Source organism: Advenella kashmirensis W13003, assembly GCF_000506985.1.
GTDB lineage: Bacteria > Pseudomonadota > Gammaproteobacteria > Burkholderiales > Burkholderiaceae_B > Advenella > Advenella kashmirensis_A.
This window is the reverse complement of sequence record NZ_KI650980.1, coordinates 57,672-173,014: the sequence shown is the minus strand read 5'-3', so window position 1 is coordinate 173,014 and position 115,343 is coordinate 57,672. Positions and strand designations below refer to the sequence as shown.

General features: G+C 51.9%; 104 protein-coding genes and 3 tRNA genes (1 of these 107 only partly in view). 36 read left to right on the top strand and 71 right to left on the bottom strand.

Annotation, left to right across the window (positions count from 1 at the left end; translation table 11 throughout):
- From W822_RS35705 to W822_RS35695, 3 genes are all read right to left on the bottom strand, one after another.
- Nucleotides 1–198, bottom strand: the 5' portion of a protein-coding gene (locus W822_RS35705) for an NAD(P)H-quinone oxidoreductase (protein WP_024005457.1). The gene continues 780 nt to the left of window position 1, outside the view; the window shows 198 of its 978 coding nt (coding positions 1–198); its start codon is at nt 196–198; the stop codon falls past the left edge of the window.
- Between the two features lie 201 nt (nt 199–399).
- Nucleotides 400–489, bottom strand: a tRNA-Ser gene (locus tag W822_RS35700).
- Nucleotides 490–510: 21 nt separating this feature from the next.
- Nucleotides 511–598: transfer RNA gene (locus W822_RS35695), tRNA-Leu, on the bottom strand.
- Nucleotides 599–1,038: 440 nt separating this feature from the next.
- Here W822_RS35695 and W822_RS35690 point away from each other — a divergent pair.
- Both W822_RS35690 and W822_RS35685 read left to right on the top strand, forming a co-directional pair.
- On the top strand, nt 1,039–1,419 hold the full coding sequence (locus tag W822_RS35690; protein ID WP_024005456.1) for a hypothetical protein: 381 nt from the start codon (nt 1,039–1,041) through the stop codon (nt 1,417–1,419).
- Nucleotides 1,420–1,511: 92 nt separating this feature from the next.
- Nucleotides 1,512–1,588: transfer RNA gene (locus W822_RS35685), tRNA-Pro, on the top strand.
- A 988-nt stretch (nt 1,589–2,576) separates the two neighbouring features.
- On the opposite strand, the gene betC is transcribed toward W822_RS35685, so the two are convergent.
- Nucleotides 2,577–4,130 carry a choline-sulfatase gene (gene betC / locus W822_RS0123615; protein WP_031242841.1) on the bottom strand — a complete coding sequence of 518 codons (1,554 nt, stop codon included), beginning with the start codon at nt 4,128–4,130 and terminating at the stop codon, nt 2,577–2,579.
- 17 nt (nt 4,131–4,147) lie between these two features.
- The gene (locus W822_RS35680) at nt 4,148–5,191 is read right to left on the bottom strand and encodes a tripartite tricarboxylate transporter substrate binding protein (protein ID WP_081724391.1); all 1,044 of its coding nucleotides are present in this window, start codon (nt 5,189–5,191) and stop codon (nt 4,148–4,150) included.
- Nucleotides 5,192–5,277: 86 nt separating this feature from the next.
- Between W822_RS35680 and W822_RS35675 the strand changes: the two genes are divergently transcribed.
- The 3 genes from W822_RS35675 (at nt 5,278) to W822_RS45865 (ending at nt 7,501) form a co-directional block, all read left to right on the top strand.
- On the top strand, nt 5,278–6,480 hold the full coding sequence (locus tag W822_RS35675) for an ROK family transcriptional regulator (protein ID WP_081724390.1): 1,203 nt from the start codon (nt 5,278–5,280) through the stop codon (nt 6,478–6,480).
- Nucleotides 6,481–6,802: 322 nt separating this feature from the next.
- The gene (locus W822_RS35670; protein WP_024005452.1) at nt 6,803–7,162 is read left to right on the top strand and encodes a YidH family protein; all 360 of its coding nucleotides are present in this window, start codon (nt 6,803–6,805) and stop codon (nt 7,160–7,162) included.
- A gap of 9 nt (nt 7,163–7,171) precedes the next feature.
- Nucleotides 7,172–7,501: a DUF202 domain-containing protein gene (locus tag W822_RS45865; RefSeq protein WP_024005451.1), complete on the top strand. Its 330-nt coding sequence runs from the start codon at nt 7,172–7,174 to the stop codon at nt 7,499–7,501.
- Nucleotides 7,502–7,509: 8 nt separating this feature from the next.
- Here the strand turns inward: W822_RS45865 and W822_RS45860 are convergent, their stop codons facing one another.
- The 14 genes from W822_RS45860 to W822_RS35605 form a co-directional block, all read right to left on the bottom strand.
- Nucleotides 7,510–8,112 carry a thiamine pyrophosphate-dependent enzyme gene (locus tag W822_RS45860; protein ID WP_024005450.1) on the bottom strand — a complete coding sequence of 201 codons (603 nt, stop codon included), beginning with the start codon at nt 8,110–8,112 and terminating at the stop codon, nt 7,510–7,512.
- A 42-nt stretch (nt 8,113–8,154) separates the two neighbouring features.
- Nucleotides 8,155–8,691 carry a thiamine pyrophosphate-binding protein gene (locus tag W822_RS35665; RefSeq protein WP_024005449.1) on the bottom strand — a complete coding sequence of 179 codons (537 nt, stop codon included), beginning with the start codon at nt 8,689–8,691 and terminating at the stop codon, nt 8,155–8,157.
- 14 nt (nt 8,692–8,705) lie between these two features.
- Nucleotides 8,706–10,073 (bottom strand): MFS transporter, encoded by a 1,368-nt coding sequence (locus tag W822_RS35660; protein ID WP_024005448.1) that lies wholly within the window; start codon nt 10,071–10,073, stop codon nt 8,706–8,708.
- Nucleotides 10,074–10,136: 63 nt separating this feature from the next.
- The gene (locus W822_RS35655) at nt 10,137–11,741 is read right to left on the bottom strand and encodes a GMC family oxidoreductase (RefSeq protein ID WP_024005447.1); all 1,605 of its coding nucleotides are present in this window, start codon (nt 11,739–11,741) and stop codon (nt 10,137–10,139) included.
- Between the two features lie 181 nt (nt 11,742–11,922).
- A complete protein-coding gene (locus tag W822_RS35650) occupies nt 11,923–12,684 on the bottom strand; it encodes an IclR family transcriptional regulator (RefSeq protein ID WP_024005446.1) in 762 nt (253 codons plus the stop codon).
- Between the two features lie 72 nt (nt 12,685–12,756).
- Nucleotides 12,757–13,563, bottom strand: coding sequence for a GntR family transcriptional regulator (locus W822_RS35645; RefSeq protein ID WP_081724389.1), 807 nt, complete (start codon nt 13,561–13,563; stop codon nt 12,757–12,759).
- Nucleotides 13,564–13,724: 161 nt separating this feature from the next.
- The gene (locus W822_RS35640; RefSeq protein WP_024005444.1) at nt 13,725–14,216 is read right to left on the bottom strand and encodes an aconitase X swivel domain-containing protein; all 492 of its coding nucleotides are present in this window, start codon (nt 14,214–14,216) and stop codon (nt 13,725–13,727) included.
- On the bottom strand, nt 14,213–15,448 hold the full coding sequence (locus W822_RS35635) for an aconitase X (protein ID WP_024005443.1): 1,236 nt from the start codon (nt 15,446–15,448) through the stop codon (nt 14,213–14,215). The genes W822_RS35640 and W822_RS35635 overlap by 4 nt, the downstream gene beginning before the upstream one ends.
- Nucleotides 15,449–15,744: 296 nt before the next feature.
- Nucleotides 15,745–16,689, bottom strand: a complete 945-nt coding sequence (locus W822_RS35630; RefSeq protein ID WP_031242837.1) for a formylglycine-generating enzyme family protein — start codon at nt 16,687–16,689, stop codon at nt 15,745–15,747.
- Nucleotides 16,690–16,703: 14 nt separating this feature from the next.
- A complete protein-coding gene (locus tag W822_RS35625; protein ID WP_172642793.1) occupies nt 16,704–17,654 on the bottom strand; it encodes a Bug family tripartite tricarboxylate transporter substrate binding protein in 951 nt (316 codons plus the stop codon).
- Between the two features lie 185 nt (nt 17,655–17,839).
- On the bottom strand, nt 17,840–20,176 hold the full coding sequence (locus W822_RS35620; protein WP_024005439.1) for an arylsulfatase: 2,337 nt from the start codon (nt 20,174–20,176) through the stop codon (nt 17,840–17,842).
- A 59-nt stretch (nt 20,177–20,235) separates the two neighbouring features.
- Entirely contained in the window at nt 20,236–21,849 is a 1,614-nt protein-coding gene (locus tag W822_RS35615; protein WP_024005438.1) for a GMC family oxidoreductase, read from the bottom strand.
- Between the two features lie 68 nt (nt 21,850–21,917).
- Entirely contained in the window at nt 21,918–23,540 is a 1,623-nt protein-coding gene (locus tag W822_RS35610) for a GMC family oxidoreductase (RefSeq protein WP_024005437.1), read from the bottom strand.
- Nucleotides 23,541–23,574: 34 nt separating this feature from the next.
- Entirely contained in the window at nt 23,575–24,558 is a 984-nt protein-coding gene (locus W822_RS35605) for a Bug family tripartite tricarboxylate transporter substrate binding protein (RefSeq protein ID WP_024005436.1), read from the bottom strand.
- Nucleotides 24,559–24,866: 308 nt separating this feature from the next.
- On the opposite strand from W822_RS35605, the gene W822_RS35600 reads away from it, so the two are divergent.
- Nucleotides 24,867–25,880 carry a TauD/TfdA family dioxygenase gene (locus W822_RS35600; RefSeq protein WP_024005435.1) on the top strand — a complete coding sequence of 338 codons (1,014 nt, stop codon included), beginning with the start codon at nt 24,867–24,869 and terminating at the stop codon, nt 25,878–25,880.
- 2 nt (nt 25,881–25,882) lie between these two features.
- Nucleotides 25,883–26,767 (top strand): LysR family transcriptional regulator, encoded by an 885-nt coding sequence (locus W822_RS35595; RefSeq protein ID WP_024005434.1) that lies wholly within the window; start codon nt 25,883–25,885, stop codon nt 26,765–26,767.
- A 19-nt stretch (nt 26,768–26,786) separates the two neighbouring features.
- Here the strand turns inward: W822_RS35595 and W822_RS35590 are convergent, their stop codons facing one another.
- From W822_RS35590 to W822_RS35580, 3 genes are all read right to left on the bottom strand, one after another.
- Entirely contained in the window at nt 26,787–27,278 is a 492-nt protein-coding gene (locus tag W822_RS35590) for a GNAT family N-acetyltransferase (RefSeq protein WP_024005433.1), read from the bottom strand.
- A gap of 141 nt (nt 27,279–27,419) precedes the next feature.
- Entirely contained in the window at nt 27,420–28,970 is a 1,551-nt protein-coding gene (locus W822_RS35585) for an FAD/NAD(P)-binding protein (protein ID WP_024005432.1), read from the bottom strand.
- Nucleotides 28,971–28,989: 19 nt separating this feature from the next.
- A complete protein-coding gene (locus W822_RS35580; protein WP_024005431.1) occupies nt 28,990–29,955 on the bottom strand; it encodes a Bug family tripartite tricarboxylate transporter substrate binding protein in 966 nt (321 codons plus the stop codon).
- Nucleotides 29,956–30,134: 179 nt separating this feature from the next.
- Between W822_RS35580 and W822_RS35575 the strand changes: the two genes are divergently transcribed.
- The 9 genes from W822_RS35575 (at nt 30,135) to W822_RS35535 (ending at nt 40,905) form a co-directional block, all read left to right on the top strand.
- Nucleotides 30,135–30,905: an IclR family transcriptional regulator gene (locus tag W822_RS35575; protein ID WP_024005430.1), complete on the top strand. Its 771-nt coding sequence runs from the start codon at nt 30,135–30,137 to the stop codon at nt 30,903–30,905.
- Nucleotides 30,906–30,932: 27 nt separating this feature from the next.
- A complete protein-coding gene (locus tag W822_RS35570; RefSeq protein ID WP_024005429.1) occupies nt 30,933–32,096 on the top strand; it encodes a CaiB/BaiF CoA transferase family protein in 1,164 nt (387 codons plus the stop codon).
- Nucleotides 32,093–32,818 (top strand): enoyl-CoA hydratase/isomerase family protein, encoded by a 726-nt coding sequence (locus W822_RS35565; RefSeq protein ID WP_024005428.1) that lies wholly within the window; start codon nt 32,093–32,095, stop codon nt 32,816–32,818. Before W822_RS35570 ends, W822_RS35565 begins: the two co-directional genes overlap by 4 nt.
- Nucleotides 32,819–32,831: 13 nt before the next feature.
- Nucleotides 32,832–33,662: a CoA transferase subunit A gene (locus tag W822_RS35560; RefSeq protein WP_024005427.1), complete on the top strand. Its 831-nt coding sequence runs from the start codon at nt 32,832–32,834 to the stop codon at nt 33,660–33,662.
- Entirely contained in the window at nt 33,662–34,396 is a 735-nt protein-coding gene (locus W822_RS35555) for a CoA-transferase subunit beta (protein ID WP_024005426.1), read from the top strand. Before W822_RS35560 ends, W822_RS35555 begins: the two co-directional genes overlap by 1 nt.
- A 13-nt stretch (nt 34,397–34,409) precedes the next feature.
- Nucleotides 34,410–35,885: a class I adenylate-forming enzyme family protein gene (locus W822_RS35550; RefSeq protein WP_024005425.1), complete on the top strand. Its 1,476-nt coding sequence runs from the start codon at nt 34,410–34,412 to the stop codon at nt 35,883–35,885.
- Between the two features lie 743 nt (nt 35,886–36,628).
- Nucleotides 36,629–38,062: an NAD-dependent succinate-semialdehyde dehydrogenase gene (locus W822_RS35545; protein ID WP_024005424.1), complete on the top strand. Its 1,434-nt coding sequence runs from the start codon at nt 36,629–36,631 to the stop codon at nt 38,060–38,062.
- Between the two features lie 176 nt (nt 38,063–38,238).
- On the top strand, nt 38,239–39,219 hold the full coding sequence (locus tag W822_RS35540) for a Bug family tripartite tricarboxylate transporter substrate binding protein (RefSeq protein ID WP_024005423.1): 981 nt from the start codon (nt 38,239–38,241) through the stop codon (nt 39,217–39,219).
- Between the two features lie 39 nt (nt 39,220–39,258).
- Nucleotides 39,259–40,905 carry a thiamine pyrophosphate-dependent enzyme gene (locus W822_RS35535; RefSeq protein ID WP_024005422.1) on the top strand — a complete coding sequence of 549 codons (1,647 nt, stop codon included), beginning with the start codon at nt 39,259–39,261 and terminating at the stop codon, nt 40,903–40,905.
- Between the two features lie 699 nt (nt 40,906–41,604).
- On the opposite strand, the gene W822_RS35530 is transcribed toward W822_RS35535, so the two are convergent.
- The 16 genes from W822_RS35530 to W822_RS35455 form a co-directional block, all read right to left on the bottom strand.
- Nucleotides 41,605–42,342 (bottom strand): aminoglycoside 3'-phosphotransferase, encoded by a 738-nt coding sequence (locus W822_RS35530; protein ID WP_024005420.1) that lies wholly within the window; start codon nt 42,340–42,342, stop codon nt 41,605–41,607.
- Nucleotides 42,343–42,382: 40 nt separating this feature from the next.
- Entirely contained in the window at nt 42,383–43,312 is a 930-nt protein-coding gene (locus tag W822_RS35525; RefSeq protein ID WP_024005419.1) for a LysR family transcriptional regulator, read from the bottom strand.
- A gap of 278 nt (nt 43,313–43,590) precedes the next feature.
- Nucleotides 43,591–44,376 (bottom strand): enoyl-CoA hydratase, encoded by a 786-nt coding sequence (locus W822_RS35520; RefSeq protein WP_024005418.1) that lies wholly within the window; start codon nt 44,374–44,376, stop codon nt 43,591–43,593.
- An 8-nt stretch (nt 44,377–44,384) separates the two neighbouring features.
- Nucleotides 44,385–45,350: a Bug family tripartite tricarboxylate transporter substrate binding protein gene (locus W822_RS35515; RefSeq protein WP_024005417.1), complete on the bottom strand. Its 966-nt coding sequence runs from the start codon at nt 45,348–45,350 to the stop codon at nt 44,385–44,387.
- Nucleotides 45,351–45,356: 6 nt separating this feature from the next.
- Complete coding sequence (locus W822_RS35510; protein WP_024005416.1) at nt 45,357–46,544, bottom strand: CaiB/BaiF CoA transferase family protein; 1,188 nt, start codon at nt 46,542–46,544, stop codon at nt 45,357–45,359.
- A 131-nt stretch (nt 46,545–46,675) separates the two neighbouring features.
- The gene (locus W822_RS35505; RefSeq protein ID WP_024005415.1) at nt 46,676–47,248 is read right to left on the bottom strand and encodes a TetR/AcrR family transcriptional regulator; all 573 of its coding nucleotides are present in this window, start codon (nt 47,246–47,248) and stop codon (nt 46,676–46,678) included.
- A 47-nt stretch (nt 47,249–47,295) separates the two neighbouring features.
- The gene (locus tag W822_RS35500) at nt 47,296–48,186 is read right to left on the bottom strand and encodes an arginase family protein (protein WP_024005414.1); all 891 of its coding nucleotides are present in this window, start codon (nt 48,184–48,186) and stop codon (nt 47,296–47,298) included.
- Nucleotides 48,187–48,487: 301 nt separating this feature from the next.
- The gene (locus W822_RS35495; RefSeq protein ID WP_024005413.1) at nt 48,488–49,477 is read right to left on the bottom strand and encodes an NADPH:quinone oxidoreductase family protein; all 990 of its coding nucleotides are present in this window, start codon (nt 49,475–49,477) and stop codon (nt 48,488–48,490) included.
- A complete protein-coding gene (locus tag W822_RS35490) occupies nt 49,474–50,607 on the bottom strand; it encodes a CaiB/BaiF CoA transferase family protein (RefSeq protein WP_024005412.1) in 1,134 nt (377 codons plus the stop codon). Before W822_RS35490 ends, W822_RS35495 begins: the two co-directional genes overlap by 4 nt.
- Nucleotides 50,604–51,269, bottom strand: coding sequence for a 3-hydroxyacyl-CoA dehydrogenase family protein (locus W822_RS35485; RefSeq protein WP_024005411.1), 666 nt, complete (start codon nt 51,267–51,269; stop codon nt 50,604–50,606). The genes W822_RS35490 and W822_RS35485 overlap by 4 nt, the downstream gene beginning before the upstream one ends.
- Before the next feature lie 2 nt (nt 51,270–51,271).
- Nucleotides 51,272–52,147 carry a 3-hydroxyacyl-CoA dehydrogenase family protein gene (locus W822_RS35480; protein ID WP_024005410.1) on the bottom strand — a complete coding sequence of 292 codons (876 nt, stop codon included), beginning with the start codon at nt 52,145–52,147 and terminating at the stop codon, nt 51,272–51,274.
- Nucleotides 52,144–53,319, bottom strand: a complete 1,176-nt coding sequence (locus W822_RS35475; protein WP_024005409.1) for an acyl-CoA dehydrogenase family protein — start codon at nt 53,317–53,319, stop codon at nt 52,144–52,146. Before W822_RS35475 ends, W822_RS35480 begins: the two co-directional genes overlap by 4 nt.
- A gap of 43 nt (nt 53,320–53,362) precedes the next feature.
- Complete coding sequence (locus tag W822_RS35470; protein WP_024005408.1) at nt 53,363–54,109, bottom strand: SDR family NAD(P)-dependent oxidoreductase; 747 nt, start codon at nt 54,107–54,109, stop codon at nt 53,363–53,365.
- Between the two features lie 3 nt (nt 54,110–54,112).
- Complete coding sequence (locus tag W822_RS35465; RefSeq protein WP_024005407.1) at nt 54,113–54,883, bottom strand: enoyl-CoA hydratase/isomerase family protein; 771 nt, start codon at nt 54,881–54,883, stop codon at nt 54,113–54,115.
- Nucleotides 54,880–56,586, bottom strand: coding sequence for a class I adenylate-forming enzyme family protein (locus tag W822_RS35460; protein WP_024005406.1), 1,707 nt, complete (start codon nt 56,584–56,586; stop codon nt 54,880–54,882). The genes W822_RS35465 and W822_RS35460 overlap by 4 nt, the downstream gene beginning before the upstream one ends.
- A 45-nt stretch (nt 56,587–56,631) precedes the next feature.
- Entirely contained in the window at nt 56,632–57,879 is a 1,248-nt protein-coding gene (locus W822_RS35455; protein WP_024005405.1) for a CaiB/BaiF CoA transferase family protein, read from the bottom strand.
- Nucleotides 57,880–58,008: 129 nt separating this feature from the next.
- Here W822_RS35455 and W822_RS35450 point away from each other — a divergent pair, with 129 nt between their 5' ends.
- The 4 genes from W822_RS35450 to W822_RS35435 all read left to right on the top strand — a co-directional run bounded on the left by W822_RS35450 (nt 58,009) and on the right by W822_RS35435 (nt 63,580).
- Entirely contained in the window at nt 58,009–59,709 is a 1,701-nt protein-coding gene (locus W822_RS35450) for a sigma-54 interaction domain-containing protein (protein ID WP_024005404.1), read from the top strand.
- Between the two features lie 268 nt (nt 59,710–59,977).
- Entirely contained in the window at nt 59,978–60,787 is an 810-nt protein-coding gene (locus W822_RS35445) for an enoyl-CoA hydratase/isomerase family protein (protein WP_024005403.1), read from the top strand.
- Nucleotides 60,788–60,858: 71 nt separating this feature from the next.
- Nucleotides 60,859–62,073: an ABC transporter substrate-binding protein gene (locus tag W822_RS35440; RefSeq protein ID WP_024005402.1), complete on the top strand. Its 1,215-nt coding sequence runs from the start codon at nt 60,859–60,861 to the stop codon at nt 62,071–62,073.
- Nucleotides 62,074–62,629: 556 nt separating this feature from the next.
- Nucleotides 62,630–63,580, top strand: a complete 951-nt coding sequence (locus W822_RS35435) for a Bug family tripartite tricarboxylate transporter substrate binding protein (protein ID WP_024005400.1) — start codon at nt 62,630–62,632, stop codon at nt 63,578–63,580.
- A 135-nt stretch (nt 63,581–63,715) separates the two neighbouring features.
- On the opposite strand, the gene W822_RS35430 is transcribed toward W822_RS35435, so the two are convergent.
- The 8 genes from W822_RS35430 to W822_RS35395 all read right to left on the bottom strand — a co-directional run bounded on the left by W822_RS35430 (nt 63,716) and on the right by W822_RS35395 (nt 71,791).
- Nucleotides 63,716–64,402 carry a hypothetical protein gene (locus W822_RS35430; RefSeq protein WP_024005399.1) on the bottom strand — a complete coding sequence of 229 codons (687 nt, stop codon included), beginning with the start codon at nt 64,400–64,402 and terminating at the stop codon, nt 63,716–63,718.
- A 62-nt stretch (nt 64,403–64,464) separates the two neighbouring features.
- Nucleotides 64,465–65,493: a Gfo/Idh/MocA family protein gene (locus W822_RS35425; protein WP_024005398.1), complete on the bottom strand. Its 1,029-nt coding sequence runs from the start codon at nt 65,491–65,493 to the stop codon at nt 64,465–64,467.
- A gap of 1 nt (nt 65,494) precedes the next feature.
- Nucleotides 65,495–66,340 carry a sugar phosphate isomerase/epimerase family protein gene (locus W822_RS35420; RefSeq protein ID WP_024005397.1) on the bottom strand — a complete coding sequence of 282 codons (846 nt, stop codon included), beginning with the start codon at nt 66,338–66,340 and terminating at the stop codon, nt 65,495–65,497.
- A 34-nt stretch (nt 66,341–66,374) separates the two neighbouring features.
- The gene (locus tag W822_RS35415; protein ID WP_024005396.1) at nt 66,375–67,442 is read right to left on the bottom strand and encodes an Ldh family oxidoreductase; all 1,068 of its coding nucleotides are present in this window, start codon (nt 67,440–67,442) and stop codon (nt 66,375–66,377) included.
- Nucleotides 67,439–68,245 carry an SDR family NAD(P)-dependent oxidoreductase gene (locus tag W822_RS35410; protein WP_024005395.1) on the bottom strand — a complete coding sequence of 269 codons (807 nt, stop codon included), beginning with the start codon at nt 68,243–68,245 and terminating at the stop codon, nt 67,439–67,441. Before W822_RS35410 ends, W822_RS35415 begins: the two co-directional genes overlap by 4 nt.
- A 160-nt stretch (nt 68,246–68,405) precedes the next feature.
- Nucleotides 68,406–69,401 carry a LysR family transcriptional regulator gene (locus W822_RS35405; protein WP_024005394.1) on the bottom strand — a complete coding sequence of 332 codons (996 nt, stop codon included), beginning with the start codon at nt 69,399–69,401 and terminating at the stop codon, nt 68,406–68,408.
- 387 nt (nt 69,402–69,788) lie between these two features.
- Complete coding sequence (locus W822_RS35400) at nt 69,789–70,766, bottom strand: tripartite tricarboxylate transporter substrate binding protein (protein WP_024005393.1); 978 nt, start codon at nt 70,764–70,766, stop codon at nt 69,789–69,791.
- A 98-nt stretch (nt 70,767–70,864) separates the two neighbouring features.
- Complete coding sequence (locus W822_RS35395) at nt 70,865–71,791, bottom strand: TauD/TfdA dioxygenase family protein (protein ID WP_051401738.1); 927 nt, start codon at nt 71,789–71,791, stop codon at nt 70,865–70,867.
- A gap of 165 nt (nt 71,792–71,956) precedes the next feature.
- Here W822_RS35395 and W822_RS35390 point away from each other — a divergent pair, with 165 nt between their 5' ends.
- A complete protein-coding gene (locus W822_RS35390) occupies nt 71,957–72,673 on the top strand; it encodes a GntR family transcriptional regulator (protein WP_024005391.1) in 717 nt (238 codons plus the stop codon).
- 114 nt (nt 72,674–72,787) lie between these two features.
- Here the strand turns inward: W822_RS35390 and W822_RS35385 are convergent, their stop codons facing one another.
- The 3 genes from W822_RS35385 to W822_RS35375 all read right to left on the bottom strand — a co-directional run bounded on the left by W822_RS35385 (nt 72,788) and on the right by W822_RS35375 (nt 75,614).
- The gene (locus tag W822_RS35385; RefSeq protein WP_051401737.1) at nt 72,788–73,285 is read right to left on the bottom strand and encodes a MarR family winged helix-turn-helix transcriptional regulator; all 498 of its coding nucleotides are present in this window, start codon (nt 73,283–73,285) and stop codon (nt 72,788–72,790) included.
- 103 nt (nt 73,286–73,388) lie between these two features.
- Nucleotides 73,389–74,576: a Gfo/Idh/MocA family protein gene (locus W822_RS35380; RefSeq protein ID WP_024005388.1), complete on the bottom strand. Its 1,188-nt coding sequence runs from the start codon at nt 74,574–74,576 to the stop codon at nt 73,389–73,391.
- A 78-nt stretch (nt 74,577–74,654) separates the two neighbouring features.
- Nucleotides 74,655–75,614: a PDR/VanB family oxidoreductase gene (locus tag W822_RS35375; RefSeq protein WP_031242819.1), complete on the bottom strand. Its 960-nt coding sequence runs from the start codon at nt 75,612–75,614 to the stop codon at nt 74,655–74,657.
- Nucleotides 75,615–75,797: 183 nt separating this feature from the next.
- On the opposite strand from W822_RS35375, the gene W822_RS35370 reads away from it, so the two are divergent.
- Genes W822_RS35370 through W822_RS35360 form a run of 3 tightly spaced genes read left to right on the top strand, consistent with a single transcriptional unit; the run spans nt 75,798 to nt 79,149 of the window.
- A complete protein-coding gene (locus tag W822_RS35370; RefSeq protein WP_031242818.1) occupies nt 75,798–76,790 on the top strand; it encodes a Bug family tripartite tricarboxylate transporter substrate binding protein in 993 nt (330 codons plus the stop codon).
- A gap of 36 nt (nt 76,791–76,826) precedes the next feature.
- Complete coding sequence (locus tag W822_RS35365; RefSeq protein ID WP_024005385.1) at nt 76,827–78,143, top strand: Rieske 2Fe-2S domain-containing protein; 1,317 nt, start codon at nt 76,827–76,829, stop codon at nt 78,141–78,143.
- A gap of 16 nt (nt 78,144–78,159) precedes the next feature.
- Entirely contained in the window at nt 78,160–79,149 is a 990-nt protein-coding gene (locus W822_RS35360; protein ID WP_024005384.1) for a substrate-binding domain-containing protein, read from the top strand.
- Nucleotides 79,150–79,222: 73 nt separating this feature from the next.
- Here the strand turns inward: W822_RS35360 and W822_RS35355 are convergent, their stop codons facing one another.
- From W822_RS35355 to W822_RS35335, 5 genes are all read right to left on the bottom strand, one after another.
- A complete protein-coding gene (locus W822_RS35355) occupies nt 79,223–80,695 on the bottom strand; it encodes an aldehyde dehydrogenase family protein (RefSeq protein ID WP_024005383.1) in 1,473 nt (490 codons plus the stop codon).
- Between the two features lie 42 nt (nt 80,696–80,737).
- Nucleotides 80,738–82,522 carry a thiamine pyrophosphate-binding protein gene (locus W822_RS35350; RefSeq protein ID WP_024005382.1) on the bottom strand — a complete coding sequence of 595 codons (1,785 nt, stop codon included), beginning with the start codon at nt 82,520–82,522 and terminating at the stop codon, nt 80,738–80,740.
- Between the two features lie 85 nt (nt 82,523–82,607).
- Nucleotides 82,608–83,585 (bottom strand): Bug family tripartite tricarboxylate transporter substrate binding protein, encoded by a 978-nt coding sequence (locus W822_RS35345; protein ID WP_024005381.1) that lies wholly within the window; start codon nt 83,583–83,585, stop codon nt 82,608–82,610.
- A gap of 165 nt (nt 83,586–83,750) precedes the next feature.
- Complete coding sequence (locus W822_RS35340) at nt 83,751–85,007, bottom strand: citrate/2-methylcitrate synthase (protein WP_024005380.1); 1,257 nt, start codon at nt 85,005–85,007, stop codon at nt 83,751–83,753.
- The gene (locus W822_RS35335; protein ID WP_024005379.1) at nt 84,997–86,262 is read right to left on the bottom strand and encodes a citrate/2-methylcitrate synthase; all 1,266 of its coding nucleotides are present in this window, start codon (nt 86,260–86,262) and stop codon (nt 84,997–84,999) included. Before W822_RS35335 ends, W822_RS35340 begins: the two co-directional genes overlap by 11 nt.
- A gap of 142 nt (nt 86,263–86,404) precedes the next feature.
- Between W822_RS35335 and W822_RS35330 the strand changes: the two genes are divergently transcribed.
- Both W822_RS35330 and W822_RS35325 read left to right on the top strand, forming a co-directional pair.
- The gene (locus tag W822_RS35330) at nt 86,405–87,394 is read left to right on the top strand and encodes a Bug family tripartite tricarboxylate transporter substrate binding protein (RefSeq protein WP_155848145.1); all 990 of its coding nucleotides are present in this window, start codon (nt 86,405–86,407) and stop codon (nt 87,392–87,394) included.
- Between the two features lie 29 nt (nt 87,395–87,423).
- Complete coding sequence (locus W822_RS35325) at nt 87,424–88,143, top strand: class II aldolase/adducin family protein (protein ID WP_034280340.1); 720 nt, start codon at nt 87,424–87,426, stop codon at nt 88,141–88,143.
- Nucleotides 88,144–88,153: 10 nt separating this feature from the next.
- On the opposite strand, the gene W822_RS35320 is transcribed toward W822_RS35325, so the two are convergent.
- Both W822_RS35320 and W822_RS35315 read right to left on the bottom strand, forming a co-directional pair.
- Nucleotides 88,154–89,485, bottom strand: a complete 1,332-nt coding sequence (locus W822_RS35320; RefSeq protein ID WP_031242813.1) for an FAD-dependent oxidoreductase — start codon at nt 89,483–89,485, stop codon at nt 88,154–88,156.
- Between the two features lie 49 nt (nt 89,486–89,534).
- On the bottom strand, nt 89,535–90,503 hold the full coding sequence (locus tag W822_RS35315) for a Bug family tripartite tricarboxylate transporter substrate binding protein (protein ID WP_024005375.1): 969 nt from the start codon (nt 90,501–90,503) through the stop codon (nt 89,535–89,537).
- Nucleotides 90,504–90,630: 127 nt separating this feature from the next.
- On the opposite strand from W822_RS35315, the gene W822_RS35310 reads away from it, so the two are divergent.
- Nucleotides 90,631–91,518: a LysR family transcriptional regulator gene (locus W822_RS35310; RefSeq protein ID WP_024005374.1), complete on the top strand. Its 888-nt coding sequence runs from the start codon at nt 90,631–90,633 to the stop codon at nt 91,516–91,518.
- 11 nt (nt 91,519–91,529) lie between these two features.
- On the opposite strand, the gene W822_RS35305 is transcribed toward W822_RS35310, so the two are convergent.
- Complete coding sequence (locus W822_RS35305; RefSeq protein ID WP_024005373.1) at nt 91,530–92,291, bottom strand: IclR family transcriptional regulator domain-containing protein; 762 nt, start codon at nt 92,289–92,291, stop codon at nt 91,530–91,532.
- Nucleotides 92,292–92,448: 157 nt separating this feature from the next.
- Between W822_RS35305 and W822_RS35300 the strand changes: the two genes are divergently transcribed.
- Genes W822_RS35300 through W822_RS35280 form a run of 5 tightly spaced genes read left to right on the top strand, consistent with a single transcriptional unit; the run spans nt 92,449 to nt 97,251 of the window.
- Nucleotides 92,449–93,429, top strand: a complete 981-nt coding sequence (locus W822_RS35300; RefSeq protein WP_024005372.1) for a Bug family tripartite tricarboxylate transporter substrate binding protein — start codon at nt 92,449–92,451, stop codon at nt 93,427–93,429.
- Between the two features lie 37 nt (nt 93,430–93,466).
- Nucleotides 93,467–94,711: an aromatic ring-hydroxylating oxygenase subunit alpha gene (locus tag W822_RS35295; protein ID WP_024005371.1), complete on the top strand. Its 1,245-nt coding sequence runs from the start codon at nt 93,467–93,469 to the stop codon at nt 94,709–94,711.
- Between the two features lie 5 nt (nt 94,712–94,716).
- A complete protein-coding gene (locus W822_RS35290; RefSeq protein WP_024005370.1) occupies nt 94,717–95,190 on the top strand; it encodes an aromatic-ring-hydroxylating dioxygenase subunit beta in 474 nt (157 codons plus the stop codon).
- Nucleotides 95,187–96,170 (top strand): PdxA family dehydrogenase, encoded by a 984-nt coding sequence (locus W822_RS35285; protein ID WP_024005369.1) that lies wholly within the window; start codon nt 95,187–95,189, stop codon nt 96,168–96,170. Before W822_RS35290 ends, W822_RS35285 begins: the two co-directional genes overlap by 4 nt.
- A gap of 28 nt (nt 96,171–96,198) precedes the next feature.
- Nucleotides 96,199–97,251 carry a CDP-6-deoxy-delta-3,4-glucoseen reductase gene (locus W822_RS35280; RefSeq protein WP_024005368.1) on the top strand — a complete coding sequence of 351 codons (1,053 nt, stop codon included), beginning with the start codon at nt 96,199–96,201 and terminating at the stop codon, nt 97,249–97,251.
- A 131-nt stretch (nt 97,252–97,382) separates the two neighbouring features.
- On the opposite strand, the gene pcaG is transcribed toward W822_RS35280, so the two are convergent.
- From pcaG to pcaB, 5 genes are all read right to left on the bottom strand, one after another.
- On the bottom strand, nt 97,383–98,012 hold the full coding sequence (gene pcaG / locus W822_RS35275) for a protocatechuate 3,4-dioxygenase subunit alpha (RefSeq protein ID WP_024005367.1): 630 nt from the start codon (nt 98,010–98,012) through the stop codon (nt 97,383–97,385).
- Between the two features lie 17 nt (nt 98,013–98,029).
- Complete coding sequence (pcaH, locus tag W822_RS35270) at nt 98,030–98,755, bottom strand: protocatechuate 3,4-dioxygenase subunit beta (protein ID WP_024005366.1); 726 nt, start codon at nt 98,753–98,755, stop codon at nt 98,030–98,032.
- 29 nt (nt 98,756–98,784) lie between these two features.
- Nucleotides 98,785–99,183 carry a 4-carboxymuconolactone decarboxylase gene (pcaC, locus tag W822_RS35265; protein ID WP_024005365.1) on the bottom strand — a complete coding sequence of 133 codons (399 nt, stop codon included), beginning with the start codon at nt 99,181–99,183 and terminating at the stop codon, nt 98,785–98,787.
- A 124-nt stretch (nt 99,184–99,307) separates the two neighbouring features.
- A complete protein-coding gene (gene pcaD, locus W822_RS35260; RefSeq protein ID WP_024005364.1) occupies nt 99,308–100,096 on the bottom strand; it encodes a 3-oxoadipate enol-lactonase in 789 nt (262 codons plus the stop codon).
- Nucleotides 100,093–101,454, bottom strand: coding sequence for a 3-carboxy-cis,cis-muconate cycloisomerase (gene pcaB, locus W822_RS35255; protein WP_024005363.1), 1,362 nt, complete (start codon nt 101,452–101,454; stop codon nt 100,093–100,095). The genes pcaD and pcaB overlap by 4 nt, the downstream gene beginning before the upstream one ends.
- Nucleotides 101,455–101,631: 177 nt before the next feature.
- Here pcaB and pcaU point away from each other — a divergent pair, with 177 nt between their 5' ends.
- Nucleotides 101,632–102,465, top strand: a complete 834-nt coding sequence (gene pcaU, locus W822_RS35250; protein ID WP_024005362.1) for an IclR family transcriptional regulator PcaU — start codon at nt 101,632–101,634, stop codon at nt 102,463–102,465.
- A 75-nt stretch (nt 102,466–102,540) separates the two neighbouring features.
- Here the strand turns inward: pcaU and W822_RS35245 are convergent, their stop codons facing one another.
- The 7 genes from W822_RS35245 to W822_RS35215 form a co-directional block, all read right to left on the bottom strand.
- Complete coding sequence (locus W822_RS35245; RefSeq protein WP_024005361.1) at nt 102,541–103,662, bottom strand: CaiB/BaiF CoA transferase family protein; 1,122 nt, start codon at nt 103,660–103,662, stop codon at nt 102,541–102,543.
- On the bottom strand, nt 103,649–105,403 hold the full coding sequence (locus W822_RS35240; RefSeq protein ID WP_024005360.1) for an FAD-dependent oxidoreductase: 1,755 nt from the start codon (nt 105,401–105,403) through the stop codon (nt 103,649–103,651). Before W822_RS35240 ends, W822_RS35245 begins: the two co-directional genes overlap by 14 nt.
- Before the next feature lie 4 nt (nt 105,404–105,407).
- The gene (locus tag W822_RS35235; RefSeq protein WP_024005359.1) at nt 105,408–105,869 is read right to left on the bottom strand and encodes a Zn-ribbon domain-containing OB-fold protein; all 462 of its coding nucleotides are present in this window, start codon (nt 105,867–105,869) and stop codon (nt 105,408–105,410) included.
- Complete coding sequence (locus tag W822_RS35230; RefSeq protein WP_024005358.1) at nt 105,866–107,047, bottom strand: thiolase C-terminal domain-containing protein; 1,182 nt, start codon at nt 107,045–107,047, stop codon at nt 105,866–105,868. Before W822_RS35230 ends, W822_RS35235 begins: the two co-directional genes overlap by 4 nt.
- A complete protein-coding gene (locus W822_RS35225; protein WP_024005357.1) occupies nt 107,044–108,333 on the bottom strand; it encodes a CaiB/BaiF CoA transferase family protein in 1,290 nt (429 codons plus the stop codon). Before W822_RS35225 ends, W822_RS35230 begins: the two co-directional genes overlap by 4 nt.
- 44 nt (nt 108,334–108,377) lie before the next feature.
- Complete coding sequence (locus tag W822_RS35220; RefSeq protein ID WP_024005356.1) at nt 108,378–109,343, bottom strand: Bug family tripartite tricarboxylate transporter substrate binding protein; 966 nt, start codon at nt 109,341–109,343, stop codon at nt 108,378–108,380.
- Nucleotides 109,344–109,425: 82 nt separating this feature from the next.
- A complete protein-coding gene (locus tag W822_RS35215; RefSeq protein WP_024005355.1) occupies nt 109,426–110,748 on the bottom strand; it encodes a Rieske 2Fe-2S domain-containing protein in 1,323 nt (440 codons plus the stop codon).
- Nucleotides 110,749–110,841: 93 nt separating this feature from the next.
- Here W822_RS35215 and W822_RS35210 point away from each other — a divergent pair, with 93 nt between their 5' ends.
- Complete coding sequence (locus tag W822_RS35210; protein ID WP_253272293.1) at nt 110,842–111,861, top strand: PDR/VanB family oxidoreductase; 1,020 nt, start codon at nt 110,842–110,844, stop codon at nt 111,859–111,861.
- A gap of 31 nt (nt 111,862–111,892) precedes the next feature.
- Nucleotides 111,893–112,345 carry a hemerythrin domain-containing protein gene (locus W822_RS35205; RefSeq protein WP_024005353.1) on the top strand — a complete coding sequence of 151 codons (453 nt, stop codon included), beginning with the start codon at nt 111,893–111,895 and terminating at the stop codon, nt 112,343–112,345.
- 72 nt (nt 112,346–112,417) lie between these two features.
- On the opposite strand, the gene W822_RS35200 is transcribed toward W822_RS35205, so the two are convergent.
- Nucleotides 112,418–113,188 carry a FadR/GntR family transcriptional regulator gene (locus W822_RS35200; RefSeq protein ID WP_024005352.1) on the bottom strand — a complete coding sequence of 257 codons (771 nt, stop codon included), beginning with the start codon at nt 113,186–113,188 and terminating at the stop codon, nt 112,418–112,420.
- Between the two features lie 208 nt (nt 113,189–113,396).
- On the opposite strand from W822_RS35200, the gene W822_RS35195 reads away from it, so the two are divergent.
- On the top strand, nt 113,397–114,407 hold the full coding sequence (locus tag W822_RS35195) for an LLM class flavin-dependent oxidoreductase (RefSeq protein ID WP_024005351.1): 1,011 nt from the start codon (nt 113,397–113,399) through the stop codon (nt 114,405–114,407).
- A 30-nt stretch (nt 114,408–114,437) separates the two neighbouring features.
- On the opposite strand, the gene W822_RS35190 is transcribed toward W822_RS35195, so the two are convergent.
- Nucleotides 114,438–115,340, bottom strand: a complete 903-nt coding sequence (locus W822_RS35190; RefSeq protein ID WP_024005350.1) for a DMT family transporter — start codon at nt 115,338–115,340, stop codon at nt 114,438–114,440.
- Between the last annotated feature and the right edge of the window lie 3 nt (nt 115,341–115,343).

Sequence of the window (115,343 nt, the reverse complement as noted above, 5' to 3'; positions counted from 1 at the left end):
GGCCACTTCCAGCCCAGGCAGATCCGATGCGCCAGGCGGCGGTGGATACGCACCCTTGCGCTGAAATACGTCGGGGCGATTGATCCCCGCCGCCGTCACACGGATTAAAACCTCGCCAGCTTTCAGAACGGGCTTTTCACGTTCCACAAGCTTCAATACCTCAGGACCACCGGGAGTGGAAATTTCAACTGCCTTCATCTGTCTTCTCCTGCAAATTAAATAGAGTCTCGGGCGAACGCGCCACGGTTAATCAATCGATTTTAACGTTGAAACCTCGGTGCACCCGAATGACAGACAGCATGCGAAAAATAAAGCGGGCAACAAAAAACCCCGTCATTGCTGAAATGATCGGGGCTTGCTGTGCCAGCTCATACTACATAGACCGGTTCGTGGGGTTATTGGCGGAAGCTGTGAGATTCGAACTCACGGAAGGTTTAACCCTTCGCCGGTTTTCAAGACCGGTGCATTCAACCACTCTGCCAAGCTTCCTGTTTTGATGAGACCCACCTCTGGTGCACTCGGCCGGAATCGAACCGGCACGGGCGCAATGCCCGAGAGATTTTAAGTCTCTTGTGTCTACCTATTTCACCACGAGTGCGTGAACTGGAGAAACGAGAATATAGCACATCTAATTTATAAACGTCCAGACGCAGGCGTAGATATCGCCATAAAACTGTCTATTCAATCATTGTTTCGTGACGCGAATGCGACACCCAAGTGCTTGGGATGTATGAGCGTGATTTCATGGAGCATGGCCCGGACAGGCCCTCTACGTGCAAACACGACACCCCGCTGCGCCACGAAAGCACACATTTCTATTGATTACGATTTTTTATATTTAAATTCAATAGGTTATAAATAAACTAGGCGATTTGTAACAGCACCCGCTGCCTTGCTTTCATCTGTCGTATTTCAGAAACACCTCACCCGACGCTTAAGAACGATAATAATCAAAACCAAACAGTCATTTACACAAATACAAATGGCGGATAAGCTTTTGTATAGAAATTAACCACTTTCAAAAATCTGGAGGTCGATATGAAAAAAACATTGCTCATGATTTCCGTTGCGCTGGGTACGCTGACCGGCTGTGTCGGCTATGCGGGGGATGGTTATGGACGCTACGCTGACCGCTACGACAATTACGGTCCCGGCACAACTTACTACGGTGGTGGATATAATCGCGGTTATCGCAATGTTGACTACCGACGCCATGACCGCCGCGATTGGGAACGTCGTCAGGATGCGCGACGGGATGCCGCTCGCCGGGAAGCACGACGCGATCGCAATGACTGGCGGGATCGTCGAGACCATGACCGCGGCAACAGCTGGAACAGGCCAAGCAATCGTGAAACGATGCGCAATCTGCACAATGCAGATCGTCGACTGAAAGAAATGCGCTCGGGTCAGAATCGCTAATACAACAATTTCAGGTTTTAGCGATGCCCCCTCTTGTCATTAAAATGAAGTTTATGTTAATATCCTTTTCTTCGCTGATTTAGTGAATATGTCGGGGCATAGCGCAGCCTGGTAGCGCATCTGGTTTGGGACCAGAGGGTCGTAAGTTCGAATCTTACTGTCCCGACCATTAAAAATATAGTGATATCAAATACTTAGCCGTTTAAAGAGCGCGATTCTTTAAGCGGCTTTTTCGTATCTGCGTGACTTTTCCTACGGCCCGGATCTGAGCCTGACGAATCGTGGCATGTAAATTTAGCGTTTCTTCTTCATGTCCAGGTCGGGCAATGCCCTCAACCTTTCCAACACGGGAAAATCTGATCATAGTTTTAACAAGCTTCGTACTCAGTTGCGTGAACTGGCGGTCAGATGGATGGATATTCTTGAAACCAAAAATGTCTCAAGAAATGTTGATATCGATTTGGATATGCGATTTAAATTTAACAATGAATCTCTCGATCTTTTTTCCGGCAGCACCGAGATCAGATTGGTATTGCTATCCATGCCGCCCTTTTTGAAACGTATATTTCGGAACCTTCCCGTCCTTTCAGATTTTTGATTCTGGATACGTCAAAACAACAAGAGCTCCATACGGAAGATTTATCAAAATATCTGACAGAGCTTGAGAAACTCTGCGCTTCTAAAAATGCGCAACTTATTCTTTCATCTACAGAGTACGATCATCGGACAGGACCATCAGATAAACGATGGTTGCCACGGCATAAAGGTGCTGACCATCCAATGCACTTGGGGAAGCAGACAGATTATTTGGGTGATCTCAATGATTAACTGGCCTTGTCTGCGTTATATCCAACTGTATAATGGCCGTGAAAAGCCAGTCCTGCGAGGTGGAATGGTTGGCACTTCTGCACGGAATGACATGATACCAACATCCAAAAGTGACTCACGTATCTGAAAAAAAATGGACACCTACTCAGGAATGCAACACCAAATATACCAAGCTCGTGCTTGCTGCTGATTACGGTTCGATACGCATGAAACAGAAAAAAATTCCCCATCGCACAACTCCTCGGGCACAAGGAGACAGTGCGAACAGGGGTAAAAAAAGAAACTGCGTGCGCTCAAAACATTAAGCGCGATAATGTCGATTAAACGAACTAGAAAGATTTAAGCTTGGCCGGTTCTACATATGGAAATCTAGCTCGTCCTTTCACCGCAATAGTCCCTTCGTTATCGCCACCTCCTCTTACATACTTCTGCTCATCTCCCTTGGAAACGACATATGACCAATTCTCTCTATGGGAACTTCCCTTGACGACCGACCAGATGACTTCACGCCTGGCCTGACTATCCAATATCAACTGATTCAACCCTTCGGGGTCCCAATTAGTCAATACTGCTGAGTGCAACTTTGCCTTTATCTCCTGATGCGTCGTATCACTGCTCAAATCATGCAATTCAAGAGGGTCGTTTTCGAGATTAAACAATAACGATTCGTGCCCATGCACATAAACATACTTGTACTTGCCTTGTCTGATCATGCGGCAGGGAGCACATACGCCCATGTCGCTATATTCAGACAGCACAACCCTATTATTATCTACCTCTTTTTCATCGAACAACTCTGTCAGATTACAACCGTCAATGGGTGTCGTGTGCGTTGCTTCGCCATCATTTGCCAACGCCAATATGGTAGGCATCAAGTCCACAAGCGACACATTCGATTGAACACGGCGGGCTCCGGCTATACCTGGTCCGCTAATAATAAGCGGAACGCGGGAAGCGCTTTCGAAAAATGTCTGTTTAAACCACATCCCGCGCTCGCCAAGCATTTCACCATGGTCGCTTGTAAAAATGATGATAGAGTCTTCCAACAACTCGGTGTGTTTTAATAACGCGATGATTTCGCCGACTTTATCATCGACATAACTCACCATTCCGTAATAAGCATGGCGAGCATTCCGAACATGCTCTTCTGTTACCGAAATCCGATCTCGTCCATGCGAATAATAAAGCCATTTGCTATGCGTATCTAGAGACTCAAGCGGAATCGGCGGAACTTGCGGCATGTCGATGTCTTCGTGTCTGTACCGATCCCAATGGTCCTGATATGCGGTGTATGGGGAATGGGGGTGAGAAAACGAAACCGTCACAAAAAAAGGCTGACCACGCGAATTCCTTGCGAGATCATATATTTTTTGCTTCGTCAAAAACGCCGTTTGCTCATCATAATCCAATTGCAGGCTCCGCAAGCAGGAGCCTGCTTCTACTACAGCGCGCATACTGATGCCTGTCGGCGCATTTCGAGGCCCTTCTTTCCAGTTTGGAACCCAGGCGAAGTCCGCCGGGTAAATGTCCGTATTTAATCTCTCGGAATAACCATGCAGCTGATCGGGACCTACGAAATGCATTTTGCCACTCAAGGTAGTGCTATAGCCCAACTTTCTCAAGTAATGCATCAGCGTAGGCTGATCTGCAGTAAGCTCACTCGCATTATCATATGCCTGGATTGAATGCGGTAATCTGCCTGTCAGCATCGAGTATCGCGACGGCGCGCATATCGGGAAGTTGCAATAAGCATTATCAAAGGTGACACCTTTTTCACTCAATGAGTTGATATGCGGCGCATTGACAATAGTATTGCCATAATTTGCCAGTGCAGACACAGTGAGCTGGTCTGCCATGATCAGAATAATATTTGGTCGCTTCATGTTGATTCCTGCCTCGCCTATTGAATCGTAACCCCAATGCGCTTGATGAGATCGCCATAGGTTTTCATATCTTTGTCTATTTGTACATCCATCTCCTGCGGAGTAGAAATGAGCGGCTCGGTTCCCCTTTGCCGGAGAGTGTCCAGTGATTCTGTCGTACGAACAGCATCCAGCGCACGCTGAATCTTTTCGATCACCTGGTTGGGCGTGCCGACCGGCGCCATCAAACCATACCATGCACTTGCCTCGTATCCCGACAACCCAGCCTCATCAACCGTAGGCACATCAGGCAATGCTGGAGAACGTTCCTTGCTACCAATTCCGAGCGCCAATAACCGGCCAGACTGAATTGCTCCCAACGAAGCTGGGATATTGGTAAACATCATTGATACTCGGCCTCCCATAACGTCACTGACCGCAGGTGATGCACCTTTATACGGTACATTCAGGATTTCTACATCGGCTAGCGACTTGAACAACTCTGCCGCCATATGCGCAGGACTACCGTTCCCAGCGGAAGCATAAGTCAGTTCATTAGGATGCTTTTTTGCATAATTGATGATCTCGGTCACTGATTTACTTGGGATCTTCGGATTGACCACCAATATATTCGGAACATTAACCAACAACGAAACGGGTCGGAACTCTTTTACCGGATCAACGGAAAGATCCTTAAACAGAAATTTGTTAACCACATTGTTACTGCTGGCTAACAGCAATGTATATCCATCTTTTTTGGCATGAGCAACAGTTGAAATACCAATATTTGTTCCCGCACCAGGTTTGTTTTCGACTACGACAGTCTGCTTGAGTGGCGCCGAAATTTTCTGCGCAACGAGCCGCCCGACAAAATCGGCCACGCCACCCGCTGGCCATGGCACGATCAATGTAATCGGTTGTGCAGGCCATTCTTCCTGTCCATAGGCACTAGTTCCGCATATCAAAGCGATACACGATATAACATAAACAACTGATTTTTTAAACATATACGCAGCTCCCTTTTTATCCTCCTGATCCGCTGACTCTACCTTTAGAACAGCGACATTTTTTTGCCATTTCATCTTCGATTATTAATAAATTACAGACGGCAATTTAATATATAATGATATACTTACCGACAACAAGTAAATAAGGGTTATCCATTAAAATGAAAGAGATACCGGTTACCTCGACACAAGATATTCGCAAGGAAAATCGATGTCGAATACTTGAAATGCTGCAAAGAACACCCGATTTAGCAAGGAATGAAATTGCCAGATTATGCAACTTGACCGAGCCTGCAGTGTCCCGCATAACACGGGAACTTGTTGACGCCCAAATTATTGAAGAGGTTGAAAGTGATCCGGCGCCCTCACGGCGCGGTCGCCCAGTCATTGGCCTACGCTTACGCGGTGACGGAGCCTATGTCGCAGCAATAAACTTGAGCGCTGACAGTCAATGGGTTTGCATCGCTAATCTAAAAGGCGAATTGATCGCCAAGCACAGCCTATCTTTGAAGGATGTCGCCAATCCAATTACAGTCGTCACCTGTGCCGCTAACGAAATCAAAAAATTAATTCAAGCCTCCGAGATCCCTCTTCCGAGGCTGGCTGGTGTTGGGGTTTCCGTCGCGGGGCCGGTGGATACGAATGAAGGTATGCTTCTTGAGTCACCCAATCTCGGCTGGCCCACAGTTCCGCTAGCGTCGATGATTGAAACGGTACTGAATATACCGGCCAAAATTGAAAGTCGTCCGATCGCGCTTTTACTAGCAGAAAAATATTCGTTGAAAAACCAAAAAATCGATAATGCAGCACTGATTCTGCCCACTCTAGGTATAGGTGGCGCAATCATGACTGATGGCCGAATTCTGCGGGGACAAAGCTATCGCGCGGGCCAAATCGGTCATTTGACGATGAGCGAAAGCACACTAGTCTGCACATGTGGAAAAATTGGTTGTCTCGACACACTCGCTTCGGGTCACGCTATCTTGGAGCAACTCAATGTGATCTCCCGAGATCGACGTAAACCAAGGCATCAGGTTGAACACGCTAAGTTGCTTGAAGAGGCCATTGCCCTTGCCAAAACAGGAAATGATAATGCTATTCAGATTTTATTCGCAGCAGGTCAGCATCTAGGGAAAGCACTAAAATCGTTAACCACTGTATCCGATCCAGAGATTATTTTTTTAGCCGGCCAGCTTGGTCGATCGGAGAGTTATTCGATGGGTGTGCGAAAATCATTTTCAGAAAATTCAGCAATTCCAATCTTGTCTTCAAAAATGACATACGAAGAAGCGGCTGTTTCGCTCGCTCTCCGAGCATTTATCTATTCCCCAAAATTCGACATCTCGGGTTATTTAACAGATTAACGTCAAAGGTTTAGATATGGATTGATGACTACTAGGACTATAGAGTTAATTTCGTCATTCAAAAAAAAGCGGCCGTAGCCGCAAAAAATTGGATTGCAGAAAAAGGATTAGCCCAAGACTAAAATGCAACCCAATGAGTGATGGAATCAGCTAACAGCGATTAAGAATTCTGTTAGCTAGTGCGGCTAAGATACCGACTTAATTTCAATAAGTCAATAGTTTCAGGAGAACCACTAAGTGCTAACCGACCTTTTACTAAGCAATCACGAAATCCTACTTTGAACTAGCACTTTCATTCATATTTTCTAAGACGTAACTTACAATGAAAAACTCAAATTGGCGCGAAATGGGTGAAGAGCCCGACTACCGATTCACACTTGCTAATGAGCGCACATTCCTGGCGTGGGTCCGTACCGCTTTGGCAATATTGGCAGCTGGCGTGCTACTGGACCAATTCGCGCATAACTTAGCTTCTCCGGTCATTATTTTCGCAATTGCACTTGGTTTATGCGTGTTAGCAGGTGTATTGTTTATCGTTGCATATATTCATTGGCGAGATGTCGAATTAGCGATGCGACTGAAACGAACGCTGCCCCGATCCCCTGCTTTGGGTCTGCTTGCTCTGGGTGGAATGGGGACGGCTCTGGTTTTGGTCATCCTGCTAATAAAGTCATTCCTTTGAGTGTAAATAATGGCGACACTTAAAGACCCCGGCCTGCAGCCAGAACGTACGTCCCTGGCATGGCGACGTACCTCCGCTGTATTGCTGCTGAATGGATTTGTCACCATGCGTTCGGCTTACATGAACGCATCGATTTTTCTTGCCATTTTAACCGGCATACTGTTAATAGCCACTATTATCACATTCGTATATGGCGTCTTTCGAGCCAAAGGGCTGGCGCTCAATCTATTTCCAATCCCTTTGCCCATTGCCTCAATCAGAAGCGTGACGCTGATCGGACTGGCCGCCGCCATGAGCAATATTCTCTTTATAATCGTCAATCGTTTTAGTGTGATTTGATACTGGTTTTAAATTTCATTCACCATAAATTTCCGAATTCTCCTAAGCTCTTCTCCCATTCTGCTGAATCGGTGATCGGTCATTTCAAGTGAATGAATCTTCCGACCGAGTGTCGCTTCTCCATACTCTGTTATCGCTTCAATAAAATGCGGACCGGGTCGCTTCCACTTATTTTTCAATTCTTGCGAGAATGTCTCGGCCGTCGAACATCGCACTGTGCTGTGGTAGCGAGCTGCATTAGCCATTGCCTCAAAATCAACGCTTGCAGCACCCGGTGTGCGAAGATTGCCCAAGCCTGCAAACTGAACGCCATTATTCAATACGATGTGAATAAGATTTTGGGGTGCTGCCGTGGCGACCGATACCAATCCGCCCAGTTCCATCAGCAGACTCGCATCGCCATCCAGGACGACCACTTTGCGGTCCGGGCAGGCTAAAGCAATACCCAGCCCCAAAGACGCAGCGCCGCCCATCAACGGCACGCAAGCAACGTTCAGATCATTGGCAGGTAGTCGATCGTACTCGTTCATGGCCCCCATCGTGAACACGACGACAGCATCGACGCGCAAAGATTCTGTAATGGAGACGACTTGTTCAGCGGTCATTGTCATTTCATGGATTCCTAAGTCGAGTGTAAATAGTCCAGGCTGGGTTCAACTGAAAGAGACGAAATGGCCGACGAGCAGTGCCGAGGGTCCATTACGTTCAAACGCGGTTTTGCAGGCGATATCAATATTGTTTGTATCATTCTCACTCTCCAGGCGTTGGTAAGGGATGCCCAGCGTTTCAAGGACAGGTTCGAGCATTCTGACCATCAAACGATTCGACAGGCGAGGATCATGCCCCAGATTGGCAAACTCTCTTCCGAATTGTCCGATCACAAGTAAAAGGGGGATATGTCCATCCAGTCCCAGTGCTCGAATGCTATTTATGGCGGCGTAAAAACCCTGATTCTGGATCAGCACCGCACACCGTTTGCCACCGGCATAAATCCCTGCTGCCGTTTCTATCGCCTGATCTTCAGTCGTACAATTGATGCTTCTGATCTCATGTATCGGGTTCTCGAGTTCCTGATGCAAAGCAATTTGCAGCATATCCGGTACGGTTGTCACAAACTGAATATTGTTTTCCCTGAATGTTCTAATGAATTGGGTGGCGCCAACTGAGTATCTAGAGTCGAGACTGTGCATGTATACCTTCTCCTTTATAAAGTCGGATTCGTAATGCGGGTTGAGTCTGCTTGCGGGATTCGATATTGACCCGGCTCCGAACTGAACGCTTCGGGACTAGGTGTCGCTTTATCTCCGCGACCGATAAGGTAGGTGCATAACGCCGAAAGAATCCCGCTTGCAAGTACATAGGCACAAATATAAATAGGATCGCCGTTGCCTGTCGCAAGCAGCATCGTCGCAATGATGGGCGTGAGCCCGCCAGCCGTTACACTTGAAAATTGATACACAAACGAGATACCGGTGTACCTGACCCTGGCATCATATAAATCGCAAAGAAAGGAAGAAACGGTCCCATACACTGCAGCGTAAATCACTCCAAACGGTACAGCAATTGCCAGCCATACTAGATAGATATTCCCGTTTGCACTTTGCATAAGCCAGAATGCCGGAAAACAGCTGGCTGCGGTGATCAGTGAGGCCCAACCATATAGACGAATGCGACCCAATTTGTCGGAAAGATGCCCAAAGACGGGAATGAAGACGGTCAGCGTGACAGCGCCGATCATGACGCCGATTAAAGATGTATCGCGCGGAAAGTGCAGCGTCTGTGTCAGATAGTTGATGGAAAAGACACTGAAAATATTGAAAAATACACCATCGATATGTCTTGCGCCCAGCCCCAATAACGTATTGCGCGGATAGCGCTTAATCATGTCGAAGAACGGAATGGCAGCTTCCTTATTTTTTTCCTTGACCTTGGAAAAATCGGGAGTTTCAACTATTTTCAAACGAATCCACAAGCCGAAAAAAACCAAGCCACAGGATACAATGAACCCTACCCTCCATCCCCAGAGCATAAATTGTTCATCAGTAAGTATTGCCGACATCAGACCCAAATAGCCAGCGGACAATAATACGCCGAGCGAAAGTCCAACTTGCGGCAGACTGGCATAGAAGCCACGTTTGGATGTCGGCGCAAACTCGTAGGCCATCAGAATCGCTCCTCCCCACTCGCCACCCAGGCCGATACCCTGGACTACCCGGCATAAAATCAACAGTGCCGGTGCCCAATACCCGATTTGCTCAAAAGTCGGTATGACCCCCATCGCAAATGTCGACAGACCCATGATGACAAGCGTAATGATCAGCATGCTCTTTCTTCCAACTCTGTCACCGAAATGGCCGAAAACAATGCCACCAATAGGCCTTGCTGCAAAGCCTACGGCAAAAGTGGCGTACGCAAGTAGCGTGTTGATCGTGGGGTCGCCCGCCGGAAAATACAATTTATTGAAAACGATTCCCGCAACGATTCCGTACAGGAAAAAATCGTACCACTCTATGGTGGCCCCGATCACGCTGGCCATTGCTACTCTACGCAGCGCCTTTTTGTCAGATTGCATATTTGTCTCCCGATTTAAGATTTTTATATTGATTACGATTGCCCGAATAAAATCACCCGCAAACTAGCATGAGTCTTCCAGAATCATGTCAGCCGCCTTCTCGGCAATCATCACCGTAGGAACATTGGTATTTCCCGAAATTAGAGTGGGCATGACTGAACAATCAACGATACGCAGGCCGGTCACGCCCAGCACGTTCAACTTCTCATCTACGACGGCCTGTGGATCATTGATATCTCCCATACGCGCGGTCCCGGAAGGATGGAATATGGTGGTGCCGTTTTCCCTGCAAAACGCCAGAATGTCATCATCGGTTTGAACCTGCGCACCTGGCTTGAATTCCTGCTTCATGAGCTTGCGAAGAGGAGCAGCACTTGCCATCTGGCGGGCGAATTTGACCGCTTCCACAGTAACCCGCTGATCGTATTCGGCCTCCAGATAATTGAACTTAATCGCAGGATGTTCCATAGGATCGCGAGACTTGAGGCGGACTTGACCGCGCGACTGCGGTCTTAACTGACAAACAGAATAGGTGCATCCAGAAAAAGAATGGGGTTTGCCCGCAGCATGGTCAGCAGAAAGCGTTCCAAAATGAAATTGCACATCAGGCGTTTCGCTTTCGGGCATGACACGACAGAACATACCTGCAACATTGATGCCTACTGCCAGCGGTCCCTTTCTACTGCAAAGCCATTGCAGTCCCATGCCAATTCGACCTGCGACGGAGCGCAAGGCGTCATTTGTCGTGATTGGCTCGCTTACCTCATACATCAGCCGAACCTGGAAGTGGTCCTGCAGATTTTCGCCTACGCCAGGTAAATTGGCGATAACAGGAATACCAAGTTCATTTAAATGGCGCGCGCATCCGATACCTGATAATTGAAGCAGTTGAGGGGATTGAAGCGCACCCGCACAAAGCAGCACCTCCTTGCGCGCTTTGACGGTATGCATGGAACGCCCCTGAGAGTAATCAATACCAACCGCTCTGGAACCATCGAATACAACTTTTGTAACGTGAGCATTGACTTCAACAGACAGATTTTTACGAGCTCTGACCGGTTTCAAATAAGCGGTCGCGGTAGAACAACGAAATCCCTTGCGGGTCGTCAATTGGTAATATCCGACGCCTTCCTGCGGGCCAGAATTGAAGTCATTTACTTTTGGTACACCCAGGCACGCACCGGCTTCGATAAAAGCATCCGCAAGCTTTCCGCCGCCTGGCACCGTGCTCGCCCATAGCGGCCCACTAGCGCCTCGGGTGGCACCTGCGCCCAGATCATTGTGTTCCAGTTTGCGGAAATAGGGCAAGCACTGGTCCCAGCCCCATTTTTCATTGCCAAGCCTGGCCCAATGGTCGTAGTCTTGCTGCTGACCCCGTATATACATCAGCCCGTTGATCGAGCTGGATCCCCCAAGTACCTTCCCGCGGGGCTGGTAAATCGATCGTCCTCCCAGATGCAATTCGGGTTCGGTCCTGAATCCCCAATTGTAGCGTTCGTGAAACATCGTCTTCGCGTAACCGATAGGAATGTGTATCCAGGGATAGCGGTCAGCAGGTCCTGCCTCAAGCAGCAGGACGGTATGTTTGCCATCGGCGGTCAGGCGATTCGCCAAGACACAACCGGCAGAACCGGCACCGACAATAATGTAATCCACTTCTTTATTCAAAACTGAGTCTCCTGATAAACGCCCTATGTGTTCGTTTTTTCCAAACTATAGTGAGTGCGGGAATATCAGGCTTGGGTTTACTGCTTTATTAGCAATTAATGGGACAAAACATTGCAATATCATCTCATTACCGGTGAAGCGAGCGTCGACTCGTCATGCTATTTTCTACACAGGGAGAGTGTCATTGCAAAATCAAGGCGGAGAGTTCTAAGGCGGCGCTCCGGAATGCGGGGAGATGTTTTTCAAGCTGAACTATGGAAGTGCGTGCAACGGTGGCATGACATACCAGGGCGGCAACGGTTACTCCTGCCTTGGACGTTTTGACGGGGACTGCCATACCGATCATCCCGAAAATAAATTCCTGGTTATCGACACCGTATCCGAGTTTTTGTACACGATCCAGCTCCCGGTTCAAAGCAATGGGGTCAGTGATCGTTCTTTCTGTCAGGGCGTCCAGCTGCAGCGTCATGAGAATGCTCTCACGAACCGGTTGGGTCATATTTGATAAGAACAACTTTCCCCCTGCCGTGCAATATAACGGAGCCCGAGTGCCGGCTTCAAGATGAACCTGCAAAGGCATCTTTGTCTGGACTCTTTCTATGTATTTGACCTGATCTCCATCCAGGACCGTGAAATTACAGGTTTCACCTGTCATTTGCACCAGTTTGCGCAGAATCGCCCGGCATTCCCGCCGGAAATGGCCATTACCCAATACCCCTATGCTCATGCTCACAGCCCGAGGGCCTGGTATCAATTCTCGTCTGTCTGGTATGAGCGCCACGTAGCCCGAATTGATCAGGGCCTCCACATTTCTTGCCACGCTCGCTTTAGGAATATTGGTTTTTGCGGCCAGTTGCGCCAGACTCATCGGCATAGAGGTGCCCACGATTGCTTCCATGATTCTCAGGGAGCGGAGCACTCGCTGTTCATCGCCTTTTTCCATGGCAATTCCTCCCGTTTAATAACGCGCTGCTTTTTCACGCACCGCATGACGGCGTAGCAACGAAAGCAGTTTTTACTCACTCACATTCAATATATTTGGAGAAACGCTGCTTGCCAAATTCAACGGCCCCGCCACGCTCATTTTGAAGGTGTATCGCTCCGGTACGATATAAATTCTCATATGCTCGCATATTACATTGGCAGCGTTGAACGACGAGCGACTCATGATCAACACTTGGCTTTTAGGGTCGAGATCCAATTCCTTCAGTATTCTGGAGCTCGGCCTGGCGCACTGGATCGATACATCGGCCCGAGCGACCGATATCCCCAGGAAATTCTTCAGTATCTCATAAACGGAGAGATATTCTGCGCGTTCAAACCCGACCTGTCCAGCAGCCGGAGGCATGTAGGCTTCCACTACTGCGAATGCTTCGCCATCGACCCGATATCGACGACGCAAACGCACTGGTAAGTTCGTATTGTGCGGCCGGGATAGGTCTTTCCTGCCGGCAGAAGCAGAGAATTCAAGCAACTCTGTCTCGGGTTCTACCCCCTGGCTTCTGAGCACCTCGAGAAAACCTTGCAATCCGGACAAATCGTGCTGAACATTCAGGCGTGCAACAAAAGTACCCTTGCCTCTCCGGGAGACAATTTGCCCATTCTGAATCAATAGCTGAAACGCCTGACGAACCGTAACCCGGCTTACCCCACAAGCCTCCGTTAATTCAGACTCTGTCGGAAGCTGCTGGCCCTGACTGAATACGCCTTCTGCAATTGCCGAGGTAATTAACGTCGCCAATTGCATATATAGGGGTTCGGAAGACTTGCTGTCCAGCGACGTCCGCCTTAACGTAGAGATAAAATCTGGCCTGGCATTCATGGATTTACTCACATTGTATTAAGATGTAAGGAATCATCATAACAAATTCCATGCAGTGATCAGCCAACCTGGCATTGTAGCCAGGCCTGATCGCGCAGATACATCCTGCCTGGGCTTCTCTCATTTGCGCCAGTGCTGACGCCGCCATTGGCGCGCCAATATCAATTTCTGGGTGAGATGTGTATGGGTGACGCTTCTCTTTGCCCGTGTGAAAACTGAGCGGATACCGGTACCCCATCAGCTTCACGCACAACACGCAGCGTTTTCTTTGCCGGGTCCAGTTCAAGAGTCGCTCCGTGCGGAACCGCCTGGGTGACGTCAATATCAAAGCCCGCGAGCATCGTAATGCCACCAAGCGCTGCGCCCTGTGCGAGGATCGGATTGACAGTGTTAAAAACAATCGCCACAGGCGCCATATTGCGAGATTGCATTTCGTGAAGCATCCAGGCGCTGGCCACACCGCCTTTGGCTGTGTCAAGAACCAGTATCCTCCCGACATACGAATAACCCACCAGTTTATGCGCCGGTCGCGAGAAAACCCCTTCCCAGCGATTTAAATCATATCTCGCAGAGAACCCATCTTTGGCAACCAGCGCTTCTGCGCACACTTTTTCCCCTAGGCCATGCCTTGCTTTCAATACTAATCCACTCATCTCAGCTCTCCCGTTTCAGCCGCTTCTACGCATTTCTCCATTGATGCCAGCATGGGCGTGTATCCGTACCCACCCAGAATGTTGACCAATTTGGCGCTGTTCGTTGCCAGGGTTTTCCATCCCTTTGCTTCCGCCATTTCACGCGCGTATGACTGATAAAAGCACATACCGGACAGTACTGCTCCCCCTGCCTGCTCAATTCGCCGGGTATATCCGAATCTTTCAGAGTCGGGCGCGACCTGCGGGCTCGTCACTGCGAGCAAGGGAACCTTCAATTGACGTCCATCGCAGAGTTCGGCGAGTGAACGGAGTTCGTACAAACTCAGTTGTGGTGCAGAGAACACGACAACATCTACTTCACTGGTCACCGCGTAACTGGCTGTCAGCGCTTCTATGTCGTTGCGTGTCACTCGCTGATGAATCGGCAAACGGTGCCCGCCAACATCCTCAATGCGTTGGGCTTCGGGGGTAACCCCCACCATATGAAAGAGCGCAATAGAGCCGAAGCTTGCCATCGCGGCACCGAAATGCTTCAGCTCATCGGAGGTCGGAGCGGCGCGGATTCCCTCAATCACAGGTACCTGCCAATAGTTTCCGGCAGCGCGCCCAATCACGCCACCCAGGGCCCCCCATTCGTTCAGGCTTTGCGGGATAAAATCCACTTCAAACCGCAATGTCGCCAGACGATGTTCATCCAGGTGAAATCCGTAGCGCGGGGTACGTCCGGTCAGGCCGGCGGCAAGCGCGGAAGGCCCGCCTTCAAAATTGGAACGGGCACCACAGACGGAATTCGTATAGATCACGACGCCCGTATCGCCAAAAGCGACGTGTTCGCCGCGCGTCGCAGCAAGCACAGTTTGATAATTAATGCAGGTGTCGGTCATGCTGACGCCAAGGCGTTCGAAAGCATTAATTGTCCGGCGCTCCAGTTCAAGCATCCAGTCCCGCTGGCCCAGCTCGTTTGCCATACCGAAATCGGTGCCGCGCGGATCCGTGATGGTGGGAATACGGACGGAGCGAGCAGAATCGGAATTATCCGACAGACCCTCGAGCCACACTACGCCAGCCTGCCCCAGACTCTCTGTATCGGCCATGATATGAGCCTGAGTCACCGGAACAAAATCAACGGCGCCAAAAAAATCGCCGACCGCCAGCTGATGCTGGAGCGCCCGCTGTAATACACTACCCTGCTCGCCATTGAGCATGGCGGTTTCCTCTTCGTTAAGACGCATGCGCTATCTCCCTTTCTGATCCAAGGTTTTTGCGTGAAGAGATATCGATCCCGATTTCGCCATTGAAACGGTACTAAAAGACAGTTTCCAAAGAAAACAAGAGGCGACATTCATCATGCAATGAATTGTGTTGTATTGGGTTGTATTAATACAATAAACGGATTATGGAAGATGGGCAGCTTATTGTCAACCATGAGCTGCGGTTAAATAGGCAAAAACAGGATGCTTCATTATTGGAGCTGGCGACAGCCGGAACGCGTGCGTACACACCAAAATTTAGTGATCGCAACTGCCCTTCATCTGACGACGCAGCGAAAACCAATATGACAAGCCCCGGTATCGATCATCTGCGCCTGTCGGGCAGCCGGGCGAAACCGGTCACAATAAGAAGGAGCGCACAGAAACGATCCACCTTTCACCACTTTTCTGGGAATCGCAATGTCAGACTGAACAGGATCGTAGCTATCGGACTTTTTGGGCCCTGCAGGGTTGGCAATAACGCAGCAGGATCTTGCATTTGCCCGCGGCTGCGCAACATACCAATCCTCCACCCACTCCCATACGTTGCCTGCCATATCAAATAGACCATACTGATTGGCGGGAAAAGCGCCGACGCGCGAAGTTCTCTCGTAGCCATCCAGAGCCAGGTTCTGCCAGGGAAACGAACCTTGCCATGTATTGGCCATGAATTTTCCTTGCGGCATCAATTCATCCCCCCAGCAATAGGTCGCGCCATCAAGGCCTCCACGTGCCGCGTACTCCCATTCCGCTTCCGTCGGCAAACGCTTACCCGACCACTGAGCGAACGCTGCCGCGTCCTCGTAGGCAATCTGCACCACCGGGTGATCCGAAAGTCCATCAATCGAACTATCCGGACCGTAGGGATGACGCCAGTTTGCGCCCGCCACAAAGTTCCACCAGCGGTACGGATCGTCCATCGACACGGGCCCGTCAGGTGGAACAAAAGCCAGCGCGCCAGGCATGAGCGTTTCAACGGCCGCTCCAGGGTAATCGGCTATGTCAGGCGTTCGTTCGGCAACCGTGATATATCCCGTTTCGTTCACAAAATGAGTGAACGCAGCATTCGTGACTGGCGTCACATCTATCCAGAATCCACCTACGGTTACCTGGCGCGCAGGCGCTTCTTCGTAATAATGGCTGTCACTGCCCATGGCAAAACACCCGCCCTCGATCCAGACCATATTGCGTAAGGCATTATCATCAAGTACAACGTCAGACATAGACGTCTCCAGCGTTATTCAAATTTGAGTTGATTCTCACGGGCAAGCTTCGAATATCGATCAAAATCATATCGCATTTTTTTTGTCGCCTCTGCGGGAGTTGATGAAGTGGGAATCGCCACAAATTGCTCGAACTTTTTCTTGATATCCGGCATCGATAGTATTTTCCTGAGCGTCTCGTTCGCTTTTTCAATCGACTCCGACGGCGTTTCTTTTGGGAAGGCAAGGTAATACCATGTATCCATTTCAAACGTACCCGGCACGCCGACTTCAGTCAGATTCGGCACATCAGGCATCGCATCAATTCGATCGCGCATCGTCACGGCCAGGGCTCGCAATTTACCCACCTTCACAAATTCCTTCACGCTATATGCCGTATCGATCGTATACACGGTGTCGCCTCCCAAAACTGCATTTACAGACGGCACACTCCCTTTATACGGAATATACGCTCCGGCTAATCCGGCGTTACGCTTGAGCATTTCTACGGAAAATAACATAGCAGTGCAGCACGAACTGAATGTCAGTGACGCCGGATCTTCAGCGGAACGTTTCTGTAAATCTTTAAACGAAGAAATATCAGACTTGCCATTGACCACAAGGGCTAAAGGCGTCGAGCCAACCAGGCCTATCGTTTCGAAGTCGGTCATCGGATTATATCGCTGGCTGGGTTTGACGATCTGGTTCTGCACATACCCCAGCGTCAATAAGCCCATCGTGTATCCGTCTGGTTTCGCAGTGGCCAGCGCGGCAGCCCCGACCATAAACTCGCCCCCTGGCTTATTTTCGACAACGGTATTGACTTTCCACTGCTCAGAAAACTTTTGTGCCAGGGCGCGTCCGATCGCATCCGAGGCACCGCCGGGGCCGAAAGGCACCACCATCGTCAGTGTTCGGCCAGGCTCAGGATAGTTTTCAGCCCATGCCGGGCTTATTGGCAACGCCATACAAAGCGTTGTCGTCATTGTCATTATCCAGGACGATTTCAGTGTTCTTTGCATTTCTCTCCTCCATTATTATGAATAGACAGCCGTTTCACCTCAATCCATGTTGTCTACGCTTTGTTCGGGTCTTGGAGTCCAAGCGCCCTGGTACGGGCATGACATGTCAATAGAACCACTTACAATCGAACCGTCCTGCCCCGCACCGACTATTCGTTCTCATATCTGGCGCGCATCTGAGCCTGATTTTCGACCGCGCATTCTTTGTCGCTCAGCGGGGTCAATATTTCAATGACCACAGAACGTATAACGCTATTGAATACGAACGGAGAACGATACGCTTCATCCACAGGCGTTCCATTGTCCCTGCCGATGTCAAATGTTTCGGTATAGGAATATTGGATTGGTACCGTCCGTGGAATTTTCCCCCGGCCTACTTCCTGTCCGTCAACCTGGAGTATCACCTCGCCGCCAGAACCTGGAGTCGTACGTTCGGATTCAAATATCATTATCAGGCAATGCTCTCCGGCGGGTAACGCGTGATCCGAACTGACCCGATGCCGCTCCAGCCCGGAAACGTTATAAACATAATGCAGACGCTGATTCTGGATGTACAGAGCATAACCACCGAAGCGACCGCCTGCTGCCACTATGGCGCCTTCTGTCGCATCTTGAATAACGACGTCGGCCGTGATCTTGTGCGAACGGCCCTTTACATTCGGGGCGCTACCTTCCGGAATACCGAATACGCCTGAGGCATAGGTAAAGTGCGTCCGATTGCGAGCCGGAGACGGGCCTTGATGATATCGCTCACCATAGCGATCATCCAGCGGGAAGACCTTGTGCTTAACCGCCTCCTTTCGCCAAAGTGCCTGAAGCTCTTTTAGTTTTTCCGGAAATTGCTGAGCAAGATCGTTTGCCTGTGAGAAATCGTTCTCTATATTGTAGAGTTCCCATGTGTCTGAGTCGAAATCGCCGGTCGCATTGCCTCCGCCGATCTGCCACGGCAGGCGTCCTTGGTGACGCGCGGTCGCAATCCAGCCATCGTGAAAAATAGCCCGATGTCCCAGCAATTCGAAGTATTGCGTCGTGCGTTGAGATTTGACTTCGGACTCCTGAAATGTGTAAGTCATGGAAAGCCCCTCCACATCACACTGGGATACTCCATTCACCTCTTCCGGCATCGGGATTCCGGCTACGTCCAGCAACGTGGGGACAATATCAATGCAATGATGGAATTGTTCTCGCAGCTTACCATGATCAAGAATCCCATTTGGCCAGGACATGACCATGCCATTACGTGTCCCACCCAGATGCGAAGCAATCTGCTTGACCCACTGCAGAGGCGACGATCCAGCCCATGCCCAGCCTACCGGATAGCTGTTATAGCTCTTCGGTCCCCCGATGTCGTCGATTCTGGCTAACTGCTCTTCCAGCGTCTCGGGCATTCCGTTCAAATTACTCCACTTATTCACTTGGCCAATCAGAGTGCCTTCGGCACTGGGACCATTATCGCCAGCAATAAATATTACCAATGTGTCATCAGCAATACCCTGCACATTCAGCTCATCAATCACCCTGCCGATCTGATAATCGCAATGCGATAAAGCGCCTGCAAACGCTTCCATTTGGCGCGCACCCAACCTCTTTTCCGCTTCAGAACCGTCCTCCCAGGCCGGTATCTCGGCCGGGCGAGGGGTCAACTTTGTGTTATGAGGAATAATACCCATCTCAAGCTGACGCGCGTAGGTACGACGACGCTCTTCATCCCAGCCGTGATCGAAGCAGCCACGATATTTGTCAATCCATTCTTTTGGCGCATGTAGCGGCGAATGAGCTGTGCCCGGAGCAAGATAAAGAAAAAATGGCCTGTCGGGTGTCACGGACCGCTGTAGACGGATCCACGAAATCGCCTTATTAGCCAGGTCTTCATCCAAATGCATCGGGGGATCGTCGGCGGGTCTGCTAACGGGCCTCGTATTTTCCACCAGCACGGGATCCCACTGGTTCGCATCAGCGCCCAAGAACCCATAAAAATAATCAAACCCCAGTCCCGTTGGCCATCGATCAAATGGACCCGCAGGACTTGTTTCCCATTCCGGTGTGTTATGCCATTTTCCAAACGCTGACGTGCCATAACCGTTAGCCCGAAGGACCTCTGCTATGCAGGCCGCGTTGCGTGGCCAAATGGAATTGTATCCGGGAAACCCCGTTGCCAGATTGGTAATGGAACCGTTGCCCACACTATGGTGATTCCGCCCCGTGAGCAATGCAGCGCGGGTCGGCGTACACATTGCCGTGGTATGAAAGCGGTTGTATCGCAAACCGTTACCAGCCAGACGATCCAACGTTGGCATCTCCACTGGTCCGCCAAATGTACTCGGTTGACCGAAGCCAACATCGTCCAGAAGCACGAGCACAATATTGGGTGCCCCTTTGGGAGGCGCGACAACCTGCGGGAAGCTCTGAACAGACTCTTTCGCTGTCTCACCAATTTTTCCGTCAAATGCTTCTTCTTCAAGCGGTAGTTTTCGTCTCTGACTCATCTTATGATCCTATTTTCGTGTAAATATAAAACGCTTTCACCTTGTGCTCGCCCGTTCCATCAACCGAAAACACTGCTCCCTTCATCTGCTTGAATCATTTCACTGGCTTTTTCAGCGATCATAATGACAGGAGCATTTGTGTTGCCCGACACAAGCGTAGGCATGATGGAACAATCCACGATTCGCAAACCTGCTACTCCATGTACTTGCAACCTTGCATTGACGACAGCCTCTTTATCTTCCCCCATTTTGCATGTTCCGGCAGGATGGAAAATTGTGGCGCTCGTCTCGCGGATATAATCGAGCAGATCATCATCGCTCATCACGTCCTTACCGGGCTGATATTCTTCTGTAAAGTATTCTTGAAGGGCTTTTTGCTGCGCTAACCGGCGTGTCAGTTTTAACCCCTCCAGCATGCATCGCCGATCCAGGTCGGTTGATAAATAGTTCGCATCAATCAGCGGAGGCTCCGCTGGATTGTTCGATTTAAGCGTAATTTCGCCACGCGACTCGGGCCGAAGTTGACAGACCTGAAGCGTGGCTCCGGAAAATTTATGAGGAATGTACCGCTTGCCCTCAGCGGACAACAAGCCGAAATGGCACTGGATATCCGGCCGTAGCGAGTCCGGCAACGCGCGAGCGAACAGCCCTCCCGTGGCGGCCGGCCATGCTAATGCCCCTTGGCGCCGGAGCAGATAGTTCATGCCCAGGCCTATTTTTCCGGAAAGTGTTGATAAACTGTCATTGAGCGTCAGCGGACGGGAAACACGATAGACAAGCTTCGCATTGAAATGATCCTGCAGATTCTTACCCACGCCGCGCAAATGGTGAACGGGTACAATGCCGTGTTTTCTCAATTGCTGTTCGTCGCCTACTCCCGATAACATCAGCAAGTGTGGACTTTGCAGTGCTCCAGCGGCAACAATGACTTCTTTATGTGCATAGGCGTGCTTAAGCCTGCCGTGCTGACGATACTGAATACCTGTGGCCTGTGCGTCCTTGAAGAGAATCTTCTCAGCCAGCGCCTCCGTTTCCACGTGCAGATTCGCCCGCCGCATCGCAGGTTTCAAATAGGCGACTGCAGCGCTGCAACGTCTGCCATTTTTAACAAAAAACTGATAATAGCCTGCTCCCTCTTGAGAGGCCCCGTTAAAATCGTCGTTTCTCGGCAAACCCATTTCGGTAGCGGCGTCAAAAATAGCTTCCATTAACGGATTGTGTTCAGTCATATGGCTGGCCCATAAGGGCCCGCCGGTACCGTGTAGCGGCCCTTCTCCTCTTGTATTATGTTCCGATTTAATGAAATAAGGCAGCACGTCACGCCAGGCCCAGCCGGTATTGCCTGCCTCAGCCCACTCATCGTAATCTTGCGGCTGGCCTCTAATGAATATTTGACCGTTTATCGAACTTGAACCTCCCAGGACAACCCCTCTGGGCCAAATGATGACGCGCTCGCCGAGCGTATTTTTGGAGGTCGCCTCAAACTGCCGGGCGATACGTTCGTCATATACGGCTTTGCCATAACCCAACGGTATGTGAATCCAGGGGGACGTATCCTTTGGCCCAGCCTCCAGTAATAACACCGAGTGCTTACCAGATTCTGTAAGACGGTTGGCCAGTACGCACCCGGCTGATCCCGCTCCTATTACGATATAGTCAAAATAAGCATCCACGCTTGGTCACCATTAAAAGTTATTCTCTTGACGAGCTGCTCTGAGCCCTATCCCGTCATACCGAACCGTCACGCATCCGCACGTATAAACTCGGCAGCCCGTTCACCCAGCATAATCGAAGGAATATTCGTGTTGCTTGACATTTGAAACGGCATGACCGATGCGTCTACGACACGCAGTCCGGTAACCCCATATACCCGCATTCGATTGTCGACTACTGATTCCTGCTCGGCGCCCATTCGGCATGTCCCCACCGGATGCCAACATGTGCTGCTGTTTCTGCGCGCATAATCCAATAAGTCCTCGTCAGAATTAAGGCTTAATGGAGGACGCGTTGCCTCGCTAATGACAGAAGATAAAGAAGGTTGAGCAGCAATCTTTCTCAGCATTTTCATAATGTTGACAATCACTTCCTGGTCAACTTGAGCCGAGAGGTACCTTGGATCAATGGCCGGGGAGACGTTCACATCTGGAGAAACAATATGAATGTGACCTTTGGACTCGGGGTACAGGAAATAGCCGCCGATATGAAAGCCAGAATAATTGTCTATTCCTGTTTTAATGCTTGTTGCCGTTCTCTGGGTTCCGCTAGTCAGACCGACCTGAAGGCGAGCATCCGGATAACCCAAGCCATCGCGCGTTCTGACAAACGCGGTTCCCGTTATTCCAGTGGTGGTGAACAATCCCTCTTTTTTTATGAAATATTTGCCCAACTCACCCAACAAACGATGTTTCTGTCGAAGCAAATCGTTCACCGTATAGGGCATGTTGCAACGGTAATTTAACCGCGGCATCAAATGATCCTGAAGGTTTTCGCCCACATGACGATTGTCCACTACGACTGGAATACCGAGGTCATGAAGCAGTTTGCCGTTACCGACACCGGACAGTTCCAGAATCTGGGGTGAACGTGTGGCGCCGGCACTCAAGATGATCTCTTTCTTAGCGTCGACAGTCATAACCTTGCCGGTCGTTGTCGAATATTCGACTCCGAGCGCAACTTTGTTGCTAAATACAATTCTTGAAACGGTCGCGCCAGTCACAATGGTCAGATTTTTCCGATGCGATGCGGGTTTCAAATAAGCCACCCCCGTGCTGCAGCGCTTTCCATTGCGCATATTCATTTGCATATGCGAGACGCCTTCCGATTTCGCATCGTTGTAATCTTCGGTCAAAGGAATACCGTATTCCACGCAAGCCTGAACAAACGCGTGAGACAGAGGGTTGGGCTTCGACTTCACAATTGTGATTGGACCGCTGTTGCCTCGATGAGCCAATTTGTCGCCAGCCTCATAAGATTCGAGCTTCATAAACGCCGGCAGCACATCCTTATAAGACCACCCTGAGCAGCCGGCGCTGTCCCATTCGTCGTAGCGGGCAGGGTGTCCGCGAACGGCCAACATACCGTTGACCGAGCTTGACCCGCCCAATACTTTACCGCTTGGCCAATTAACTTTGATTCCGTGCATATCTGTTTGGGGGACCGTTTCGGTGTCCCAAATAGCTATTTTTTTTCCCAACAGTTTGCCAACACCCAGCGGAATATGGATAAAGGGGCTGGTGTCGGCCTGTCCGGCTTCAAGCAGCAGGACACGGATGCTGGGATCTTCGGATAATCGTGATGCGACCACAGCGCCGGCAGAACCGGCACCGATCACGATATAGTCAAAGGACTGACTCGTTGTGCTCATTTTTAAATTTCGTTCCAGGTCAAAGTTTCAGTTGTTATTCTGAGAACAACAAGTTATTGTCTTTCGCCACTTGTAGATAGCGCTGATAGTCCGATTCCATTAGCTTTGCAAAATCAGCGGGGCTCGTGGGAGCCACTTGTACACCGAACTCTGCAAGTTTCTTTTTCACATCATCCTGTGCAAGAATCTTGTGCAATTGCGCGTTCAGTTTTTGCACGATGTCGTTCGGCACGCCCGATGGCATCAAAATGCCCCACCAAGTCGCCAGCTCAAAATCTCCAGGCACTCCTACCTCATTCAGATTTGGAATGTCTGGAAAGCTTGGATCACGTTTGCGAGACGTGACGGCCAATCCTTTTAGCCTGCCTGCCTGTATGTAACTCTGTACGGATACTGGCGTATCGATTGCATACGTGGTCTCTCCAGCGACCACAGCGTTTACTGACGGAGAGCTTCCTTTGTAGGGAACATGTTCGCCTTTGATGCCACTGGCGTTTTTTAACATTTCGGTCGAAAAATTCATCACGCTGCAGCAAGAGCTGTAGAAAACGCCATCCGGTTTTTCTATTGAGAGTTTCTTGAGATCTGCGAAATTTTTGATGTCAGATTTGCCATTCACAACCAGATACAACGGAGACTTGGCCAGCAGACTGATCGGAGTGAAATCCCTCGCTGCATCATAAGACTGATTTTTGGCATGGACAATTCGGTTCAATACAAAGTCAAGCGTGAAGAGCCCCATGTGATAGCCATCCTTCTTGCTATTTGCCACCACGGATGCGCCAACCATACTTTCCCCGCCAGCTCGGTTGTCCACGACCGCATCAACCCCCCAGGCTTCCGATAGTTTTTGGGCAATCAGTCTTCCTATGACGTCTGAAGCGCCTCCAGGCGGGAAAGGTACCGTCAACATGATTGTTTTGCCTTTTTCAGGGTAATCCGCAGCCTGAGCTGGCACAGAAAGCGAAACACCCAGCAGTAAAAATGCCGTTGTCAATGTTGATAAAAATTTGCTCATCGTTTGTCTCTCCTGATTCTATAGATATCGATTTTTTTGTTTCCCGCCGATCAATCTTAATATTTGAATGAAGGTTTTAGATAAAAATCCTATTATATGAAACACAAAGATTGATAAATAGGATATTATAGAAATGTGGCGAGATCGTCAATCGTTTATCGACATCCTCCACCCTGGTAAATAGCTCATTCATCGATAATTTCGATCAAAATTGATCGACAGATTCCGCTTACATACCGGCATCCCATCCTTTAGACTAAACCCTTCAAATCTGAAATTTGTATCGCAAACCACCAAGGAGACAAAGCATGGATACAGCATCAATGATTTTGAATGAAAGCCCGGCCACCGAAATAAATGAAGGTTCACTGGCACCGCAAACGGGGGCTATTGTCTGGCGCTGGGACACACTGAAACCAGAAGACGGACTGGTGCGCCTCAATGCGGCATGTCTGTCCGAACTTAATCAGGCGATAGAAACATGGCGCGCTAATCCGTTAGCGCTGGAAGTGCTTGAACCTGCGATGTTTCAGCTGGCTGCATGCACAACAATGATGAATGAATGTCGCCAGATACTTCAGGAAGGTGTTGGTTTCGTCATTATTGATCGCTTGCCTATCGATAGATATTCGAAAGATGAAGCAAAATTGGCCTATTGGTTGCTATCCCAGTTGCTGTCCCGGCCCGTCGCCCAAAGCTGGGACGGCAAACTCATATATGATGTGCGCGATTTTGGCCGGCCCCCCGGAAACGGGGTGCGGCCTGATGTCACTAATTCGGAACAAAATTTTCACACAGACAACAGCTATAATCTTTGTCCTCCAGACTACGTTTCATTACTCTGTCTGCAACCGGCGAAAGAAGGCGGTATAAGCAGCATTGTCAGCTTTTATTCGGTATTTAACGAGATGCTTGAGCGACATCCGGAACTCGTTCGTCGCTTATTTGAACCTTATCTGTTTGACAGACAGAAAGAACATTCCCCAAGCGCTCCGTCTATCATCAGCCATCCCCTGATGGAAATAAAAGCCGGGCGTCTCGCATGTCGTCTTTCTCATCGGCACGTTGTGAACGGCTATCGGATGGCCGGATATGACATGGATACAACAACGGAAGCAGCGCTGGAAACATTGGAATCCATCATGCGTGAGCCACAGTTTTGCCGCGATTTCTTCTTTGAGCCAGGGCAAATTCAGATTGTTGATAACAAGCGCCTGGGCCATCGGCGAACCGGGTTCGTGGATCACGAGGAACCTGAACGTAAGCGACACTTGATTCGCTTGTGGCTGCGGGAGAATGGCCGGCGTTTCTATAATGGGTGACAATGAATATCAAGCTGCTTGAAACCTTCGTTCACATTGTCGATGCAGGCAGCTTCGCAGCTGCCTCGGGCATTCTGCACATTACCCAGTCTACAATTTCTGCCCGCGTCAAGGAGCTGGAACATTACTTTGGCGTCACGCTGTTCGACCGGTCAGGTCATCGCAATCAACTTACCCAGCAAGGGCAAGCTCTTTATTTCGAAGCGCACGACCTGATCGAAAGAGCCCGCGATCTACGAGAACGAATCGGCGATACGCATCGCATGGAGGGACTATTACGCCTTGGCGTAGTTGGGTATATTGCCAGTACGTGGCTACCAATCCTGATTGCAAATTTGCGAGGACGCTATCCTACTTTGAGAATCCGCATCCACGTTGCGCTCACGCAAACCTTATTGCAGCATCTGCACGAAGGAAGACTGGATTTTGCGCTGGTTGCCGGTGCGCCTGCAGATCCTCTTTTGAAATTTGACCTGATCGCCCACGACACGTTCGTTTGGATGGCCAGCCCCGAATTGAATATTCCCGATCATTGCCTGAACCCCAAAGGGCTGGCAAACTGGCCCATTCTCTCATTTCCGGAAGATTCGCATCATTATCCCGTTGTTAAAAAGTGGTTTACAGATGCTGGTGTTCCGTTTCAAATTGCGGTCAGCTCCAACAATATGGATGTGTTGGCACGACTCGTGGTCAGACGGCAGGGTGTCGCTCTGCTACCTCAAGGCTACTACACACCTGACATCAATGCAGGCAAACTGAAAGTTCTTGAGGTAGAACCAGAGGTCGACGGTGTTGACTTTTTTATTACCTATCTGTCGACGGGCAGCAATCTTCTGATACAAAGAGTAGTCGACGCCATAAAAATGACAATATCGGAAAAGCAGTGATTTTTTTTACCAAGAGCCATTACAACTCCATAACTATTTCATGCCAAAGCATGCCTCCGTGGTCCGAATCTGACTGCCTGACGTATCGAAAGCCCAGTCGCTTGTATAGATCTACATGATGTTCCTTACACATCAAATGGATAGTTTTCTTATTATTTTTTTTCATTTCGCCTATAAAATGCTCCATCAGTAAAGTGCTGTACCCTCTTCCCTGGCATAAAGGTTCAATAACGACAGACATAATGACGACATTTTGAGCCGACGCATCGTGCCCAATGAGTTCTTTAAATTTTTCATCAGCCATGATTACGTCATAAGCGCAGCCGCTATTAATGAAACCAATGATCCGGCCATCCTGCTCCATCACTAAAAACCCTTCGGGATATAGGCGGATACGGGTCGCGATTTTTTCGAGCGTCGCTGCCTCTTCGCCCTCATAGGCGTTTATTTCAATTTCGTAGCAGCGTGATGCATCATTGACGATTGCTCGTCGGAAAGTGACTTTGGACATGGATGTATCTTGCGAATAGGTAAGTGTTAAAAGATCCAGGTATATTACAGCATCCGTCTTATCTTTTTCCTGCACAAAGCAGCGAACTGCGCACTGCTGCAGCTACGCTGCTTCGAACTACAAACAACACGGACGCGTTAGTCACGCCTTGACACTTTCGCTCTGGAATGCGAGTTTTGCAATTATCTGTCGTGCCTGTTGATTCGCAAGCCGTGCGTTGACATCCATTGAAATCGTCCAAAAATAGGTACCACGTGCCAGGCTACCTAAAACCGTTATTTCTTCAGTCAACTTACCGTCAGAACTCAGTAGGCCTCCGGTTGGAAAATCAAGTTTCAATCCTCCGTATTCAGACGGCGTTGCAAGTCCAGACTTTAATAAATTGACTACCAGGGGATCAGTTGACTTTTCCACGTTCTGCGAAAATCCGGTGGCATTAATAACGAAATCACACCTTAACGACTGGATAACATCAAGCTTGTCACGATAGTCCATATCAAAATACTGCTTTCCAGCTCCCGGGCGGCAAGATTGGAAGCCAGCGTGAACATGCAGTTGATCCTTGACCATCATAGACTGGATCTTCAGTGCGTTTTTCATCGGAAACATGGAACGACGAGACATCCATTGGGATAACCATTTGTCCTGAAATTCACGTTTTTCCGGAGGAGCCAGGTAATACCAAAGTAAGTCGATGACCTCGTTAGTTGAGGCGAGCACTGATTGCCAAGGTCTCTCTTGGCTCAGGGAGGCCAGGATTTCACAGTCTAATTGTTCTTTGGCATTCTCACCTTGTCCTCTTACGTCCTGAAAATCGACGGTGGAAGAATGATACTGAATCATCTCCCGTAGTCTCTCGAATATATGGTTTATTTTGAGATGCCCCCCTTGCTGCGCAACCAGTTCAAGGACTGCCCCACGGGTCATCTTGTTGCCTACCGCTGTGGGCCTCGTGCTTCTGACCGAAGGCAGTTTCCCTTGCCGGGAAAAACAGTGAATTGGTCCGGTATGCCCTCCAGCCATTAATGCCACAATGGCATCAATCGCACTCAAATTGCTACCCAGAATGCCGATAGCTGCATCCCTGGGTATCGTTTCGAGTAATCCATTAACAGGATAAGGGCTATTGAAAAAGCCTGTGTGTGGCAACAGTGCATCGAATTTATCGGATGATAAATTCCCATTGCATAAAACAATACGGTCAGCTTCATATCGGTGACCCGAGCCATCCCGAAGCAGGATATTTTTGTTTGGTTGTTTCTCAATGGCGATGATTGACTCGTGTACGACCTCAACCTCCACGCCAAGGGCATTGGCTTGCCTGACGACTCTGTTAAATTGATCGCCTACATAGCGTCCGAACAAAGGCCGGGGATAAAACTCATTGCCATCAACTCGCTCTATTCCGTACCCCTGGAGCTCCTTTTCACTCAAGGAGGAGATCCAGTTAACAAAGTGACCCCGATTTTCATCATATAGGGACATATTGTTCGCAGGGACATTAAGGAGATTCGTGTTCAGATCTGCTTGATAGGCTGTTCCCTGTCCGATGATGCCAGTCGGTTCGAAAAGTGTAATCCGAAGACGGGATGTTCCCATTTCCGTGTTTTGCAACCGCGCGATGAACTGCGCAAGAAAAGAGACGGCAACAGAGCCGCCTCCTACGATAGCAAGATGATGATTCTTATTCATATATCTGTCCGTCGACCTTTTACTCTACTTTGGCTCGTGTAGCCACATCTTGCCATTTCTTGACTTCGTCCAGCAACAAGCGGTCAGTTTGCTCAGGAGTCGTTGCATATGCGTTCGCCCCAGATTCGATTAGTTTATTTTCCACATCTTTGCGTGCTGCCACAGCCTGCATTGCCTTAGACATCTTTTCCACAATTGGCTTAGGAGTGCTGGCAGGAGTTAGAAGACCGTAGTTAGTGGTAAGCACATAATCTTTAACTCCAGATTCTTGCAAAGTTGGAACGTCAGGAATGGTCTTGACCCGATCCTGCGTGCTGACGGCAAGCAATTTGATCTTGCCACTTTTCATTTGTGGATACAAAGTAGTCAGTGTTTCAATGACCATGTCGATTTGACCGCCAAGTAAATCGGTTACTGCTGGGCCACTACCCTTATAAGGGACATGCAGTAGTTTGGTATCGGTTGCCAGCTGGAATTTTTCCACGGCCATATGCTGCGATGAACCCACACCTGCTGAACCGTACGAAATTTTTCCCGGATTCTCCTTCGCTTTCTTAATGAGTTCATCTAGCGAGTTCACGCCTAACCCGTTGCGAACGGCAACGACCAGTGGCACGGCCGTGCCGAAGGAGACTCCCTCAAATGCATCTGGGAAATTATACGTTTTGGGTTTCGATGGCAACACTGAATTGATCGCCAAACTTCCAATTGCGCCGAAAAGCATTGTATAGCCGTCAGGCTTGGAGCGTGAAGCCAGTTCAGCACCTATTTCACCTCCAGCACCTGCCCGATTATCGACCACGACCGGCGCACCGATCAATTCAGGAAGATATTGCGCATAGATCCGGGCTGAAAAATCATTCGCTCCGCCTGGCGGATAAGGCACGATCAGCGTGACCGGTTTTGCTGGCCAGTCGGCGGCAAAGCTAATTGTTGATGAAAGAGCAAAACATGCTATTGCGGCCATTTTGATAAATAATCTCATTTATACCTCCTGTTTTAAATCTTAATATTTAGGACATAAATACTACTTGTTGTATTTTATAAAGAATCGCATATAATGGCTACTTGGTCAACGAATATTTGGTTCAAATCCATTGACTAATGAGTCTCTAATTTTTGATATAAAATATGGGATTCTAAATATCAATATTTGAGATAGAAATGGATAAGACCCTACTGAAAGGATTGCGATTGTTTGAAATCATATGCGCGCAGGAAGATCAACCGAACACGATTGACGATCTTGCCGTGGCCGCTGGTCTGACTAAAAGCAATACCCATCGCACATTGCAAACGCTGATAGCGGCTGGGTACGTAGGCAAAAGCAGCCATACGGGCGGCTACCGGCCGACACTGAAAGTCTTCGAACTGGCGGCTCAACGCCTTGCCCGGCTGGATGTGCGGAAAATTGCAGCGCCCTTAATGCGCAGCGTGGCGCAAGAAACACAGGAGACCGTGCATCTTTCCGTCCTTGATAAATTTGACGTGATCTATATCGATAAAATAGACAGCCCCAATCCTGTCCGCGCCTACTCAATCATCGGTGGTCGAGCTCCTGCTTACGCCGTTGCCACCGGCAAAGCCCTGCTGGCTTTTCAGCCCAGCGAATACCTGGAACGTAACGCCACGGATCTCATCCGTCATACAGAAACGACAATCACCACATTATCTGCACTTAAGGAAGAACTGATCAACATTTCCCGTATTGGTTATGCAATCAATCGTGGGGAATGGCGCAGCAATGTCGGTGGCATCGCTGCGCCCATTTTTGACGGGCATAACAAAGTTATCGCCGCTTTCGGCATTTCGGGCCCCTTGGACCGATTCACGATCGAAAACATGAAACGCTGGTCGCCAGTGGTACTGGACGCTGCGCGTGAAATTTCTCGGGAATCGGGATATCGTCGGGGCTATTTTGGCGAATCGAATTAGTACAAACCATTCTGTGAGCGAATATTTATGAAACAAGAATCCACGCTACAAGGCGTCAAAGTCATTGAAGTTTGCAATGTTGCCGCAGGCCCGTTCTGCAGTATGCTACTTGCCGACATGGGTGCCGACGTAATCAAAATAGAGAACCCCAATGGTGGAGATACGTTGAGAAGCTGGCCGCCAATCAGCGATGGGTATAGTGAAAATTTCGCTTCGCTGAATCGGAATAAAAAATCGATAACACTCAATTTAAAAGATCCTGCTGATGTCAAGGCTGCACAGCAACTTATGAGTGAAGCAGATATTGTTCTCGAAAACAATCGTCCCGGAGTGATGGACCGGCTAGGTTTAGGCTTTGCAGCGATAAAAGCGCTCAATCCCAAAATTGTCTATTGTTCGATTTCTGCTTATGGGCAAAATGGCCCGCGTAGTCAGGAAGGTGGATTCGATTTGACGGTTCAGGCCATGAGCGGACTCATGAGCATTACCGGTGAAGCTGACGGCGCTCCCGTCAAATGTGGGGTGCCAGTATGCGATTTTTCTGCTGGTTTATATGCTGCATTCGCTATTGTTTCGGCGTTAAGATTGGCGGAGAAATCGGGTGAAGGCACGCATATTGATGTTTCCATGCTGGGAGCGACACTAGGTATTGCTGCCCTGCAAACGTCCGAGTATTTTGGCAGTGGCAATAATCCCAAAAAAATGGGCTCAGCCCACCCCCGCAACGCACCCTATCAGGTCTTTCGCTGTAAAGATGGTTATTTCGGCATGGCTGCGGGTAACAATTCTCTATGGAAGTCCGTCTGCCAAGTGGTGAATAGGCTTGATTTGCTTGACGATGAACGTTTTGCCTCAACCTCATTACGAGCGCAACATCAACACGACTTGCTCGAAATACTGGAAGCGATTTTTGCAGACGAATCATCAGAGCACTGGCTCGCGCAGTTCCGGGGTGCAGGCGTACCTTGTGCGCCTATCAACCAGTACTCAGACATACTGGCGGACGAACAGGTGGCTCATATGGAATGGGTACAAAGTATTCCCCTGCCCAATGGATTGACTGCCAGCACCTTTGCTTCGCCCATCCGTTTTGACGGCAAGACCAGCCGCATCACGGCCGGGCCTCCGGCGCTGGGTCAACATAATGACGAAGTTCTGTCATCGATTGCCGCTCAGGGAGAAAATGCATGAGCGAAGTGCTTGAAATTGAACGGCGAAATCAGGCATGGATATTCACACTGAACCGTCCGCAGAAAATGAATGCACTGGCGCCAGAGCTTGTGCAGGCATTAACAGAAGGCATAGAGGCCGCCCATCAGGAAAATATTCCGCTCATGATATTCAAAGGTAGCGGTAAAAACTTCTGCGCTGGATTCGATTTTTCCGATCTGGATACCGCCAGCGAGGGCGATTTGTTGCAGCGAATAATCCATATCGAAATCCTGCTGGATCTGCTGGCCACGTCTCCAGCCATGACAGTAGCGCTTTGCCACGGACGCAACTTCGGCGCCGGCGTGGATATTATCGCTTCTTGCAAAAAACGTATCGCCACCGCCAACACCACCTTTCGCTTCCCCGGAATCAAGTTCGGTCTTATCTTGGGGACGCGCCGTTTTCAAAACATTGTTGGAACGCAAAATGCCCTGGACATTCTTTCCAGCACCCGCACGTTCGAAGCCGGTGAGGCGCTGAACATCGGACTTATCCAGCAGGTACGAGAGCCGGAAGATTGGCAGTCCCTGATCGAACAAGCAGAAAACAACAACGCGATCCTGTCTGATGTCACGCGCCGGAATCTTTATAAGGTGCTTTATCCTGATACTGAGTCCGACCAGAATCTGGCCGCCCTGGTGCGATCAGCCGCAGCGCCAGGGCTCAAAGAAAGGATCCGTGCCTACCTGAAACCCAATTAATCCGGAGATAACCATGACATCAGGATTTAACCAAACAGATAAATGTGTTTCCCTACAGGAACTGGTCAGCCGTATTCCCAATGGCGCATCGCTGGCGCTGGGCGGCAGTTTTCTGCATCGCGGACCCTTTTCTTTTGTTCGCGAACTCATTCGCCAGGACAAACAAGACCTGGAGATCATCAAGCAGTCGCCGGGTTACGATATTGATATTCTGTGCCGCACAGGCAATGCAACCAGGGCGCGCGCCGGCATTGTGGCCATGGAGGGCAACTTCGGTCTTGCCCAGAACTATCGCAAAGCAGTCGAGCAACAGCGGTTGGCACTGGAAGAACATGCTTGCGCGTCGCTGACGGCCGGACTGCGTGCTGCCGCTTTCGGAATTCCCTTCCAACCGTGCGCCGGCATTGAAGGCAGCGAGCTGGCCCAATTGAACGAATGGGCAAAAATTCCCGATCCTTATGGGTCAGGAAAAGATGTATGGGTTATTCCAGCGATCCAGCCCGATTACGCAGTCATCCATGCCAATGAAGTTGACAGCAAAGGCAATGTGCGTGTGCTGGGCACCTATCATTGGGACCGGATTATGTCCCGTTCGGCCAAAAGCGTACTGGTTGTTGCGGAACGTCTGGTCGACGACACCGTGTTCACGGAAAACCCAGAGACGACTCTGATCCCCTACTTTATGGTGGAAGCTTTCTCTATCGTCAAAAATGGCGCCTGGCCAGGCTCCTGCTGGCCCGATTACGAAATTGATTATCCGGCAGTGGAAGCCTACCTGAATCCGGACGACACCGCATTCAAAACGCATATGAACGAAGCTCCCGAAGCAAAGGAAGTTGCATAATGGAAAACAGCTGGTCTCCTTTCTCTTACATCGTTACCAATCTGGCGCGTTTTATACATCCCAATGAGATTACATTCAGCGGCGTCAACTCCACCATGCCCATGTTGGCGTGCCTGATGGCCAAGAAGGCCTACGACTGGGATTTTATCTACATCAACGTGGCTGGTGGTGTGGATCCGCAGCCTTCTTCGATCCCCCTGTCCAGCTCCGATCCTGTGCTTGCGCAGCAATCGGCATCCATCTTTGCGAACGAAGACTTCTACGATCTATGCTCACGCGGCAGAATGGATCTGACCTTTCTGGGCGCCGCCCAGATCGACGGCGAAGGCAATGCCAACAACTCCTGCATCGGCGACTGGCACTCGCCCAAGGTTCGCCTGCCAGGCGGAGGCGGAGGCGCCGTCATGCTGCCAACCGCTCGACGCGCCTGCACCTGGAGAACAGAACATTCGACGCGCACCTTTGTTGACAAACTGGACTTCCGCACTTCCTGGGGTGGCTTTCATGGTGTGGTCACACCGATTGCCGTATTCGTTAAACAAGACAATAGACTCGCACTGCAATCCTACCATCCTGAATCTTCGGTCGAGGAAGTCATCAGCAGAACCGGTTTTACTTTTGATCATCAGCAGGCAAAACCTACTGATCCACCGACCGCTGCAGAAATTGCTGCATTGCACGCATTGGATCCTGACGGACAATTTGAAAAAGATGCTGGCGTTAAGCTGAGGTAGGAGAAAAAAACACATGACAGCTTCCCACACTATCTTAAATATATGGCAATCAACTTGGCGCAATATCGACATTGCCAATCGGATCGCGTTGCAGGACAGTAATAGAAATATCCGTTACAGTGAGCTATATCAAGACGTTTCAGACATGGCCGGCCGCCTGAGAGCGGCGGGCGTTCGCGAACAAGCGCGTGTGGCTATTGATATGGAGCGCGGGCTTGATGCCGTCATTGTGCTTCTCGCTGTCATGGCTACGGGTGCCTGCCCGTGTCCACTGGAACCGAAACTGGGTGCTACGGAGCGCATGGATCGCCTGCGCGGCGGTGGACTGACATGGCTGCTGACAGATGAGGCTGCGCCTACTGCGCCCTGCGATAATGTGCAAGTATTGAACCCTTCAACTTTACCTGCAAGTGAGCCGCACTGGTCGCAGACTGTACAACCGTCTCATCCTGCATTAATGTTGTTTACGTCGGGTAGCACGGGCAAGCCTAAAGGAGTACTCCAAAGTCACCAAGGCGTGCTGAACAATGCCCGAGGCGTCATCTCTATGACCGAACTCATCCCGGATGATGTTCTGCTGCATGTGATGCCCATCTATCACACAAATGGATTGAACAATCAGTTATTCAGTCCGCTGATCACGGGCGCGACGATTTATTTTGCACCCCGCTTCTCCGCCAAAACCATGCCGGGTCTTATGGCGGCGGTAAAGCCGACTATTATTACCGGCGTGCCGACGATGTATTCACGCATGCTGGCACACCCGTTACCGGCAGAGGCCGTTGCTCATTTACGGCTAGCACGCTGCGGTTCAGCTCCAATTACGACCGAATTACACAAAAAAATCGAGCACTACTTTGGGCTTCCGCTTGTCATTTCATATGGCTTGTCCGAGGCCACCTGCACATCTACGATGAATCCTCCCACGGGCAGGAAAATCGGTTCGATCGGCAAGGTGCTGGACAATCAAGATGTATTTCTACTGTCGGCGAATGGCGATCGCATTACCGAGCCAAACGTGAATGGAGAAATCTGTATCGACGGTGAAAGCCTGATGCTCGGCTACGTAGGTGTCTCGGCCGAGGGCCAGCTCGACCCGCTATTGGGCTCACTGCATACCGGAGACATTGGCTATATAGATGAAGACGGATATTTATACATTACTGGTCGCATTAAAGATGTGATAATCCGAGGGGGGGAAAATATTTCGCCGTCGCAAATTGAACACGTCATCGCCATGCATCCGGATGTCGCCAATTGCTGCGTCATCGGCAAGTCCGATGAGGATCTTGGTGAAGTTCCTATCGCTTTTGTTTCTCCAAGGCAGGGTTGCACACTGAACCTTCAGGAAGTGAGCGAACTACTCAAAACCAATTTGTCGCGTATATACCAACCAGCATCGATTCATATTGTTAATGCTCTGCCTGAAAATTCAGTTGGTAAAGTTGATCGCAAGGCCTTAAAAGAACAATTAGAAAGTATGCAGTGAAAACGTCGATAATCTGCAGTAGCTTTATTTCATCTTCAAATAAGTGTAATTACTTACCGCCAGCATATATTACATACGCACGCTGGCGGTAAATTGGTCCTTGCATATGGGGCTATCTGGCGGCGCATCTTGCATTTAAAATTAAGTAATCCCGGCTCTCTGAGTAAACAGGGAAGATACCAGAATGCCTCTCGAAAGCATCTTCTTAATGCGTTAAAGTCATTATTGCAGTTACGCATGGCATAGGCGCGCCTGCGGGAATTAGCCGGCTTCCGAGCGGAATAGAGCACATTTATTTTTATCGAATCAAATACAAGTTCAGAGCCTAATATTTCATAGTAAATGAAAAATGGAATATACATACTAATAATCAAAAAATAGTAATTCGAACACATATGCTGGGTTATCCCTACTTGACGCATTTATCTATGAACTCGATAATTAAATCCTGTTATTAAGAACAACAATCCTATTATTTGATATTTATAAGTATCGCAATTTTCATGGCAACCAGTTCATCCTGCCAACCTTGAAATGAGCACTTATCACGCGTTGCGGAAAAGGGTCGGTCAACTTGCCCTACCCACGGGAATCGTCGTGAAAAGTGTATTACCAGATCCAGGTCACAGAGCCGACGCCGAACCCGTTTCTAACTGGATTGCTTGCGCCCCGAGAACAATAAAAAGGATTCTCGTGATTTATACGAATAACAGATTGAACAATTTCAAAATGAAGGATAAGTAATGAGCCAGTATGAAGCGCTAAGTCTCTATATTGATGGTGAATTTTTGTCAGGAGACGGTCGTACCACCCAGGATGTCATCAACCCGGCCACCGGCGAAGTGCTTGGCCAGTTGCCCCACGCCAGCGAGGCGGACCTGAACCACGCGCTGAAAGCGGCAGAGCGCGCGTTCCAGACCTGGAAGCACAGCTCCCCCATGGATCGCTCAGCCATCTTGCGCAAGGCAGGCGAACTATCGCGCGAACGCGCCCAGGAGATCGGCCTGAACCTGACGCGCGACCAGGGCAAGCCCTTGGCGGAGGCGGTTGGTGAAATCATCAGTTGCGCCGACCATTGCGACTGGCACGCCGAGGAATGCCGCCGCATCTACGGTCGGGTCATCCCGCCGCGCACCCCCGCCGTGCGCCAAATTGCCGTGCGCGAACCTATTGGCGTCTGCGCAGCTTTCACACCTTGGAATTTTCCTTACAACCAAGCTATCCGCAAGATCTGCGCTGCCATCGGCGCCGGTTGCACGATCATTCTGAAAGGCCCTGAAGATGCGCCCAGTGCCGTTATGGCGATCGGACGCATTTTCCACGACGCGGGACTTCCCAACGGCGTTCTGAATATCGTCTGGGGCGACCCGCCGAAAGTCTCCGACCACCTGATCCGCTCGCCGATTGTGCGCAAGGTATCGTTCACCGGTTCGGTGTCCGTGGGCAAGCAACTGGCCGCGCTGGCCGGCGCCCACATGAAGCGAATCACCATGGAACTGGGCGGCCATTCGCCGGTTCTCGTCTTTGACGACGCCAATATCGAAAAGGCGGCCCAGCAATTGGCTAAACTCAAGATCCGCAATGCGGGTCAGGTTTGCGTTTCGCCGACCCGCTTCTACGTACAAGAAAAGGCCTACGACCAGTTCCTCTCAGTTTTCCTTGACACCCTTAAGGGCATCAAGGTCGGCGACGGCACGGCCAAGGATACCGACATGGGACCACTGGCGCACCAGCGTCGTGTCGGCACCATGGCTTCGTTTGTCGAAGACGCACGCAAGGGCGGCGCGACCATTGAACTGGGTGGAGATGCGCTAGGTGGCCAAGGTTTTTTCTTCCCCCCTACTGTCGTGACCAATATCGGAGACGACGCACGCCTGATGACCGAAGAACCATTCGGACCGATCGCGCCTATCGTGCGTTTCTCGGATACCGACGAAGTCATCAAACGCGCAAACAGCCTGCCGTTCGGCCTCTCTTCTTACGTCTTCACGACGTCGCTGCAAACCGCAATCAAGGTTTCCAATGAACTGGAAGCCGGCATGGTGAATATCAACCATTTCGGTTCGGCATTGCCGGAAACCCCGTTCGGCGGCATCAAGGACAGCGGTATCGGCAGCGAAGGCGGCACCGAGACCTTCGAGGGCTACCTGGTGACCAAATTCATTACGCAAATTTAGAAATGACGACAGCGCTTTGCCCTTGACGGCAAATGCTTTTGCAACTTTAAAGAGAAATTTGAACGCTCGTTTGCACGAATTCTATGCCTGCATATTCAGTAAACAGCTATTGATTTTAAACAAACAAATTTACGAAACCTTGCTTGTAAGCAAGCTTTTCTTGAGGAGACGTGACAATGAAGTCAAAATTATTAAGTAATACCATATGCGCACTCCTATTAGCGGTGACACCACATATCGCTATGGCTGATGCCTATCCCGAGCAAGGTAAGACATTAAGTATCGTTGTTCCTTTTGGTCCAGGAGGGGCCGCAGACTCAATTGCCCGCCTGCTGGCAGAGAAGCTGCAGAAAAAATGGAAGGTAAACACTGTCGTTGAGAATAAGCCTGGCGGAGAATTTATGGTAGGTGCAGGTGCAGTTGCCAATGCCAAACCCGATGGCTACACCATGGGTTTATTTACGATGGGCATTATCCAAAGCCTGATTATTCGCCCCAAACAACAATATGATCCATTCAAGGATTTTGCGCCAATAGGTATGGTCGGTAAAACGCCCCTCTTGCTTCTTGTAAAAGGAAATTCACCTATAAAGACGTTCAAGGATTTGCAACATATCGCAACTGAGAAACCTGAATCACTTCAGTTTAGCTCATGCTGCACAGCGATGCTTTTTGCGGTGGAAATGCTTAAAAAAGATGCAGACCTGGCGGGTGAGCACATACCTTATAAAGGTAGCTCTCCATCTGTGATGGCTGTCATTTCGGGAGACACAAGTTTTACGGTAGATACGCCAATGGCCGCAAGAAGCTTCCTTGGTTCAGACGGACGTCTGCGAGCATTAGCCGTTATGTGGCGCGAACGTGTACCTAATCTGAAGGATATTCCAGATCTGAATGAGGTTGGCGTTCCCGGAAAATGGGAGCTGGATACCTGGTATGCAATGACGTTTCCTCGAAATACCCCAACGGCGATCGTTACGAAAGCCAACCAGGAACTGAACGAAATTCTTGCAATGCCTGATGTACAGAAAAAGCTTGAGGAGTTCTATATTTATGCAGATCCGATGTCAGCGGATGATCTTGCAAAACGAATGAAGAGTGATTTTGAGCGTTATTCAATTTTGGTAAAAGAAAATAATCTTCAGTTCGGACAATAGCAATAATTAAATTACTAATATTTACTTAAAGAGAATATCATGACGAAAAAAGATCAAGCCGATGATGATCTGCTAAAAGGGACGGCTGCAGAAATTATGTTGAAGGTCCTGGTAGAGGGAGGTGTAAAAGATATTTTCGCTTTGCCTGGAATTCAAAATGATGATTTGTTTGACGCCCTCTATAAAACGACTGGCTTACGAACAATTCACACCAGACATGAACAAGGTGCCGCCTACATGGCAGCCGGATATGCTATGACATCAGGCCAACCAGGAACCTACGCAGTAGTTCCGGGCCCAGGCTTTTTGAATACGACCGCAGCATTATCAACAGCCTATGGATGTTGTGCCCCTGTATTGGCTCTGGTAGGTCAAATAAAATCGTCTCTGATGGGGCGCATGACTGGACAACTGCATGAAATCCCTGATCAGCTTTCAGTCATGCAGCAATTTACCAGATGGACAGCCCAAATCAAAGCGCCGTCCCAAGCCGCGTGCATTGCCGCAGACGCTCTTTTTGAACTGACGAAAAAACCCTCCCGTCCCGTTGGGCTGGAATGCCCGATGGACGTTTGGGGGAAAGAAGGCGTCGCGCGTCGCCCTGCCATGCGAGAACACGAATGTGATGCTGTTGATTTCGATGCGGTGAAAAGAGCAGCTGAAATTCTGGGCTCTGCGAAAAGTCCCTTAATTGTTGTAGGTGGTGGAGCGCAAGACGCAAGCGCAGAGGTCAGAGAGCTTTCCACCATGTTACATGCGCCTGTTACCGCGAATCGCATGGGACAAGGGGTAGTCTCTGCCCGAGATCCTTTATGGGTGGATGCGGTTACCGGACATATTTTATGGGGGAAAGCCGATGTCGTCCTCGCCATCGGCACTCGCTTGCAACTACAACTGATGACATGGGGTGTGGACGACAAGCTGAAAGTGATACGTATTGACGCAGATCCTGACCAGTTAGAACGAATTCATGCGCCTACGGTAGGACTAGTTGGAGATGCAAAAACAATTCTGCGCGAATTGATAGAATCAATTCCGGCGGTTAACAACACCCACAGTCAGAGCAAAGAAATCGAACTCGCTCGCGCTTCGGGACAAAAGAAACTACAAACACTTGCCCCTCAAATTGAATATCTGAAGGCAATACGTAACGCACTGCCCGATGAAGGCATATTTGTAGACGATTTGACACAAATCAGTTACGTAAGTCGAGCCGCATTTCCCGTTTACCACCCTCGAACTTATATTTCCCCAGGCTATCAAGGAACCCTCGGATGGGGAACGTCCGCCGCTATTGGCGCACAAGTGGCCTGCCCTGATGTGCCGGTTGTTTCAGTGATCGGTGATGGAGGATTTATGTTTGGAGTACAAGAAATGGCAACCGCAGTTCAACATAACATCCCCTTCATCACTATCCTGGCGAATGACAATTCCTACGGAAACGTAATGCGCATTCAGGACAATAAATATGGAGGCCGACGCATCGGAAGCGAATTGCGCAATCCCGATTTTAAGAAACTGACCGACAGTTTTGGCGCACACTATCTTTTCGCGAAAACACCAGGTGAACTACAACACGCTTTAAAAAAAGCTATAAATATTAATGGTCCTGTCGTTATCGAAGTCCCGGTGTCATCAATGCCAGATCCTTGGAAGGTTTTGCAATATTCTTCGTCGAGGAGTTGATAAATTGCCCCTTGGAAAGTAGCGTCTTACCAGCGACAAACAGATGACTCGGGGAGAGACGAACATACATCTAAGCATTACAAATCAGGCATAAATCACATAATGTCAACGGCAACTCAACCTTGCCCCCTGGGAGGCACGAACAATTTCTCGGACTCCCAGGAGATGATCCATGTATTCATACGCACGTCCGGGGATTTTTTTGCTCTTAGTTATGATGATAGTGATCGAGAGAGCATTGAGCAGAAACGCTTATATTTAGCTGCTATTCTTGCTTGATCGATGAGCTTTTTCCATCGACTCTGCTCTGAAGCAATATATTTCTGAAAACTCACAGCGCCGTGGAATTCGTTTTGTAGTCCAAGTGCTAGAAGTTTGTCTTTGACATGCCGCTCTTCCAGGACGCGTTGGATATTCCAGACAGTTGCCTCACAACTGAATCAGTAGTGTTTAGGCGTGTGTCCTATTGGGAAATTGATAGTCACCTCCCCGTTGTGCTCACCGTCGGTGATCTTGACAACTAGACTGATTGACCCAGGGACATGATGCGTATACACAACTCCCTACAGAGACCATCCGTCGGCCTCAAGAAATGATATCCATATACTGAAATTACGGACAAATATAGGTCCGATTTCTTCTTTCAATATATATTCCAAGGTCTGTATGGAAGGTCAAAATCAGCAGACTACCAACCTGTCAGTCCTTGTCCCAGAGGTCCCGGTAAAACTGAATTCTCTCGGCGTCAGGCTCAATGCCGTAGGTCGAGAAAAAAAGATCATCATAACTCTGTCCAAAATTCCCTTCCCAACTGATACTGTAGGTCGCAATCGCCAAATCCGCCCACCGATCCGCAATACCTAGCCGACAAAGATCAACGTGTGCAGAAAACCCGCCCTGCCTGGTCAGCAGTGTGTTCGGCACACATGGATCCCCATGACAAACAACCAGGCGCTCCGGCTCCGGCACCGACGTCGTTCTTAGCCATGCACCCCGATAGGGGCAACTTTCCACCGGCAAAGCGTCGTGAAATCGGCGTAGTCCCGTCGCGATGGCACGCACGGCAACTTCCGCTTGGTCTCGCCATCGCTGGTCAACAGCAGGTATCGCGTCGATTGCCTCGGTGACCAGCCAGACCGCGCCATTTTGTTTGCCGCAGTCAATAACTCTGGGAACGGCCACGTACTGCCCCGCCCAGCGCAGCTTCTCGGACTCTGTAATGAGGTTCACATCCTCATATTCTGCCGGACTCAATTCCGCTGAAGACTGCCATTTGATGTAACGGGTTCCTTCCTTACCATGGAAACGAAACGTCAGGCCACCCAGTTCATTGCGCCAAACGAGCTCGACTCGATTTGTCCCCGCAATATCCAAAACTGAGTCCGGAATATTTACGATGTCGTCGGGAACATCTACCGTTAATCGTTCACGACTCATTTTTTCTCCCAAATGGCGTCAATGTCATTCGCGCTTCACCTCATGCTGGCGACATCTGCGCCGGCCGTGCCTCAGCCACCTGCGGATCATTCAACAGAATATCGGCAAACTCCCGTATGAGGCCCGTCTGTTCGCCTGAATCTACGCGCATTACCAAATGCAGCGTTCGTTCTGCCCAGACATCAGTCATGGGAAGCGCGACCAGCAGGCCCGGCGCAGTCGCCGCAATGGCAATGCTGGCGGGAACAATGGCAATACCCACTCCAGCCTCGACCATATAGAGCGCCGAATTGAAATTATGCACATGCACCCGTACTTTCATGGATTTTCCGGATAACCGCGCCTGGTTGGACAAGAACAGAAAGTTACTGCTTGCCTGTTGTACGGACACCAGATCATGATCCAGAATTTCTTCGAAAGAGGTGTCTGACATACCGGCCAAGGGGTGATCCCGCGGGACCACACAAACCAGTCTATCTTGCGCGTACAGATGGCGTTCCAGACTGGGTAGCTGATCGAGATCGGCGCCAATCCCGATATCGGCCACGCCCTCCTCGATTGCATGACTGATTTTCAGGCTTTCTTTCTCATTCAGATCCACATTAATACCGGTATTACCCGTCAGAAATCTGGCAAGGCTGGGAATCAGAAAACCATTAAGCGAACTGCTGTTGGCAAGCACCCTGATCGAACCGCGCAAATTGCCGGAATACTCATTGAGTTCAGTGTGCATCAGCTCAACACTTGCCAATAGCTTCTTCGCATGACGGGCCAAAACCTCTCCCGCAGGCGTTGTTATCATGCCTTTTGAGGTCCGCACAAATAGCCCGCTGCCCACTGTATATTCCAGATTCTTCAAGCGGTAGCTGGCGGACGAGGCCGTCATGTGCATTTGGGCAGCCCCCACCGAAAGGTTCTGGGCCTGAACAATCGCAAGAAAGAGCTTCAGATCTTTGAGTTCGTAGCGCAAATTATGTGTTCCGTAGATCGTGACGCAAACAGCTAAGCGGCGAATAATAAATTATTTAATAGATAATTTTCGTCCGAACGGCAAAACCTGGTCTCTGCATGCAAAGACCAGGATTAAAAATGATGATTGTCATATTTTAGCGATACATCACTCAATCACCATGCTACCGTTACTGCTGTAAGTGTAATTTATTTTTTGCTTACTGTTGGCTACACGCACATAGACTGCTTTAACCATCCAAAGACTGCCCTGGACAGTCGACATTGATGGATGGCTTGTTAACTGGACTTCTGTTTTGCCTTAATAAACTCGCCCATGTACTTCTGCGGCTCGCCCGTGTTGAATGCCTGCGCAAACTCACGCACACCATTCAGAATGGATGTTTCGAGAGGCTCGTTTTCCCATTCGCGCAACAGACGTTTCTGCTGAGCCAACGCGGCAGGCGCCAGCCCAGCCAGCATACCGGCCACGCGAGTGACCTCTTCATCCAGTTCAGCCAGTGGCACGACACTGTCGAACAGCCCCCAATTCAATGCCTTGTCAGCCGCCACAATTTCGCCGGTCAATAACATCCAGTTGGAACGAGCCGTCCCGATTAACCGGGGAAGGAGCGCGGCCTGGATAATGGAGGGGATACCAACCTTGACCTCGGGCATCCCCATTTTTGCTGCATCGGCTCCGATGCGCAAGTCGCACGCGAGTGCAAACTCCATGCCCCCGCCAAGGCACCAGCCGGGAATCCTGGCAATCACAGGCTTGGGCAGCAGCCGCACTGCATCGGATAACTTGCGTAAACCATCAATGAATATCTCGGCACGTTGCATGTCGAAATGTGCCATTTCCTTGATATCGGCACCGGCGATAAACGCCCGATCGCCCTCCCCGCGCACCACCAGCACACGAATGTCATCTCGTTCAGCCACATGGCCTAGTGCATCAGTCAGGGCGCCAATAACAGGCGTGCCCAGAATATTCAATTTTCCAGCATTCTGAATGCATAGTGTCCCGATGCCGTTATCGTCTACTGACAGATCGCAGTACTCAGAATTCGCATTTGTGTTCATTATTCACCTCAAAGTTTTTCAAAACCGATATCCTGCACAACGTCTTGCCATCTTTTATTGGACTCCTCAATAAGTTGCTTGAATTCCTCGGGAGACGTGTGGTCGGGTATGCCGCCCTGCTTTTCGATCAGGTCGATCACCTTGGGATCGGCCAGTGTCTCGCCTACGGCTTTATTAAGGGTGCTGAGCACATCAGCTGGAATGTTGGCCGGCGCTGCAATGCCGAACCAGGACGGCGTATTCAACTGGGGATAACCCACTTCGGCATAAGTGGGCACATCGGGCAGGCTCTTTACCCGGGTGGGCGCCGCGACAGCCAGCGGACGGAACGCGCCAGCCTCGATTTGGCCGGTTGATGATGGAAGATTGTCAAAAACAACCTGGATTTGATTACCCAGAAGCGCAGTCAACGCAGGTCCAAGCCCGTTGTACGGAACATGAAGCATATCGGTGCCGGTCTCGCTCAGGAAACGCTCTCCGAATAAATGGCTGTACCCCCCTAATCCCGATGAGCCAAAAGAGAACTTTCCCGGTTCTGCCTTCAGGGCAGCGAGCAATTGCTGAAAAGTCTTAATATCAGATTTGGCATTGACATCTAGCACCCCGGGCACATTAACCAGATTGCTGATGGGCGTAAAGTCCTTCACGGGATCGTATTGCTGCTTGCTTTGTACGCTAGGATTCACAGCGTGCGAGCTTTCGACAGCCATGACAAGTGTGTATCCGTCAGGCTTTTGCCTCGCACCGTAGGCGCTACCCACCGCTCCTCCGGCCCCGGGCTTATTGACCACCACCACGGACTGCGCCAGCACGTCGCTCAGTTTTGCCGCGACGATACGTGCAATCAAGTCTGTTGTTCCTCCTGGCGCATACGGGACAATGAGCTCAACAGTACGATCAGGATATTGCGCAGCGGCAATGCTGGACAATGAAAACAGGCATGCCGCGGCACAAACTTTAAAGTTTTTATGCATTTTTTATCACTCAATATGTGTATTCAGACATCCAAGCACCAACTCAGTATGCTCGCCCAGTAACGGCGGAGCGTCAGGGTTAGTGCCGGCCTGCGGATTTCCGGCCAACATGGGATTCTTGACCAGGTTGATTTCACCCAGCTTGGGATGAATCGTTTTTTGAAGCATTAGGCGATGCCGGACCTGTTCATCCTGAAACACCTCCTCCAGCGAATTGACCGCCCCCCAGGATATGCCCAGCGTATCCAGCGCGTCGGTCCAGAACTGGCGCGGCTTTGCGCCCAGTATTTCATTCAGGATTTGTCGCAGTACAGATAAATTGTTTATCCTGCCGCTGTTAGTCCTGAACCGCTCATCCTGCGCCAGCCCGGGCTGGCCGCAGAAATCGCAAAAGCGCGCAAACTGCGTATCGTTACCGATAGCCAGAATGAAAAAACCATCGCTTGCCCGGAAAACTTCATAAGGGGCCAGATTGGGATGCGCGTTGCCTGTGCGCTGCGGGCTTTTACCCGACACCAGGAAATTGGCCGCCTGATTGGCGTTCATGGCGACAGCGACATCAAGCAGCGCCAAATCCAGCCAGGCGCCTTGCCCCGTCTGCGTGCGCTGAAACAGGGCCGCCAGGATTGCGGACGTCGCATACATGCCGGTTGTGATATCCACAACGGCAACACCCGTGCGCAAAGGCCCGGCACCTGGCTCGCCATCAGCCCGACCTGTATAGCTCATTAACCCGCCCAGGCCCTGGAAAATATAGTCATAGCCTGGTCGATGCGCCTTGGGGCCCGTTTGTCCGTAACCTGTGATGGACGCATAAACCAGACGCGGATTCACGGTCTTGATACTGTGGTAATCCAATCCGTACTTCTTCAACGTACCAACACGAAAGTTTTCAACCAGCACGTCGGCGTCACGAATAAGCGCCAGCAACGTCTGCCTGTCGGCTTCCTGCGTAAAGTCCAGTGCAACCGATTTCTTGCCGCGATTGCAGCTCATGAAATAGGCGGACATGCTATCGCCATCGGCGGATTCCAGATAAGGCGGTCCCCATCCGCGCGTGTCGTCTCCACTGCCCGGTCGTTCAATTTTGACGATTTCCGCACCCAGGTCTGCAAGATTCTGAGTGCACCACGGCCCGGCCAGTATGCGCGATAGATCTACTACTTTTATGCCCTTCAGTGCCGAACCCAACATGTGTATGCCTTCTTCTACAATATGGAAGAAAGTCTATGATGGAATCAAAAGTATATCCAGTTGAAGTATTTGATCGCGGCGTTCGAAATTATTCAAGGCAAGACGAATAATCCGGCTCTACGCTGCCCGCATCAGGAAAGTATGCTTCGCAGCACCCTGACAAACGACGGCAACGATTTCGATACGGAAAAATTCGGATCAATGGCCTTTCTTGCGATCAACCCGTCCATCAGCGCAAAAATATAAAGGGTGGCCTCGCGCGAACGGATACCCGGGCGGAACTCTCCATTGCTCACACCCTGATCAATAATACGTGCAATGCCTTTACGCATGGCCTTATCGCTTTCCACAAACGTCTCCCGCAGCTTTGGGTTGCGAGCCGATTCGGCCAGAATTTCCACCCACAGGTTATGCGTCACCGGATACCCAACATCACTGATGCAGGACACGACCAGGTCACACAACCTCTGAAAGTGCGACGTTGTATAATCTTGGCCCTGTTTTTCCAGTGCCGAGTGCTGCTCTTCCAACACAATGGCGGCAATCAGATCGTCCTTGCTTTTGAAGTAGGTATACATCGCTCCCTGACTGATCCCAGCGCGGGCAGCGATTTCCTTGACACTGGTCGCGCTGAATCCTCTTTCCGAGAAACAGCAGGCAGCAGCCTTAATCAGCTTCTGGAATGTCTCGGTGTCCTTCTGCATTATTCATTCCTGTAAAAACAGGCGGTTTTATGCCGCCCGTGCACCTATCAACTTGACTCTCCCTCATGAGACAATAACGGCAATTGTGCAAGCATTGTCCTGAGATTGACCGCATCCCATGGCAGGTGCTCGGCGAGGGTCAGCCCCACTACTTTTTTCTTTGATGCGACCTGTCGGATAAGTTGCAGTACATCGGAGATGTCCAGTTTACCTTCTGCCACATTGCCAAAGTCGTCCTGCCCCCTGCCTGGACGGGCGAACAGAACCGAGCGGAAATGAGCAGGATCCAGCACGTCAAGGTCAAAGTGAATGGCCAGCACTTCGATGCAGCTTTCATCGAGCCATTGCATCACTGGCTCTGCTCCCTCCCGAACCGCTTCAGGCGCACATGTCCGGATGCCATGACGAGCGATGAACGCTGCCTCATGTGGCAACGGGCTGTGAATACCGGCGATCATAACATTCCGCGGGCTGATCGGACGACTCACGAATCGGGTCAGATCGGGGTCGCCCTGCCCCATGAGCGTGCCAAGAACGTGCGCATGCGCATTACTGTACTGCTCCGGGTTCTGGACGTCCGGATGCGAATCAATCCATAGAACACCCAGTTTATCGCCATATCGCTCGCTAAGCCAGGCAAAAGGCGCAAGCGAAACCAGACAGTCTCCGCCCAGAACAACAACCGAATCAGGTTGTCGGCGCTGGACAATATCCTGCGCGGCCTGGGTCTGCCTGACCAGAACACTGCGGCCGCGCATCTTGTTTTCCACTGGCAGTGCGACGTTGCCTGAGGGTTCGACGGGCACTTCTTCCACCGGTCCGGTGGGCTCGGGCGCAAGCCACGCAAGCAATTTGGAACCCAGATAATAAGGAGGATTGTCTCCGCCTTGCCACAAGGGGAAAATTAGCCGCAAACTTTTTTCGTCAAACTTGGTCATAGTGTCACTCTTAAATATCGGGGAAAGGCCCATTCACACGCATATTGGAACGCATTAATGAATGAACGATCATTCATTTTAGCAAAAAAAACTTGAATATGAATTCGGTTTATGCATTCACGCGCTTAACGGCGTCGTCCGTATGAGCAGATAACACAATTTGCTTTTATCAAAGCCATCGTTTGCCATCACAAAAATAGCAACATCTACTAGGACATTAAAAAAATTGCCGGCAGGCCGGTTATTCTTTTAAGCAGAGCGCGCAAACACAACTGGCGATGCGCTCTCATGTACCATAGTATCAATTTAATTTGAGCACATACTTCCCCCGCCCTTTGCCACTGGCAAGCACGCGCAAGGGCTCTGCAAAGCGCTCCAATGGCAAGACTTCGGTAATCAGCGGTCGCAACGCACCGGTGGCATGCATAGCGTATAAATGCTGTTGTACGTCCTTGACTTTTTCAGGCTGGCGATCACGATAATCGCTCCATTGCAACCCGCATACCGAAATATTTTTCACCAGCAAATAATTCACTTTCAGCGTGGGAATCCGGCCCGCAGCAAACCCGATACACACCACCCGCCCGCACCACGCGACAGCCCGGATGGCGGCATCGAAAATATCGTCGCCCAGCGGGTCCAGTACCACGTCCGCGCCATGACCGTTCGTGCACGCGAACACCTGCTCCCTGAGCGAATCGCGCAGATTGGGCGTCGTCAGATCGATAACGTGATCGGCGCCCAGCGCACGCGCTGCCTCGGCCTGTTCTTCACCAGCCACACCGGCCAATGCAATACCACCCAACGCCTTGACCAGCTGAATGGCAGCGCCCCCGACACCACCAGCCGCGCCATTAACCAGTACGAGTTCGCCCGACTTGAACTGACCGCGCTCGACCAGTGCAAAGTACGCAGTCTGGTAAACAAGACCCATGCCCGCAGCATCGCAATCGGACAGCGTGTCAGGCAGCACAGAGCAGGACGCTGCCGGTGCAATCACGCGTTGAGCAAACGCGCCGTATTCAACCTGCGCCACCACCCGTTCGCCGACACGTGGCTGCTGCACGCCCGGCCCCACGGCGATAACGGTGCCGGCCGCGTCTTTACCCGGCACAAAGGGGCGCGCCGGCAGGTTCTGGTACTTACCCGTCATGACCAGAATGTCTGGAAAATTAACTCCCGCGTGGGTTGCATCGATCAGAACCTCACCCTCCCCCGGGGTCGGTTCCGCGATCTCTTCTACCGGCAAGTCTTCCGGTTCGGCAAATTCATGAATAAGGACGGCTTTCATTTGTGATTTCCTTTTTTTGTGATATTTAAAATATCGCGTGTATGCTCCCCAAGCGCAGGCGCGGCAACACGCGTCTGTGCTGACCTGAAGGCTGCGCAGACCGGCACGGGCAGCGCCGGCATGGACCGGCCCAGATGATTTTCCACCTCCCGGTCAAACAACCCTCTTGCCTTGAAATGCGGGTCTTCAACAGCCTGCTCAAGATTCACCACTTCCGACACACATACGTCATGCCCCTCAAAACACTGCAACCAATGCGAAGCCGGTTGTGATGCAATCACACGTGCGATTTCGCTTTTGACCTGTTCTGCATCGGTATTATCCAGCAGCGCCGGCAGCCCGATCAGCGTCAGGAAGGTCTGCCAGAACCGGTCTTCGAGCGGCGCCGCCGACAGGTAGCGTCCGTCACTCGTGCGATAGATCGCATAGCGTGCAGAGCCGCCCGTCACCAGTTCCTTGCCGGGCTGCGGCCAGTGACCCTGGCTCCAGCCATTGCCCAGTCCCCAATACATCAGGGTAAACAGATTGTCCGTCATGGAGATATCAAGATGCTGTCCTTTACCGTCAACATCGCGCTGGCGCAGGGCGAGCAGAATATTGACAACGGCAGGATAGGTGCCGCCGGCCAAGTCACCCGTCAGCGCGGGCGGCACCGGAGGCGCTCCATCGGCGCCGGCAGACAGCGCCAGCATGCCGGTTTCCGCCTGAAAATTCAGATCATGGGACGCGCGTAATGCCTTGGGTCCATGCTGACCATACGTCGTAATGGAGCAATAGATCAGCTTCGGATTGATCTTCGAGAGCGTCTCATAATCCAGGCCAAGCCGCTGCATGACGCCGGGCCGGAACTGCTCGACCACCACGTCGGCATCCCTGACCAGTGCCAGAACGGCCTGTCTGTCGGACTCCGCTTTCAGATCCAGGCAGACCGAGCGCTTGCCCCGGTTCAGCATTATGAAATTAACGCTGTCTTCATCAAAACGGGGGGCATAGCTGCGCATTTCATCACCGCTGGCGCGCTCCAGTTTGATGACATCGGCGCCCGCTTCGGCCAGAATCAAGGTACACATGGGTCCGGGCAGCAGCGTGCTGAAGTCCAGAACCCGAATACCTGCAAGAGGTTGTGTCATTGCTGTTCCTGTTGATGGCGAGCCCAGGCCACCTGCGCGCGCCTTGCTGGAGCATAAGGAGCTTCTCCCAGTGCTTCATAGAGTTGTCGGGTCACGCGGTAATGATGATGCAGACCGGTTCGATTCAGCAACGAGAGGGGACCTTCAGGATACCCGAGGCCCAGACAAAGTGTCTGATCCATATCGGATGCCGTGGCCAGCCCTTCGTCCAGTCGGCGCAACACCGCGTTGTAGTAGGGTCGCAGCAGTCGATTCAGAATCCGTCCCGGAAAGTCGTTACATACCACCACAACCAGACCAGCCGCTTCAAATGCCGCACGAACGGCATCAAGCGCCGTCGTATCGGTAAAGGGTTTTTTGACCAGTTCCACCAGATTGGTGGGCGCGTCATCCCCCAGTCGAAAGCGCGCAAAGCCCACCACGTTCGATGGCCCCGTGTCCTCACCCGTGTATACACCCAGACATTCGGTGTCGAGTTCAATGGCCACAAAGGCTTTATCGCTTATGCGCACCCTTTCCTGCTGCCACAACTGCGCGAGCTGGTCCCCGATGAGGAAAAGACCCTCATTCTGTTCCGCGCCCTTGCCCGACGCTGCGTTGACGAACCCATCGGGCTCGGGAAAAGAACGGCTCTGGCCTTGCTCAATGATCTGATAACTCATGCTCATGCTCCAAAAATTTTGTTGTTGTCATAGACATGGAAACCGGCACCGGATTTTCGGCCCAGCTTGCCGGCACCGATCATGCGTTTGACCAGCGGCGGGCAAGCTGCCCGTGGCTCATGGGTCAGGTCGTGCATCGCCTCGGCCAACAGTTTTTGCGTATCCATGCCGACCATATCAAGCAATTCCAATGGTCCCAAGGGATAGCCAAGCGCGGTCTTGACCGCCAGATCAATATCCGCAGGTTCCGCGACACCCTGGTCCACCATGTTGATGACATCGTTATGCCATGGAATCAGGAAGTAATTGAGAATGAAGCCAGGCATGTCGCGGGTCTTGACCGGTTTCTGACCGAGCTGCTCGCAAAACGCCCAAGCCGTGTCGAAAGTATCTTCGGAAGTCACCAATCCGGGAGACATTTCGACCAACTTCATCAATTGGGCCGGCAGGCAAAAATGCATGCCGACCACCCGATCGGCACGACCGCTGCCACCGGCGATTTCCGTGATGGAAATGGTGGAGGTGTTGGTGGCAAAAATCGTGTGGGGCGGGCATACTTTGTCCAGTTTTGAGAACAACGTGTGTTTGACGGCCAGATCTTCGAACACCGCTTCGATGACCAAATCACATTCGGCCATATCGTCTACCTGGGTGGTCCCATGCCAATTGGCCATGATCGCTTCATCCTGCCCGGCCTTCAGCTTTCCCCTGGCCACAGACTTGGTCAGGAAAGCGGCGGCCTGATCACGCGCACGCGCCAGCGCGTCTTCTCGCGTATCCAGCACGATTGTCTTGAATCCCGCCCGGGCGATCACAATCGCAATACCAGTGCCCATCGTTCCACTGCCGACGACACCGACTGTTTTAATGTTGCTCATTTTTTTTCCTTTTTCAAAAAGCTGCGGCCGATCAATTGTCTGTGGATCTGGTTGGTGCCTTCCCATATTTGGGTGATCTTCGCGTCACGCATCAGGCGTTCGACACGAAAATCCTGACAATATCCATAGCCGCCATGCAACTGAACGGCATCGGTGGTGATCCGCATCGCCAGATCTGTCGCCTTTAATTTCAATATGGATGCTTCGATACCCATGTCATCCACGCCCTGATCCACCAGCCCCGCCACATGCCACAGCCAGTTTTCGCAGACGGCCAGCTCTGAGGCCAGATCGGCCAGCATGAACTGAATCCCCTGAAACTCCAGAATGCGACGGCCGGACTGACGCCGGTCGTTGATATAAGCGACGGCGTCTTCAAACGCTGCGCGCGCAATACCCAGCGCATGCGCGGCAACGCTCGGACGCGATTTGTTCAGGGAACCGAGCAGCACCGGCAGGCCCTTGCCTGCCGTCGCGAGCACATTGCTACGTGGTACACGGCAGCCCTCAAAGGACAGCGACGCCGTACCGGATGCGCGGGTACCCATTTTGTGTTCCGTGCCGGTCACGGTCAGACCCGGCGTGCCTTTTTCGATAATCAGCGCACCGATCGCGTCCTTGGCATTTTCCGTACCGGCCCACTTGCCGAATACCACATAGACATCGGCAACATCACCGTTACTGATGAATATCTTTTGACCATCAACGACGATCTCATCGCCCTCTTCGCGAAACTGCGTTCTCATGCCGGTCGCATCCGAACCCGCCGACGCTTCGGTAATCACCAGCGACGCCAGCCCGCCCTCGACAATGCGGGGCAGAATGCGCGATTTAAGCGCTTCCGAACCATACTGAATGACCGGTTTGATCGCGTGAAAATTGGTTGCCCAGATAATGCCGGTGGCAGCGCACGCTTTTGAAATCTCCCGTACACACGCCAGATAGCACCGGTATGACAAAGGCATGCCGCCGTATTCTTCAGGAATGAACATGCTGTTCAGGCCCAGCTCGTTGATCTCCTTGATGTTGTCCCAGGGAAACGCGCTTTCGCGGTCATAAGCAGCCGCGCGGGGCGCGATTTTGGTCGTGGCCAGTGTGCGTACCGAATCGAGCAGCATGCGCTCTTCGTCCAGGAAAGTTTGACTTTCATCCAGGCGTTCTAAAATATTCACAGCAACTCCTTCGAATTTTCGTATTCAAGTTCCACCAAATCGGTCATAGCGCCACGCTTTGAGCGCCGTCGATATAGATGGTCTCTCCGCTCATGAACCCCATGCCTTCCTGGAAAAGCGATGCAACCAGCGCGGCGACATCGTTGGCCTCTCCCGGATTTTTTCCGGGAATCCGTTTTTCGAGATAGGCACGCAGCGGCCCGCTTTCCATCGCCTCGCGGTTCAGGTCGGTTGAAATATAGCCGGGCGCCACATTCATCACCCGGATTCCATCGCGAGCCCACTCGACCGCAAGACACCGGGTAATGGCCCCGACGGCGGCCTTTGACGCGCAATACGAGACGTTACGTTTGACGCCCATTTTGTCGTAGAAGGACCCGATATTGACGATCCGGCCGCCGCCGTTTTCAGCCAGCAGCGGATGCACAATCTGGCAGCTTCGCAGAACCGACACTGCGTTAATGTCCATCAATCTGCGAAATTCATCCATCTGCAAATCGATCGTCGGTCCCTCGGTGTGCAGGCCCGCATTATTCACCAGACCCCAGACGGGAACCCCGATCTTCTCCTGCAGGCTGGTCATGGCCGCTTTGAGCGCCTCGCCATCAGTCACATCGCAGCCGATCGGATGCAGACGCGCAGCAATCTCCTCAGACATGTCCTGGACGGAAGGCCTGTCGCCGGACCGTGACAGGCATCCCACCTCAAAGCCATTTTTGGCCAATTCGTAAGCGATCACCGCGCCGATGCCGCGACTCGCACCGGTCACGTAAATAAGTTTTCGGTTCATGTTTTAACAATCCTTGAATGTGGGTGTGCGTTTACTTAGAAAGGCATCCAGTCCCTCGGCGGCATCATCCGTTCGATATGACAGCGTCGATAAATCCCGTTCCAGACGCAGGCCATCGGCCAGGCTGACCCGGCCACCCCGTTGCACCGCTTCACGCGCAAAATAAAGCGCACACAGGCTATGCTTCAGAATCGGCTCAAGGAAACGCTTGCCCATTTCAAAAGGCGTGCCTTCGCTGTCGATCCGGTTGACCAGGCCCGTTTGCAACCCTTCTTCTGCCGCCACGGTCCGGCCAGACATAATCATGTCCAGCGCACGGCCTTCGCCGACCAGCCGCGGCAAACGCTGCGTCCCGCCGTAACCGGGAATCAGCCCCAGCTTGACTTCCGGCAGCCCCATGCGGGCGCGTTCGGTGGCGACCCGGAACGTGCAGGACAGCGCCAGCTCCAGGCCACCGCCGAATGCATAGCCGTGAATCACCGCAATCGACGGAATCTTCAGATCTGCAATTTGATCGAACACCGCCTGTCCCATGGCTGCGCCATCAAGCTCGTCCATCAGCTTGCGATTCATCAATTCTGCAATATCGGCACCGGCACAAAACGCCTTCTCACCGGCGCCGGTAATGACCAGCGCCCGGGCATCCGAGTCGGCAACCCTGGCCAACGCCTCGCTCACTTCCTTTAATACGCTGAATGAAAGCGCATTGAGCACCTCCGGGCGATTGAGGGTGAGATGGGCAAATTCGCCTTCAAATTCCAGTCCGACTGTCATACTGATGCTCCCGTATTATTGGCTGTTGCGGGCCGTTTCCACCGTACGGCTTGCGGCTCGATCCGCCCTTCCTTTTGCCACACGATCAATTCACGCTTGAGAATTTTTCCGCTGGGGGTCAACGGAAATGTATCCATTTCAATGAAATATTCCGGCATATCGTATTTCGACAGCCCCGCATCATGCAGATGCTGCAAGACATCCTTCGCGTCCATGTGTTGTCCGGGCGCGCAGATAATGGCCAGACATACTTTCTCGCCCAGACGCTCATCGGGTATCGGGAAGGCGGCCGACTTTACAATGTTAGGGTGTCGATGCGCCAGGTCTTCAATCTGTGACGGATAAATATTATGACCGCCGCGAATGATCAGATCTTTTTTGCGACCAATGACATGCAGACAGCCATTTTCATCGAGCCTGCCCAGATCGCCGCTCAGAAACCAGCCCGACGCATTGAACGAACTTTCGGTCGCATCCTGATTGTCATAATAACCAAGCGTTAACACCCCACCCCTGCCGCCGATCTCGCCGGTTTCTCCTGGCGCCACCTCCACATCCGGGTCATCCTGTCTGAAAATCCGGATTTCATAACCCTTGCAGGCACGTCCGCAAGTCGCAACGATCGTGCTGCTATCGTCCGTGGGCAGCGTGTACTGGTGTGAGCCGTTTTCGGTCATGCCATATACGTTTTGCGGCTTGACGCCCAGGTCCAGGAAACGCTTGGCCACTTCCCGGGGAATCGGGGCGCCCGCCATATAGAAAACACTGACATTGCCCAGCCGACTCAGGCCGCGCTCCCGCAACTGGCCCAGCATATCCATGCCATGCGTGGGTACACCCATAATATAGGTCGCGCCGCACTCAAGTGCCCAGTCCAGGGCCGTGCGACCGGCAGCGGGGTTATGCAAAACCAGCTCCATGCCGGCCACCAGGACCTGTTCCAGTGCGACCGTACCGATGTGATGGCTCATCGGGCTGAGAGCCAGCAGGATGGTAGACGCGTCGTACTTCCAGTCGGCCACCAGCGCTCTACCATTGGCCAGCAGGGTGTTGTCACTGTGCATGACGCCTTTGGGCTCGCCCGTCGTACCCGATGTGAAAGCCAGATACACAATTTTGTCCGGGTCAAGTACCGGGGCGCTGGTGATATTCGCACCACCGGTATGATCCGGAAAAGGCAGTGCTCCCACCGGCATCGCGTCCTCGCCCGGGTCATCTCCCTGGGGCAGCAGTGCGTATATTTGCTTGAGGGTGGGGATAGCTTTGGATTCTTCGAAAATAGAGTACTGGTCTGAATCGGCGCCATAGCCGGGCTGGGCAAACAGCGCCTTGCAGCGAATCCGCGTCAATAACTTGACGATCTCGGCATTGGTGTAATTCTGATGCAGCGAAGGACAACAGACATAGCCATTGCGTGAACATGCCAGAAAAATCAGGACGGCCTCAATGCGATTGGGCAGCCAGATCGCCACCCGATCACCCTGGCGCAGACCTTGCTGATAGAGCGTATGCGCAATCGCATCCACACTTGCGAGTACTTCCCGCCAGGTCAGGCGCCGGTATGGATCGCGCAGGGCACATACATTGGGCCGCATGCGGGCGTTTTCCCGCGTCAGGGTGTATAGCGTATCCTGGTGCCACACACCGCTCAAATAGTTTTCCCTTGCGGTCTGTGGGTCATGTAAAGTCAAGATGGTACTCATGACTGTCCTTCTTCAATATGATTCATAAATGGGTTTCATCGCTTTCTATATGACACCCGTGTTTCTTAACTGTCCGATTTCAGCAGACGACAACTGCAGCATACCGGCCAGAATCGCGTCTGTGTCCTCACCCAGCATGGGCGGCGCCTTGCGATGTACCGCTGTTTTGCCATCAATCGCAATACCCAGGCCCACCTGAGGCACAAAGCCGCCGGCAGACGGCGCCTGGTAAAGAAATTTCTGCTGCAAGAGTTCATCATCCTGCGCAACATCATCCAGTCTGTTGATCGGTCCGGCAGGAATTCTGTGCTCGCCGAAAATGGCCAGCCATTCGTCCCTGGACTTGCTGCGCAAGAGCGCATCAATTTTTTTCACAATCTCCTCACGATGAACCCGACGATCCTTATTGGACCCATACTTGGGATCCGCGCCCACCTCGGGCTGGCCGACTGCGGCCCAAAAGCGACGCCAAATACCGTCATTACCCAGGCCAAGAGAAATCTGTTTGTCCGCGGTTTCAAATACCTGATAAATCGCAATCACCGAATCCTTGCCACCGGAGCGGCTGGGCAACTCGTTTGAACTCAGATAGGAAACCAGGCGCGGCGTCATGAACCGGGTCATGCTTGCCTGCATGGAAACATCAATCTGCATGCCCTTGCCTGTACTGGAACGTGCCGCGTAGGCCGCCAGCACGGCCATTGCAACATCCTGGCCGGCAAGCAGGTCGGCCGCCGGCGTCCCCACTTTCTGTGGATCGTTCTCTGCTTCTCCAGTCAGGTCCATTACGCCGGAATATCCTTCGGCAATCAGGTCATAACACGGCAGATCGCCGCGTTTGCCCTGCAAACCGAAACCCGTAAGCGAAGCATGAATCAACCGCGGAAAGCGTGCTTCCAGACGCTGGTAATCCAGCCCCAGTTTTTTCTGTATTCGATCTGTCATATTGAGCACCAGCACATCTGTCTGCGCCAGTAATTTCTCCAGCACCTCCCGGCCTTCCGGTCGGGTCAGATCCAGCGCCAGGCTCTGTTTATTACGATTGACACTCAGGAACCAGGGAGATTCCCCATGAAGAAACGGCGGCCCCCAGTGCCGTGCATCGTCTCCCGTTCCCGGTTTCTCCACTTTAATCACAGATGCCCCGAGGTCCGCAAGCAACTGCGTACTGTATGGCCCCGCAATGGACGTACTCAAGTCAACGACACGCATTCCTTTTAACAATGCGTGTCCTTCCGTCTCTTCCATCTTCAGCAGTTTAGTGAATGGAGCATCTTCCTGATATTGCAACATCGATATCACCTTGTCGTTATTTTCATAACCTTGCATAAGCACGATTCATGCCAGAAATTTATTGCTAGGATTCCGGGGGAGGGAGTGGTAAAGTGTCCTCAAATGGCGCACTGTGTTTAGAGCAAAGACATGTATTCAGTTAACAAAAAAACAAACTCCGGCACCCGCAGCGGTGTTCTTGTTCTCAGTATTGATGGGGTGGCCGTTTTTGCGGCCGGCACCGGCCAGGATAGCCATGTGCAGGAAAAACTCGGCACGCTGTGGAAAAACCGCGACTTGCGACCGCTGCCCGCCATGTTCACTCTCAAAGGAACCAGTGAGCCCATCACGGTACTGTCATTTGCTGCGGCGGCAACCGGCTGTTTTGTGCTGTATCGCCACGACGGGGGTGATCCGCTGTACGAATTTGTCAGCAGTGTCGACTTCTCTGCGGACATCCTGCGGCATTTCGTGACGGACCCCTATGAGGCCATCACGGTCGTTGACCACGAGGCCCGTGTTCGCTACATGAGTCCGGTTCATGAGAAATTTTTCGGTATTCAACGCGGCGACGCTTCGGGCGCAGACGTCAATACCATCATTGAAAACAGCCGGCTTGCGGCGGTTCTGCGCTCCGGCAAAACCGAAGTCGGCCAGATACAGACCATGCGGGGAAAAAGCCGGGTCGTCAGCCGCACACCGATTACCAATCCCGAAGGACAGATTGTCGGCGCCATCGGACAGGTCATGTTCAAAAGCCCGGCTGCTGTGGAAACACTCAGCGCAGAAATCAAGCGCTTGCGTCAGGAAATCAACTTCTACGAACGTGAATTGCCCCGCATGCGGGAAGCCGGCCCCGGTCTGGAATTCATTATCGGTCAGAGTGAAGCCGTCAGAAAACTCAAGGAGCGCATCGAAAAAGTGGCGCCACTGGACGTCTCGGTCCTGCTGGTGGGCGAAAGCGGCGTTGGCAAGGATCTCGTGGCACACGCCATACATCAGCTAAGTCGTCGCAGAATCAAGGACATGGTGCTGGTCAATGCCGCCGCCATCCCGGGCAACCTGGTCGAAGCAGAGCTGTTCGGCTATGATGGCGGCGCATTTACCGGTGCAGAGAAACGCGGACGCACGGGCAAGTTCGAAGAAGCAGATCACACCACCCTGTTTCTGGATGAAATCGGCGATATGCCCCTGGACATTCAGGTCAAGGTGTTACGCACGCTACAGGATGGCAGTTTTCAACGCGTCGGCAGCAGCACGCAGCGTCGCTCGGATTTTCGCCTGATATCCGCCAGCAACCGGGATTTCCAGCGCATGCTGGCCAGCAATGACTTTCGCCTGGACCTCTTTTATCGAATAAGTGCCGTCACGATACGCGTTCCGCCTCTGCGCGAGCGACTGGAGGATGTCCCACTGCTGGCGACCGCCTTTCTGGAACGGTTCATGCGTCGCCATCAGATCCAGGACAAGTATTTCGGGCCGGGCGTCATTGAATACCTGCAATCGCTGCCCTGGCCGGGCAATATCCGCCAATTGCAGCATACGATTGAACGGGCCGTCATTTTCTCTGAACGAAACGAGATAAGCTGTGACGATTGCGATGTGCCGCTGGAACTGGGAACGGGAATCGTACTGGAAGGTATAGACGATCCGTTTTCCGACGATCACACCACGCCACCCTCTTCAGGACGACCTGTCGCTGTGCGCAAGGCCAAAGCCCAGGTTGAAACAGACATGATTCTGGACGCGCTGCGAAGATTCGAAGGCAATAAAAAAAAGGCAGCCGAGTATCTGGGTATCTCGCGCTCGCACCTGTACAAAAAACTGAGCGAACTCGACCCAGGCCTTTGAGCAGCGACACCGATCTCACAAAATCCCGGCTGCCCGCTCGCCGCTTTGCTTGCGGCGAGTGAACTCAAAAAAGACACCGAAGACACTAAAGACACTGACGCGCTGACGTGAGGACAGCGGGCCGCGTCGACCGCGTCTTCTCCTACCCTCCTTTCTGAACAGATGGCATGGTTCTTGCTGATACCCCTGCATGAGGCGCGCAGACGCCTTAACCGTTTAACGAGGCATCTTCTGTTCGGGGCCTCTTCACATCATAAAGAAGGACACTATGACCGACCGTTACGCACGCTATGAAAGACTATCATTTGATCGCCCCAGCCCTCGGGTCTTGCGCATCACCATGCGTTCCCCCTTGAAAATGGGTGCCATGGATGCGCTCATGCATCGGGAAATTTCTGAAATCTGGCGCGACGTCGACGCCGATGACAGCGTGAACGTCGTCATTTTCACCGGCGACGGCAAGACATTTTCAGCTGGCGGCGACCTGAAACACGAGCGCACGGTGTGCGACGACTACGCCCTGAGAATGCGCGCGATGAAGGAATCGCGCGATCTGGTCACCAATATGCTCGACTGCCGCAAGCCCATTGTCACGGCCGCACGCGGCTGGGCGGTGGGCGCAGGGCTGGCAACCTTGCTCCTGGCCGACGTCTCCATCGTCGCCAAGGACGCCAAGTTTTCCGACGGTCACCTCAAAATCGGTGTGGCCGCAGGCGATCACGCCGCGATTATCTGGCCGATCCTTTGCGGCATGTCCAAGGCGAAGTACTACCTGCTGACCGCTGAAACGTTCACCGGTGAAGAGGCCGAGAAGATGAATCTGGTATCGCTCGCCTTGCCGGATGAAGAAGTGGAAGCCCGCGCGCTGGAGATCGCCAACCGTCTGGCCCAAGGCGCTCCTGCCGCGCAGCGCTGGACCAAGATGATGCTGAACCACTGGATCAAACAGGCCCAGCCTATTTTTGACGCCTCGTTGGCATTTGAATTTACTGGCTTTGCGGGTCCGGAAGGAAAAGAAGGGATTGACGCCTTCCTGGAAAAGCGCCCCGCCAGCTTTGATCCGGACTGCCCGTTCTGAGCCTGCGTGCAGGCAAACCACAATAAGTATTGTCATCACAACAAAAGACGTAATACACAAGGAGACATGATATGAAAAACAAAAAACAGTTGGCGTTCAAGACAATCATTGCGAGTGCATGCTTTGTCAGCGCTACTGTCAACGCCCAGGTCAATGAACCGTTTCGCATCGGGGCGATTGTAGACATGAGCGGGGTATATTCCGCCCATGGCGGACCCGGCGTCGTCAAGGCAGTCGAGATGGCGGTAAAAGATTTCGGTGGGGAAGTTCTGGGTCGTAAAATCGAAATCCTGTCCGCCAATTACCAGAACAAACTCGATATCACTGCTGCACGCGCCCGCGAGTGGTATGACCGGGATAATGTCAGCATGATTATCGAGTCCACCGATTCCGCTTCTGCGCTGGCCTTGCAGAAACTTGGACGTGAAAAAAAGAGAGTCACCATTTTTGCCGGTTCGGCATCGTCGAGCCTGACCAACGAAAATTGCTCTCCGTATGGCATTCATTATGTATATGATACCTACGCCCTGGCCCACGGCACCGGCTCAGCAATCACCCAGCACGGCGGCACATCGTGGTTCTTTATCACTGCCGATTATGCTTTTGGTCATTCTCTCGAAAAAGATACCAGCGAAGTCATCACGGACCACGGCGGTACGATTGTCGGGAAAGTACGCGCACCGTTGAACACGACCGATTTTTCCTCTTATCTGTTACGTGCGCAGTCGTCCGGCGCCAAGGTCATCGGGCTTGCCAACGCCGGAACCGACACCCAGACCGCCGTGCGCCAGGCGTCTGAGTTCGGTATCACTCAGAGCGGCCAGCAACTGGCCACATTGCTGGTCTTTCTGAACGACATCAAAGGCATGGGGCTGGAAGCGGCACAAGGCTTGCAATTTACGACGGGCTTTTATTGGGATCGAAACGACGAGACCCGGGCGTTCGCCAAGCGGTTCTATGAAGTACAGAACGCCATGCCCTCAATGGTTCAGGCAGGCGCTTATTCGGCCACCCTGCATTATCTGCAGGCAGTCAAGGCAGCGAACTCAGACGATGCCCAGATCGTCGCGGACCAGATGAAGAAAACCCCCATCAATGATTTTTATACGCATAATGGAAAAATACGTGAAGATGGACGAATGGTGTACGACATCTATCTGGCAGAGGCGAAAAAACCGTCGGAATCAACCGGGCCTTGGGATCTGCTCAAGATTAATGCCGTCATTCCTGCGGATAAGGCATGGCGCCCTCTTTCGGAGAGCACCTGCCCGCTGGTTAAAAATTAGGAAGAAGTAAGCCCCACAAATATTTCGATTCTAATGACTCCAGATGCATGGAGCGATCAACGTTCCAGCCGCCTGGCTGTCCCGAACCGCAAATTCGTGATTTACTGATTCTTCTATCCATTCGAGTCAATAATCTGTTTCCAGCGCTCCTGGTCCTCTTCCAGGAGCGTACGCAAACAACCAGCAACACCCACCACCATCGGCTCCGCCCCCTGGCCCTCCATACGACTGCGGAATTCATCTGTTTTCACGACCTGCTCAATCGAGTACACCCGAAGAATGTAGCAGGGCAAGCGTCCGCTCACTGGGCACGTGTGGAGTAAGATACGAACCAGTCTGCGTCCCTTTTATTTTCCCCTAAGCGAATGCTTATATCTAATATATAAAAATCGTTTTGGACATTAACGGGTCGATCCGTTGTAATGCAGTTGTCTCCAGGCGAAATACCCATGGGAATGAGTACGCTGAGGCGCAAATACATTAGATCGAAACATATGGAATGAGAGACAAAACGATGCCCAGGAATAATAGACGTACATTTTTGCAATATGCCACTATGGCACCGCTCGTTGCGGCGCTTCCCGCTAATGCCGACACAAACAACTTCCCCAATAAACCTATCAAGATCGTGGTTGGTTTTTCCGCAGGTGGTACCACCGATGCTCTGCCCCGGCTTTTTGCGACTCAAATGAGCCGGATTCTGGGGCAGACAATAGTGGTAGAGAACAAACCGGGAGCCGCTGGCAATATTGCCACAGCACTGGTCGCACGATCGGCACCCGACGGATATACGCTACTTGCCTCAAGTATCGGCCAAATTACCGTTTCGCCACATACCATGACGATGCAGGTTAATCCGCAAAACGATCTTGAACACATCTCAATGTTTGGCGAAGGCGATCAGTTTTTGACGATCAACAAACAGGTTCCAGCAATGAATATTGAGCAGTTTATTTCACTGGTAAAAAGCAAACCCCATACGATGTTTTATGGCGACTCCGGAGCGGGAGGTAATATGCATCTTTATCTGGAGTATTTCAGATTGCTGGCCGGTCTGGATATCGACGCAGTGCATTTCAAGGGAGGCAGCCAGATCATGCCCGACTTGATCTCCAACCGCGTGCAACTGAGTCTGTTGAGCAATATTGTCATGAACACGCATGCCAAAGACGGCAGTCTGCGACCGATAATGCTTTTTGGTAAAAAACGTGATCCCAGCTACCCCGATGTACCGACTGTGCGAGAAGCCGGCTTGCCTGACCTGGAAACAGCCAGTAATTGGTTCGGCCTGCATGCACCCAAAGGTACGCCAACCAGTGTTATCGACAAAATTTATCGTGCGTTGGTTGAATCGCTGAAAACTAAAGAAGTGCAGGAAGGCCTGGTTACCTTGGGGATTTCTGCCGGGGGAAGCACTCCTGAGGCGTTCAGCCAGCGTATTGCCCGGGAATCAGAAACATTCAAAAAGGTCGCTGCATTGACGAAAATCAGGCCAGGTTCTGCTTAATTCAGAGATTAAATAATCGCCTATACGCCCCAAAATGCTTCAGATCAACTGTCCAGGAGCCAGTCAAAACGAAATGATGTTGTTATCGTCTTGACTGGCTCCTTTACGAATGTGGACTACGCCACAGTTTTCACTTCATGACCGCTGGACCAGGTTCTGTATGCTGTACTCCAACTGATACAAACCGCTGATAATGTCATCTTCAGCGCCAGCACTGAGCAGCGCGTGCTCCGGCAGGTATTGAGTACACGCATTGCACAGACCATCTTTCTCTGACCCTTCGATCAGCAGTATTAAATCGGGCAATTGAATGACACGCCCGCGCTGATTGCCGGAGTTGCCTCCAGTCAATGCAGTATCATTTTCTACAAAATGCACACCTGTTACTCTTGGCGAGTCAATCAACCCCGGCAACATGTCATTTACAATATTTTTTATCAACGATGATCGCTCCCCTTCCCTTGCCTTGATGCGTATCGTTTTTATAAAGCCGCCCATCGCGTAACCCTGGCTGTAGTGGATTCGGCATCCACCGCGAACATTATTGCGAAACGCGGGTAATGTCTTTGTCGACCATGGTGTTGGGTTAGTCAGACGGGTCTTGTATATATCACTGTCCAGAACCTCCGCATTGGAAACTTCGTATAAAGTCAAAAACTCTACCTCGGCCTCCACCGCAATATAGCGTCGCCCTCTCATAAAGCCAGCGATACCAAGCCTTTCTACCATGTGCTCGCGGGGATGCCATTCGAAAAAATCTTCACGCATTTCGGATGTAATATCATTCCAGATCGCTATAAGTGCTTCACCTGCCAGTGCCATTTCATATTCCTTTATAGATTTTTGACGATGTAAATATAGGTATGCAATAAGCCAACGCTCTTTTATAGTTCCGTTGACACTACTACCGGCGGTCCTGCCGTAAGGTACGCCTTCTCCATGAGCTGCAAACTGCGAAGTTGATCCTGAGCGCTGGTCCAGAACGGACCATGATCGTTTAATCGGTCTGCAAAATGGCGGATCGACGCATCAAAACACCCCTGCCTTATTTCCGTCTCATCATAGATCAGCGTATCGCACTCCTGGCCAATCAACCGAAGCACTGCATTTTCCAGAATCACACTGCATCGCGTGCCGGCTATTTCGAGTCGGTCAGGCGCACGGGTATCATGGCCGGCGGCCGTCATGACACCATCAATCGTGACCGGAAACCCTGATTCGGAACGAAGCAACAGCGTTGCACTATCCTCTCCCTTCAAAGCCGGACATGCTCTTGCGGTACAGCAGGCTATCAACGACAGTTCACCAAATAGGGACCGCATTACGTCAATCTCGTGGATCAGTGACTCTGCAATCAGGACGCGCTGCTCATATTGGAGGAACGGTTGACGTGTGAAAGCATGTATTTGCCCGTCATCCTTGCGCGGCAACATGCTGGAGCGCCACAATGCAATGCGTGCATGGGTGACCGTACCGAGTTTGCCAGCATCTATCCATTCGCCAATTTGCTGAAAGTAAGCGCGATATCGCCAGTTTTCATTGACCATAACGCGAATGGACGAGCCAACCTCCTGGACTAATGCCAATGCCTCGTCATAGGTGGGGCATAATGGCTTTTCGCATAAAGCGTGCACACCGTACCTGGCCGCCATACGAACCAGAGCCTCGTGGGTTTCGCGTGGTGTGATAATATCTACCGCATCCAGCTTTTCCCACTCGAACATGCATTCAGCCGACTCATAAACCTGCTCTATTCCAAACTGCGCGGCCCTTGCCCGTCCCCGTTCCGGCGACGAATCACATACCGCAACCACCGTTGCGCTCGGGCAGTTGGCCCAGGCAGTCAAATGATCGGCGCTGATCATGCCGCAGCCAATAATGCCGATACGGAGCGTATTTACAGATGACGACATATTAACGCGCCTCCCTTGCATCGGACCACTGGCTGTATCGCACCATGAAGCGGACTGCATCGACAGCCGCAACTTTTGCCTTTTCCGAAGGTGTTCTGTCTCTCATGTCCTGCCGGGCCACTTCGTACTCAATTTCACAATGGGCAGGCAGTTCATCGAGAAACTGAAACAGGGGTAGTACGCCCTCTCCTGCCGGAAGCCGTGCGCCTCGGGCCTCCTGTAACAGCGCATCGTCTGTCATATCCCCGGACCATGCACATGCATCACACAGTTGGGCAAAAACAATCCGCTCTGCAGGAACAATTCTGATGTGTTCGGGCGTAGCACCGGAACGGGCCAGATGCAGCGCATCCAGCAACAGTCCGGCCTGGCTGCTGTTACTGGCCTGGATAACCCGCGTTGCAGCTTCAAGCGTACGAATTCCGCTGTATGGCAGAAATTCCAGCGCCACCCGAATCCCGGCCTTTTCAGCCAGTTCACAATAGGCAGAAAACGTGTCAATAAATCGTGATTCATCGGAGTCAAAACTATTGGCCACCAGAATCGGCACGCCAAGTTCTGCCGTGGCCTCTACCACCGGCTTGACCTCATCAAGACGGGTTTCAGGATAGAACTGGTAACCCGAAACGTTAGATAGCCTGACGCCCAGGTCGCTGGCCTGAGTCCGCAGTGCTTGAATGGCCGTAGGGTTGTTCAAAACGGGTGTTGCAAACGAATCGCCCGGGCGCCGGCCGCAAATTCTGATGCCAGTGGCGCCAAAACCAGCAACAGCCGCGGCTTCAATGGTGAGCGCTGGAGTGGCGCCAATGGTTAAATGGGCAAGAGTAAGGTCTTTTATATTCAGCATGGTGTCCAGTCAGTCCAAGCGTTGAAAGGGGCAACTATTGCAACACTGCCGGTACGGGTATCTTCAGGCGATCTGCCGATACCAGCAGATCGTTCCATACAGCATCTGAGATGCGTATACCAGCATCCGACTGCTCTTTCTGGACCCGCCATGCACGCTCTCCAGGCAGCAGGATTTCCTGCATACCGGCGAGCAAGGGGGTTTTTTTAAGCATGAGGGCCAGCTGGTCGACTCTGTTCTTGAATGTATCGGGCTCTATAAATGCCGATATATCAATTGCCATATGAATATGTCCATTGCCAATATCCCGCTGGGTATCCATAAACCACGCCGGTATTTCAGACAAAATACGGGATCCGGTCAGCACGCCACACAGGATTTCCCCAAATACGGCCAATCCATATCCCTTATAGCCCAAAGGCAGCAATGCGCCTCCGGCCGCCAGATCGGCCGGGTTATCGGTTGGTTTCCCATGGCGATCAATGATCCAGTCTGTGGGTATACGAAGATTGTTCTTCGCTGCCAGCCGCACCTTTCCTCCAGCAGCCACACTCAACGCCATATCCAACACAACGGGCCCCTGCGTCAACCCGGGAGCCGCGAAAGCTATCGGGTTATTGCCTATGTTGTGGGCGCTCCCTCCCCAGGGCGTCATTCCCGGGTAACCATTAGTCCAGGCGATGCCGATCATGTTTTCAGGTATCGCCATAAGCGCATAATGCGCGCAGGCACCGATAAAATCACTGTTATTCGCAGCAACAAACCCAATACCGGAGGTTTTCGCCTTGTCCATTGCAAGACGCATAGCATGGGTTGCAGTCACTGCGCCCAATGCACTATCACCGTCAAGTAGCGCTGTAGCAGGTGCATCGCGCACCACTTTGATTTGCGGGTTGACGCTGGCTCCACCTTTCAAGAGCCGTTCTATTAGAAACGGGGCTCGCACGACGCCATGCGAATGCGTGCCTCTCAGATCAGACATAACCAGGCTGTCGGCGACCATCCCCGCATGAACCGAATTTAAACCGGTCGCCTGAAACATCGACTCGATAAATCGCTGTAGTTCGGCAGCATCCACTCTTAATTGGCCATCATCCTTCATACAGCACTTGCCTTTCGTGCCGCCGGCACGCCACCATGGACAATCCATCCATTCGTCGCCAGGACACCAGCATCGACAGGCAAATTGGTGCCTGTGATCGCAGACGCCCGATCCGATAGCAAAAAAGCAATCGCTTCGGCGACCTCCCGAGGTTCCACCAGTCGGCCCAACGCACTGACGTCGACCGGCGAGATGGCATATCGTTCGCCCTTTTTAATATTCTCCAGCATCCGAGGTACACCCACGAATCCGGGGCTGACCGCGTTAACCCGGACACCGCTGCGCCCCCATTCCCCAGCCATGCCTTCGGTAAGCATGTTGACCGCTGCCTTGGCAGAGTAATACGCATGGCCGTGATTGGGCCGCTGCCCGACCATGGACGAAATATTGACAATGGAACCTTCGCCACGTGAGGCCATACGCTTGCCGAACTCGACACAACTGACATAGGTTCCCCGATAAGCGGAATTGACAATTCGCTCCCAGACCTCCAGTGGCAGATCTTCAGGTCTGACCTGCGGCTGAAAAACCGCTGCTGAATTTACCAGAGCATGTACAGCCCCGATTTGCGATTCAATATGTTGCGCAGCTTGAGCAATCGATTGCGCATCCAGAATGTCTATTTTGATCGGCTCGCCTTCAATACTCGCGGCCAGCTGTTCGGCAGCCTGGTAATCGATGTCCGCAACAACCAGCTTCCAGCCATAGTCGTATAGTTTTTGGCAGGTGGCTGCACCGATGCCGTTCGCACCACCCAGGACGACCGCAATACGGCCCTGTCCCTCTTGTTCTATTTTGTTCATTGCCAGTTCCTCTCGTTTGATACTGTGACAGCGCTGTGTTTCCGGTCTATCACGAACCGGATACAGCGCGGACACAGGACTATTACAACGAATTTGGACGGTAAAGTCCAAAACGATCGAAATATGGCAGACCTAATTTTTTCCTTTGAGCTATTGGAAATCAGCGCGGCGCGCGGTACTCGTCCCTGAGGGTAGCGACCACACCGGCCAGCGAAGACTCAGCAACGCTGCAGCCATTGGCGAGTGAGCCAAGGCGCGCAATATACGCCTGCACAATTTGCGCAAGCAGATCGAGCAAAGCCTCTTCGTGCTTAAATGATGCCCTGGTGATTGAGCGCACAAGATATAAGGTTCTGCTTAAAGCCGGGTCGGCGATTCGCCTTGCGTTTAGCAAGCCCAGTTCGACATGCTCGATCGCATTGCCGTAGGGCATTACAGCAGCAGCATCACCCGCAGCTACCATCCGCTTCATCATGGAAACAGACGAGACGTCAAGAATGACATTCAGTTCGATTGCCCGTCGTTTGGCTGCTGTGAATAATTGTTCCCGCACGCCGTCTCGCTGCCCCGGAAGCACCAGCTCGTATTTCGCCATTTCCGAAAATGCGATCGGTTTATCGTGCAGTCGGCCATTACTGTTTTCAGCACCGTACACAAAGAGCATTTCCTCCTCCAGAAGAGGTACTCTGATCATCCCTGGGCGCTCGTGAACTTCGTACGCCAGGGCCAGATCAATTTCATGGCGTTCCAGGGCGTCGATCAAAACGATGCTTCGTTCTTCTACCACGCCAAGCTTGACTCCTTGAAGCTCCTTTTTTGCCAGCAGGATGAGGTCCCTTCCCACTATATTCATGAAACCATTGGTCAATCCCAGCATGATCGCTTCCATTTCAAAGCGACCTTGGGCTTTGACCAAGCGTTCGGTATCGTCCACTAGACGCAGAATCTCACAAGCCCGTTCGTACAGAAGTTGTCCGGCGCGTGTTGTCCGCACACCGCGAGGATGTCGCACCAACAGACTGACACCGTAGTCCTGCTCCAGTTGGCGAACCTGCATTCCCAGTGCGGGTTGAGCCACATAAAGTTGCTCCGCGGCACGCGTAATATTGCCCGTTTCTACGATGCGAGTGAAGTATCTTAACTGCCGCAAATTCATGAAAATACCTATATTTTTAGGTTTATTAAAGGATTTCTGAGCATTTTCAATGAAATGCTGTCGACTGTATCGGCAACCCTCATGGTCAATTGAATTCTACGCAATGAAAAATGGCCAAAGCTATTTTAAATAATATTCCGCTTTTTCTAGGTGCTTTATCGCTTTATCGTATAAACAATATATCGCTTTTATTCACGCGCCCGTTGCGACTGCGATTATTACACTTGTAGACCGCAGGTCCGCAAGCCCGGGTGAATGCTGCCGCGCACACCATTCAGAATGGATGTTTCGCGGCGTTCGAAAATATTCAAGACCAAGATGACAACGAATCCGGAGTTACAATCGGTCTTGAGCTATTTTTCTGTATCCATGACGTTAAACATAAGATCAGTTTATCCTAATGCCAAGATCGTTAATCACTTTTTGCCAACGTTCAATTTCTGCTTCCACGTAAGCGCTTGATTGCTCGCGCGTTGATGGCATTGGAGCCGCACCGAAATCCGCCAACTGCTTGACGAACTCATCACTCTTGATAATTTCATTGATGCTATGGTTAAGCTTATCAAGATAATCGCCACGTGTCTTTGCTGGTGCCACCACCGCAAACCAGCTGGAGACATTAAATTCAGCATAGCCTTTTTCTGCCATGGTAGGCAACTGTGGCAGGCCATTGAAACGCTGTTGTGTAGTGATCGCAAGTGGTCGCAATGCCTCGCTTTTAATATGCGGCAGCATGACGGCAATATTGTCGAACATCATTTCGACACGGCCTGCGATGAGATCGGACAGCGCCGCTGCACTTCCTTTGTAAGGCACATGCAGGATGTCAACCTTGGCCAACTTTTTGTAAATTTCGCCCGCCAGGTGTTGACCGGTTCCCGGACTGGCTGAAGCGAAATTTACCTTACCTGGATGCTTCTTCAAATATTCAGTTAGTTCATCTAGCGACTTGACCGGCAATGTTGGATTAACAACCAGCACGTAAGGAGATGTTGCCACCATAGACACCACACTAAAATCCCCGCGCGTATCAAAATTCAAATTACGATATAGAGATGCATTAGTCGCGTGGGTACTAGCAACAAACAACAAGGTGCTGCCATCCGGTGCCGCACGGGCAACCGAAGAGGCGGCGATATTGCCACTTGCGCCGGGTTTGTTCTCCACCACAACTTCCCGATTGATACGTTTTGACAATTCATTTGCTAAAGTGCGCGCAATGACATCCGTGGTTCCTCCGGGAGGAAATCCAACCATTAACCGGATCGGATTTTGCGCCTGTGCAACTGAACAGGAGAAAATGGTAAGCGCAGCGCATACGATTGTTCGCAGCACACTCAGCGTGCGGGAAAGTAAAGTCTTCATGAGTCTCCTGCCTTGATTTTTATATTAGTGATTCTGCATTGTTATTCGAAAAGAGCAGTACAGTCTGTAGGACAAATCTCTGCTCTTCAGACATGTATCTAGTCGTGAAGTGTAGAAAGCTCAACAGCCAATTTTTTATCGCCAGCCGTACGCTTTTGCTCAGCAACTGCATTTTCATCTTCATAACGACCAAAATAATCACCCATGGTGGACGTACGCAACATATGACGGATCTCAGAACGGTCAAAATCGCCTACAGCCAAATGTGTCAAACAACGGTTGTCCCACATAACAAGATCGCCTACCGACCAGCGGTGTCTGTAAATAAACTTTGGCGAAATAGAATGATCCGACAGATACTTAATCAACGGCGCGCTCTCGGCCTCGGTCATACCAACGAAGCAACGCGTACGAGGATTCACATAAAGTGCCTTGCGCTTTGACTCCGGATGTACACGTACGGCAGGGTGCACGACTGGTGGGTTCAGCCTCGCAAATTCTGCAACGATTTCCGGCGGACGCTTGGCAGTAATAAGATTAACGTCATGCACTGCCTCGATATTGTCTAAAAACTGTTGCAGCACTGGGGAGAGCGTGTCATAAGCATCGTACATATTGGCGAACATCGTATCTCCACCAACCAATGGCTTTTCCACACAATAGACTAGCGTTGCCTTGGCAGGCCGGGTGGTATAGGACAAGTCTGTATGCCAGTTTTGCCCGCCCGTAGAACCCGGAGGGATTTTCCCATCAATGGGCTTGTTTGAGAGCATGAAAATTTCATCGTATTCCGGATGGCGATTAAAAGGCTGGCTGGAAAAATTGTCTAGCTCGCCAAAATTTCGGCTAAAAGTCAATAACGTCTCGGGACCTAATTCTTGCTTTGGGAAAACAAGAACTTGATGCTCGGTCCAGGCGTCCCGAATAATGCGCAGTTGGTCTTCACTTAAAGGTTCAGATAAATCAACACCCGATACTTCCGCACCCAGCGAATAACCAACCTTTTTCACTGTAAGTTTTTTCATTAAAGTCTCCATAAACCAACAAAAAGCTGTAGCGGTAAACCGATAATATTCTGCTTTTTGTATTTTGTCGACAATTAATGTTGTAATAAAAATTGATAAACAAGTTCCGCATACCCCATTCGACACAGTAGAATGCAAACATGCGCAGGAAGAAGGAAAACCGTTATGAAATCCCAAGAAGCCTATTTTCAGAATGAAGCGATTCAAATTGGCCGTTATGCCAAAACATTGCCAGAACAGGTGGCGGAACATCTAATGAAAGCCATTCAGGAAGGTGTCATAGAGCCGGGAGAACGGATGAAGGAGGAAACCTATTCGGAGCGTTTCGCTGTCAGCCGTAGTACGATTCGCGAAGCAATGTCTATTCTGGAAAAACTGGGCGTTGTGGAGCGCATTCCGAGATATGGCGTTCGAGTGACCGCCTATGATCCGCGTGAAATCGAGCATATTTTTCTGATTCGAGCGCAATTATTAGGCTTGGCCGCAAGCCAAGTGGCGTCCCGATGCCCCCCAGAGGTTAAAGAACAACTGGAAGCAGGTGTAGATCGTCTCAAACAACTTGCTAACGATCGCAAAACAAAACCCGTGGATTACATGGAGATTTCGGTAAACATGCAGCGTATTTTAATGTCGGCCAGCGGAATCAAGCGGTTGCACACAATGTACGAAGCATTGAGCGATCAGGCATTGTGGCGTTTTGCTATTCGGGAAAAAGCTATCAGCTTTTTAACGCAGGAGCGACGCAAGCAATCTGCGGCCGATTGGGAGCGCGTAGTCTCTAATATTGTCGAAGGCGCTGCAGATCAGGCTGAAAATGCTGCGAAAGCATTGCTCCAAGCCTCTTACCAGGCCGTTAAAGAAGTTCTGCGTAAAAGGGAATAAGTCTTACAGATAAAGGCCTCCTACCCTATCGCCAAGCGGCCGCACCGGCTCGGCAAAACGCATCAGCGGCAGCACTTTCGTAATATGCGGACGCAAGACACCACAGGTATACATCTAAACACTTGTCAAACGCCCTAATTCACGTTTCGATGGCAGCCGCTTATTTTCTGTCAACAGCAAATTTTGTTCGTCGACAACAAGATTGCCGATGATTTTCAGCAGCACTTTGCGGGCAATCCTGACTTCTTCCGGATCTAGGCCGTCAATAGCGATGGCGTTGACTTCTTCAGCCAGCGGCAGCAATTTTTCTTTTAAAGCCTTCCCTGACTTAGTCAGGTAGACATAGACGTTTTTTTTGTTGTGCACCTTTTGCATCCGCTTGACATAGCCCAGGGATTCAATGGCGTTCATGGCCGACGACGTGGTGGGAGCAGTTACCCCTGCTATTTCGCTAAGCTCGCGTTGAGTCAGGCCGTCATGCTCCCACAATATTCGCAAAAACGACCAATGCCCAAATGCAATGGAATGCTCGATCAGCCTGATCTGCAGGGCTCGCTCCATGCCGCGCCGCGCATCTTGAACTAAATGCGCCAGGCGATCATCGGGGATCATATCACGCCAGCTTTTCTTGTCGAATGTAGTGCTTGGTTTGGATCTATTATCGGACAACTTGATATTACCTCAATAAATATTGGCGGCTATGACTCACGGCAGCTTAAGATGGTCGAACCTGGAACTGCATTTTTATATCGGTCCCGGTTTCGGCAGATTTTAATATAGCTAGGCAAACTTCTGTTGTGGCCCGCGCCCAGGCAGCGCCATGGGTCGGCGCAGCATTATCGCGAACGACATTCCACACTTCGTCGATCACTTCAGCACGAGGTACACGACTCTTTGGCGTGGGCAGAAGGTAGCGTTTTTCGTCGCTATATATTACCACTCCTTCGGGCGTCAGCCGCAGATCGGCGTTGGATGCCGACACGACCAAATGCCCGAAATGCTGATGAAAGCGGGCAGGATTTGCAGGTTTAAACTGGTAGTTTGCGCCTCCGTAGTTGCCAGCCGCCTTAAGTGTCGCTTCTGCCGCAGGCGAACTGATTTGCGCCAGCTTTTTTCGTGCCGCTCCGTAACCGGCAGCATTTTTTTCTATACCCATTTCGCCGATATTGCCCAGGAGTTCATCGCTATCGTAATGGCCATAGCCACTGTATGTAACGGAGGCGAATGCGCCATTATCGAAAGTCAGCAATGCGCTATATGCGCTTTCGGTCGGTCGGCCGGGATCCCATTGCCCTGTACAGGCTCGCACAGATTGAACCAATCCGCCTCCCAACAGACGGATAATATCAATTTGGTGTGCTGCCTGGCTAAAAACGACGCCACCGCCCAGACGGGTATCCAGCTCTTCGGGTCTGCGCGGGCGATATAAAAAATCGGTGTAATTCAATGAGTTCAGCATATGCACGGCGCCAAACTCTCCCGATTGCAATAGACGCCTGGCATGCAGGACAGGACCATTGAAACTATGGGAGTGACCCACAATCAACCCGACCGATGAGGCATCAATAGCGTTGACGATCGCAGTGCAATCCTCAATATCGATGGCTAATGGCTTTTCGACCAGTATATGCTTACCCGCGGCGGCTGCGATGCGTACATGCGCGGCGTGAAACTGATGAGGCGAAGCGATGTAAACAACCTCGACAGCCGGGTCTGCACATAGTTCGTCAATCGTTGAGTAGGCATTTGCATTGAAATCCTTACTGAACATTAACCGTGCAGACTCGCGAGGATCTGTTCCCGCGACAAGCCTGATACGTTCGTCCTGCGTAAACGTCGGCAGCATCAGTGTGAATGCCCGCCCCAGCCCTACGACGCCCAGCCCGATGGCATTTTTGCCCATATTGTTCTCTCCTGATAGTTTTTCGCCACTCATGCTCGAGCGAGGTAGCATAGATTCAACATGAATGACACGCGAAGGTTATAGATCCAAAACGAGATTGCCACTTTTGGCACGCGAGACACACACCATAATCTTGCATGTATGTTCGCTTTCGTCCAACACCATGTCCCGGTGATCCACATCGCCCGAAATGAGGCCTGTTTTACAGGTTCCGCAGGTCCCGCTTTCACAGGAACTGGGCACAATGACGCCGCTTTTGGCAAGCGCATCCAGAATGGTGGTTTTTTCATCCACCTGAACAGTCTTACCGCTCCTTTGCAAAATGACAGCAAAAGGTACATTGTTCTTTGCCTGTTTGGCTTCCACCCCGAAGCTTTCAAATACGACGCCTCCGGCGGGCCAATGCCCCGTCATATCTTTCACTTCTTCCATCAAAGCCCGCGGTCCGCAGCAATAAATTTGCGTATTGCCTGGATTTTCCAGCACCGGCCAAAGGTCGTAGCAGTTCTCAAGCTCGCCATCGTCGTGGTGGATAAGGACACGACCTTGCATCGTCGGAGCGCTCAACTTATCCAGGTACGCTGTGGATCGCGCGTTACGTGTCAAATAATAGAGCCGGAATGTTTCTACTCCGGTGCCGAGCAAGTACTGGATCATGGAGAAGATAGGCGTTATGCCGATTCCTCCCGCGATAAAAATATAGTTTTTCCTCTTGTCCGTTAGTTCAAACGCATTTTCAGGCAGCGACACGCTCAGTTGCATCCCCTGCACCACGTCGTCCGCCATGCTGACTGATCCTCCCCGGCCATGCTCATCCCTTTTTACAGCAATGACATAACGATCCGACTCTAACGGACTATTACTTAGTGAATATTTGTTGACTATTCCCGATGGCGTTCTCACTGAAATATGGGATCCTGGAGTAAACGCAGGTAGCGGCTGATTTTCAGAATCGCGCAATTCAAATTCAAAAATCCCATTAGCGATTTCTTGCTTGCCGGCAACGTACAACTTCAACGTGAGTTCATGTGTGCTCATGATTGTCCTATCACAATTTATGAATACTGCTTTGATTTTCAGAAAAAAGAGATTGCAATAATATTAGATATCTAATAATATTTTGGCAAGCAATAATTGTTAGATGACTAACTTAAATGATTTATATCCATGATTAATCAGCTTCAACGGCTGCATTTAAGTTAAATTAAAGGAGGCAATACAATGTATTTCAAAATATTTAATTCGCTTTTTCGGTCCTGTATCGGCATTGCAGCGGGTAGCCTGGCGATGGGTTTGTCCGCTTCCAGCGTCGCTGCGGAATATCCCGTCAGGCCAATCACGTTTGTTGTACCGTACTCCCCTGGCGGCTTACCTGATACGGTTGCCCGCCTGGTCGCCGAAGCGTTGGGCAAGAAACTAAATCAATCAGTTGTGGTGGAAAACAAGCCCGGGGCCAATGGCGTGGTCGCTGCCAATACAATCAAAAACAACCCCGCCGACGGTTATACCTTCCTGGTCACGGACGGATCGATGATTTCCATCAATCCACATATCTACAAAAATCTTTCTTATGATCCGTTCAAAGACTTTGTACCTGTATCTTTGATCGCGACATCCCCCCTGTTTTTGGCGGTACATAGCTCGCTGAACGTCACGACGCTTCAACAGTTCATAGATCTGGTCAAAGCCAATCCGAATAAATACAGTTATGGCTCATCCGGCGTCGGAAGTACCCACCATTTAGCCATGGAGGCGTTGAAGTCAGAGCTGGGTCTGAATTTGACCCATGTTCCGTACCGTGGATCCAGCCAGTCTATTCCGGCATTAGTCGGTAACCAGATTCAGGTCGCATTTGCTGCTCTGCCTTCCCTCAAAGGGTATGTTGAACAGGGCAAAGTCAGAATCCTGGCATCCAACTCGTTACATAGAAGCGAACTGGACAAAGACATTCCTACCATTTCCGAGGTGGTTCCAAATTACGGCTTCGCGGTCTCCGTGGGCATTCTTGCCCGCACAGGCAGCCCTGAATCCGTTGTCCGGAAAATCGGCTCGGCTGTTGCTGAGATTGCCAAAGTACCGGCATTTAAACAGCACATGGCCACGCTGGGAATTGAAGCAGTGGGCGGCGACGCGAAGGCGTACGGCGCCAATACCAGAGAAGAATCCGATCGTTATTTAAAGGCGATTGAACATGCAAAAATCTCCATTGATTAGCAAATGTAATTTTTGGATTTAACAGAGGTTTATATTATGCTTAGCTCAGAAGACAATGATTTGTTATGCCGCGTCGTCGGGGATGCGCCAATGGGGCAGTTAATGCGACGCCATTGGACTCCCGTCTGTTTAATTGAAGAAGTCAGCGACCCCGACGGCGCACCGGTCAAGGCGCGTTTATTTGGAGAAGATCTGGTTGTCTTTCGCGATACGCAAGGTCAGGTCGGGGTTATGGATGAGTACTGCCCACATCGGCGGGCATCGTTAGTGTTTGGCCGTAACGAAGAAGGCGGATTGCGCTGCCTGTATCATGGCTGGAAAATGAATACAAAGGGGCAGGTGCTGGAAATGGTCTCCGAACCTCCTTCCAGCTGCTTTAAAGATAAGGTAAAACACCTGGCCTATCCGACAAAAGAATGGGGAGGATTTGTCTGGGCATATATGGGACCGATTGAGACCATGCCGGACTTCAGGCCGCCGGTCTGGGCCCCGAACGAAAACGTCACGGTCACGATCGCCAAGGCGATTATTCCATGCAACTGGGCCCAGATTTTAGAGGGAGCGATTGACTCGGCGCATAGCTCAAGCCTGCATTCGTCCGACATGGTTCCCGCGCGAGTCGATAGCGCCAAGGCAACGGACAAAACCTGGTTGCGTCCTTCAACAGATAAAGCCCCTCGCCTTCAAATTGACAATACACCTTACGGATTCAGATACGCAGCCCTGCGCCGGCCCATTACAAACTCGATGGCGAATGACTATGTTCGTTCCACGGTATTCGTGGCTCCTTCCACCGCATTAATTCCGCCCAATAATCTTTATAACGTGGCGAACATCAATGTGCCTGTGGATGACACCACGACCGCATTCTACTTCATCGCCTGGGGGCATCCTGCGACGACACCGGATACAGAGTCCTGGAGGTCGTTTCTGGGGCAGCGCGTAGGCGTTGACCTGGATGAAAATTACGTACCACTGCGCAACCGGGAAAACAAATTCTGGCAGAACCGCGACGCAATGAAAGCCGGCAATTTCACAGGAATTACCGGCTTTCCGAATCAGGACATCGCCATGTGGGTCACGATGGGGCCGATTGCCAACCGGGCCGAGGAACGCCTTGGCGCCAGCGACCTGGCAATTGTGGAATTTCGCCGGCGTATGCTGGAAGCTGTCAAGGCCTTTCAGGCAGGGCAACCGGCTATCGGGACCGGGGATACCTGCATAACACCCGAGGTGTGTGCGTTTCAGGCCATTATTCCGAAAACGGCAGACTGGAAAACTGTCGACATCAAATATGTGTGGGACGAACACGAGCCCGCTCTTGAGCCTTCCTACAACGTAGACAACCGCTAATTAAAAGGAATATATTTTGAACAAATTACAATTATCCGTAGCCGTTGGTGATTATGACCGTACCCGCGCCCTGCTGGATGGAAAAGTACAAATTGATGGTGTTGACCCTGTTTATATGACATTGGCGCCGGAAGAAATGTTTTTCAGGGCCTTCAGAAACGCGGAGTTCGACATCACGGAAATGTCGTTTTCCAGTTATCTGGTCAAAGCATCGCAGGGGCAAAACGAGTATGTCGCTGTGCCGGTGTTCTTGTCGCGCGCCTTTCGACACACATCCATATATGTACGCACTGACAAAATCAAGCGCCCCGAGGACTTGAAAGGCTGTCGTATCGGTTTGCCCGAATACCAGCTGACTGCCAATGTCTGGGCTCGCGCGTTGCTTCAGGACGACTATGGCGTAAAACCGTCGGACGTGATTTGGGTGCGCGGGGGGATCGACGAACCCGGCCGGCCCGAAAAAATCAAGCTTGCACTGCCATCCGATATTCGACTTGAAAATGCACCGGACGGAGTAACAATTTCGGACATGCTGGACCGTGGCGAGATAGAGGGATTTATCGGACCGCGACCTCCTGGCGGCGCGGCAAGACACAACCCCAATGTAGGCTGGCTGTTTCCAGACCCAACGATAGTAGCAAAAGACTACTATAAGCGTTCCGGCGTTTTTCCGATCATGCATGTTGTCGGCGTACGCAAGCGACTTGCCGAGCAACACCCCTGGTTGCCGGCAGCCGTTCTTAAAGCCTTCGAGAGTTCCAAGGCTTACGCGCTGGATAAACTGGCCGATACGTCGGCAACCAAAGTCACCCTGCCCTTTGTAGAGGAACAGTTAAAAGCAGCCAGGCAATTAATGGGCGAGGACTACTGGTCATATGGTGTGTCACCCAACCGCTCAACGCTGGAAACATTTGTACGTCACCACCATAGCCAGGGTTTGTCCAAGCGCCTGATGGGGGTAGATGAACTGTTTCATCCGGCAACCTATGAAACCATGAAGATATAGTGCCATCGCAGAGAACCTGTGTGAAGTTGCCCGGGGCCCAGTCCCGGATATACAAAGACTGGGCCGATATTAATCAACCGAACTTCAGATTCACATTCTTCGTGTAAGTAAACTCCAGCAACTCGGCAAAGCACTCTTCGCGTCCAATGCCCGATTGTTTCACACCACCGAACGGCGCTCCCATGAAGTGCTGACTGGAATTGTTGATCCAGACATAGCCGGTATTAAGCCGTCTGGCTGCACGGTGTGCTGTGTTGAGGTCCTTCGTCCAGACCGAGCCGGTAAGGCCAAAATCCACGCCGTTCACCTGTTCGAATAATGTATTTTCATTTTCCCATTTAAAAACGGACATGACGGGTCCGAAAACCTCTTCCCGGGCCAGACGCATATGTGGCTGCATGTCAGCAAAGACCGTGGCCTCATAGAAGAAGCCATCTTTCAGTGATGGATCGGCTGGCCGTTTACCCCCACACACCAGCCGTCCCCCCTCTTCCTGGCCAACCCCGACATAGCGTTCCACCTTTTCAAGCTGCGCCCGACTCACGAGTGATCCCATTGTGGTCGCCGGATCAGTTGGAATACCCGGCTTGTGCCGCCGAGGCAGCAGATCAACCACTTTCTTCAAAACCTGATCATGAATGGATTCATGCAAAAAAACCCTGCTCGTGGACCCGCAACTCTGCCCTGACCAGGTAAAATTCATGCCGCCAATAATACCGTCGACCAGGCGCTCTATATCGGCATCGGGATAAGCAATGAGCGCATTTTTTCCACCCAGCTCGAGCAACACGGGTTTCAGGCCATCAGAGGCGCTGCGCATGACGGCCTTACCTGTGGGCACACCGCCAATCAAGGTAATTTTCCTCACAAGTGGATGTTTCCCCATCGCCTCGCCGCATTCGCTCCCACCACATAGAAAGGCGACCACCCCTGGCGGAAATACATCACCGATAAGCTCCGCAAGTCGCAGAATGGACAGGGGCGCCTGATCCGGCGCTTTCACAACGACGGTATTACCCGCAGCCAATGGTGCCGCCAGGCGCGCGGCCGCGAACATTAATGGATGGTTGTACGCAACGATGCGGGCGATCACGCCTAGCGGCTCCTGCAGCGTGTAGTTCAGATTGCCATCGCCCATAGGGATGGTTTCGCCTTTTATTTCCGTCGCCAGGCCAGCAAAGTACTCCAGACAGTCGGCGGCAAACACAGCGTCATTCGCCAGAGCGGAAACCGGATTGCCATTATTCAACGCATCCAGCTGCGCAAGCGGCATGGCATGTTTGCGCAACACGGCAGCGGCCTCACGAAGAAACCGGCCGCGCGCTGCGGGCAGGGTCGATGCCCAGCCGGGAAAGGCTTTGTGCGCTGCCTGGACTGCGGCATCAACATCACCCGTGTCGGCGACTGGCGCGCTTGCAATGGGCTCATTGTAGCTTGGGTTAATGGTTTCGGCATACATGCCTGCTAAAGGTTCGTGCCAGGCGCCGCCGTAGTAAAGGCCACGCTGCCGAGGCAGGATACCATCAGGGATTTCATGGGTTCGCATTTGACATTTCCTTGGATATGGATAAGTAGATAACCGAGGCGGCTAGTCGTCCGAACGGGTCAGGCCCGCGGTCATTGACGGGCTGTATCCGGCTTGCACCACCACGTCGATCACGACCATGGACCCGTTTTTGACGGCCGCGATTGCACCCGGAAGCAGCTGCGCGAACTCGCCGGCATCTTCGATCGGTCCAAATGCCGTCCAGCCCTGCGCCCGCGCCATTGATGCCAGATCTGGGGCAGGATTGGTAATACGTTGACCTATCCAGCGATTTTCCGTGGGGCGATTGCGTTGGCCGGCAACGCGTTCCTGATGAACTTCATCGTTGAAGAAAGAACGGTTGTTGCATACGATCATGAGCATGGGAATTTGCGCATTCGCCGCAGTCCAGAGCGCATTGACACCCATCAGATAATCGCCGTCGCCGATTACTGCCACAGGCAGGCGATCAGTGCCTTTTAGCGCCAACGCCGACCCGATTGCCATGCCCGGCCCGGAACCGATGCCGCCACCGCCGTCATATCCAAGGAAATCAAGCGGATGCCGGAAGTCCCACAGATCACCGCTCCAGCTCAGCGGAAGACGCATCAGGCAGGTCTTCTGTCCGCCGATAGCGCGCCGCAAAACACCAGCCAATATGGGAACCGTCAACGCTCCGTGCGCCGGCACATCCATAGCCGGCTTCGGCAGACGGTTTTGCACCCTGGAGGAACGAGGCTTGACATGCAGATTAAGCAACTCGACTGCCGGCTCCGGCTCGCTCAGCAGAAAGAGGTCAACCGGCGGCAGGCCTTGATGATCCATGCTCCAGCCGTTATGACTATAGTGATCTACCGAAACCTGGATGATCGTGCTGCCGACCACCTCACCTTCCCAGGCTTGCTTCAGCGTGCCTGCCAAATCCAGCCAATCAAGGCTCAGCACCACGTCGGCACTGCGCAGGACCTGCTTTGCCGCGGGATTCAGGAAATGCCCTGCCGGCGCCGCATGCAGCGCATGGTCGGTCGGAAACGCACACCCTACTTTCAGATCAGTCAGCACTTCAGCGTTCAATGTTTCAGCCAGTTGGATGCGCTGACGCCATCCCATCTCATCCCGGCTGACCCGACCCGCCAGGATAACGGGTCGCTGCGCTTTCGAGAGCAGTGCTGCGGCCTGAAGAATCAACTTGTCGGCGGGTCGTGCCGAAGGTGGCGCGCGGTAGCGTGACAGCTCGGGCATGAAAGCCTTCTCTGTTAACCTGGACTCCTGAAGCGCGGCGTCAAAACAAATATATACAGGCCCTTGCGGCGCAGTGGTCGCAATTTGGTTTGCACGTAGCATGGCTTCCTGTGCAGCACCGATAGATGCGGGTTGCGCATCCCACTTGATGAAATGGCGCACCAGCGCGGCCTGGTCCTGTGCGGTATGAATCCAGTCAATCCAGGGCCGGCGCTTGGCTGCGTCGACCGGGCCCGTCGCTCCAAGTACGATGACCGGTACCCTATCCACCCACGCATCGAATATGGCCATCGAGCCGTGCATTAATCCGACGTTGCTATGCAGAATTGCTGCCAGCGGCCTGCCCGCCACTTTGGCGTAGCCATGAGCGATTGCCACAGCATGCTCTTCATGTAGCACGACAATCATTTGCGGCCTTTCGTTGCCAAGATGATTGACGATGCTATCGTGCAGTCCGCGAAAACTTGCGCCGGGATTCAACAACACGTAGGGAATATCCATGGCCCGCAGAGTATCTGCAATCGCGTCACTGCACCAGGCGGTTTTATCCGCCGGGGAGGACAAAGGAATATCGCGACGCACCGAGGCGACGGAAGAAGCTGTCATTGATTTCTCCAAAACAAGAATAATTGAAATAGGCAGCTGGCAACTACCAGCTGTAAACAGATGTTGAAACGGTGATGCGCGTGTACTAAGGCTTGATTTTTGCGTCCTTGACGACCGCAGCCCAGCGCTTCTGATCATCCGCGATCAGTTTGTTAAAATCGGCTGCAGTACTGCTCTCGGACATAATTCCCTGTTCAGCCAATGTCTTGCGGACATCGGGCAAGTCCAGGGCCTTGCGCAATTCGGCATTAAGTTTGTTTATCACCGATGAAGGCGTCTTGGCCGGCGCCACCATACCTATCCAGATGTCGCTTTCAAAGCCAGGAACCGTCTCGCCGATCGTGGGCACGTCCGGCAATAATTCAACCCGCTTTAACCCGGTTGTTCCCAGGGCTCGCAGCTTGCCGCTGCCGATGTGCGGCAGCGCCGAGTTAAGTGGACAGAACATCATGTCGACCCTGCCGGCAACCACATCAACCAGTGCAGGGACCGACCCCTTATATGGAATGTGCGTCAAGGTCACACCTGTCATCGACTGGAACACCTCTGCTGCCATATGTTGAGGGCTGCCCGAGCCCGCAGAAGCGTAGGTCAACTCTGCAGGCCGGGACTTGGCCAGTGCAATGAGTTCACTAACAGATGCGGCGGATACGCTTGGCGAGTCGACGAGCACCATTGGAACACGGCCCAGCATGCTGATACCTTGTATATCTTTCAGCACATCATAAGGAAGATCCGGATACAGCACCGGATTGACCGCAACGGTCTGATTCGGCGCAATTGCAATTGTGTAGCCGTCGGGCTTGGATTTGGCCAGATCGTTCGTGGCAATGTTGCCCGCTGCCCCCGGTCGGTTCTCTACCACCACGGGCTGACCAAATGCTTCGGACATTTTCTGACCCAGGAGCCTGGCCAGAACATCATTGGATCCGCCTGGTGGCAACGGGACGATTATCTGGATTGGCCTGGCTGGAAATTCTTGCGCATACGCCAGTTCAGGAAGAGTGACAACGGCGGTAGTAGAACAAAGTAGTTTGAGCACTGTACGGCGGTCGTATTTCATTTTTGTCTCCGTTATTTTTTATGGCCAGCCCATTCTACGGAGAACTTTTTACCTCTTCAATCACGAATATTCAATCGACGTGTGTAGAAAAAGCGACATCATGAGTCAGCTTCGGACGCTTCGTGCCCGGTTGGTACGGCGCCTTTTTTTCACTGTATTGGAAACCTAAGCATTGTTGAACTTCGCTCTTGGCCGAAGCAGCATACTCGAAAGTCTTTGTTCCTGCACGTGGGCTACCCACCCGGCAATTCGTGAAAGTACAAATAGCGCGGCCGGCGTTTGCGGCGGCAACGACATCGACCGCGTGAGTGCGACAATGGCAAGTTCGTGACGTGGATGACTTTGATGTTCTGTATTCATAAATTCGGAAAACAGACATACTCTGTCGATTTCTTTATAGCCTTTCCTGAGTCGCCGAAGCAGGTCCATTAAATAGCGTCCGCGCGGATCTCCGCGCGGGTAGAGCGGGTGATTGAACCCCGGTACCACTACCCCTCTGTTTTGTAAAAGATTGGCGCTTTCGATCATTTTTTTTACGGTTCTGTTTCTCGCCAGAAAAATATCCACCTGTTCATATAGTCTGCCGATTCTGCCCCCTGAACTAGTGCAAATTGCAGACGCAATACAGCTATGCAGCGTGCAGCCGCTGGACGCTGCTACCCGGGTAGCAAACGTGCCCGGCGATAACTCATGATCCGCCAGAATGACCAGGATAGATTGAAATATTTCATAATTTTCGGCGGTATCCTCCAGACCTAAGGCCTGAATTAAGCCTGCCGCAATTGACTGGCCTTCGCGCAAGGGAATGTATCTGCGCTTTGGAGTCATATATCCAAAGCATCCCGTAAGTATTTGGATTATTTCCCGCCCGGCGGATATGGTGTTTTCGCCAGGAAGGCGTTCTGAAGTCGAACCGCCTAACAAACCTAAATGTAATGTGATAGACGCCATCACTTCCAGAAATTCATTACTGATTTCGGTTTCTATTAATTCTGTCAACGCGATAATGTTTTGATGATTTCTTGTGCCGGGCCAGGCAGAATGACTTGCGGTACTGATCCCGGTCCACAAAAGATCTGCCACTGTTTCGAAAGAAGCGCCTGACTGTGCGAGTTCAATCACGTTCTTCCCTCGATATTTGGGGCCATCCGGGGTAATTTCAGTGATTGACGTCGGGATAATGGGTTCGCCCCAGTTCATGGCCGAGGCGGCTGATGGGCCATGGCCATTGCGGGCTGTCGAACGGGCAAGCAATCGCTCCAGGTCTTCTTTCAAGTAAAGCTTTGTTTTCAGACCAGGCTGAGGGATGCTTCTGATAAGCCCGCGGCTTACATAGGTGTAAAGTGTTTCCGCTCGGATTTTCAGCAGCGATATTGCTTCTTCTGCCGTTGCGTAGTCTAAATGCATATCGTCATCCGACATATCTCGCCCTGGGACGGATAAGAAAAGCGGCCATGCGCTGCTCCTGCACATGCGCAACCAGGCCGGCAATCCGCCCGAGAAAGAACAATGTGCTGCCACAGCGCGGAGGAAGCCCCAATGCCAATTGCAGGGCAACCAGACCGGCAGGAAACGACGGCATAAGGTGGCAGTCCCTCGCAACTTCTTCCAGCGTTTCGAGCAAAGCATGCGCGTTCGCCGGAATCGCCGGCAACGAACGTGCATACTCGATCAAGACCTGAGCCCTCACATCGCCCGCGGGATACATCGGATGGTTGAATCCGCCCAACTGCCGCCCTTGCTTATAAGCGCGCAGCACGTTCTCCTTAAGATCAGCCTTTGTTTTACAGATTAATACCAATTCTTCGATACCATTACCCCTGTTCCCTGTCAGGGGGCCGTCAAAAGTAACCAGCCCGGTCATAACGCAGGCATTCAGGTTAGCGCCGGTTGAAGCTGCGACCCGGGTCGTGAACGTGGGTACTGCGAGTTCATGATCGGCAGCCAGCGTCAATGCAGCGTTCAGTCCGCGCCGTATTCTGTCTTCTGCACTCAAGTCCATCGCCCGCATCAGAAGATCAGCCACTGCCTCATCGGAATTGGCCAGAACTAACGGTTTGCCGCACAACATGCCAAATGCGCCGGCAACCACATGTATGATCTGACGCCCGGCGGCGAGCATGGAGCCCAGGGCAAACTCCGGATTACCCTCCTGTGTTTCAGATAGAAACTGCACCAGTATTGCCAATCTGCCCTGTATCAAATCTACTGATGTTTTTTGGAAATAAGGGCGGGCAAGTCTAATAAATTCCAGCCCGGGACGATTGCTGGGCCAGGATGCAGTCTTTTCATTCCAGAGCCCGCTCCAAAGCAAATCTGCAGTAGCCTCGAAGGCGCACTCCATTCGCGCAAGCTCCGTCGCCAGCATGCCGCGGTAGCGTGGTCCGAACGGTGTCAACTCCGTAATGGCAGAGTTGATGACCGGCTCCCCCCAGCGCAGCGCCGCTGCGGCGTTGGGGCCGTGGCCGGCTCTGGCCTGGCTTCGCGCCTGCAGCTTTTCGACATCTTCCCGTACATAAAGCTTCACTCGCGTGCCTTGCTGTCCGATCGTGCGTACCCAGCCCCGACTGACATATGCGTATAGAGTCTGTGGCTTGATATCAAGTATGCCTATCACCTCTTTGGCTGTCAGATAGCTTTGTTTTCCGATGTCTGTTGGAGATTCTTCTTTTTCCATAGTCTCTGTTTGCAATGCGCAAAAAACTTCGATGGTTGGAAAGTGGCATATTGAACATTGAAAGTTGAATCAAGATTGATCAACTTACAAGCTACGAGTAATCTTTACTGAAATTAAAGTATAAGTCAATGTGGAGATGACAATGATCAGTAGAAAATGCGTTCTTAAGCTCAGTGCGCCGGCACTTATCTGCACTCTGGCACTGGTTTCTGCGAGCAGTTACGCGCAAACCTTTCCCGACAAGCCCATCACTATTGTCGTTCCCTTCTCTGCTGGTGGCGGTGCGGATCTGGTCGCGCGGATGCTGGGAAAAGAACTATCCAAAAATCTGGACCATGCTCCGATAGTGATAGAAAACAAAGCGGGCGCCTCCGGCAACATCGGAGCCAGCTACGTTTCCCGCTCAAAACCCGACGGCTATACGCTGCTGCTGACCAATAGCACTCTGACAATCAATGCCAGTGTGGGCCTGACAAAAGGGCTGGACATCAAGAAAGAACTTAGTCCTGTAGCGAACCTCGTGTCGACTCCTATCGCGCTCGCAGTCAACAGTAAAATGCCCGTCAACAACGTTGATGAGTTAGTGGCCTATGCAAGAAAAAATCAGGACAAGCTCAGCTATTCGTCTTGCGGCACCGGCACCCCACAGCATTTTGCCGGAGCCAAATTTAACTTGCTGACAAAGCTTGATATCGTGCATGTGCCTTACAAAGGATGCGCGCCCGCCGTGAATGACGGTGTAGGCAATCAGGTCCCCATTCTCTTTAGCACCATTCCCAATGCAGGTCCTCATGTACAAGAGGGAACGTTGCGCATGCTGGGCATTGCCTCAAAAAACCGCCTGTCTTTTATGCCGGATGTTCCGTCCATATCGGAAACAGAACCTTTCGGTGATATGGATATCAGCGTTTGGTTCGGACTGTTTGCACCGTCTGGCGTTCCCCTGGCGATCCAGAAAAAAATCGAGGCTGCCGTCCTGCTGACCATGAAAGAACCGTCATTGCAAAATGATTTTAAAAGCCGCTTTTATGAAATCGACATTAGGGACTCGAAAAATATGAGTCAGCTTGTAGACCACGATCTGGCCACATACAAGAAACTCGCCCAACAATCCAATATCACACTCAATTAAGCAGAACGACAATCTAAGGAAATGTACTTATGAGCAACGAGTTGAAATTCGACAAATTCGACCTGGTCCTGGCCAATCGGATTCTGGCACAGCATGGCGTCCTGGATGGTTTTGGACACGTCAGCATGCGCAATCCCGACCATTCCGAACATTACTTTCTATCGCGCTCACTGGCTCCGGAACTGGTCACTCAAGACGACATCATCGAGTTCAATCTTGACTCGGAGCCCCTTCATGGAGATACCAGGAGGCTCTACCTGGAACGCTACATTCACGGCGAAATCTATAAACAGCGCCCTGACGTTCAGGCCATCGTTCATAGTCATTCCCCTTCTGTCATACCGTTCGCAGCATCCAGCGTACGCCTGCGCCCCATTTATCACATGGCAGGATTTCTGACGGGTGGCGCACCCATATTCGATATCAGGAAAATGTTCGGCAACACCGATTTACTGGTGACGTGCTGCGATCACGGCGCGGAGCTATCCAGGATCCTCGGGGACGCCAATATCTCTCTAATGCGGGGACATGGCTTTGTTGCGGTCGGCAGCAGCCTGGCGGTAGCCGTTTATCGTGCCATCTATACGGAATTGAATGCATCGTTGCAAGAGAAAGCGATTAACCTGGGCGGCGAAATTATTTATTTGGAAGATGAGGAAGGAGAGAAGGCGGATGCCTCTATTTGTGGTGTTATGCATCGCCCCTGGGAGTTATGGAAACAAAAAGTAGAAGAACGACTAGACCAATAGATTCTACTTCTCAAGGCCTCAAGAGCCCACCGTCTTCCACCAGAGCCCGCTGCAGACGTCCCACATCCAGTTCCTGCATCGGCGTGTTGCCCGCTAGCGCAGCGGCTGTGCCCGCAGCCTGCCCCATCACGAAACAACCACCGCTGGCCCGTGCTGCGGATTGACCTTCGTGGGTCATCGAAGCACATCTGCCGGCAATCAGCAAATTTTGTACATGAACAGGAACAAGCATCCGCCATGGCAGATCATTATAGGCTCTGTCAGGATCAGATGGAAATCCCCACGAGATGCCGCCAGACCGATGCAACTCCATTGGCCAGGCATTGATGCCGATCGTATCGTCAAATGTCCCGGAATTCAAAATATCATCCCCTGTCAATGCGTAAAGTCCTTGAACGCGGCGTGTCTCACGAATACCGATCTGTGGCGCAATCTCTACAATGCGGGCTTCCGAGAACCCGGGGACTTGCTCGCGCAGAAACTGGAAGTATTCGATAATCTGACGCCGCCCTTCCACTTCGCCGGCACTCAACTCGGTCGCGTCCACTGCGTTCATTGCGTTACCATCGGCATTGGCGATTTGCGTGACGTTCGCTCTCCATTCCGACGAATGAATCTGCGGTCTCAAAATTGCTCCGTCCCTTGGGAACCGATACCGGCCGGGGTGCTCACGTTGCACACGCTCCATAACATCATTGATCGCCCTGAACTCGCCTACCGCCGGAAGTGCTTTCGATGCGTCGACGTGACCGACGCGGAACATCGTCGTTGGAAACAGTCCGCTGCCATGACCGTCCCCCACCTCATAGGGGACACCTGCAAAGACTGCGACGTCGGCATCGCCCGAGCAATCGATAAAGACGTTCGCTCGGATCGCCTGGCGACCCGATTTTGTTTCCACGATCAGTGCCGTCACGCGCGAGCCATCCATGAGCACCGAGCAGGCGCGAGCGTGAAACAACAAATTGACCCCCTCGGCCAGCATCCATTGATCAGCTGCGCACTTATAAACCGACGTATCATAAGAACGAACTCGAATACGTCCCTGCATGCCGTCTTGAGGTTCATTCAACCCATCCAGGGCCCCAATACGTGCAAGCAGCTCGTCGGCGGCACCGCGCACCAGCTGTCGCATCTCGCCCTGATGTCGTCCATACAAGCCTGCAAAATTCGTTACCCCTCCCGCAGTTCCCATACCGCCCAGAAAACCATAGGCTTCCACAAGCAAGGTGCTGGCGCCACGACGGGAAGCGCTGGCCGCGGCCGCCAGTCCTGCAGGGCCGCCGCCGATGACGACCACGTCATATTCGCCTCGAATCGGCAAGTGACGTGCCGGCTCCATGAGCGTCGGCTGCGAAGAAATCGTATTGTGCGCTATTTTTGTCAAAGCTTTAATCCTTGTTAATCTGGTTTTTTTCCACTACTGCCTTCCAGCGTGCCAGGTCGGCCTGCAGAAGCGTACGAAATTCATCGGGCGAATTTCCGACCGGATCCATGTATTGCATACGCAGCTTATCTTTCACTGCAGGCTCTTCAAGGATTTGCACAATATTGTCATGGAGGCTTTTAATGACAGTATCAGGCGTTTTCGCTGGCGCAATGAAGCCGATCCAGGCATCTCCCTTGATGTCTGGCAAGCCGCTTTCGCTCAAGGTCGGTATATCCGGAAGCGACGGTGACCTGTTGGGCGAGGCGACCGCCAGCGCCCGGAGCTTCCCGGCTTTCACATGCGGCATGACGGCCGCAGCAGGCAGTAACCCCATGTCCACGTCGCCCGACAAAATCGCCGTTACCGCAGCACCCGATCCACGGTACGGAATATGAACCGCATCGCCGCCGGTCTGCGCGACCAGTGCTGCCATCGCCAGATGCGAGATCGAGCCGGCCCCGATTGAAGCGAAGCTGAGTTTCGAGTCCCCTTTCATGGAAGTGACCAACTGCTTTGCAGTCGTTGCCGTCAGCGTCGAGCCGACCACCAGGACGGAGGGCTGTGACACAGCGATCGTCACCAGAGCGATATCTTTATCCACGTCATATGGCATTTTTCTGAATAGAAGTGAATTGACGCCTAGCGGACCGGCAATGCTGACGCCAATCGTACGTCCGTCTGCCTGCGCTCTGGCGATGGCGTTGGTGCCGATATTGCCGGCCGCACCACTGCTATTTTCAACGACAAAGGGTTGACGCAGTTTCTCGGCCAGACCCCCGCCTATCAGGCGTGCAACAAGGTCTGGCGTAGAGCCGGCATCAAAAGGAACGACCAGTTTTACGGGCTCTGTCGGCCATGCCTGAGCGCTGGCGTTAGCGCCAGTCAAGGTCAGACTGGCGATACAAAAAATTCGAATCAGCAGCAATTTCACAATCAAGTCTCCGGTGTTTTATATAAGTCCCAGCGTGTTTTTTTTCTGGTTCTTGTACCTATTTTAGGGAGGGAGTATCATTGCGTCGATCGATGATGGGCAATACACGCTAACGGGAAATCGAATAATGGACATGAAACTTCTCGCCGTATTTGACGAGATCTACAAAACGCGCAGCGTCAGTCGTGCCGGCGAAAACCTGGGCCTTCCACAGACATCCGTCAGCCTTGCGCTCGCGCGGCTCCGTCGACAATTCGACGATCAGCTGTTCGTGCGAACCGCCAATGGCATGGTCCCGACACCGCGAGCGGCATTGCTCGTCCCCCAGCTACGTCAGGCCCTGCAACTCTTGCAATCGGCCACACAGCAACAGGTCAAGTTCGATCCTGCCTCTTCATTCCGTATTTTCCGTATCGCGATGACAGATATCAGCCATCTTGAGTTTCTTCCTGCCATGATGAACAAATTGGCGAAAACAGCGCCCAATACTCAAATCAAGGTGCTGCGCATCACGTCCGAGACAGGCAAACTTCTGGAATCGGGAGACGCCGACCTTGCAATCGGGTATATGCCGGAACTCGAAGCGGGCTTTTATCAACAGAAATTATTCAAGGACGGATTTGCCTGTGTAATACGGCGTGATCATCCGCGCATCGACAGAAAACTGACGGAGAACAGATTCAAAAGTGAAAGGCATGTTGTGCTCATCGCTCCCGGCACAGGAAACGAGATCGTCGAGCATGAGCTCAAACGCCAGGGAATGCAACGTAAAGTCGCGCTTTCGTTGCCTACGCTGCCCGGCGTCGGCAACCTGCTCGCCAATACGGACCTCATCGCGACAGTTCCTGAACGGGTGGCTCAAACACTGGCCAAAATAGCACATGTCAAGATACTCATTCCACCCTATCGCTTTCCCGATTTTTCAATCAAGCAGCATTGGCATGAACGATATCATCAGGATCCGGGAAACCGCTGGCTGCGCTCTACCCTGGCCGAGTTGTTTCTGGAAATGTGAATTCGGCAGGTTTACAAAAATGTACCAAGTCTTTGCCGGGCGCTTCCCAGCTCAGGCAGCAAATCGGCAATCATGCTTTCCAAAGAGTGGCGTGAGGTTGACGCCACCAGACTCATGGCAGCGACGGTTTTGCCCGTGCTATCGCGGATCGGTATCGCAATCGAACGTACCCCGAGCTCGATTTCTTCATTACTGATCGCATAGCCTAAAGCACTTACTTCGTCAAGCAGCGCCATCAGCGCCGGGATCTCGGTACGCGTATGCGGCGTCAATTTCTGGCGTTGCATTCGATTCAATAATAATTCAGCCTCTTGTGCGGGCAGCGCTGCCAGCATGACGCGGCCGGTCGCTGCGCAATGAGCAGGCAAGCGTGAACCCTGGCCCAGACCATTCGACAAGCTGCGACGCGTAGCGGCACGCGCGACAAATACCACATCTGTGTTGTCCTGCACTGCGAACGAACTGGATTCCTGAGTACGTTCGCTCAGCGATTCGAGAATCGGTTGAACCTGTTTCGACAGCGAATTGGAAGTCACATACGCATGTCCCAATCTTAGCGTTCGCGGCGCAAGCCGGAAATAGCGCCCATCGGATTCTACATATCCCAGTTTTTGCAAAGTCAGCATTGAGCGACGTGCTGCAGCGCGCGAGTGGCCGGTGATGTCGGCTGCCTCGCTGAGGGTCAGAGGACCATGGCGAAGACCAAAAGCTTCGATGATTGCGAGGCCTTTTTCCAGGCCGGCAACATAGTCTTTATCTATAGGGACAGTCATAGTCACTCTCTGAAAACATTGGATTTATTTGTGCGATATGCGCACATATTATCGTATTTTGTTGACGAAGGTCAAAGTTAAACCTAGGATTCCTGTCCAGTCCTTCTTCCAGGCGTATCGACAGAAGCCCCTTCCATACCAAGTAAGAGATATTGAAATGAACCCTCGTATTTTTTGCCGCCCATTGCTGGCGAGCGTGCTTATCGGCACCTGTAGTGCCGGGATAGCCAGTCCGGCGGACAGCTATCCCAGCAAGCCGATCACAATCGTCGTCCCATTTCCTGCCGGCGGCACTGCCGACGTGCTGCCCCGCATCGTTGCGCAGAAGTTGTCCGAGAAATGGGGGCAGCCTGTGGTCATTCAAAATCGGACCGGCGCCGGCGGCAATATCGGCACCGATTATGTTGCGAAAGCGACGCCTGACGGCTACACCCTGCTTGTGACACCACCGGCGCCGTTGGCTATCAATAAAAAGCTTTACAAAGACCTGCCATTCGACCCTGAAGATTTCGAGTTGATCACAGTGCTGGCGTCTGTACCAAACGTCCTGGCTGTAAAAAGCAGCCTGCCTGTGGCATCAACCCAGGCGTTCATCAAATATGCCCGGGAGAAAGGCGGAAGCGTCAATGTGGCGACGCAGGGCAATGGCACCACATCACACCTGACCGCCGCCATGTTTGCCGAGCAGGCAGGCGCGAAGTTTACTTTTGTGCCCTATCGCGGCACCGCACCCGCGCTCACGGATCTGGTAGGTGGCCAAGTGGATGTGTTCTTTGACAACATCAGTTCCATGCACTCCTATCACAGCGCAGGCAAGACCAAAATACTGGCCGTCGCCGGGACCAATCGCAGCCCATTGCTACCTGATGTGCCGACCATTTCGGAAAGCGGCTTGCCCGGTTTCAGCGCCACGACATGGTTTGCCGCAGCGGCCCCACCCGGGACAGCTGACGAAATCATCCAGAAGCTCAATACCGCTATCGTCGACATCCTGAACATGCCGGATGTGAAGAAGCAATTTCTTGGCCAGGGAGCTGAAGTCGTCGGCCAATCACCAAAGGAAACGGGTGAGTTCATTGCCGCCGAGCGTGTCCGCTGGAAAAAAGTGATCGAGCAGGCTGGCGTCCAGCCGAATTAAAAACAGATCTTGTCTGCAAGAGGAGTAAATTGTGGAAATGAAACTTAACGATATGCGCGGCATCGAACGCACGTGGGAACCCGGGCTGACTCAGGTCCCATACTGGTTATATAGCGACCAGCCGATCTATCGCACGGAACAACAGCGTTTATTTCAGGGCCCGACCTGGAACTATCTGTGTCTGGAAGCGGACATCCCCGAGCCCGGGGACTATCGCACCACGTTTGTTGGAGAGACGCCGGTCATCGTTGTGCGAGACGATGAAGACCAGGTGCAGTCGTTCGAAAATCGCTGCGCGCACCGCGGCTCGCTGATCGCATTGAAAGACAGCGGCAAGGCGCAGGACTTTACCTGTGTCTATCATGCATGGCGCTATGATTTGCAAGGCAATCTGAAAGGCGTCGCATTCGAGCAAGGCGTGAACGGCATGGGCGGCATGCCACCCGACTTCTGCAAGGAACACCACGGCCCGCGCAAATTGCGTACCGCAACGGTAGCCGGCCTGGTGTTCGGCAGCTTCGATGAAGACGTGCCGTCAATCGAAGAATACCTTGGAGATGCGGTACTGGAAAAAATCGAACGCGTACTACCCAAACCTGTAGAGGTCCTGGGACGCTTCAAGCAAACCATTCCGAATAACTGGAAGCTGTACATGGAGAATGTGAAGGACAGTTATCACGCCAGCCTGCTGCATGTGTTCTTCACGACATTCCGAATCAACCGCCTGTCGCAGAAAGGTGGCGTGATCATCAGCGAAACAGGGGCTCACCATATCAGCTGGTCCAAAGTCGATCATCAGGCACAGGAAAGCAGCGAGTACAACGCGGAAAAACTGCGCTCCGACAAAGAAGGATATGCGCTGGCCGATCCGACCCTGCTTGATGGCTGCGATGAGTTCGGAGACGGTATTACACTGCAAATTCTGTCAGTGTTTCCCGGATTCGTCATTGCGCAGATCCAGAACACACTCGCAATCCGGCAAATCCTGCCCGTGGGTACCGACAAGACGGTTTTGAACTGGACGTATATCGGCTTCGCAGATGACTCCCCGCAATTGCGCCGGATGCGACTCAAGCAATTGAACCTGACCGGTCCGGCGGGCTTCATATCCATGGAAGACGGCGCAGTCGGCGGTTTTGTTCAGCGCGGAATTGCGGGCGCGAAGAATGAAAATGCCATTCTGGAGATGGGAGGAGACAGTATCGAAACGCAGGATAACCGCACGACTGAAGCGTCGGTGCGGGGTTTCTGGAATGCCTATCGCAGCTACATGGAGATTTGAAAAAGATGAGCGTGTTTACCCAAGAGCGCCTGATTGCCCTGAATGCAGCCTATGCCCGGTGTATCGACAATGATGAGCTGGAGCAACTGGGCGATTTCTTCCTTGACCAATGTCTTTATTTGGTGACTACCGCTGACAATTACGCAGCTGCCCTGCAAGCCGGCATCGTTTACGCAGATACCCGTGCAATGCTTCAGGATCGCGTTATGGCCATGCGCGATGCCAACATCTATGAAGAACAGCGCTACCGTCATATTATCGGTGCGCCGGTGCTGCTGGAACAGAAAGGCGATACCGCAAAAGCAGAAAGCCCGTTCATTGTGGCGCGGATCATGCGCGACGGCGGCACAGAAGTGTTTGCCACGGGACGCTATATTGATTGCATCGTCGCACAACCCGACCACCCGCTTAAGTTTGCCGAACGGGTCGTAGTCTGCGACAGCTGCAATATCGATACATTACTAGTGATTCCGTTATGACTGAAGGTGTTGCAAAACGAATTGCAGTGGCCATTGGCGAACCCAACGGAATCGGACCCGAGATTGCCATCAAAGCCTCAATCGCATTGCAGGATAGCAATGTCGACCTGGTTCTGGTGGGCGACCGGTTCGTCCTGGAGCACTATCTCGAACGCATTGCGCCCCGGTCGCGATTGCGGCCATTCAGTCCGGATACAGCGAAACTGCCGAACGATATCCGGTTTGTCGATGTGCCGGCGCTACCCGTCGACCAATTTCGACCAGGCGAGACGCGAGCGCCGGCGGGTGCGGCAACCATCGCATATGTACGTGCCGCTGTCGAACTGGCAGATCAGGCGATCGTCGACGCCGTTATTGGCTGCCCGCACTCCGAAACATCGATTCATCTGGCAGGGATCGAATTTTCAGGATATCCAGGCCTGATCGCAACCCTCACGGGCATACCTGCGGCGAATGTATTCCTTTTGCTCGTCTCGCCGGAATTGCGCATCGGTCACGTGACTTTGCACGAGCGACTGCATGATGCGCTGGATCGTATTACGCCAGAGCGTGTCGTTAATGCTGCCGTGGCGGTCATCGAAGCCACGCGGGCGCTGGGCATTGCCCAGCCGCAGCTTGGCGTATTCGGAATTAATCCGCATGCCGGGGAAAATGGTCTGTTCGGTGATGATGACCAGCGCATTACCATGCCGGCCGTAGCACGTTTGCGCGCCATGGGTTATCGCGTCGAGGGCCCCGCCGGCGCCGATGTCATGCTGTCGCAACGCGGGAATGACGTCTATCTTGCCATGTACCACGATCAGGGACATATTCCCATCAAATTGCTGAGTCCCCTGACGGCCAGCGCACTTTCGGTCGGCTCCCCCGTTCTGTTCAGCAGCGTGGGGCATGGGTGTGCATACGATATCGCGGGCAGCAACGTGGCCGACCCGGCTGCAACAATCCGTACCGTCAGGATGCTGGCAGGCATATCTGCATAAACAAGCAAGATAAAGGATCACAGAGAAGATGTCTCATACTATTCAGGTCATGGACCACGACGTCGCATTTAACGGCGAAGCCGGCAGGACAGTACTCGACAGTGCAATTGCGGCCGGCTACGAGCTTCCCTATTCCTGCCGCACCGGCATTTGCGGCAGTTGCCGCTGCCGCCTTGTTTCCGGTGAAGTACAGGGCGATACTGGCGCAGGCTTATCCGAACAGGAGCGGCGGGAGGGCCATGTATTGCTGTGCCAGGCAAAACCCCGTTCGGACTTGATGATTGCCGTCCGTGAAATCAAACCCATAGATCGCAGCGCAATCAAGACTGTCATGGCCAGAGTCTACCGCAAGCTGCAGGCCGCAGAAGACGTAACGGTGCTGCAATTGCGTTTCCCGGCTGGCACCAGAGTGAAATTCAAGGCAGGACAGTACCTGAGTATCCGCTTGGCAGACGGCAGCCTGCGTCATTTTTCCATGGCGAATCCACCCCATCAGAACGACGGTGTCGAGTTGCATATACGCCAGGTTCCCGGAGGTCGTTTTTCGCAAGAGGTTGTCGGCGCGCTTGCTGAGGGCGATTTTCTTGAGCTTTCCATGCCTTTCGGTGAATTCTACCTGCGCGAAGAGCACGATAAGCCTATCGTGCTGCTGGCCAGCGGAACCGGGTTTGCTCCGATCAAGTCGATTGTGGAAGACGCCGTCAGGCGCAAGCTCGCCCGACCGATGGTTTTGTATTGGGGCGCGCGACGCGCCGAGGACTTGTATCGGATTGAACTGCCACGCAAGTGGGAAGCCCAACTGCCCTGGTTCAGTTTTGTACCCGTATTGTCGGAACCGGGATCTGCGGAACAATGGCAAGGACGTACTGGTTTTGTACATCAGGCCGCAATGGACGACATACCCACGCTCGCACATTTTGAAGTTTATGCCTGTGGCGCGCCCGGCATGATCAGTGCCGCCCGTCAGGATTTTGTATACGAGCGCGGCCTGGATCGTGACGCGTTTTATTGCGATGCCTTCGTTTCCACTGCTGAAATCGGGCTCAACGCCGAGCCTGCAGCAACATCCGAATCGACATAGCAATCGACATTTGAACTTGCCCATCACTGCGTGCATGTCACACCGATGAAACAAGATATCCAGGCAGAATCGGTATTCGCAAGGCCGACGGCAACGATCAAGACAGATCGTTACCGTGGCATCGTGCATTATTAAATATCAAAGAATACCGTTTCGTCCTCCCCCTGAATACGAATATCGAATCGATATATCCGTTCCCCATCGCGATCTTCCCGTCTGGCGATCAGTGTTTCCCGCCGCTTTACCCATTCAATGCTGTTCAGGACGGGATCTTTCGCATTCGCATCGGTTTCGTCATCGAAGTAAACGCGCGTATTCAGACCGATATTCACGCCTCTGGCAAAGACGACCAATGCGATATGCGGTGCCTGTGTGCTACCTTTTCGGCCCGGGACGCAGCCTGGCTTGATCGTATCGAAATGCCAGAATCCAGTGCCAAAATCCGCCGCTGCCCGGCCCCATCCCGAAAACCCGGAATCTGCGCTTGTGCCTTGTGGATCTGCATTGCCTGCATAGACGCCATTGGCGTCGGCCTGCCATATTTCGATCAACACATCGCGCAGCGGTATGCCTAGTCCGTCAAATACCTGACCTTCCAGGCGGATCCGTTGGCCTTCGGTTTTGTCGTCGACCAGCGAGTTGCCAAAATTGTGTTCAAATACATCGATATCCGCCTGCTTCGGCAAGAGCCCGATATGGACATAAGGTCCCCCTGTCTGCGACGGGGTTTCGCGCCATTCATCAAATGCCTGGTTTTTCATAGCCTGTTCTTCCCTCATCAAGTCAAATCGTTTTCAAAATACGTCGCGCGCCGCCCGCGCAAATGAATATCAAAACGATAACAGCGGCTGTCCGCCTCTATGAAATTGGTCTTATCCTCCAGCGCAATCAAGGCTCGACGCTGCTCATCCGAAGGAACAGTCTTCAATATGGGACAAGAGTCAATCAACGTATCACCTTCGAAATACAACTGGGAAATCAGGCGCTGCGCCCACCCATCAGCGATAACGGAAAAATGAATGTGCGCGGGTCTCCATTCGTTTATCCGGTTACGCCACGGGTAAGGGCCCGGCCTGATGGTCCTGAAGACATAAAACCCGTTTTCATCGGTCAGCATGCGCCCACAGCCGCCAAAATTTGGATCCAGGGTGCCAATGTACTGATCATTAGGATGTCGATAACGACCCGATGCGTTCGCCTGCCATACTTCCAGCAATGCATTTTTAACGGGACGGCCAAACTGGTCATGCACATAACCGTGAATGATAATGCGCTCGCCTATCGGCGTGCCATCCTTTGCACTATTGAGAATCAGATCATTGTCCTTGGGTCCCAATTGGTCTTCTCTGAAATGCGGTGATGTCACTTCGGTCAAGGTTTGCGCAATGGAAATCAGGGCGTTTTTTGGCGAACGCAGAACACTGGTTTTATACCCAGGGGTGTATGCGGGCGGATGATCATCGGTATTGCGCTGGGCGTAAGCACCCAAACTGGCTTTGTACATATTTTCTCCTTCCGGGGCGGGAAAACCCATCACTCGTTATTACTCGAATTCAAATTCAGTTCTGCAAGTATTTCTTCGGCCATATGCATGGCGGCATTTGACGCCGGCAGCCCCGCGTATAAGGAGCAATGCAGAAATAGCTCTTTCAGTTCATCCCTGGTCACGCCGTTATTGAAACAGGCCCGGATATGCATGCGAAGCTCCGCCTCGCGTCCCAGAGACAGCAGAATCGCCATGGTGACGAGGCTGCGTGTGTGCCGGCTCAAACCCGGGCGAGACCAGACCTCCCCCCAGGCGTAGCGACTAATAAAATCCTGGAAGTCGGTATTGAACTCATTGAGTTTGGTGAGCGAGGCATTGACGTGTTTCTCGCCCAATACCTCAGTGCGCACCTTTATGCCTTGTTGGTAACGTTCTTTGTCATCCATAATAAAACCTCGTTTAAATTGCATGGCGCTCGCGACGAATGGACAAATACCCGAAGGTAAAATTACTTCATCCTGCAAAGCGCGCTCGCGCCACTGAAAAATGCATCGTCTGCCGACGCACAGCCTATACCAGCGATTCGATAAAATGCCTTAGCTCCTGACTAAACGCCGCTGGCTGTTCGATGTTGGACAAATGAGAAGCCGCCAGCTCTGAAAGTTTGCTGTCTGGAATATGCGCCTGCATGAACTGACCGTCAGCAACAGTCGTCACCGGATCGCGCGTACCCACGATTATCAGGACAGGAATGGGAATCTGTCTTATCTGTTCACGCAAATCGGCGCCTGCCAGCGCCCGGCAGGCAGCGGCATACCCCTGGGGCGACGTATCGGCCAGCGACTGGATAGTGCGCATCGCGAGCGCATCTTGCTTGTAATCAAAATCGTCACTGAACCAGCGTGCGGGCGTGCCCGATACCACGGGAGCAAGGCCATGGCCGGTCACCGTTTCAGCGCGCTCCTGCCACGCGACCGGAACGCCGATTCTGGCTGCCGCATTGGCGATTGTTACGCTATGGAACCGGTCCGGGTGGTGAATGCCCAGCCAGAGCCCGGTCAGACCACCCATCGAAATACCACAGAAATGGGCTTTTGCGATTGAAAGACCATCCAGAATATCGATTGCATCGGCGCCAAGATTCTCCAGGCTGGCATTTTCAACAATCTGGCTGGCGCCATGCCCGCGCGCGTCATAAGTCACAATCCGGTAGTCTGCTTTCAGGGCATTGACCTGCGGCTCCCACATTCCCTTGTCTGTCCCGAGGGAATTAGAAAACAGGACGACCGGCGCCTCATCCGGACCGGTTATCTCTACCGACAGTTTTTTACCCTGGCGGTTTCTAATCACAATAGTCATTGCTTCCCTCTTTTTCTGGCTTGGCCAAGCACCGCATCAATCTGATCGTGAATATTGCCGATATAGGTTTCCGGCCGGAATATATTGTCGAGTTGCATGGCACTAAACTTTTGTTTGATCTCATCCATGTCGCTGATGACCGCTTTCAGATGTCGATTCTCTTGCACAGCTATTTTGCATGCAGATTCCACCAGATGATGTGCATTGAGACGTCCTGTTGTCGGAGCCAGCGCCATCATCACAGCTTCGGCCATGATCAGCCCATTTGTGCATTCAATATTACGTCGCATGGCGTCAGGATCGACCTGCATGCCTTGTAATACGTCCACCGTGCGCTCCAAAGCGCCCGCGCATAATTGAAAAATCTCGGGCAGCGATAGCCACTCGGCTTGCCATCCGCCCAGACCCCGTTCATGCTCCAGCACCATTCCATGGTACAGGCTGGCCATGAGGCCTGGCACCCGATTGGCAGCCGCAAGCACCGCGGCGGCGGCCACAGGATTGCGTTTATGAGGCATGGTAGAAGACCCTCCCCGCCCCTTGCCCGCTGGCTCGAACAACTCGCCAATTTCGGTCTGCATCATAAGTGACCAGTCCCGCGCCATGTTGCCCAGATTGCCGACAACAAGCGCCAGCACGCCAGCCATTTCCACGATACGGTCACGCTCTCCGTGCCAGGTGCATGTCGGCGCAGCCAGATCCAGCTCGCGCGAAAAAGCCAGAACCACGGCCGAGCCTTCGTTCTGCATCGACGCGAGTGACCCCGTCGCACCCCCCAGTTGCGCTGTCAGAGACCTTGACTGCATGCTTTCCAGCCGAGCCAGATCACGTTGAAGGACAGCTGCCCACCGGGCGAACTTATGACCCAGGGTAATGGGTAACGCCTGTTGCAGCCAGGTTCGTCCCATCATGATATGCCCACGGTAGTTCTGCGCCTGCACCAGTGCCGTCTGGTATGCCTGCTCGAGCAACGCCTGGATAATCGCCAATGCGTCACGACATTGCAGAATACACGCCGTATCCAGCACGTCCTGGCTTGTCGCACCCCAGTGAACATAACGCGACGCAGTCTCATCCTGCTCTCTGACAATGGCGGTCAGACGCTTCACAAAAGGAATGGCAACATTGCCTGCGGAACCGCTTTCAGCAGCCAGTCCCTCCAGATCGATCTGCGCAACGGCCTGTTCAGTGCAGTTGTTCTCGATGCCGATCGCTGCGGCCTGCGGAATGACGCCTGCAGAGGCCTGTGCCTTCGCAAGCGCCACTTCCACGCGCGTCAAATATCGCAATAGCGATCGGTCGCTGAAAATATCAGTTACCTGGCGCTGATAAAACAAACCTGCATAGATTTGACTCATGATTTCAGTTCCTCACAACCGCGATAAGCATCTGGCGGAAAATACTATTTGAAATGCTTTACCCATTATTGTCGCTGTTTCAATTGAAATATCTACTGGTATATTTCACTTTTTGTTCGATAATCGAACAACATGTAGTAATATCGAACAAAATAAAGAGTTTCTGGCAAAGCCACTATGACTATCACAACTGAAATCGTCACCGACAAAAAAAAGCAGATTAAAAACCCGCAGAATAAAAGAACTATCCGGCATGAAGACTTTATTGCGGGCCTGGCCAAAGGGCTGGCCGTGCTCGATAGTTTCGGATCTGATCGCCACCGGCTGAATATCTCAATGGCAGCGGAAAAAACCGGTATGACCCGCGCTGCGGCCAGGCGGCATTTACTTACGCTGGAATATTTGGGGTATCTGGACTCTGATGGGCACTATTTCTATCTGACCCCAAAAGTATTGAGATTTTCGGGCTCGTATATGGGGGGAGCAACGCTGCCTAAAGTATCGCAGCCCCTACTGAACCTGCTCACAAATCAAAGCGCATTGATTTATTCTGTGATGGTGCTGGATGGGTACGAGGCAATCACGATTGCCAGAAGCGCTGCACCGCAACAGACTGATCGGGTTAACCCATACGGCCTGACACTGGGCAATCGTCTTCCAGCCCATACGACATCAGCAGGCAAAATCCTCCTTGCCCATTTGAGCGCCGACGAGCAGCGCCAATGGCTGGAACATTATCCGCTCCAGCGCATGACCAAATTCACCCAAGTAGACAATGCATCCTTTCTGGCGCAGCTGCATGATATCAAAGAGCAGGATTGGTGTTATTCAAGCGAAGAACATGAATTGGGCGTCCACGCGCTGGCCGTGCCTATTTACGGGCAATCGGCGAAAGTCATTGCGGCGTTGAATATTGTTTCTTCTACAACGAAAACAAAGAAAAAATATTTAATCCAGCACATATTGCCGCTCTTGCAAGATACAGCACGCGAAATTCGTGCCGTCATCTGAGTGTTGGATTCTGCCGGTTCAATCTCGACATTGGAGCCATTTCTGATTAGTCAGGAATGATCCCAAGGAGAGCCGTTACCCCCAGCGGGCAACGATTGTTTCAACAGAAGCAAGTTGCGACGCTGGTGGCCCCTGTATTTTTGACGGTGTTCGGGAAAATCGTGGCGCCGGCGCAGGCTGCGTTACGCCGTTTATAGTGACAAACGATTGCCGTGCCGTATTATGTGAGTGTAAAGCCGCTTCGCTCAACGAAAGGACAGGCGTAACACACGCATCGGATTCTGCAAAAATTCCTGCCCATTCATCCCTGGTGCGAGAACTGAATATATGCGCAAGTTCGGCTCGCAGGGCTGGCCATTGCGACTGATCGTTCTGGGCGCTGAGCCAATCGCCCTTTAATTCCAGACGATTGCACAACTCTGCAAAAAATTGCGGCTCTATCGCCCCAACGCTGATATGGCGCTTATCCGCTGTTTCGTATACGCCATAATACGGTGCGCCGCCATCGAGCATGTTACTTCCTCGTTGCTCAACGAATGTGCCTTTCAGTGAAGCCGCCACGAAATGCGTCATCATTGATAGCGTACCATCGGTAATGGCTGCGTCTATCACCTGGCCGGCGCCAGAATTTCTTACCTCATGCAAGGCAGCAAGGATGCCCACGACCAGATACAGCGCTCCTCCACCATAATCGCCAAGAAGATTCAGCGGCGGCACAGGGGGACCGCCAGCTGGTCCGATAGCATCCAGCGCACCCGTGAGTGAAATATAATTGATATCGTGGCCTGCAGTTTTAGCCGATGGCCCGCTCTGCCCCCACCCTGTCATGCGGGCGTAGATCAGCTTCCGATTGACCTCCCAAACCGTTTCCGGGCCAAACCCCAGGCGTTCCATGATACCTGGGCGAAATCCCTCTACCAGAACATCTGCATTCCTTATTAAACCCAGAATTTGCTCACGGGAAGCAGGATCCTTCAGATTTGCATGAACAAGCGTACGTCCACGATTCACAATGTTATTCTTGTCGCCGAACTGGTTTCCGATTCGGTCGACTGTCACCACATCGGCGCCCATATCCGATAGCAGCATGCATGCGAATGGTCCTGGGCCCAAACCCGCAAATTCGACGACTCTGAGTCCGCTTAGCGGCCCAGAATGTCCGTCCGTTTTATTGGCTTTCCGGTTATTTTGATTCATGAAAATTCCTCATGGCTAAGTGTTCTTGGGACCGGCTTAACATCCTTTTGGCGTGAAGTGCTATTCTGTAACCAAAAACCATCGCAGGGCCGATAGTGATACCGGGCCCAGGATACGCCCCATTCATTATTGAAGCCATATCATTGCCACAGGCATACAATCCGCATATCCGGGACCCATTTTCATCCAGGACGACGCCATCCGCATCGGTGGCCAGCCCGGTGCTGCTGGCTGCATCGGCGGGCCAGATTGCCAGCGCGAAAAAAGGGGGAGCCGAAATCTGGCCCAGGCACGGATTAGGTTTATGACCCGGGTCACCGTTAAAAGTATTCAGCAATGTACTGCCCTGTCCAAAGTCCGCATCATGCCCTGTCAGCGCGTATTGATTATTTTTTTTGACGCTCAGTAGAAGACTCTGGGGCTCAACGCCAATTTTCTTTGCCAAACCAGCAAGAGTAGGATCTGTCTTAATATAGCCAGACTCCTCGTATCTCTGAAAAAATCGAGTGCCTGGTGCAATGATACCCAGGCCGTAGGAACGAACGAACAGCGAATCACAAATGAAGTAACAAGGAATTGCGTTGTCCGAGCCATTGCGGGCCCACATCGCTTCAACAAAATGATGATAGGACGCTGCCTCATTGGCGAACCTGTTACCTGTACCGTCCACGGCGATGATACCCGGTTTGGTCCGGTCCAGATAAAGATGAGGAAACAGCCTCTCACTGCCTCCTTTTTCCGGTATCCGGGATACCGGTTGCCAGAAAAAACTGTCCTTGTGCCGATCCAGGACTGCTCCCGCCCTTTGCGCGGCGACAATGCCATCGCCACGATTTCTTTCAAATGCAAGTGAAGGAAAAGACGCATTATTTGACCAGAGGCTGCTGCGCAATGTGCGATTATGACCGATTCCGCCCGTAGCCAGCACTACGCCCAGGCGGGTATGCAACAGCAGACGCGTGCCGCCTTCATTTACGAGCGCGCCGGTCACCCTGCCTCTGTCGCGCACAAGATCGCATAATTCGGTGTTGAACCGAACGATCACACCTGCCTGACGCAGGCTGTAATACAGACGGGCAATCAGGGCGTTGCCCAGGACTAACCGGGTGCCTCGTCTGTAACTCAAACGATCCTGCCCGTACCGGGCCAGAATTTTTGCGGAATGAAAGAAATTATTCCAATTGCGATAGCGCCCTATAAGCGCCTTGACGTCGGCTTTTCCGGCCATCATCCCGCCCAGAATCATCAAATCCTGCAAAGGTGGTCTGATGCGCCTGAACTCACTCCCCAGACGCCGGCCGTCGAACTCGGCAGGTCCGAGCGCTCGACCGGATACTGCAGCTCCAGGGAATTGAAGATAATCAGGATGGATCCCTGCAGGCACAAACTTGATCTCCGAGCGTGATTCGAGAAAAGCAATCGCTTCGTCAGCCGTACCCAGGTAAGCACTGCGTCGTCCATGCGGGTCCTCTTTGCCGAGTATCGCGTCCAGATACACGCGCCCGTTTTCAAGGGAATCATCCAGCCCGATTTCCTTACTCTGATGATTGCCTGGAATCCAGATCGTACCGGCAGACGTTGCCGTGGTGCCACCAACCTGCTCAGTCGCTTCGCACAGCGTAACGCTTAAGCCTTGCAGCGCAGCAACCAATGCGGTTGTCATTCCCCCGGCTCCGGCACCGATAACAATGAGATCAGAGACATCTTTTTTCTCTGTCTGCACACTCCTGTTGACGACCATAGGGCTAATCCGCCTTAAGTTGCCATTGCAAAAGCGTATAGGGCGATTCGGCATCCAAATGATGTTCAAATATACCTGCAACTTCAGCGCCAATAATGACTTCCTGCATTGGATCGCCTAGCAGATTTCCGACGACACGAACGTTTCCCGCATGCGGCAATTCAACCAACACAGCAATATAGGGGCCGTGACCTTTCAGGGCATCATGAGACGGGTGCCATACCCGCTCCCAACTGTAGATTATCCCTTTTGGCTCGATCTCTTCCCATTCGGGGTCGAAGCGGTGACAATGATGACACAGCCACTCTGGCCCAAATTGCCAGGTTTGGCAATATGAACAATGTTGGACTCGCAGCCGCTGCATTTTGAGTCCGGACCAGAACGGTTCTGATAACCCGTCTGATTCCGGCACCGGTATGGGAAGGCCGGCAGGCAGGTAATAATTATTTGCGACTTTTATGCTCACAGTACACTCTCCGATCCCAATAACAAGTTGCTTGCCGGCGTGACCATGGGCCCGCCGGCCACCAGTGCAATATCACTTTTGTCCGCCTGACTGCTGGACGTACCGCGTACCTGTCGTACCGCTTCGATGACCAGTTCCATGCCGTGTACATAACATTCCGCCAAATTTCCTCCACTGGTGTTAAGAGGAAGTTTTCCAGATGGGGCTATCAGATTGTCCAATGTAAAGAATTGATTTATGTCCTGCGCGTCGACAAGTCCATGCTCCACCAGCGTCATGAGTACACCTCCGGTGAAATTTTCATAACTTTGGACTACGCCGACATCCCGAGGTCCAATACCCGCCATGCGAAACAGATCCGGCGCCAGTGTCCCGAAGTTTGCACTGGCATAGTCGGGAGAATTGTGAGGATCTGCGCCCGCTCGGAAACCGGAGCCCGCTGCTGCCCCCAGAACGTAGACCGGTTTACTTTTGAAATCCCTGGCACGTTCCTGACTAACCAGGATAATCGCCGCTGCGCCATCGTTCTCCATACAGCAATCATACAAATGAAAAGGTTCGACAACCCAGCGGGACTGATCATAACGCTCCTCATCCAAGGGTTTGCCGTGCATCACCGCCCGCGGATTTGCCTGTGCATGATAGTAAGAGGCCATTGCAATGGCACGCATCGCCTCTTGTCTGACACCATGTTCGTGCATGAAACGGCGTACGCGCATCGCAAATCGTTGTGGCGGCGCCAGCACACCATAAGGCATGAGATACGCTTTCTCTCCTGATATCGTATTGATCCCCGTTGTTCGCCCGAAACGTCCGAACTGTCCTTGCGCGAGAGAACGGAACACAACCACACACTCTGCCATTCCGGCGTGAATGGCGGCCGCTCCGTTGGCAACGGCAGCACAACATCCCCCGCCGCCGCCGCCCCACTGCATGGTGGCTGACCGCAATTGACGAATGCCAAGCGCTGCAGCCAGCCGTGACGCATCATTCCGATCGTCGCTAAACGAGGCAAATCCGTCTATTTGTGCCGGCGGTATCCCCGCATCGTCGCATGCAGCCAGAATGGCCTGTAATGCGAGTTTGAATTCAGAATCCGGTGATTGACCATGACGGTAATAGTCAGACTCCCCGATGCCGGCAACCGCGACTTGACCTCTCAACGTTTTTGATTTCATGATGACACTTCAGCTGCAAAGAGGTTGCCTGAACTACCAAAGATGCCTTTTTCAACGAGCGCCATTATGCGATCTTCATCGTAGCCCAATACGTCATGCAGAATTTGTCTTGTGTGCTCGCCGACGGTGGGCGCGGTTACCGGATCGGCCAACGGGGTGTCGGCATAGCGAATTGGCATCGCCACATTGGGACGCCATTTCCCATCCTTATCCTGTATCCGGGTAACAATCTTGCGCTCCAGTGCTTCATCGGAACGTATCGCCTCGCCTACCGTCCGAACCAGACCACATGGCACGCCGGCCTGGCGCATGCGGTTTTGCCAATATGACCACGGCTGCCGGGAAAAGGCATCATTCAGCAGAGAAAATAATGCTTCGCGCCGTTTGGATCGCTGTGTTCCTGTCGCATAGTCCGGATCGTCGGCGACCTCGGGGCGCTCTATCACTTGTGTCATCAAGCGCTGGAATATTTTATTGCTTCCACAGTTGATATAGAACGTCCGGTCTTTTGCCCGAAACGCCCCGGACGGGCAGGTATCAGGACTGATGTTGCCATGACGGCTATGTTCCGTACCTGTAAACAAGTGCTGCAGCGTGGCGTATCCGGTCATCAGGATCGCATTGTCAAATAAAGACACTTCCACTTCCTGGCCTTTGCCAAGCCGGGACCGGGCCACCAGTGCACCTAAAATGGCATTGCAGGCCATCATGGCCGTACTGATATCCATGACCGGAGACAAAGCCCTGACTCCTTCGCGATCCGCATAGCCATTCATGGAAATAAAACCGCTTTCAGCTTGTGCAATCGGATCGAAACCCAGACGATCCGAAAAAGATCCTTCGCGCCCGTAAGCGGAAATAGAACAATAGATCAACTTCGGATTGTTCTGACTGCAGGTTTGATAATCCAGGCCAAGACGCTTCATCACCCCGGTAGAAAAATTTTCGACGACAACGTCGGCCGAGGCGATGAGTTCACGTACAATCGCAAGCCCTTCAGCCGATTTCAGGTCAATCGCCAAACTACGCTTATTCCGATTACTCCATAAAAACGGTGCGGCCAAACCCAGTTCCTTATTAAATGGCGGGTATTGCCGAAAATCATCTCCGCGTTCGGGAGCTTCGATTTTGATGACGTCTGCCCCCATATCGGCCAGGATCATTGTTGCAAATGGACCGGCGATGAAATGCGTAAAGTCCACGACGCGTATTCCTCCCAAAGCAAGCGGTGCTGCGTCGGGCCGGGGCTCGTACTGCGGAAAATCAGTTTCCAGATTGTCAAGCATCAGGATATTCCTTCATTGTTTTACTATATTGCACATTTGATTCCTCATTGGCCGCGCACTTCCTTGGCTACCGGCTGCCATTGCGCCACCTCCTTTTTTATAATGTCAGCCATTTCTTGCGGCGTACTGCTGTGAGGTTCCACCCACCTGCTGGTGAACAGTTTTTTGACTTCCGGCGTTGCGACAGCCTTTTTTATTGCCTGATTGATTCGGTCGACGACATTATCGGGAGTGCCTTTTGGCGCAAGCACGCCAAACCATGCCACACTTTTAAAACCGGGAACATCCTTATCGATGGTTTGCAGTCCGGGGGCGACGTCTGTCGGTTTCTCTGTCGCCACCGCCAGATAGCGTATCAACCCGGAGGACAACATGGTGGTACCGTCAAGACCGGTCAGAAACGCTGCATCCAGTTGTCCGCCACCAAATGCAGGCAGCATTGGCGCACCGCCGTTATAGGGAATATGGACCATCTTCACGTGAGCCATATTGTTGAAAGATATCCCGGAAAAATGAGAAATGCCGCCGTTCCCTGTGGAGCCAAAACTCAGTGAATTGCCTTCCTTTTTTGCGTAGGCGATAAATTCTTTGAGTGTTTTTGCGGGACTCTTGGCAGGCACCGCCAAGATCATGGGTGTCAATGCAACCGTAGAAATCGGACGCAAGTCTGTCAGAGGATCGTAGGGTATCTCCCGCGTCAGTTGCACGATCGCGTTTGGCCCGGTATTGCCGAACACCAATGTGTAGCCATCAGGCTTGGCCCGGGCTACGTAATCGACACCGATAGTACCGGCCGCACCGGGTTTGTTGATAATGATGACAGGCTGGCCGAGATCCTGGCTCATTGGCTCCTGGATTGATCGCGCCAGTTGATCGGTAGAACCGCCCGCCGCATAGGGCACGATAATTTGAATTTGCCTGGAAGGGAAGTCTTCGGCACCAGCGGTTACTGCGATTGACAAGCCGATAGCGCACACCGCATAGCGCCATCCAATGTTAAAACAGGACATATTCAGTCTCCTCGTTGTGTTTTTCAGGTATCAGTAAACATTAATAACGACATTGATCAAAACTCGTGCTGCTTGCGGGCCGTCACGGCTCGTAACCGAAACTGTCTCCCAGGCGTGCATGCATATACTCTTTGCCGGCGACCATCCAATCAGTATCGGCAGGAATCGTGATGGAAACAGCACGGTGCATGAGCTGATCAGGATCCACCACCGAGCGGGGTCTAACCTGTTCATCTGCCGTAATCGCTTTCAGCGTATTCAGCAGTAGTCTGCGAACCCGCACGATGCCGCTATCGCTCGTTCCCAAATGCTCTTTCGTACGGTCATAAATAGGTGAGACACCAGACTGGCATGCCGCGTCCTGCACCCAGAGCCCGGGCAGGCCCGCGTTATATTTCTCGACCTGGATTTGATAATCGAACAGATAGGCATTGCCGCGATTAAATTTACTCCAGCAAGTGTGATAAGGTTCTGTGATTGCCCGTAGCTCGAATGAATCCTCTGATGCGTGCCCGGTTTCTCTGCCGGCATGACCATCGCGGAATAGTTTTTTGGTTTTTTCGTAGAAGGGTTCTGAAGGGTGATACGAGAACATCAGACAAAGTGTATGTTCATCATCTATCGGAACCCAGGCATGGCCGCTGAGTTCAGGATATTGGGACTGGGGCGGTACAAGTGTCCAGAAAGGCATCATGTATTGGTTGACACGTATGTAATTTCGGTTTTCCCCTATTTTTCTGCGGGAGGCAATACTTAAACCGGAATCATGCTGGGCACATTCGAACGTCGGGGCCTTGTCCTGGCCCTGCTTCCACTGGTTAATCGTCCCTGAATTGTCTACCCTGCCATGCAGAATTGCTGCGTGAGCTGAATCAATTTCTCCTTCCAGTGCCTGAAGCCAATTGCATTCCTGGACACGTAATGTTACGACCACCTGGTCTTCGGGAACCAGATTCCATTCAATATTCGGCAAGGGCGGCAATGCGTCGACGTCCGGTCCCATGTATGTCCAAAGAATGCCATTGCGTTCCCGAACCGGATAGGCAGTCACCCGCACCTTGTTTACCATCGGTGATTCGGACGGTTCTGTCGGGATTTCCCTGCACTTGCCGGTTACGTCGAATTTCCAGCCGTGATAAATGCAGCGAATACCTTCCTGCTCGTTTCTTCCGAAAACCAACGGCGCACCACGATGTGGACAGGCATGATCAATGAGACCAACCTGACCCTGGCTGTCACGAAACGCAACCAGATCTTCTCCAAGAAGACGGACACGATAAGGTTGTCCATTGGTTAATACATCTGAAGAGCGCAAAAAGGGAATCCAGTAAAGCCGCATCAGCCGGCCCATCTCTGTCCCCTGCCCCACGCGCACTAAGCGCTCATTATCTTCCTTTGTAAGCATCAGCGTGTTTCCTTTTTTTGAAAATTAGGTTCAACCATTCAATCAATCTATCATGGTTGTGATATTCTGTCTATAAAGATTTGAGAAATCAATTTGAAGCAGGCAGCACCTGAATCAAAACAGGCCGCCACATGGACAAGGAAAAACACGATGACTGCTGACATCATTCGCACGCAAATTCGTCAAATACGACTGGAAAGTGAAGCAACAGCTTCATTCGAACTCTGGCCCGTTGGAGAGCAATATTTACCCTCTTTTACGCCAGGCGCGCATATAGACATACATTTGCCGGGCGGGCTAAGACGCAGCTACTCGCTGATCAACAACGGCGGCGAACCGCGCCATTACAATATCGCCGTCAAAAAAGAGTTGGAGAGTCGTGGAGGCTCATCGTGGTTTCACGACAACGCAAGAGTGGGCATGACGCTCGATATTTCATTACCTTCCAATGATTTCGAATTAATAGAAAATGCTTCACATACGATTTTGATCGCCGGCGGCATCGGCATTACGCCGATCATCTCAATGATTTCAAGGCTGATTGAGCTCGGCAGTAGCTGGGAACTGCACTATTGCGCCCGCTCTTTTGCGCATATGGCATTCCGTGACGAACTTCGGAGTCTTGCAAATTGTGGCAAAGGCGCCATACATTTGTATGTTGACAATCTGGCTGATCATAAGCGTCTTGATCTGAGTGCCATTTTTGGCAGCGCCGCATCTACCGCGCATCTGTACTGCTGTGGGCCTGCGGGCATGCTTGAGGCATTTATCGCAGCTGCAAAAGGCCGCCAACCCGATACGGTGCATTATGAAAGATTTGCCGCAGCAAACGCAGCCGCAACAGATGGGGGATTTGAAGTAAAACTGGCCCGGGATGGCCGGACATTATCGGTGCCGGAGGGTAAATCTATTCTTGACACGCTACTTGATGCAGGCGTTGACGTTCCTTATGCCTGCAGTCAGGGCATATGCGGCTCGTGCGTAACAACGGTTCTTGATGGCATCCCGGATCACCGTGATGAGTGTCTGTCCGACGAGCAGCGTGAGGCGAATAAAAGCATGATGATTTGCTGTTCGGGCTCCCGCTCAAAAACGCTGACCCTTGATCTTTGATTCGCATCCGGCTATTAAACGAGGAATATACATGGCAATACCAGCATCATTAAATCAGAAGAACTCCCTGACGCTTGGATTTACCCCAATGGACGACATTCACGAAGAATTCGACATGCTGATTGCTCAAGCATTATCTTGCCCGGACGCAAATCTTTTATGCCAAATAGAACTGCTCAAGGCGCATTTGTATTCTCATTTCGGGGCGGAAGACCGCTGGATGCGGGAAACAAATTTTCCTGCGCAAGACTGCCACATAAACGAACATGCTGCAGTGCTTCAATCTGCCGAGGACGTTTATCAACTGGTTTCCCAGGGTAATTTGTCCATAGGACGCTCATTCGTCAGTGAGCTGCAAGCCTGGTTTCCCGGTCATGCCGACTATCTGGACTCGGCCCTGGCGCATTGGATGTGCAAAAGCCGACTAGGCGGCAAACCCATCGTGCTTCATAGTAGAAAGCCGGCCATGACCATGGTCGACTAAATTGCCGCTATTGCTGTAGCACATCCGGCTTGCGTAAATAGAGAGAAAAACGGCATGCAGGCAGGTAAATTATTATTCTGCACCTGAGGCTTTAAAATCCGGCCGGGCCTGCCGTTGTGCCCATCGATTCAAGTACCCAGTTTGCAGACGAACGAGATACTTGTCCATTTCTTGCACCGCCTGTTCAGCATCGCGATTATACAGGTGCTTCATCAAACGACGTCTGGATGGAAGCGTGAACGGATTTTCGCCCGGACCAATCTGATCGATAAACAAGCCCATCACATCCATAACCGCATCCATCATACTGATCATGATCGGATTGCGGGTAATGCGTGCCAGTATCAAATGAAATTCCCGGTTTAACTTTTGACGTTCATCGAACGCGCCCCGGTCGTGCGCATCGCTCATTGCCGCGACATTCGCATCCAGCGATTGCAGATCCTCTTGTGTAGCACGTTCACACGCCACCCGGACAATGGTTTCGCTCAGCCATATGCGTGCTTCAGTCAGGTGTTGCGGCGTAATTGCGCCGAGATGATAGAGCACACGCAGCCCACCCACAATTGCGCCAGAATTGCCATGCATGATATATGCTCCTCCCGTCGCTCCCTTACGCATCTGCACGATTCCTGCATACTCGAGTGAACGTATAGCTTCACGCAATGTATTGCGACTCACGTTAAATTGCGCCGCAAGCTCCCGCTCAGACGGTAGCCTGTCTCCTGGCGTCAGAATACCATCGGCTATCATTGTGCGAATTTGTAGCTCGATTTCATCGACCGCTCTCGATGGAGTGATTGCGTTGAACTGAAGTGACATCTTATTTTGCATCTTGGACATACCGGATTCCGACCTATTGGTTGAGCTATTCTACCTGATCTGCTGGGCATATGATATTGGTATTTTATTCTGTAGCCATCATATGGTTAGGGCGGTCCACTCCCCTGGCACGTCGGGGTAACACAATCCCGAACTGCATCTCAACTGTGTATGCATAGCTTAAATGATATGATGACCCCTAAAGAGACTCAAATTGGATAATACAAAAATGGTGCAGTTATCTGTTCTAGAGCTTGGGCGGGTCCGCCAGAATTCCAGCCGTCGCATCGCACTTGATGAAGCACGAGCCCTGGCACAACACGCCGAGACCTGTGGCTATACCCGATTCTGGGTGGCAGAGCACCACAATATGCCGGCCGTCACGACCGCAGCCACTTCACTGGTGATTTCCCATATCGCTGCCGGCACCAAAACGATCCGGGTTGGTGCGGGCGGCATTATGCTGCCGAACCACGCCCCCTATGTGATTGCCGAACAGTTTGGCACGCTGGAAACGCTTTATCCAGGACGAATCGATCTGGGACTCGGACGGGCGCCTGGTACCGACCAGGTCACCCTTCGCGCCTTACGCCGCGATCCGGCCAATGCCGCCAATTTCCCGGATGATGTACAGGAACTGCAGGCCTTTCTGGCACCGGCTCAGGAAGGCCAGCGCATCGAAGCGATTCCCGGTTCGGGTTTAAATATCCCTATCTGGATTCTGGGATCAAGCCTGTTTGGCGCTTATCTTGCGGCAGAGCTCGGTTTGCCTTATGGCTTCGCCTCCCATTTTGCACCACAAATGCTGGACATGGCCCTGCAATCCTATCGGGACAAATTCAAGCCATCGAGCCAGCAGGCCAGGCCGTATGCCCTGGCGGGAATTAATATTATTGCCGCCGAAACCGATGAAGAGGCCCGTTACCTGGCCACTTCGCAGCAAATTTCTTTTGCTGATCTGTTCCGGGGAACACGCAGTCTGATGCACCCTCCCATTGATAATATTGAAGACTATTGGAGCAATGCAGAAAAAATGCAGGCTACCAACATGCTGGCCTGCAGTATCGTTGGATCTCCGGACACCGTAAGAAAAGGCATGCAGCAGTTCCTTGAACGCACGCAAGCAGATGAATTGATGATCGTGTCCGATATATACGACCCTCAAAAACGCTTGCGTTCGTTAGAGCTGATTGCCGATGTCGCAAAATCACTTGATTCGAGCTCGATACCGGATACATAACCTCTAGTTTTTATTTTTATATTACGGGGTTCAAATAACGCTTTCAGGCATGGTAATCAACATGACCGCGATTACGGCAAGGCCCAGTCCCAATTTCTGGTTTGTTGTTATGCGCTCCTTTAGTATATAAATAGCCAGTATTGAAGGGATCACCGGATACAAGGAAGCAAGCACAACTGTGATTGTCATCATCGACAGTCTGGTTGCAAGCAAGTAGAAAGCAAGTGAACTCGAAGCGACGGCGCCTATCCACGCCGCACTGAAAATATGTCTGGTTGGCACGCACCCCGGCGCGCCAACGGAGCGGCCATAGGCCAATACCAGAACGATAGAAGCGGCCCGGTTGGTGACAAGCGGCCATAGCCCCGAGTTTTCTGGCGCATGAGCAATGGCAGCATACTGGAGTGCAACCCCTGCCCCTGCGATCAAACAGTCAGAAAAGCCCGCCATCCATTTACCGTCACCTGTGCGACCGCCACCCGAGACCAGTAAAATGGCAGGAAACACCAACCCTACCCCGACCAGGGCAATCATTGCCGGCCGCTCTCCCAATAAAGTGATACCAATGAGGACAGGTATGGCAGCACCTACGACAGCCACAAGAGGCACGATCAGGCTGATTTTTCCTTTGCCTATGCCGGTATATAAAAACATAATTGCAAGGCCACTGCCAATCCCGGAGACGGCTCCCCATAACAGCCCATCAATATTGATTGCCCCCGGCAACGCCGGGGCGAACACGAGCATAGTCACCAGTCCCGATAATTGGACATACAATGCAAGCGCGATACCATTGATCTGCCGCGAAATACGTCCACCGGCAAAGTCTACGATACCGTACAAAACTGCAGAAGCGAGTGCTAACGTTGTACCTAAGATGAAAGCTCCCTTGTCGTGGACGCGCGTTACGAAAAATTCAATTGCAAATGGCACTTA

What these genes read in the sequence shown, in the direction of transcription:
- W822_RS35690 (WP_024005456.1), top strand. Translation starts at nt 1,039, where the DNA reads ATGAAAAAAACATTGCTCATGATTTCCGTTGCGCTGGGTACGCTGACC.
- betC (WP_031242841.1), bottom strand. Translation starts at nt 4,130, where the DNA reads ATGAAGCGACCAAATATTATTCTGATCATGGCAGACCAGCTCACTGTG.
- W822_RS35680 (WP_081724391.1), bottom strand. Translation starts at nt 5,191, where the DNA reads ATGAAATGGCAAAAAAATGTCGCTGTTCTAAAGGTAGAGTCAGCGGAT.
- W822_RS35675 (WP_081724390.1), top strand. Translation starts at nt 5,278, where the DNA reads ATGAAAGAGATACCGGTTACCTCGACACAAGATATTCGCAAGGAAAAT.
- W822_RS35670 (WP_024005452.1), top strand. Translation starts at nt 6,803, where the DNA reads ATGAAAAACTCAAATTGGCGCGAAATGGGTGAAGAGCCCGACTACCGA.
- W822_RS45865 (WP_024005451.1), top strand. Translation starts at nt 7,172, where the DNA reads ATGGCGACACTTAAAGACCCCGGCCTGCAGCCAGAACGTACGTCCCTG.
- W822_RS45860 (WP_024005450.1), bottom strand. Translation starts at nt 8,112, where the DNA reads ATGACAATGACCGCTGAACAAGTCGTCTCCATTACAGAATCTTTGCGC.
- W822_RS35665 (WP_024005449.1), bottom strand. Translation starts at nt 8,691, where the DNA reads ATGCACAGTCTCGACTCTAGATACTCAGTTGGCGCCACCCAATTCATT.
- W822_RS35660 (WP_024005448.1), bottom strand. Translation starts at nt 10,073, where the DNA reads ATGCAATCTGACAAAAAGGCGCTGCGTAGAGTAGCAATGGCCAGCGTG.
- W822_RS35650 (WP_024005446.1), bottom strand. Translation starts at nt 12,684, where the DNA reads ATGGAAAAAGGCGATGAACAGCGAGTGCTCCGCTCCCTGAGAATCATG.
- W822_RS35645 (WP_081724389.1), bottom strand. Translation starts at nt 13,563, where the DNA reads ATGAATGCCAGGCCAGATTTTATCTCTACGTTAAGGCGGACGTCGCTG.
- W822_RS35640 (WP_024005444.1), bottom strand. Translation starts at nt 14,216, where the DNA reads ATGAGTGGATTAGTATTGAAAGCAAGGCATGGCCTAGGGGAAAAAGTG.
- W822_RS35635 (WP_024005443.1), bottom strand. Translation starts at nt 15,448, where the DNA reads ATGCGTCTTAACGAAGAGGAAACCGCCATGCTCAATGGCGAGCAGGGT.
- W822_RS35630 (WP_031242837.1), bottom strand. Translation starts at nt 16,689, where the DNA reads ATGTCTGACGTTGTACTTGATGATAATGCCTTACGCAATATGGTCTGG.
- W822_RS35625 (WP_172642793.1), bottom strand. Translation starts at nt 17,654, where the DNA reads ATGACGACAACGCTTTGTATGGCGTTGCCAATAAGCCCGGCATGGGCT.
- W822_RS35620 (WP_024005439.1), bottom strand. Translation starts at nt 20,176, where the DNA reads ATGAGTCAGAGACGAAAACTACCGCTTGAAGAAGAAGCATTTGACGGA.
- W822_RS35610 (WP_024005437.1), bottom strand. Translation starts at nt 23,540, where the DNA reads ATGAGCACAACGAGTCAGTCCTTTGACTATATCGTGATCGGTGCCGGT.
- W822_RS35605 (WP_024005436.1), bottom strand. Translation starts at nt 24,558, where the DNA reads ATGAGCAAATTTTTATCAACATTGACAACGGCATTTTTACTGCTGGGT.
- W822_RS35600 (WP_024005435.1), top strand. Translation starts at nt 24,867, where the DNA reads ATGGATACAGCATCAATGATTTTGAATGAAAGCCCGGCCACCGAAATA.
- W822_RS35595 (WP_024005434.1), top strand. Translation starts at nt 25,883, where the DNA reads ATGAATATCAAGCTGCTTGAAACCTTCGTTCACATTGTCGATGCAGGC.
- W822_RS35590 (WP_024005433.1), bottom strand. Translation starts at nt 27,278, where the DNA reads ATGTCCAAAGTCACTTTCCGACGAGCAATCGTCAATGATGCATCACGC.
- W822_RS35585 (WP_024005432.1), bottom strand. Translation starts at nt 28,970, where the DNA reads ATGAATAAGAATCATCATCTTGCTATCGTAGGAGGCGGCTCTGTTGCC.
- W822_RS35580 (WP_024005431.1), bottom strand. Translation starts at nt 29,955, where the DNA reads ATGAGATTATTTATCAAAATGGCCGCAATAGCATGTTTTGCTCTTTCA.
- W822_RS35575 (WP_024005430.1), top strand. Translation starts at nt 30,135, where the DNA reads ATGGATAAGACCCTACTGAAAGGATTGCGATTGTTTGAAATCATATGC.
- W822_RS35570 (WP_024005429.1), top strand. Translation starts at nt 30,933, where the DNA reads ATGAAACAAGAATCCACGCTACAAGGCGTCAAAGTCATTGAAGTTTGC.
- W822_RS35565 (WP_024005428.1), top strand. Translation starts at nt 32,093, where the DNA reads ATGAGCGAAGTGCTTGAAATTGAACGGCGAAATCAGGCATGGATATTC.
- W822_RS35560 (WP_024005427.1), top strand. Translation starts at nt 32,832, where the DNA reads ATGACATCAGGATTTAACCAAACAGATAAATGTGTTTCCCTACAGGAA.
- W822_RS35555 (WP_024005426.1), top strand. Translation starts at nt 33,662, where the DNA reads ATGGAAAACAGCTGGTCTCCTTTCTCTTACATCGTTACCAATCTGGCG.
- W822_RS35550 (WP_024005425.1), top strand. Translation starts at nt 34,410, where the DNA reads ATGACAGCTTCCCACACTATCTTAAATATATGGCAATCAACTTGGCGC.
- W822_RS35545 (WP_024005424.1), top strand. Translation starts at nt 36,629, where the DNA reads ATGAGCCAGTATGAAGCGCTAAGTCTCTATATTGATGGTGAATTTTTG.
- W822_RS35540 (WP_024005423.1), top strand. Translation starts at nt 38,239, where the DNA reads ATGAAGTCAAAATTATTAAGTAATACCATATGCGCACTCCTATTAGCG.
- W822_RS35535 (WP_024005422.1), top strand. Translation starts at nt 39,259, where the DNA reads ATGACGAAAAAAGATCAAGCCGATGATGATCTGCTAAAAGGGACGGCT.
- W822_RS35530 (WP_024005420.1), bottom strand. Translation starts at nt 42,342, where the DNA reads ATGAGTCGTGAACGATTAACGGTAGATGTTCCCGACGACATCGTAAAT.
- W822_RS35520 (WP_024005418.1), bottom strand. Translation starts at nt 44,376, where the DNA reads ATGAACACAAATGCGAATTCTGAGTACTGCGATCTGTCAGTAGACGAT.
- W822_RS35515 (WP_024005417.1), bottom strand. Translation starts at nt 45,350, where the DNA reads ATGCATAAAAACTTTAAAGTTTGTGCCGCGGCATGCCTGTTTTCATTG.
- W822_RS35510 (WP_024005416.1), bottom strand. Translation starts at nt 46,544, where the DNA reads ATGTTGGGTTCGGCACTGAAGGGCATAAAAGTAGTAGATCTATCGCGC.
- W822_RS35505 (WP_024005415.1), bottom strand. Translation starts at nt 47,248, where the DNA reads ATGCAGAAGGACACCGAGACATTCCAGAAGCTGATTAAGGCTGCTGCC.
- W822_RS35500 (WP_024005414.1), bottom strand. Translation starts at nt 48,186, where the DNA reads ATGACCAAGTTTGACGAAAAAAGTTTGCGGCTAATTTTCCCCTTGTGG.
- W822_RS35495 (WP_024005413.1), bottom strand. Translation starts at nt 49,477, where the DNA reads ATGAAAGCCGTCCTTATTCATGAATTTGCCGAACCGGAAGACTTGCCG.
- W822_RS35490 (WP_024005412.1), bottom strand. Translation starts at nt 50,607, where the DNA reads ATGACACAACCTCTTGCAGGTATTCGGGTTCTGGACTTCAGCACGCTG.
- W822_RS35485 (WP_024005411.1), bottom strand. Translation starts at nt 51,269, where the DNA reads ATGAGTTATCAGATCATTGAGCAAGGCCAGAGCCGTTCTTTTCCCGAG.
- W822_RS35480 (WP_024005410.1), bottom strand. Translation starts at nt 52,147, where the DNA reads ATGAGCAACATTAAAACAGTCGGTGTCGTCGGCAGTGGAACGATGGGC.
- W822_RS35470 (WP_024005408.1), bottom strand. Translation starts at nt 54,109, where the DNA reads ATGAACCGAAAACTTATTTACGTGACCGGTGCGAGTCGCGGCATCGGC.
- W822_RS35465 (WP_024005407.1), bottom strand. Translation starts at nt 54,883, where the DNA reads ATGACAGTCGGACTGGAATTTGAAGGCGAATTTGCCCATCTCACCCTC.
- W822_RS35460 (WP_024005406.1), bottom strand. Translation starts at nt 56,586, where the DNA reads ATGAGTACCATCTTGACTTTACATGACCCACAGACCGCAAGGGAAAAC.
- W822_RS35455 (WP_024005405.1), bottom strand. Translation starts at nt 57,879, where the DNA reads ATGTTGCAATATCAGGAAGATGCTCCATTCACTAAACTGCTGAAGATG.
- W822_RS35450 (WP_024005404.1), top strand. Translation starts at nt 58,009, where the DNA reads ATGTATTCAGTTAACAAAAAAACAAACTCCGGCACCCGCAGCGGTGTT.
- W822_RS35445 (WP_024005403.1), top strand. Translation starts at nt 59,978, where the DNA reads ATGACCGACCGTTACGCACGCTATGAAAGACTATCATTTGATCGCCCC.
- W822_RS35440 (WP_024005402.1), top strand. Translation starts at nt 60,859, where the DNA reads ATGAAAAACAAAAAACAGTTGGCGTTCAAGACAATCATTGCGAGTGCA.
- W822_RS35435 (WP_024005400.1), top strand. Translation starts at nt 62,630, where the DNA reads ATGGCACCGCTCGTTGCGGCGCTTCCCGCTAATGCCGACACAAACAAC.
- W822_RS35430 (WP_024005399.1), bottom strand. Translation starts at nt 64,402, where the DNA reads ATGGCACTGGCAGGTGAAGCACTTATAGCGATCTGGAATGATATTACA.
- W822_RS35425 (WP_024005398.1), bottom strand. Translation starts at nt 65,493, where the DNA reads ATGTCGTCATCTGTAAATACGCTCCGTATCGGCATTATTGGCTGCGGC.
- W822_RS35420 (WP_024005397.1), bottom strand. Translation starts at nt 66,340, where the DNA reads ATGCTGAATATAAAAGACCTTACTCTTGCCCATTTAACCATTGGCGCC.
- W822_RS35415 (WP_024005396.1), bottom strand. Translation starts at nt 67,442, where the DNA reads ATGAAGGATGATGGCCAATTAAGAGTGGATGCTGCCGAACTACAGCGA.
- W822_RS35410 (WP_024005395.1), bottom strand. Translation starts at nt 68,245, where the DNA reads ATGAACAAAATAGAACAAGAGGGACAGGGCCGTATTGCGGTCGTCCTG.
- W822_RS35405 (WP_024005394.1), bottom strand. Translation starts at nt 69,401, where the DNA reads ATGAATTTGCGGCAGTTAAGATACTTCACTCGCATCGTAGAAACGGGC.
- W822_RS35400 (WP_024005393.1), bottom strand. Translation starts at nt 70,766, where the DNA reads ATGAAGACTTTACTTTCCCGCACGCTGAGTGTGCTGCGAACAATCGTA.
- W822_RS35395 (WP_051401738.1), bottom strand. Translation starts at nt 71,791, where the DNA reads ATGAAAAAACTTACAGTGAAAAAGGTTGGTTATTCGCTGGGTGCGGAA.
- W822_RS35390 (WP_024005391.1), top strand. Translation starts at nt 71,957, where the DNA reads ATGAAATCCCAAGAAGCCTATTTTCAGAATGAAGCGATTCAAATTGGC.
- W822_RS35385 (WP_051401737.1), bottom strand. Translation starts at nt 73,285, where the DNA reads ATGATCCCCGATGATCGCCTGGCGCATTTAGTTCAAGATGCGCGGCGC.
- W822_RS35380 (WP_024005388.1), bottom strand. Translation starts at nt 74,576, where the DNA reads ATGGGCAAAAATGCCATCGGGCTGGGCGTCGTAGGGCTGGGGCGGGCA.
- W822_RS35375 (WP_031242819.1), bottom strand. Translation starts at nt 75,614, where the DNA reads ATGAGCACACATGAACTCACGTTGAAGTTGTACGTTGCCGGCAAGCAA.
- W822_RS35370 (WP_031242818.1), top strand. Translation starts at nt 75,798, where the DNA reads ATGTATTTCAAAATATTTAATTCGCTTTTTCGGTCCTGTATCGGCATT.
- W822_RS35365 (WP_024005385.1), top strand. Translation starts at nt 76,827, where the DNA reads ATGCTTAGCTCAGAAGACAATGATTTGTTATGCCGCGTCGTCGGGGAT.
- W822_RS35355 (WP_024005383.1), bottom strand. Translation starts at nt 80,695, where the DNA reads ATGCGAACCCATGAAATCCCTGATGGTATCCTGCCTCGGCAGCGTGGC.
- W822_RS35350 (WP_024005382.1), bottom strand. Translation starts at nt 82,522, where the DNA reads ATGACAGCTTCTTCCGTCGCCTCGGTGCGTCGCGATATTCCTTTGTCC.
- W822_RS35345 (WP_024005381.1), bottom strand. Translation starts at nt 83,585, where the DNA reads ATGAAATACGACCGCCGTACAGTGCTCAAACTACTTTGTTCTACTACC.
- W822_RS35340 (WP_024005380.1), bottom strand. Translation starts at nt 85,007, where the DNA reads ATGTCGGATGACGATATGCATTTAGACTACGCAACGGCAGAAGAAGCA.
- W822_RS35335 (WP_024005379.1), bottom strand. Translation starts at nt 86,262, where the DNA reads ATGGAAAAAGAAGAATCTCCAACAGACATCGGAAAACAAAGCTATCTG.
- W822_RS35330 (WP_155848145.1), top strand. Translation starts at nt 86,405, where the DNA reads ATGATCAGTAGAAAATGCGTTCTTAAGCTCAGTGCGCCGGCACTTATC.
- W822_RS35325 (WP_034280340.1), top strand. Translation starts at nt 87,424, where the DNA reads ATGAGCAACGAGTTGAAATTCGACAAATTCGACCTGGTCCTGGCCAAT.
- W822_RS35320 (WP_031242813.1), bottom strand. Translation starts at nt 89,485, where the DNA reads ATGGAGCCGGCACGTCACTTGCCGATTCGAGGCGAATATGACGTGGTC.
- W822_RS35310 (WP_024005374.1), top strand. Translation starts at nt 90,631, where the DNA reads ATGGACATGAAACTTCTCGCCGTATTTGACGAGATCTACAAAACGCGC.
- W822_RS35305 (WP_024005373.1), bottom strand. Translation starts at nt 92,291, where the DNA reads ATGACTGTCCCTATAGATAAAGACTATGTTGCCGGCCTGGAAAAAGGC.
- W822_RS35300 (WP_024005372.1), top strand. Translation starts at nt 92,449, where the DNA reads ATGAACCCTCGTATTTTTTGCCGCCCATTGCTGGCGAGCGTGCTTATC.
- W822_RS35295 (WP_024005371.1), top strand. Translation starts at nt 93,467, where the DNA reads ATGAAACTTAACGATATGCGCGGCATCGAACGCACGTGGGAACCCGGG.
- W822_RS35290 (WP_024005370.1), top strand. Translation starts at nt 94,717, where the DNA reads ATGAGCGTGTTTACCCAAGAGCGCCTGATTGCCCTGAATGCAGCCTAT.
- W822_RS35285 (WP_024005369.1), top strand. Translation starts at nt 95,187, where the DNA reads ATGACTGAAGGTGTTGCAAAACGAATTGCAGTGGCCATTGGCGAACCC.
- W822_RS35280 (WP_024005368.1), top strand. Translation starts at nt 96,199, where the DNA reads ATGTCTCATACTATTCAGGTCATGGACCACGACGTCGCATTTAACGGC.
- pcaG (WP_024005367.1), bottom strand. Translation starts at nt 98,012, where the DNA reads ATGAAAAACCAGGCATTTGATGAATGGCGCGAAACCCCGTCGCAGACA.
- pcaH (WP_024005366.1), bottom strand. Translation starts at nt 98,755, where the DNA reads ATGTACAAAGCCAGTTTGGGTGCTTACGCCCAGCGCAATACCGATGAT.
- pcaC (WP_024005365.1), bottom strand. Translation starts at nt 99,183, where the DNA reads ATGGATGACAAAGAACGTTACCAACAAGGCATAAAGGTGCGCACTGAG.
- pcaD (WP_024005364.1), bottom strand. Translation starts at nt 100,096, where the DNA reads ATGACTATTGTGATTAGAAACCGCCAGGGTAAAAAACTGTCGGTAGAG.
- pcaB (WP_024005363.1), bottom strand. Translation starts at nt 101,454, where the DNA reads ATGAGTCAAATCTATGCAGGTTTGTTTTATCAGCGCCAGGTAACTGAT.
- pcaU (WP_024005362.1), top strand. Translation starts at nt 101,632, where the DNA reads ATGACTATCACAACTGAAATCGTCACCGACAAAAAAAAGCAGATTAAA.
- W822_RS35245 (WP_024005361.1), bottom strand. Translation starts at nt 103,662, where the DNA reads ATGAATCAAAATAACCGGAAAGCCAATAAAACGGACGGACATTCTGGG.
- W822_RS35240 (WP_024005360.1), bottom strand. Translation starts at nt 105,403, where the DNA reads ATGGTCGTCAACAGGAGTGTGCAGACAGAGAAAAAAGATGTCTCTGAT.
- W822_RS35230 (WP_024005358.1), bottom strand. Translation starts at nt 107,047, where the DNA reads ATGAAATCAAAAACGTTGAGAGGTCAAGTCGCGGTTGCCGGCATCGGG.
- W822_RS35225 (WP_024005357.1), bottom strand. Translation starts at nt 108,333, where the DNA reads ATGCTTGACAATCTGGAAACTGATTTTCCGCAGTACGAGCCCCGGCCC.
- W822_RS35220 (WP_024005356.1), bottom strand. Translation starts at nt 109,343, where the DNA reads ATGTCCTGTTTTAACATTGGATGGCGCTATGCGGTGTGCGCTATCGGC.
- W822_RS35215 (WP_024005355.1), bottom strand. Translation starts at nt 110,748, where the DNA reads ATGCTTACAAAGGAAGATAATGAGCGCTTAGTGCGCGTGGGGCAGGGG.
- W822_RS35205 (WP_024005353.1), top strand. Translation starts at nt 111,893, where the DNA reads ATGGCAATACCAGCATCATTAAATCAGAAGAACTCCCTGACGCTTGGA.
- W822_RS35200 (WP_024005352.1), bottom strand. Translation starts at nt 113,188, where the DNA reads ATGTCCAAGATGCAAAATAAGATGTCACTTCAGTTCAACGCAATCACT.
- W822_RS35195 (WP_024005351.1), top strand. Translation starts at nt 113,397, where the DNA reads ATGGTGCAGTTATCTGTTCTAGAGCTTGGGCGGGTCCGCCAGAATTCC.